This window comes from Acinetobacter sp. S-1, assembly GCF_059579785.1.
This window is the reverse complement of the sequence record NZ_CM184207.1, coordinates 1,958,669-2,074,011: the sequence shown is the minus strand read 5'-3', so window position 1 is coordinate 2,074,011 and position 115,343 is coordinate 1,958,669. Positions and strand designations below refer to the sequence as shown.

Below are 115,343 nucleotides of genomic sequence, written 5' to 3'. Positions count from 1 at the left end.
AGAAGCTTTTTTTTCTGAATTATTAATTCAAGATGCAAATAATGCTGGTGGCATCGATCATTTAAAGGAAAGCTGGGCTCAGCCAATGCCACCTTTCCCAATAGAAGATGGAGCCGTATCGGGGCGCTTACTAGATGAGTCTGGAAAATTTAATCTAAACAATTTAACGACCAATGAAGGCAAGGTAAACGAAGCTGCTAAAAATTGGTTTGAGCGATTGCTTGTGCGTGTAGGATTGCCAGCAGAGTTAAGTCAAGCAGTTATTGATTGGCAAGATCCAGATGATGAACCAAGCGGCCCTATGGGGGCAGAAAGTAACTATTATGAAGGACTTGACCCTGGCTATTTGGCTTCAAATGCTAAATTTCATCGTATAGAAGAGTTGAAATTGGTAAGAGGTTTTGAAGGCAAGAAATATGATTTAATTGCACCATACATTTCTGCATTACCTGAAAATACAAAAGTGAATATTAATACCGCATCACCATTAGTATTAGCGAGTATTGATCAAAAATTAGATTTAGGGACTATAGAAAAAGAACTTCAATTACGCCAACAGAATTTAAAGTTCTTTCAAAATATTGATGAATTATGGCAATTGAGTGCTTTTTCAGCAGTTGATGCGCAAAAGAAAACTGAAGTTAGTAGTCTTTTAGATGTGAAGTCGAACTTTTTTCAAGCACAAATTGAGGTTGTGTTGAATAATAGGAAAAGACAGTTTACAAGTGCCTTGATGCGGAGTGATAAGCAGGTTTATGTATATTCTAGAAATATGGTGCCTTTTAACTAATTGAAAAATTATGATTTATTTACTTTAGATGTTTTTTGAAGTTTGTAATTATAAATTTTTCTCAAGTTAAACGTTAAAGTAAATATAAACTTTCTATATGTTTATATTCAATATTTCTTCATCAGTCTTATCATACTTTTTGCTAATTGTTTCTAATTGAAAAGTGGTGCGAAATTTTCGTCTTTTGCTTTATAATAATGTTCTTAGAAGGAATGATCGATTTGGCACATGTTAATTCGTAAGTTATTTAAGTTTGAAAATGCACATGTTGTACGTAACTGTACATCGGATCGTTGTAAGCGATCAATTCATGGACATAGCTATAAAGTTGAGTTATTGCTTAAAGCTTCGAAATTAGATCATGGGCAAATGGTTTATGATTTTGGACTCCTAAAAGGAGTAATAAAAGACCTATTCGACAGCTTTGATCACGCAATCTGTTTTTGGGAAAAAGATGATTCTCAATATATTGATGCATGCCAGACTTTTAGTGCTCGTTGGATTTCTTTACCTGTTTCACCGTCGGCTGAACAGTTTTCACGTATTTTCTTTTATCTAGCTCAGCAAGTTTTACAATCAACAGTCACTCAAAACGGGGAAGGTGACGTTGAGGTATATTCTGTTATTGTTCATGAGACTGATACTGGATATGCTCAAAGCTTTATTGAAGATATTCAAAACGAACAAATGGGTATTTTAAGTCTTAATGGAATTGTTTTTTCAGAACAAATTCAGATAGAGTGGGCAAATCCACAAATGTATGAGAACTTGAAAAAAGGGATTAAATTTAATAATCCTCAAGTTGATTTGCAAGTCGAAGTATAAATCGAATTACTTATTTTATTTGTAGAATTGAAAATTGATCTAGGATGACATTAATGCAATTAACTGAGCAACAGCAAGATAAACTCAGTAAAGTTCAATTAGAAGAAAGTTGGAAAAGATCTTTAGCACCTTTTCTATTAAGTCCTCAGATGGATAGTTTGCGCGATTTCTTATTTCAACAGAAACAAGCTCAGAAAATAATATATCCACCTAGTAAACAGATCTTTAATGCTTTAAATACCACACCATTGGCTGATGTGAAAGTTGTGATTTTAGGGCAAGATCCATATCACGGACCAAACCAAGCGAATGGTTTAAGTTTCTCTGTTCAAAAAGGTATTGCATTACCACCCTCTTTGCGCAATATTTTTCATGAATTACATACAGATTTGGGTATTCCGGCTCCTCGCCATGGTGATTTAACAAAATGGGCTAAACAAGGCGTGCTTTTACTCAATAGTGTGCTTACAGTTGAGGCTGGACAGCCGACTTCACATCAAAAGCAGGGTTGGGAAGCCTTTACTGATGAAGTTATTGATGTTCTAAATGAACAGAGACAACATATAGTATTTATTTTGTGGGGTGCTTATGCACAGCGCAAAGGACAACGTATAAATAGAGATAAACACTTGGTTTTAACAGCCGCACATCCATCACCTCTTGCTGCAAATAGAGGGGGATTTTTTGGATGCAAAGTGTTTTCAAAAACAAATCAATATTTGAAACAACATGGCATTGAGCCCATAGACTGGCAATTGGACGCATGATGAACTCTCCCAATGTAAATAACTATCACCCGGACTTGGTGGTTGAAGAAGCAAAAAACGGCTGGCGTATAGTACGTTTGAATCGTCCTAAATCGTTACATGCTTTAGACGAATCAATCGTAACGGCATTATTGCGTGTATTTGAAGATTTCCGTGACGATGAACAGGTTAAAGCAATTTGGTTAGACTCAACTACACCAAAAGCTTTTTGTGCAGGTGGTGATGTTAGAAAATTACGCCAACTTGTTATAAATCAAGAAGTCGATACCGCAAATAAGTTCTTCCAGCAGGAATATGCTTTAGATCTACTTTTACATAATTATGCTAAACCGGTTGTGGTTTGGGGAGAAGGTTATGTAATGGGCGGTGGCTTAGGCTTGTTTATGGCTGCACCATTCCGTTTAGTGACGCCATATTCACGTTTAGCAATGCCTGAAATTAATATTGGTTTATATCCTGACGTTGGTGCGAGCCGTTTCTTGGCAGATCGTGGTCCAATAGGTTTGTTTACGGGTTTAACTGGTTCAATCATGACTGCTGCTGGGGCGTATAGCATCGGTTGGGCAACACATATTTGTGAAGCACAGCGTGATAATGTTTTGCAAAAAGTTTTAAATATTAATTGGGCTCATTATCCTGCAGGGGATTTTCGAGCAATTGATGATACTTTAAATAGTTTGCACCGTCCTGTTGCGGCAGGTCCATTGCAAAACTCACTTGATGTAATTCATAGCGTTTGCCGTGGTTTTAATTTTGAACAAGACTATCAAGCTATTGTTAGCTTGCGTGATGCGAGCAGTGATTGGTTACGTCAAGCGAGTGAGAATTTGCAAAAAGGATCTCCTAGTACCGCGGCAATTACTTGGTTACTGTGGCAATGGGGCAAACAAATTCACTCATGGGATGAGGTCTTTGATCTAGAGGCTCAGATTTCTGAGTGGAAAATCCGTCATCCTGACTTTGTGGAAGGTGTTCGCGCACGCTTAGTTGATAAAGATTTATCACCTGAATGGAAACCATGTGACGATCTAAGCTTGAGAGGTATATTGGCTGATTGTCCACCAGTAACTTCAATTGATAGCTGGAATGCCTTACTTAGACAACACGGTGTGATCACCTAAATTAAATGACTGAATATAGTGATGAATACTGGATGCAGCTTGCTTACGAGCAAGCTGAATTAGCCGCCCAGCAGGGTGAGATACCTGTTGGAGCGGTTCTGGTGAGCCAAAATCGAGTAATTGGATCTGGTTATAATGCTCCAATTACTTTATTAGATCCAACTGCACATGCAGAAATTCAAGCTATCCGTGCAGCGTGTTCCTCTTTAGAAAATTATCGATTACCTGAAGATACGACTTTATATGTCACTCTTGAGCCATGTACTATGTGTGTAGGTGCGCTCGTACATGCAAGAATTAAACATGTGGTTTTTGGTACGCCAGAACCTAAAGCAGGCTCTTTGGTGAGTGCGCGTCAGTTATTACAGCAAGGTTATTATAATCATAGGTTTACATTTCAGAATGGTTGTCTACAAGAAAAATGTGCACAACAGCTTAGCCATTTTTTTAAACAAAGACGTGAGCAAAAGAAACAAGAGAAACAACAAAAAACGTCCTTAAATGATTAAAAATTAACATACTCTTATGGCAAACTAACGCAGTTTTAATGTCATGATTCTATTTAATAAGGACGATCCAATGCGTAATGTAATTACCGTAGAAAAAGAATTTAATGCTCCTCTTACTGATGTATTTAATTTGCTCTCTAAGCATTCAACTTACAATACTGCTTTTGCACCTTTACAAGTTGTGCGTGTTAAAGACTCCGCAGATTCTAAAAGACCTGATGGTTTAGGCTCAATTCGACGTATGGGATTTGGTCCAATTAAGCCACTTAAAGAAGAAATTACATTGTTGGAAGAAAATAAAAGTATTGAGTATAAATTAATAGACAATCCTTTGATTAAACACCATTTAGGCAGAATCGAGTTTTCTGAGATCACACCATACATTACTTTAGTTACATACCGCATCGAGTTAACGGCAAAAGCGCCAGTGGTCAGTAAATTAATCCTTGCACAGCTAAAACTAGCCATTACACTAGGCTTTTCGAGATTAGCTAAAGCATTTGCTTCTTAGTGAGAGTTCAATGACAGTTCAAATTATTACTATTGATGGTCCGAGTGGTTCGGGTAAAGGAACATTGGCCGCAAAACTTGCAGCACATTATCAATATCATTTACTCGATTCGGGTGCCTTATATCGTTTATTAGGGTTGTCATTACATAAACACGATTTATTAGAGAAATTAGACAGTCAGCTTGATGAATGTATTCAATATGCACGTCAACTGGACATTAAATTTGAAACGTCTACCTCAGGGATTTTGGTCTTCTTGGATGGCGAAGATGTATCTCAAACAATTCGTACAGAACGAGTTGGTGAGTACGCATCAAAAGTTGCAGTGGTTCCAGAGCTTAGACAGGCACTATTTGAAAGACAAAGAGCTTTTGCGCAAAGTCCTGGTTTAGTTGCAGATGGCCGTGATATGGCAACATCTATCTTTCCAGAAGCCAATGCCAAAATTTATCTGACAGCTTCGGCTGAGTCGCGCGCTGAGCGAAGAGTAAAACAGTTGCAGGGTATGGGGCTAGATGCTAAAATAAACGACATTTTAGCTAATATACAGGCACGAGACAAAAGAGATATGGAGCGAGAAGTTGCTCCGCTCAAGCCAGCCAAAGATGCTTATATCATTGATAGTTCGGAATTAACGATCGATCAGGTGTTTAAGTTAATGGTTGATTATGTCGATAGCCGTACTATTTAGTAAATAGAATTATCAGTTGAAGCATAGCTTGATCAGTCTATAAAGACTATGTTGATACTTAACTAAACCGGCCTTGTCTGATCCAAGACCGCTGAATTTATCAGGTATATCATGACCGAATCTTTTGCAGCCCTCTTTGAAGAAAGTGAATTAAACCTCAACGTTGAAAAGGGTGCAGTCATCCAAGGTGTTGTTGTAAACATCGATAGCGACTGGGTAACTGTTGACACTGGCCTAAAGTCTGAAGGCATTGTTGACCGTGCTGAATTTTTAAATGAACAACGTGAACTTGAAGTTCAGGTTGGTGATACTGTTGACGTAGTTGTTGAAGCTCTTGACAACGGTATGGGTCAAACAGTTTTATCACGTGAAAAAGCTAAGCGTGCTGAAACTTGGACTAAACTTGAAAAAATCTTTGAAGATGGCGAAATCGTTACTGGTGTTATCTCTGGTAAAGTTAAAGGCGGTTTCACTGTTGACATCGGTCCTGTTCGTGCATTCTTGCCAGGTTCATTAGTTGACACTCGTCCTATCCGTGACACTACTCACCTTGAAGGTAAAGAGTTAGAGTTCAAAGTAATCAAACTTGATGCTAAACGTAATAACGTTGTTGTATCTCGTCGTGCTGTTATGGAAGCTGAATCTTCTGCTGACCGTGAAGCATTACTTGCTCAACTTGAAGAAGGTCAAACAGTTACAGGTACAATCAAAAACCTTACTGATTACGGTGCATTCGTTGATCTTGGCGGTATTGATGGTCTTCTACATATCACAGATATGGCTTGGAAGCGTATCAAGCACCCTTCAGAAGTTGTTGAAGTTGGTCAAGAAGTTACTGTTAAAGTACTTAAATTTGACCGTGAACGTAACCGCGTATCTTTAGGCCTTAAACAATTAGGCGAAGATCCATGGTTAGCGATCATGAGCCGTTACCCTAAAGGTTCTATCGTTAAAGCTCGCGTAACTAACTTAACTGACTACGGTTGTTTCGCTGAAATCGCTGAAGGCGTTGAAGGTTTAGTTCACGTTTCTGAAATGGACCACACTAACAAAAACATCCACCCATCTAAAGTTGTTCAGATTGGTGATGAAGTTGATGTTATGGTTCTTGAAGTTGATGAAGAACGTCGTCGTATTAGCCTTGGTATCAAACAAACTCGTGCTAACCCATGGGAAGAGTTTGCTAAAGCTCATGAGAAAGGCGAAAAAGTATCTGGTACTATCAAGTCTATCACTGACTTTGGTATCTTCATTGGCTTGAACGGTGGTATCGACGGTTTAGTACACTTGTCTGATATTTCTTGGAACGAGCAAGGTGAAGAAGCTATTCGTCGTTACAAGAAAGGTGACACTGTTGAAGCTGTTATCTTGTCTGTAGACGCTGAAGGTAACCGTATCAGCCTTGGTATCAAGCAATTGAACAGCGATCCGTTCAATGACTTCTTAGCTGCTAACGAACGTGGTGCTTTAGTTAAAGGTACTGTAACTGCAGTTGATGCTCGTGGCGCAACTGTTAAGTTAGCTGACGAAGTTGAAGCAACTCTTAAAGCTTCTGAAATCAACCGTGACCGCGTAGAAGATGCGACTAAATTCTTAGAAGTTGGTCAAGAAGTTGAAGCGAAGATCATCAACGTTGATCGTAAATCTCGCTCTATCAACTTGTCTATCAAAGCGAAAGACGAAGCTGAAGAGAAAGAAGCAGTTGCTAGCTTGCGTACAGCAACTACAAGTCAAGACAATGGTCCTAAGACTATTGGTGACTTGATCAAAGCACAAATGAAGTAATAAGTTAACAAAGTACAGTTTCATGTAACGGAATTGTACTTTTTATACAAATTACTGTAAACGGTAGCCTAGTATTCAACATACTGCGCTACCGTTTTGTATTTAAACAGGTTATTATCGAACGACATAGAGTAGCAATAAATAACGAGGTCGTAGATGACTACTGAAGCTCTTAATAAGTCTGATTTGATTGAACGCATTGCGCTAAAAAACCCACACTTAGCTGAACCCTTGGTGGAAGAGGCGGTTAAAATTATGATTGATCAGATGATAGAAGCACTATCAACTGATAATCGAATTGAAATCCGTGGTTTTGGTAGCTTTGCTTTACACCACCGTGATCCAAGAGTTGGTCGTAATCCTAAAACAGGAAAATCAGTTGAAGTTGCAGCTAAAGCTGTTCCACATTTTAAACCCGGAAAAGCCCTTCGTGATGCAGTAAACGAATCTGGGAAATAAATAAAATTTATAAGTCGGGGTGCCTATGCGTTATATTTTAATTGCATTGCTTATTGTTGTATTTGGCTATTCTTTAGCACTTGTTTTGCAGAATCCAACAGAACTTTCTGTTGATTTGTTATTTACCCAAGTTCCAGCTATGCGTTTAGGCTTATTATTGCTACTCACATTAGTACTAGGAACTGTGGTTGGTCTTTTATTAGGTGTGCAAGTTTTCAGAGTATTCCAAAAAAGTTGGGAAATTAAACGCCTGCGTAAAGATATTGACCATTTGAGAAAAGAACAAATCCAAAGTGCTCAATTAGCGGCAGCTGAAGCAGCTGCGAATGTAAGACATGAAAAAACTGTTGTAGATATTTATCCGCAGGATAAAAACTCTACTCCGCTATAATCCCCATACTACTCTTTATTAATGAGTAAAGAGTAGTATCTCTCTAGTTTTATCTCTTCTTTTATTCTTCTAAATATAAACGCTTTTGTTCTTATCGCTTTAATTTTGGAAAGCAGCTCTCTACATTCCTTTATTCATTCATGATTTGTCTATTATAATAACGCTGATTTTATAGGATGGAAGAAAGTCTCTTGAGTATCATTGTTGCGTTAGATGCAAAAAGCCAATATGACGCTTTAAAAATTGTTGAACAGCTTGATCCTGCTTTATGTCGTGTAAAAGTGGGTAAAGAGCTTTTTACTCATGAAGGCCCATCTGTTGTAAAAAAACTGCAAGAACAAAATTTTGAAGTTTTTCTTGATCTTAAATTTCATGATATTCCAAACACTACAGCTCAAGCAGTATGTGCAGCGGCTGATTTAGGTGTATGGATGGTAAATGTTCACGCTTCAGGTGGCCGTAAAATGATGGAAACCTGTGTGGAGCGTTTAAAAGCGGGTAACTATCAAACCCAACTTATCGCTGTGACAGTACTCACATCAATGGGTCGTGAAGATTTAAAAGATATTGGTTTAGATGTTGAACCTGTAGAGCATGTAAAGCGCTTGGCTAATTTAACGAAAGAAAGTGGCTTGGATGGGGTGGTTTGTTCAGCTCAAGAAGCTAAGATTCTTCGTGAATTAATTGGGCAAGACTTCTCTTTAGTAACACCTGGTATTCGTCCAGAAGGTTCTAATGCAGACGACCAAAAACGTATTGTAACTCCAAAGCAAGCTATGCTTGATGGCTCTACGCATCTGGTAATTGGTCGACCGATTACTAAAGCAGAAAAGCCAACAGAAATGTTGAAGTCTATTCTTGCTTCGATTGCCTAAAAATTTAGGAATAAGCTAATTAATAACGGGGCGAGTAGGCTTAATAATAAGCCGCTCATCATGGCATGTGGTACATAATGTGTGCCACATGACTGTTTTACCATTGCTAAGGTAACATCCATTGAGGTTGCACCAGCACTTGAGATAGCAGGGCGTGGAAAACGCCAACCCATGGTATACATTAGAAAAATAGCAACAATTTCTCTAAATAAGTCAGTTAATAAAGCAATTCCACCCAACTCTGCCGAATGTAATTGCGTAAATAGGATCCCTGACATTGAATACCAGCCATAGCCTTGTGCTAAAGCTAAAGTTTCATTAAGTGTAAAATGCTTGTTGAGCAAATAGTAATTTAAAAAGCCCGCTATACATGACCCTATAAAAGCAGCTAAGGGTACAATTAAAATTTTCCAGCTTAACCATGTGCGGTTAAAGTGGGTGAAAGCAAGTTCGATACCAATTAAAAAAATAAAAAGTAATAACAAGTACCAGCTATTAAATGCGATATGAGAGGTGAATTGAGTAACGATAGCGCCGAATAAAACACCGACACCTAGTGCAAGAAAAGCCTTCGCAATATTCTTTAAAGCATTTACAAAAAGTTGTAGGGAAATTTTGCCTTTAACACTTTGTTTATCAAAAATTGTATAAGCAAATAAACACGTAAAGAACGAACCAAAAGACGTGGTAAGAGCAATGATAATAGCGGGTGGGAGTATGGCAGAAGGATTCTCAATTTGGTCAAGGGCCAAGGTTAATTCAAAAGCTACACTAGCTAAAAGAATATAAGAAAAATAGGGCAGTATTTTAAATATAAATTGTCGGATATTTAGAGATAGTTTGGGTGCTAGGAAATAACCGAAAGCCAGTGCTAAAAAAATTTGAACGATGAGATAAAAAGATTGCATATAATAGATAGATTGTTATCAATCTACCTATTATGTCTTGAACATTTTAAACTGCATAGCTTTGTGAGCTTTTATTTAAAAGTAAGTAGTCTTTGGGCTTAACTTTACGTGTTTCTAACCAATACTTCCATGTGTAAGTTGGCCATAGTGAAAAGTTTCTACCATCGGCAGATTGATACCAACTACTACAGCCACCAGCTTGCCATACGGTTCCTTGCAGCTGCTTTTGGACACGTTCATTAAAGGCGTCTTGAATTTCAGGCTTGATCTCAATTGCTTTTTGGCTAGACTCTTCTACTAACTGAATAAGCTGTAAAATGTAATTCACTTGAGATTCAATCATAAAAATAATCGAATTATGACCTAGAACTGTATTAGGGCCTACCAGTTGGAATAGATTGGGAAAGTTTTTAGTCATAATGCCGTAATAGCTTTCAGCACCATCTTTCCATGCTTGCTTTAACTCGATTTGATTACGTCCAATACATGTGAAATGTTTTAAATAAATACGTGGGTCAGTAATAAAACCTGTACCGTAAATTAAACAATCAATAGGTCGTTCTTGACCATCTTTAGTAACAATACTGTTTTCTTTAATCTCTTGAATACTATCAGTTACTAGCTCAACATTTTTTCGGTTAAAGGTAGGAAAGTATTTATTTGAGATAAGAATACGTTTACATCCCATAACGAAGTCAGGTGTGAGTTTTTTTGCTAACTCTTTATCTTTGACTTGAAAACGGATGAATGCTTCTGCCAATTTTTGGCCATATTTCATGATTTGAGGTTGAACAATGGGTACAACGCGAGATTCATTACTCCAGTAAAGGCGACTACGATGAAGCTGGCGATAAATATTAGAAGATTTGAATAATGCTTTACTTAAGCTTGAATATTTGCGCTCATCGCGTGGTATTACCCATGCAGCTGTTCTTTGAAATACATAGAGCTGTTTAACATCTTTGGCTATTTCAGGAATATATTGAATTGCGCTACCACCTGTACCAATAGATGCGACTGACTTTCCGTTTAAGTCATAGTCATGTTCCCATTTTGAGGAATGAAATACTTTTCCTTTGAATTTTTCAATCCCCTTGATAGGAGGAATTTGTGGGATGTGTAGGGGACCAGATGCAAAAACTACAAATTGCGCTTCTATAGAAGGTTGGTTCTTAAAGTCTAGAGTCCAGACATGACGTGTTTCATCATATTGGACATGAGTTACGTCATGGTTAAACTTGCAGTAATCTTTAATTTTATATTTCTGTGTAATGTCTTGAATATAATTAAAGATCTCTGGCCCCTCAGCATAGCGTTTTGTCCAATCTGTTTTTGGTGCAAAAGATAATGAATACATATGAGATTGAACATCACATGCTGCACCTGGATAACGATTTTCTCGCCAAGTTCCGCCGACATCGTTTGATTTTTCTAAAATAACAAAGTCTTGCTGTTGATTTTGGAGTAAACGGATTGCCATTGCTAGGCCACCAAAGCCAGCACCAATAATAGCGATTTTAGTTTTTTGAATAGCATCTTGCTTTGCGTTTAGCATTGGAAACCCTGCATAAGCTGAAAAGAGGATTGCACGCAAGACTAACGTTTTTTAATCAGTTTAAACATGATTGTAACGACGTGAAAATTGATAGATTCGGCAATTAATTTTCTTGCTTCTTTATAGTAAAACATTTCAGTCTAGGGAAATTGATAGAAGAATGAAACGGTCGATACTTGGTTTAATCTATTTAATTCAAGGAATGCGCAATGCTGGCATTGATGTCGACTCACGTTTGGCCGATATAGGTATTAAAGTCGATGCTTTAGACCCGAGCTCTACAATTCATGATCGTCTTGAATGGGACATTCAACAAATAATTAGTAAAAATGTAGAGCCTGAAAAGGGTTTATTTATTGGACAGCATTATGCTTTAGCTGGTTACGGCCCATTGCTTATGCTACTTGTCACAAGTAATGATATTCAAACTGCTTTAAATAAGGGTATAAAATATCAAAAGCTTACGCATTTATTTGGTAGCTTGGCTTTATATGAAAATGATGAGCGGACGATTTTAAATTATTTGCCTGTTGATTTAAAAACGGAAATTGGTCAGTTACGGGCACAGTGTGAAATCTCTGGAACTTATAAATTTATTCAAGATATTTATACGATGATGGGATTACAAATACCTACGATGCGTATAGAACTTCCATTTGAAAAACCTACTGATATAGAAACTTTGTCACACTATTTTGCATATTATGGCGAAGATGCGCATTTTAATGGTAAATATGCGGCATTTAGCCTAAGTAAGGATGTACTTGAAATCAAGATTCCTTCTGCTGATATCATTACACATCGTATTTATGAATCAAAATGTATTGCAGAAATAACAAGATTAAATCAACAAGATCATCAAACTCCACATATCATACAATGTGTGCAAGATTATCTTGAACTGCAACAAGGAATTATCCCGAGCATGGCGGAAACAGCTTTTGCATTAAAAATGCCTGAAAGGACATTAAGGCATCAACTGCAACAGCTAAATACGAGTTATAAGCAAATTCGTGAACAAATTATCAAGAATAAGGCATTGAAGCTTATGGAATATAGGGAATACTCAATAGAAGTTGTTGCCGAATTACTCGGCTATTCTGAACCGGCGGCATTTAATCATGCATTTAAACGATGGTTTGGACAGAGTCCTCGACAATATGCAAAAGAGTCATCGTCGTAACTCTTGATGCTAAAAGCTAATGTGGTTGAACAAAATGTTCGCTATACTCTCATCAGTTAAAATTGAAATAAAACGATATGTTAAATTTAAAATCTTCTCATAGTACTGCATTCACACCTTCTTCCCCAGCAGAACGCTATGCTGAGGCTTTAGCTTCAGGTCAATTTATGGCAGATGAAGCGCAAGCACAGGCAGTGCAAGAATTAGATCGCGTATGGAAAGAACTTTTAAACCGTTATAAAGCCTCAAAAAAAGCTTTCCGTCGTTTCCGTCGCCAAACTTCGCCTAAAGGTGTATATATGTGGGGCGGAGTAGGCCGTGGAAAAACTTGGCTTATGGATCAATTTTATGAATCTGTGCCATTTCGCCGTAAAACGCGTATGCATTTTCATCATTTCATGCAACATGTTCATAAAGAGCTAAATAAGCTTTCAGGCCAACGTAATCCACTTGAAATCGTAGCTGACCAAATCTATAAAGATGCTGTCGTTATTTGTTTTGATGAATTCTTTGTCTCAAACGTAACAGATGCAATGATCTTAAGCGATTTATTCCAAAAATTATTTGTGCGTGGTGTGACATTAATTGCAACATCAAACATTGCACCAGATGGCTTATATAAAAACGGTATTCACCGTGATCGTTTCTTGCCAACCATTGAAATGGTTAAAAAGAACTGTGCTGTTTTAAATGTAGATGCAGGTGTGGACTATCGTTTGCGTGTACTAAAACAAGCTCAATTATTTAAATCGCCATTAACGAATGAAGCTCAAAGCTGGATAGCTGAACGTTTTAGTGCATTAACTCATACACAAGCTCATTCTCAAGAGCCGATTGTGATTAATAATCGTGTTGTCGAGACTTTGGGACATACAGAAGATGTGTTGTGGTGTGAGTTTTCTGAACTCTGCTTTAAACCACGTAGCCCAGCCGATTTTATTGAAATTGCAAACATTTATAATACGGTTCTAGTCAGTAATGTTCCTCATTTGACAGATTTCTTATCTGAAGGTACTCGTCGCTTTATTTATCTAGTCGATGAGTTTTACGATCGAGGTGTGAAATTACTTTTAACGTCTCAAGATAGTATTATTGATATTTATCAAGGTGAAAAGTTAGCATTTGAGATTGAACGTACGCGTTCACGTTTGCTAGAAATGCAGTCTGATGAATATTTACATTCTGAACACCGACATATTGATGCTACAAAAACCTCTTAAGTAAAATAGATATGAAAAGCGCTCTAGATTGAGCGCTTTTTTATAACAAAAAATAGATAAATTTAATTAAATAGTGCTTTTTCACGCAGCAAAGTTTGATATAACTAAATACGCTTTAGAAAAACAAGATAGTGAAACTTTTTGTCTGTTAACAAAAAGTCTAGTTTCAGTATCTTTAAATATTGAATAAATTGATGGGAATCCTAGTTAGAATTTTAATATTTCCTATATAGAAAATTTTATCTTTGTCAATAGTTTTGCCGGGGAAAATGCTTACTATTTAGGAATGTGATATTAGTATTCAGCTTAATTTAAATCGGTATACTAGGATTCTCTTGGTATAAAAAGTAGCAACTTCAGGAAAGACAATGACTGCACGTATTCAAAAAGGCAAGTTAGCGATTGCTAAAGAACTTTACGATTTTATCGAAAATGAAGCTTTACCAGGTTCTGGTTTAGATAGTGAAACTTACTGGAAGAACTTTGAGCAAGTTGTTGTCGATCTTAGCCCAAAAAATAAAGCATTATTGGCTAAGCGTGATGAATTACAAGCAAAAATTGATGAGTGGCACCGTAACAACAAATTTGAATTAGGTGCTTATAAAGCGTTCTTAACTGAAATTGGTTATTTATTACCAGAAGTTGAAGATTTTCAAATCACTACTGAAAATGTAGATGAAGAAATTGCGTTGTTGGCAGGACCACAGTTAGTTGTACCTGTACGTAATGCACGTTATTGCTTAAATGCAGCAAATGCCCGTTGGGGTTCTTTATATGATGCACTTTACGGCTTCGATGTAATTTCTGAAGAAGGCGGAGCTGAAAAGGGTAAAGGATATAATCCTGTTCGTGGTGCAAAAGTTATTGAGTTCGCTAAGAATTTCTTAAATGAAGTTTTCCCGCTTGCTCAAGGTTCACATGCAGATGCAACAAAATATGCAATTGAGCAAAATAAACTCGTTGTAACTTTGAAAGATGGTTCAAAAACAGGTTTAGCTCATGAAGCTCAGTTTGTTGGTTTCAATGGTGAAGAAGCAAATCCTTCAGAAGTTGTACTTTTAAGTAATGGTCTTCATGTCATTATCGAAATTGATGCAAATAGCCCAATTGGACAAACTGATCCAGCGGGTGTTAAAGATTTAACATTTGAAGCGGCAGTAACCACAATTCAAGATTTGGAAGACTCTGTTGCGGCTGTGGATGCAGAAGAAAAAGTTGAAGGTTACCGTAACTGGTTAGGTTTAATGAAGGGTACACTTCAAGAATCTATCGAAAAGAACGGTAAAACGATTGTTCGTGATCTAAATAAAGATCGCGAAATTAAAAACTTAATTGGTGGTACAACAAAACTTCATGGTCGTTCACTTATGTTACTTCGTAACGTAGGTCACTTAATGACTAACCCAGCTATTTTGGTAGACGGCGAAGAAATTTTTGAAGGTATTATGGATGCATTGGTCACTCCATTGTTATCAATTGCTGATATCCGTAGTACAAACGAAAATAAAAACTCTCGTAAAGGTTCTATGTATATTGTTAAGCCAAAAATGCATGGTCCTGAAGAAGTTGCGTTTGCTGTAGAGTTATTTGAACGTGCTGAACAGGCGATTGGATTACCACCTAAATCGTTAAAAATCGGTATTATGGATGAAGAGCGCCGTACATCTGTAAACTTGAAAAACTGTATTGCTGCTGCTAAAGACCGTACGATCTTTATTAATACTGGCTTTATGGACCGTACGGGTGATGAAATCCATACTTCTATGGAAGCTGCACCTGTTGTTCGTAAAGAAGCGGTTAAAACACAAAAATGGATTGCTGCTTACGAAAACCGTAACGTTGCGATTGGCTTGAAATGTGGTTTACAAGGTAAAGCACAGATTGGTAAAGGCATGTGGCCAAAACCAGATAGCATGAAAGATATGTTAGCAACTAAAGCTGCACATCCAAATGCTGGTGCTTCATGTGCTTGGGTTCCATCTCCAACTGGTGCTGTACTTCACGCGATGCATTATCATCAAGTGAATGTAAAAGCACGTCAAGATCAGTTAAAAGCTGAAGAAATGTTGTCATTAGATGACTTGTTAACCCCTCCATTTGCACCTGATACAAACTGGTCAGCGGAAGAGATTAACAATGAACTTGAAAATAACTGCCAAGGTATCTTAGGTTATGTTGTTCGTTGGGTTGACTTAGGTGTAGGTTGTTCGAAAGTTCCTGATATTAACAACGTGGGCTTAATGGAAGACCGTGCAACATTACGTATTTCTTCTCAACACGTTGCGAACTGGTTACGTCACGGTATTGTGACTCGTGAACAAGTTGAAGAAGTGCTTAAACGTATGGCAAAAATTGTTGATGAGCAAAATGCAAATGACCCATTGTATAAACCAATGGCAGCTAACTTTGAAACAAATATTGCTTTCCAAGCAGCTTCTGATCTTATCTTCAAAGGTTGTGAACAGCCTTCTGGTTACACTGAGCCGTTACTTCATGCTGCTCGTTTGAAGTTAAAAGGTTATACAGGTGATTAATTTCATCCTGTTTTGAAAAAAGCCTCTTCGGAGGCTTTTTTATTTTCGGTATATTTTGTGCTTATAGAAAGGGAATTTATAGCTAAAAGGTTTTGAATTTGATTAGTCTAAAAGATCTCGATCGTGAGAATTGGATTCGATGTGCAAGATTATCATTAGATGAATCTCAAAAAGATTATGTTGCACCAAATGTATATTCTATTGCTGAGTCTAAAGTGGAAGAACATTATTGTCCAAGAGTGATTTTTTCGGATGATAAAGTCATTGGATTCTTAATGTACTGTGTCGAAGTTGACCTACCTGATGAGACATTATTTTGGTTGTTTCGTTTTATGATTGGCAAAGATCATCAAGCCAAAGGTTATGGTACCAAGGCATTGCAAATGGCAATTGATGAAATAGCTGCAAAAGGAGCTAAACGAATTAGAACGATGTATAAATCGTCCAACTATGTGGCTGGAAAACTTTATAAAAAAATGGGTTTCCGAGAAACTGGAGAATATGATGAGTGTGGAGATATTATTTTAGAGTTGAATATTTCACTTCAAAAAAAACGCTAACTGAAGATTCAAGTTAGCGCAGGAGTTAATAGAATTAAAAAGATTGAAGAGCAATATTAGTTACTGCTCACAATTCCAATTTTAGTGACACCTAAACGTTGTGCAGTAGCCATGACCATCGCTACATTCTTATATTCAGCCATCTGGTCTGGTTTGAGTTTGATCTGGTCTTGATCTTTTTTAGCAACCACACCTTGAAATAAAGTCTCTAGCGTCTTTCTGTCAGAAACCTCTTGGTTATTCCAAAATACTTTGCCTACCGCATCAATTCTTACATCAATCACTTCAGGTGGCTTTTCATTTGTTGGTGGCGGTGTGCCATTTGGCAAATTAATATTAATCGCATTGTTTGGTGCAGGTATGGTAATAATAAACATAATAATGAGTACCAACATGACATCAATAAGAGGTGTCATGTTGACTTCTAACATCACATCGTCATCATTATTTGAACCGACATTCATACCCATAAAATTCTCCTTAAGTTAATTACGGGGAGGCTGGAGGGGTAGTAACAAAAGCAATTTTGCCAATACCAGCTTCTTTGGTCGTACTAATGACCTGATCTATCGCTTCAAAATGGGTAAGTTGATCACCCCGAATATGAACTTCTGGCTGAGGTCTTTTTTGTGCAACTGCTTGAAGTTTTGCCAGCAATATCTCTTTACTAGGCACATAACTTTCGTTCCAGAAAATATCGCCTTTCTTATTTACTGAGAGTTGAATATTTTCAGGCGTGGTTGCATATAGAGTATTTTTTTCTTCTGGTAGTTTCACTGGAACTGTATGTGTGACTACCGGAATAGTAATAAGAAAAATAATAAGTAAAACCAACATGACATCAACCAAAGGTGTCGTGTTAATTGTGCCAATCATTTCATCATCATCTTCAGAACCAACACTCATACCCATAATGTTTGCTCCCGATTATTTAATACTGCGATTAACTGAATTATTGGTATTAATTTCTCCACTTAATAAAACCGCATGTAAATCTGAACCAAATGAACGTACATTTTCCATAACTGCTTTATTTCGGCGAGTAAGCCAGTTGTAACCAAGTACAGCAGGTACTGCGACTGCAAGACCAATCGCTGTCATAATGAGAGCTTCACCAACGGGCCCTGCAACTTTATCGATAGATGCTTGACCTGAGATACCGATGGCTGTTAATGCATGATAAATTCCCCATACAGTACCAAAAAGACCAACAAATGGTGCGGTAGAACCTACTGTTGCTAAAAAGGCTAAACCACCACCTAAATGATTTTGTATTTTCTCAATTGCGCGTTGAATTGAAATGCTCACCCATGTATTAAAATCGATTCGTTCAAGTAAAGAACCGCCATGTGATTTAGTTGAATTAATGCCTTTTTCTGCAATAAAGCGATAAGCGCTACTTTGTTCTAAACCTTCTGCAACATTATCAAGGGAAGTCGCTTCCCAGAAATGTTTTTCAGCTTCTTTGCCTTGGCGTTTAACTTTACCTTGCTGCAATAGTTTAGAGATGATGATGTACCAAGTTCCAATCGACATGAGTACTAATATAAATAAGGTAGACTTAGCAACTAAATCACCTTCACGCCAAAGGGCTTCTAGGCCATAAGGGTTTTTAACAGTTTCACTTGTTGCGGGTTTCGGTGGTGGAGTTGGAGTATTTGTACTTGACGTAGCTTCAGTAGTTGCTGTGGCCACAGGAATATTGCTTGTTTCTTCTGCGAAAACTGAGCTTAATGGAAGTAACGAGCAAGCTGCGATTAGGCTTGCAGAAGCGAAACGAACTAACGGTTGAGTTGATTTTTTCATCATATATCTCCAATATTTTTTAATTTCTTGCTAATTCAATTGTTTATTCAATTACAAATGGATATTCAATTTCATACCAATCTTGCTGAGGTACACCATCTTTCATTGCTGGTTTAAAAGTACATAAGCTGTAAGCTTTAGTGGCCGCCTTATCAAGAATCCTACTACCACTCGATTTCTTTACCTTTGCTTCTATAACCTTGCCATTGGTATCAACTAAAACTCGAATGCGGACAGTGCCTTGTTCTCCACTCATTTCTGCTTCGCGTGGATATTCTGGTTTTTCACAGCCAGCTGAACCTTCTGAAACACCGCGACTTACACCAACAGGTTTTGGTGTCGGCGCAGCAGCCACTGGAGCAGGTGCAGCAACAGGGCTTGGTGACGGGGTACTAGGTGCAGCAGGAGCTGGGGTAGCCACTTTAGTTGGTTGAGTTACCGGAGTTGTTTTTTGTACAGGTATCACTTTTTCGACCTGTTTCACTGGCTCAGGAACCTTGGCAACTTTTTCTACCATTTTTGGTGGCTCAGGTGGTTTTTCCTTAGGTTTTGGATCCTCCGGCTTTGGTGGAGGAGGTGGCTTAATATCCTGAATAATTTGTAATTCCACAGGTTTTTCTGCTGGTTTTTGAATATTGTTTGCTAAACCTGACATTAGAATATAGGCAACAAGAAGATGCAGAAAAATGACTGCAGCAATACCAATTAAGCGTTTGGCAGATTTATTTTCTATGTCTGTAAAAGTCATGCCGATAGTTACTCCTGAAACTGTAGACAAACAATTTTTAAAATGACTGTTTGGCTAAGAATGAGTATTTGTTCTGCAAACACAATGTTTAAAGGCATGTTTGCAGAACAACCATTTAGAACTTATATGTACCTCGTACAAAGTAAGTACGTCCTAAAGGATCTGCATAACGTGGGTCATACCCCATTTGAAAGTTGTCACCAACATTTGAAGCAGGAGGATCTTCATCAAAAATATTTTTAATTCCTGCGGTGACTTCTAGATTTTTAAAGCCTTTGTAAGTACTTGAAATATTATAAATTGTATAGTCGCTCACTTTGTGGTCTTGATAACCTGCCTTGACAGTGGAGCTTGAGTTTTGGTCATCATAACCACGAGTGAATTGTTGTTGGAAATTTACGCCCCAGTTTTGATAATTCCAGTATAAATTAGCAGTATGTTTCCAACGAATAATTGGGGCATCTCCAACATATGTGCCTAAACTACTAATCCATTCTCCATCTTTTTCATTTTGATATTTATATTTAATGACATAAGTCCCATCGATTCCAAAGCCAAATCGACCTGTTGTTGTCATTGGGGTTATATAATTTAGACTTACATCGACACCAGAAGTTTTTAAATCACCCATATTGTCTTGAGTAGTAATGATATGGTTAAGTGTTCCATCTGGGTTGCGTACGAACTTGTCGGCATATTTTGTTGGATTGTTAAAAATATCAATCTCAGGTAATGCAGCAATTTGATTTTCAACTTCAATATTAAAGTAGTCTAAAGTTAGAACTAAATTTTTAATTGGTTCTAGAACTAGGCCAGCAGTAAATGATTTTGATTCTTCAGGGTCGAGATCTTTATTTCCTCCATTTTTGCGATCAAATTGGGTTTCACAATCACGACTGGCAACACCACCAGGTGGAAGAGTATCTCCTGGTTTTTTAGGAGGGCCATTCGGACAAAGTACAGGGTCATTATGATAGGCTGAAGTATTTGTTATAGAATTAGGAGCATTTACTTCCCATAAAGTTGGTGCTCGGAATCCTGTACTATAAGAAGTACGGAACATTAATTGTTTAATTGGTTCCCAACGAAGTGCGAATTTAGGATTAAACGTATCGCCGAAATCACTATAATCATCGTAACGAGCAGCAAGTTGAGCTTCTAAAGTTTTATGTAAGGGAATATGCAGTTCAGTAAAGACTGCTTTAATATCTCTTTTTCCTTTATTCGTAGGTTCATTCGGATCAACTCCTGTACTTGGTGCTTGACTAGCCACTTCAGATACTACGTTTGAGGTCCATTCATCGTGGCGATAGCTAGTTCCAATTGCAAAACCAACGTCACCGGCAGGTAATTTAAATATAGGTCGACTGGCGGTGAAATCAACAGTAGTTGAGTCAACGTCTGCTTTTAAATAAGCACCAGTTACACCTAATGTATCCCATAAACCTGCATCTTCTGATGCTTGTGGACCGAATGGGTTTAAAATACCATTATTTAAAGCCTCTTGAGTTTTGTTGTAGTTAAGATACCCACTGTTTAATCGATCTTCCGCTTCGCTATGAGCATAAGTAACTCCAGTATTAATATCCCAACCGAATGCTTCACCCTCTAGACCACCGAATACACGATGTGACTCGTTAATACTAGAACTAACACGATTGCCAGCTTGAGAACGAATATAAAGTTCAAGTGGACCGCTCACATTATTCATTCCAGGAGTAATACCATTACCTGGATAATATTTGCTATCAGGATTTAATGTTAAATCAAAGAAAACATCTGGAGCCACAGAGGTAGTAATTTCATTACGCGCATAGACGTATTCCGCTACAGCATTTAAATTATCATTGAGTTTAAAAGTAGCACGCCCTAGTGCTGAGATGTCTTCAGTTTTTGGAACAATTCCAATCACTGCCTGACTGTTGTAACGGCAGGATCCATTCTGTACGTAAACGAGCGGGTTACCTCCACAGCCCGTGGCTGCATATGGGTTTCCTTCGGCACCAGTTTCCTTGTCATAAAAATTAGCGGGAAAGCTACCGCTACTCCCTTTTGTAATACCTAGTTCTGGTATTAATCCTCCACGTTTACTAACTTTACGATCTTTAGCCATAACGTCGTTACCATGTCGGTAATCGATGACACCAAAAATATTAAATCCATTTTCATCAAGATCACCATAACCACCAAATACGCTTATATCTTGTGTATCACCTCCATTTTGCTCTGGTTGCGTCAAACCACCACTGATGTTTAAACCAGTAAATTGTTTTTTAGTAATGAAGTTGATTACACCACCAATTGCATCTGTACCATAAATTGCTGATGCGCCATCTCGTAAGACCTCAATACGGTCTAACATAGCTAGCGGAATAATATTTAAGTTGGTAACGCCACTATCATAAGCATTTGCAGCTAAACGACGACCATTAAGTAAGATTAAGGTTTTATTGGCACCAATTCCTCGGAGGTCAGCTGCTGAGCCTACCGTTCCACTAGCACCTACATTTTGAGCAGTAACAAAACTTGATTGGTTTGCACTGATCTTTGCTAATGCCTCCTCTGTTGTTGTTACCCCTTGTTTTAAGATTTCATCAACTTTTACGATGGTAATGGGGGAAGCACTTTGTGCTGCAACTCCTTTGATTGAAGAACCTGTAACGGCAACTTTTACGACTTTTGTTGGTTTTTCATCAGTACTTGATTGTTCAGTTTCTGCTGCCTGTGCCAGGGTAAGACACATCATACTTAAACTAAGGGTGCTTAATTTAAGAATTGTTTTGCTGATCTTGGGGGTTGCCTGAGATCGAACATTGTATTTTTTTTTCATCGTGGATTTGATCCCTTTTTGTTGTCGTTAGCGATATTGCTGGAAAGTTTTTAAGCAAAGCAAGTGCCAACTATATATTTTTCTTTTTTTAGTTTATGCAAAATATTGATATATATTGATTTTATTATGGTTCAGCACGAAGGTTCATCTTTTATTAAACAAAAATAAATTTTCCGTTTGGAAAATTTTTTAACGCTGGCCAAAAGTTTCAAATTTTTTTGTATAAAAAATATACATTACTGGACTCTTCACATGCTTAATAAATAAAAATGTATCGTTTTAGAACCTTTTTATATGTAATGTTATACTATTTATAATTCCGGTTTTTGTTATATTTTTTATTTTAAATCAATTGCTTATTTTATAATTATTTGTTAATTTGGCTTGTCTCAATATGAATCATAATTTGTCATTAATGTATTTTATTTGTGCATTTAAGGTATTAGATGATTAACATATGCAAATATAATATTTGGCAAAAAGTTACTTTTATTTATATAGTTCAAACCATTTTAAGTACCTAATAAAAATATGAATTTCTAATATTATTAATTATTTTGTGATGAATATTAATAAATGGCATGAAATTCGCTTTATTTTCAGTAGTTACAAAAGATTGGGTTTTTGACTTTGTTTTTCCATTTGTTCAAATAAAAATGCTCATAGAAAAGTAAAGAATTAAACCCAAATAGGCTTATCTGTTGAAAAAGAACTTTTCTTATGCAGATTTAGATGTTACTCAAAAGGATAATATCTTTTAAAAAACTAATTACGTGGGTATGAACTTGAAATTAAAATTTTTTAAGCTCGCCATTTTAAGTCTGGCTATTACATCAATTCCTTGTGCTTACGCAATTACGCCAGCGCAACCAAACAAAATTTTGCATGTTGCCTATGAAGCCCCAGATGATGGCTTCGATATGGTCAAAACCACCAATTTCTATAGCGCTAATATTGCTGAGGCAATTTTTGAGCCTTTACTTAAATATGACTATCTGGCACGCCCATTACAGTTAGCTCCCTATACAGTAGAGAGCCTGCCCAAAGTGGAACAAGACGGTAAAGTTTATACTTTTAAAATTAAGCCAGGTATCTATTTTACCAATGATCCCGCTTTTAAAGGTAAACGCCGTGAGCTAGTAGCCGAAGACTACGTCTATACAATTAAACGGATTCTAGATCCTAAAAATAGAGCACCGTCTGTTTCATTCATTGATGGTAAGTTACTAGGTGCCGATACGGTTGTAGCTCAAGCAAAGAAAACTGGAAAATTTGATTATGCTGCTCCAATTGCAGGAGTTAAAGCGCTTGATCGATATACTCTACAATTTACCTTAACTCGCCAAGACTATAATTTTCCTTATATTCTTGCCTATATTACTTTTGGCGGAGTTGCTAAAGAGGTTGTTGATTATTACGGTGACCGTATTGGTATGCATCCCGTAGGTACAGGCCCTTACATGTTAAGTAAGTATGTACCAAGAAGTAAGGTCGAGTTGATTGCTAATCCTGATTATCGTGGTTTTGTCTGGAACTTTAAGTCGACAGGAACACCTTGGGATAACCAGCTTGTTAAGGAAATGTCTGGAAAGAAAATGCCACAAATTGGAAAGGTGGTGGTCAGTATTATTGAAGAAGAGCAGTCACGATGGTTAGCTTTTCAGTCGGGTCAATTAGATTTTGACAAACTTACAGCAGATGCTGTTCCTCAAGCTTTAGATGGAAATCAGCTTAAAGCTTCTTTTAAGAAGAGAGGAATTAAACACTTCCCATATAAGGAACCTGAAATTACCTATACCATGATGAACATGCGTGATCCTGTCATTGGTGGTTTTAGCCCAGAAAAGATCGCTCTTCGTAGAGCAATTACTTTGTCTTATAACCAAAAAGAAAGTATAAAACAGGCTTATAAAGGACAAGCTGTTCGGGCTGAAATGTTTATACCTGAAGGTGTGAATGGCTATAATCCGAAATATAAAAGTAGCGTAGGATACAACCCGCTGCTAGCAAATAAATTACTTGATTATTATGGTTATAAAAAGGGGGCTGATGGCTATCGAAATTTGCCAAATGGGAAACCTTTGATTTTAAAAATTAATACAGAAAATAGCTCGGCCTCAGTTATCCACTCCGAACTCTGGAAAAAGAATTTAGATGCGATTGGCATTCGAGCTGACTTTAAAGTGAGTAATTTTGCAGATAACTTAAAAGCCGCAACTCAATGTAAATATATGATTTGGAGTGGGGCATGGATTGCTGACTATCCTGAAGGAGATAATTTTGCACAGTTGCTTTATGGACCAAATGCTGGGCAGGGAAACCATGCTTGTTATCAGTCTAAAACATATGATGCCCTTTATACTCAGGCCATTCATTTACCACCGCAACAACGTCTACCATATTATGAAAAGCTCAATCGCCAGATTGAAGCTGATAACCCATGGATTGTTCATGTAACTCGAATTCGTAACTGGTTAGTAGGGCCACAAGTTCAGGGTTTTAAACCTCATCCTATGATGAATACAAACTGGCAATATCTTGATATTACTCCTATTAAAAAATAATTTTAGATAAAGATCATGATGACTGAAAATTTAAAACAAAAGCTCAAGCACTGTAGTATCAGCTTGCTATTCGCTAGTATGGCCTTAACGGGATCTACAAGTATTTTTGCGAAAAGCCCAGCCGATCCGAATAAAGTTTTACGTTACGTATTTCCAACTGCTGAGACAGGTTTCGACCCGGCTTATATCCATGATTTATATTCGGCGCATGTAACCACTTCGATATTTGAAACTCTATATACCTATGATTATTTAGCAAGGCCGGCAAAACTTATTCCGCAAATAGCAACTGCTATGCCAGAAGTCAGTTCCGATGGTCTGACCTATACCATTCGCATTAAAAAGGGAATTTATTTTACGGCAGACCCTGTTTTTAAAGGCAAACCTAGAGAATTAACAGCCAATGATTATGCGTACTCTTTTAAGCGTTTATTAGACCCGAATCTGCGCTCTCCAAATAGCTGGTTATTAGAAAACAAAATTGAAGGTATGGATGCTTTAGTCAAAGCAGCCAATAAATCTGGAAAATTTAACTATGACCAAAAGGTAAGTGGTTTACAAACACCTGATAAATACACTTTGGTGATTCGTTTAGTTAAACCAGACTATAACTTTCCTTTATTACTGGCCCATGACCCGACAGGTGCAGTGGCACGTGAAGTCATCGAAAAGTATAAAGACAAAGCTGGTTATGTAATGGGCCACCCTGTAGGTACAGGTCCTTATGTGCTGAGCAAGTGGGTACCAGCATCGCGTATTGTTTTAAAAGCGAATCCTGATTATCGGGGCTTTACTTGGAACTTTACTGCCAGCAGCCCTGAAGATCAGGCAATTGTGAAGCGACTTAAAGGTAAAAAAATGCCTCAAATCGGCACAATTGATATTCAGGTAATGGAAGAAAACCAATCGCGGTGGCTAGCATTTCAGCGTGGTGAGGTTGATATATTTCAGCTTGAAGGCCAACTGGTCGCAAAAGCGGTTAAAGACGGTAAATTAAGACCTGAACTTGCTAAAGAAGGTGTGCAGTTATCTCGCATTGTTGACCCCGAAATTAGTTATATTTATTGGAATCTTAAAAATCCAGTTGTTGGGGGAATGAGTAAAGAGAAAATTGCTTTACGCCGTGCGATTGCGATGTCTCGTTCAATAGATCAAGAAATTAAACTAGTAAGAAATGATGATGCACAGCGTCTACATTTTCCAATTCCACCAGGTGTAGTGGGTAATGACCCTCAATACAGAACCAGTACGCCATATTCTGTGAAAGCAGCAAATTTACTATTAGATCGATATCACTATAAAAAAGATGCCTCAGGTTGGCGTACGCAACCAGACGGAAAACCACTTGTCATTGAATATATGGCGCGTAGTGACAGTATTGGCCAGCAAAGCGCTGAGCTGTGGAAAAAAAATTTTGATAGTTTGAATATCCGTATGGTCTTTAAACCCATGCTCTTTGCAGATCTTATTCGTGCGCAAAAACAATGCGACGGTATGTTCGGGTCTTCTGCATGGATAGCCGATTATCCAGATGGGGATAATTTTATGCAAAATTTTTATGGACCTAATACACATATGACGAACTGGTCTTGTGGTTCTATTCCAGAGTTTGATCAGTTGTATCGACAAACGCAACAAATGCAAGCAGGTGCTGAGAGAGATGCACTTTATCGAAAAATGACACGGTTGTTAGAAGTGTATATGCCTGTCCAAATCTCTTATGCACGCTACCGGAATATGCTGGCTCAGCCAAAAATCATTGGATATAAGAAGCATCCAATTTTACATGCGGAGTGGATGTATTTCGATATTGATACAAATACTAAATCTAATCATTAAATGAAAAAAATTGGAGATACGATGAAAAATAATGCACTGAAAATGACAACCTTATGTGTGTTGACCATGGGTATAAGTCAATTTGTAACGGCAGAGACAATACGTCCTACTTTGCCATTACTTAAAACACAACAACTTCCAGCATGGTGTGATGCGAATTTAAAAAAGATTCAGAAAGAGATTTCAAATTTTGAAAAAACGCCTGTTAAAGATAATGCAGCAGCGGCGCCTATATTGGCAAAATGGGATAAAATTTTTGCGCATTTTGAAGATTTCTCAGGTCCTATAAGTCTATATAGTAACGTAGACCCAGATGCAAAGTTACGTAAGGCAGCAGAAGACTGTGAAATCAAAATTAATCAGTTTCATACTGATATATTCCAAAATTCAAAATTATATAACGTCATTAAGAATACCAAAGCTAATGATCCGATAGATCAAAAATACCGTCAAGATATCTTAGATCAGTTTGAAGACACAGGTGTTCAACTTGAGCCAGTAAAGCGTGCACGAATGAAAGCTATTCTGGATGAGTTGACCAAACTCGAACAAGAATATGCGCGTAATGTCCGCGATAATCCGGAGAAACTTGAGTTTACTCCTGAAGAGATGAAAGGCTTACCTCAAAGTTATATTTCAGCATTAAAGAAAAATGCTAAAGGCAACTATTTATTAGGTTTTGAATATCCGGAATATCGTCCTTTTATGGAGTTGGCAGATAATGATGATGCCCGGAAAAGATATCAAATTGCCTTTACTCGACGTGGTACTGAGCAAAATTTAAAACTACTCAAACAAGCAATTGATTTGCGTTATGAGCTTGCCCAGTTATTTGGAAAAGCAAGTTATGCAGATTGGGTTTTAAAAGACCGTATGGCTAAAACGCCTGAGGCTGTAAATGAATTTTTAGTAGAAGTCCAAAAAACAGTAGCACCACTTGAACGTAAAGAAGTAGAAGAACTCCGTGAATTTAAAGCACAAACTTTAAAAACGCCATTAGAAAAAACCGAGATCACACGTTGGAGTGAAGCTTACTGGAGTGAAAAACTTCGTAAGAATAAATATCAGATTGATCAGGAAAAACTTCGTGATTATTTCCCAACTTTAGCTTCTCAAAAATGGTTATTTGCCATTTCATCTGACCTTTATGGAATTGATTTTAAACCCGTCAAAGTTAAAGCATGGCAGGATGAAGTTGAATATTACGATGTAGTTGACAAAAAAACAGGAAAACTCCTTGGTGGCTTATATATGGATAAATTCCCTCGTGAAGGGAAGTATGGCCATGCCGCCGTTTGGGGAGTATACGGTGGCAGCACTTTAACCAATCGATTACCAGTTTCAGCATTAGTCACCAATTTTAACCGTAAAGGTTTAAACAGTGACGAGCTTGAAACTTTTGTTCATGAGTTTGGCCATGCTTTACATGGCATTTTATCAAATACACGTTATGCCAGTCAGTCAGGAACATCCGTAGAGCGTGATTTTGTAGAAGCACCGTCTCAAATGTATGAAGAGTGGGCACGCCGTAAAGAGACTTTATCTAAAGTGGCCGATTATTGCGATCCAGCATGTCCACGTGTTGATGACGAACTAATTGCCCGTTTAAAAGCTGTACATAACTATGGTCGTGGCTTGCGCTATGCGCGTCAGACTCTTTATGCACAGTACGATATGTCATTGCATACTGCTGATGCCTTAAAAGTAAAACCTTTAGAAAGTTGGCAAAAAATGGAGGCTGCTACAGCTTTAGGTTATGTACCAACAACAGAATTTCCTGGGCAGTTTGGGCATTTGATGGGCGGTTATCAAGCAGGTTATTATGGCTATATGTGGTCTGAGGTTTTAGCTTTAGACATGCTTTCTGCATATGGGGATAACCTTAATAACCCACAAGTAGGGCAACGTTACCGTCAAACGATCTTATCGCAAGGTAGCCAAAAACCAGCAGCTGAATTAGTTAAAGATTTCCTTGGCCGTGATCCTGACAATAAAGCATTCTTTAACGAAATTACCGGACAACGGGTTAAATAAGGAATTATCACTATGCTGGCATATGTTATTCGGCGTTTATGGCAGATGATTCCAACTATGTTGGGGGTAGTCTTACTTATTTTTATTCTTTTTAACTGGGTAGGTGGAGATCCTGCTTATATTTTAGCGGGCAAGATGTCTAATCCTGAGCAGATTGAAAACATTCGTAAGCAGTTAGGTGTCGATCAGCCTTATTACGTTCAGCTCTGGATTTTTATTAAGCAGATTCTCACTTTTGACTATGGGGCGAGTTGGAGTACTGGCGAACCTGTTTCTCAAATTATTTTAACCCGATTAGGACCATCGCTCACGCTTTTAATTCCACTGACTATTTTACAGACGGTTATTTCAATTATTTTAGCATTGGCTGTTGCAGCTGTACGTGGTTCTCTAACCGACCGTATGGTCATGATGTTATGTACCATCGGCATGTCGATCAGCATCTTAGTTTACATTATCGTTTTTCAATATGTTCTGGCTTATCAGTTAAGTTGGTTCCCTGTACAAGGCTGGAGCGATAGCTTTACTGATAACTTATTTAAGTTTGCCTTACTACCGATTCTAATCATGCTGGTGGTGAGTATTGCACCGACTTTACGTTTATATCGTAGCTTTGTGCTTGATGAAATTAATCAGGACTATGTTCGAACAGCACGTGCTAAAGGTGTAGGTGAAAGCCGAATCTTAGGTGTACATGTACTGCGGAACGCTTCAATTCCTATTATTACCGATGTGATGTCAACTTTACCTGCATTGCTCATAGGCGCATTTTTAATTGAACGTTTTTTTGGTATTCCTGGGATTGGTCGAGAGGTGATTATTGCAGTTGAGCGGAGTGATTTTCCTGTTATTAAGGCAATTACAGTTTACATCGCCGCTGCAACTATGATTTTTAACCTGATTGCCGATTTGGTCTACAAAGTGGTTGATCCACGTGTACAGTTGAAGTAGGTGGGCTATGCTGAGCGTTTTATTAAAAAGAAAACAACAAACAAAAGCCGAAGCTCATTCATCTGGCCTGTGGAAACTTGCCATGCGTCGTCTTCGGGCCGACAAAATTGCAATGTCATCGCTAGTGATTGTATTGCTTTATTTTATTGTCTTGGTTCTATCAATGACGGGTGTGATTGCATCCGACTGGAATAAAGAGGTTGCAGTAAGTTATGCACCACCTACATTTATAGGCGCAGATAAGACAATAGGTGCAGGGCAAAATGCAGCAGCGATTGAAGAAGAGTTACCAGAAAATCCAGTTGATCCTTTAAAAGATGTAATTAACAAGCTTAAGGCTGAAATTAAACAAGAAAAGAGTGCGGGAAGTGCAATTGATTATTATGGTGTAGTTGACCCTTTAGCCGATGATATGAAAGCGATCGATCAACAACTTGGTGGACATTTACTTGATCAGCAAAGTGAACTTAAAAGCACACTTATATTTGGAGCTGACAAATGGGGACAAGACGTCCTTAAAAAGACTATTAAAGGTGCTGAAACATCAATTATTGTTGGGGTGATATCCGCTTTACTTGCGGTAGGCATCGGTACACTTTTAGGCGCAATTTCTGGATATTTTGGTGGTTGGGTTGATGACATTCTCAACTGGTTTTATAACATTTTTACCTCAATTCCATATTTATTATTAGTTCTCGCGATTGCTGCCGTACTTCAACAAAAAGGCATTTTATCCATTGTTCTGATTTTAGGTTTAACGGGCTGGACGGGTGTTTATCGTTTAATTCGTGCCGAATATATGAAACACACTGCACGTGAGTACGTACTGGCTGCTAAAGCAATTGGTGTTGGACATTTCCGTCGTATGTTCATTCATATTTTTCCGAATGTAAGCCATATTGCTTTGGTTCAGATGTCAATTTTGGTGGTGTCTTTTATTAAATCTGAAGTCATTTTGAGTTTCTTAGGCTTCGGTGTACCAGTAGGCGTAGTGTCTTGGGGGAGCATGCTAAATGAGGCACAAAGTGAACTTCTTTTAGGCAAATGGTGGCAGCTTGTAGCAGCCTCTGTCGCAATGGCTGTTTTAGTTACTGCATTCTCAATGTTTACTGATGCTCTTCGTGATGCATTAGATCCAAAACTAAAATAAGAGGAAACCCTAATGTCTGAACAAGAAAATAAGAGTATGCCATTACTTCACATTGAAAATTTACGTGTAAGCTTTAAAGGCGAAGAAAAAAAGTATATCGAAACTGTAAAAGGAATCTCCTTTGATATTCCAGCAAATACCACAGTTGCTTTAGTTGGCGAGTCGGGTAGCGGCAAATCGGTTACTTCTTTGGCAACTATGGGATTACTTCCTGTCGGTCAGAGCAAAATTGATGAGCAAAGTAAAATTATATTTGAAGGAAAAGATTTACTGAGCTTATCCCGTAAAGAGATGCGACAAATCTGTGGTAAAGACATAGCCATGATTTTTCAGGAGCCGATGTCATCATTAAATCCTGTTTTTACGGTTGGCAATCAAATTGCAGAAGTGTTGTGTTTGCATATGGGGTTGAGCCGTAAACAGGCTCGACAACGCGTTTTAGAGTTGCTTAAAGAAGTAGGTATTCCTTCACCTGAAACTAAAATTGACGCCTATCCAAATCAACTTTCGGGTGGTCAACAGCAACGTGTCATGATTGCTATGGCGATTGCGTGTGAGCCTAAACTGCTCATTGCCGATGAACCGACTACGGCCCTTGATGTCACGATTCAAAAGCAAATTATTGATTTACTCGAGTCATTGCGTAAGCGCCGTCAAATGTCGATGCTTTTTATTACCCACGATTTAGCATTGGTTGGTGAAATTGCAGATAAAGTCATTGTAATGCGTCATGGCGAGATTAGAGAGCAAGGTGCTGCTGATCAGGTCCTTGAACAGCCTAAAGATGTATATACGAGAGCTTTGTTATATTGCCGCCCGCAAATGTCACAACGACCTTATCGATTGCCCGTGACGAGCGATTTTATGCGTCAAGAAGACGATGTATTGGTCGAACAAAGTTTTGATGTTTCAGCAATTCCCGAGCGCAAGCGTGGTTTAATTGGTGATGAGAAAATCATCTTAGAAGTAAAAGACCTGAAAAAAAGTTTTTATAGCCGTAAAGGCCTATTTGGCAAAGAAGAGTTTCAGGCCGTAAAAGGAGTTTCTTTTAAGCTGGCTAAGGGAAAAACTTTGGGTTTAGTCGGAGAGTCTGGATCAGGTAAAACGACTGTTGGGCTATTACTCATGCGCTTACATCAGGCATCTGGTGGGCAGGCTTTTATCGAAGGTAAAGATATTCTTTCATTAACTGAAAAAGAGTTTGCTAAATATCAACGGAAAATCCAGATCATCTTTCAAAATCCTTATGCGTCCCTTAATCCACGCTTTACCATTGGGCAGATTTTATTAGAACCTATGCAAATTCATGGGATTGGTAAAGATGAAACTGAGCGCAAACAAATTGCGCTTAGTTTGCTTGAGCGAGTCAATCTGCCTGAACAAGCTTACTACCGATATCCCCATGAGTTCTCGGGTGGTCAACGTCAACGTATTGCCATTGCACGCTGTTTAACGCTGAAGCCTGAAATTTTAATTTGTGATGAATCTGTTTCGGCGCTCGATGTTTCAGTTCAGGCACAAGTACTTAATTTATTGCAAGATTTACAAGAGGAGTTTGGGCTTAGTTATATCTTTATTTCACATGACTTATCGGTTGTGAAATATATCTCTGATCAGGTTATGGTCATGAATCATGGCGAGGTTGTAGAAATAGCCAATTCAGATGAACTCTATGCACATCCTCAACATGATTATACTAAACGACTATTACAAGCGATTCCTCAAGGGATTCAACACGTTTCATGAGCGTAAAGTTATGTCGTTAAGGGCACTTTCGAGTGCCTTTTTATTTGGTTTATGTAGTAAATGCTTATAAAATAAGAGAAGTAAATGTAGAGTATTTTATTCTTGCTATGTGTGCCAATTTTAAACCTTTAACTCTTGCACAACTACAGCAACTTCAGTTACCTGTGGTCGGCTTTAACTATGCCGAAGAGGTTTATCCTGCAGGAACAATGCCACTATTATTCAAATCACCTCAAGGGTTTGAATGGCGCGAAGTGATGTTTGGATTGGTTCCTAAATGGGCTGAAGATACAAATATAGCAAAACATACCTACAATGCCCGCCATGAGACTATTTTCCAAAAACCTAGCTTTCAAGAAGCCGCACTTAAATGTAAATTCGGTGTGATTCCTGTGATCGAATTTTATGAAAGTAAGTATATAAATGATAAGCCTGAGCGGTGGGGTGTACGCCGTAAAGATGGGCAGGCTTTTTTTATTGCAGCGATCTACGAAATTTGCAAAATGAATGAAACGATTATTCGTTCTGCAAGCATGTTGACTATGGATGCTATAGACCATCCAATGATGAAAGACTTTCATGAGCCGGGCGATGTTAAACGATCAGTTATTGTGATTCCACATGACCGACTAGATGAATGGTTAAGTTTAGAATCACCAGATATTTCCAGCTTTATCGAAGGTTTTCCAGTTGAAGAGTTTGAATGCTCTCATGTACCAAAAGAAAAAATTATAAAACCTACACCACAGTTAAGTATGTTTGACTAATCTATCTAAAATTAAGATGAGGTTATTGATCTCAAATTTGAATCAATAACCTATATCACTTATTCAATATTTTTACTTAATGTTTGTACCTCGGAATCTTCAGCTAAATAGCTCAATTCAATCGGTGAAATCACAAAAGTTGTATTATCTGAGGTCTGTTTAAATACAAAACCATATTCAAAAGATTGGCTATTTTTACTTGGTAACCAGAATAGATAAGGACAGCCTGTATAGCTACCATCCCAACCCATTTCTCTAGCGAGAGCCAACGCTGTATCAGATTTCGCTATGATTTCTTTGAGTGATTCTTTATCTCGTGTTGAAACATCACCATCATCATCTGCAAATGTTTGTAGAAACTCATTTAAGGGCTTAAGGTCTTCCCAGTTATGTTCTATTGTTGAGAAATGATATCCATATAGCATCATGTGCACTTTCTTCCATCTTGTTATTGTGTCCTTGAACATACCAAGAAATATATGAAAAGGAAATGGATAAATCTGATTTAAGTTGTTTATTTTTCATAACTTATAGATTGTTTTTTGTACGGAATAAAGACTTTTATAAATATTAAAATTATTTATATTACTTAAATAGCATAAGCGGAAAGCAACGGCCTAATGATTAAGATAAATTACTATTTTAGTAAATCAAACTGTTGGCGAATATAGAATTGTTCATAATTCACCTATAATAGAAGTGAAACTATGTAGAGCATATTTATGTTTATAACAACTACACGCCCACAAGATAATTTAATTAATCAACTTCTGCCTATTCTGGAACAGGCGAGTCAGATTTTACTAGAAGAATATCAAAACTATTCAGCGGGTTATGAGTTTACTATTCATGAAAAGCAAGATGATTCACCTGTAACCCAAGCAGATCTAAAGGTAAATAGATTTTTATTAAAGCATCTTGCAGAGATTACTCCAGAGTTGCCTGTATTGTCTGAAGAAAGTGATTATAGTGCCCGTCATGACTGGTCTACTTGTTGGATGTTAGATCCGCTCGATGGTACGAAAGAGTTTATACATGAACGTGATGAATTTACGATCAATCTAAGCTTGATCAACGGCAAAGAAACAGTTTTCTCAGTTATTGCCGTGCCATGTGAACAAGTTGTGTACTTAGGATATCTACATGATTTACCTTTTAAATATAGCTTTAGCCAACAACAATGGTATCAATATCAGGTTAGTTCAACTCCGCTAGATGCACCTATACAAATAGGACTGAGTCACGGTAGTAAAAATCCAAAATACCAAAAATTTATTCAACCTATTGAAAAAGAACATCGCATTATTCGGCGAGAAGCAGGAAGTGCCTATAAGTTTTGTATGATGTTAGAAGGTGAAATAGATATTTACCCACGCTTTCATCCTACTTCTGAATGGGATACCAGTTCTGGTCAAGGTCTTTTAGAAAGTATAGGCGGTGGTTTACTTACTCTGGATGGAAAACCTTTTGAATATAACCAAAGAAGCACGGTTTTAAATAAGGGCTTTATCGCTTTTCGTGATCAGGAAAGCAAAAAAATAGCATTTGAAGCATTAGCCCAATCAGGTGTTATCGATTGAGAGTTATGCCAGACATGTTATAGTGGCAAAGTATTGAAAAAAGATGACAAGATAAAGATGGCACTCGATTTATTGCCTAAAAGTATGTTTGAAGCAATTGATTTATTGCCCGATGCTTCAACTCCTGTAACCTTATTTACGCGCCATTCTTTAAGAGAACTTGTAGATGGGCAGGGCTTGGCTGGTTATGATCTCCAACTTACTCCTCAAGGACGTGAGCTTGCGCAGGCATGGGGTAATTACTTAATCAAAAATACAGATCGTGTTATTCAGCATTGTATTTCAAGTCCAATACAACGCTGTGTCGATACGGCGGCACTCATGATTGAAGGGGCTGATGACGTAAGCCCTCAATCAAATACTCATACGATTGAAATTATTGAGCAAGGGCTACTTGTTGAACCGGGTAGCTTTGTGTTGGATATACAACAAGCTGCTCCTTATTTTAAAAAGCAGGGTGCTTTAGGTTTTATTAATAGTTTTGTAAATAATGCATTACCTGGTATGAAACATCCCATTGCGGGTGTTTTAGATGTACTAGAGCTTATTTACCGGACTCATCCAAAAACTAAAGGCGGTCTTAGTTTAGCCGTGAGTCATGACACGATTATTGCAGCAATTGTTGCTGTAATTTCTGGTGAGAATAAAATTAAGAAAGAAGACTGGCCGGAAATGATGGAAGGATTATTTGTCTGGTTTGAAGGTGAAGAGTTTCCAAATTGTAAATTAAAGTGGATTTGGAGAGGAAAGGCCTATGAGCTGAATGTAGCTAAATTTCATAAAGTGCTATAAGCTCAAAACAATAGATAATAAAAAAAGCCCTATTGGGCTTTTTTTACATGTTCAAATTAGTTAGCTAACGCTTTAACTTGAGCATTTAAACGGCTCTTATGACGAGCAGCTTTATTTTTGTGGATGATGCCTTTATCAGCCATGCGGTCGATTACAGGAACAGCTTTTTTGTAAGCTTCTGTAGCAACAGCATAATCACCACCAGCGATTGCACTTAAAGTACGTTTGATGTAGGTACGAACCATAGAACGCAAGCTTGCGTTGTGTTTACGCGCTGTAACGTTTTGACGCGCACGTTTTTTAGCTTGAGCAGAGTTTGCCACTCTTGCACTCCTTGAAAATAAGTTGGTCTGGGCGGGCTGTGGTCAATTCAGTAAACTGGTGTAACCATCACCAGCCCGTAAACAAGTGCCATATTGTGATGAATCAACACCGTGAAGTCAAGCCTTGCGAGCATTTTAAGCGGTTTTAGGGGCTGCTAAAACGGTAAGAAAAGGTTAAATTTGATACAAACTTAAAGAGGGTTGGATAAAAAATGACTATAAGTACTAAAAAAGCAATTGTGATAGGTGCTACGGGACTTGTGGGTTTAGCGCTTGTCGAACAGCTTGAGCAAACACCAGAATTTGAAGCGATTACTGTTGTGGTAAGAAAAGAATCACAACTACTTAATACATATAAAAAAGTTACTCAACTCGTTATAGAGGATTTTTTATTACTCAATGATGAAGATGTGAATGGCCATACCCATGCATTTAGCTGTCTTGGAACAACATTAAAATTGGCAGGCTCAAAACAGGCTTTTTACGCTGTGGATTATGAAATCAATGCTCATTTAGCAGATTTAGTACAAGATAAACATATTCATCTATTGCTAGTGAGTGCCCTTGGAGCAAATGCAAATTCTCCAATTTTCTATAATAAAGTGAAAGGACAGTTAGAAGATTATATTGAGAGTTTAGAACTCGAAAAACTATCAATTTTTAAACCGTCTTTACTGATTGGTAAACGCAGCGATGTACGGTTTATTGAAGACTTAGGACAAAGTCTATTTAAACTTATCGAGAATAAATTTCAAAAGCCATTCAAATATAAGCCAGTAACTGCGGAGCAATTGGCTCATACGATGGTCGTAGCGGCGCTAACGCAAATTGAAGCCTTTAAACGATATGATAATCTGAGCATACAACAAACTCGATAAGGGAGTATTAAAGTGTCGACAGTACCATTTGTAACATGTGATTTATTAGATGATAACCCTGAAAAAGACTTACAGGTTGTAATCCCATCAATGGATGGCAAGTTCTTTCAAAGTTATGGAGCACGTAAAACTTTTGGGGGGCAGGTTGTAACAGTAAAGTGCTTTGAAGATAACTCACGTGTAAAAGAGTTATTGGCAACAGATGGTACAGGTAAAGTATTAGTTGTTGATGGTGGTGCATCTATGCGCTGTGCACTTATGGGTGATTTGATTGCTGAGTCAGCAGTTAAAAACAACTGGAATGGTGTAGTGATTTACGGTTGTGTACGAGATGTTGATGCAATTGCGACCTTAGATTTGGGAGTACATGCATTGGCTGCAATTCCACAAAAAAGTAATCGTAAGGGCATTGGTGAGGTAGATATTAATTTGTATTTTGGTGGAGTCACAATTCAAGCTGGTGATTTTATCTATGCTGATAATAATGGGATTGTGGTAGCAAAAGAAAAATTAGTCTAATTCTCTAATATAAAGGAAGGCACGATGGTGATTCATCAAATTAAAGTACTTCAAGCAGTTGTATCTGCAATTGCTGAAGGTGGTAGAGGTGTTTCAGGAACAGCATTTCCACAACAACCTGTAAAAGCTTTGAAATTATATGAATTTGAAGGTTCACCATTTTGTCGTCGCGTTCGTGAAGTGATTACACTTTTGAATCTGGACGTTGAAATTTATCCATGTCCTAAAGGCGGAACAAAGTATCGTTCAGTTGTAAAAGAAAAAGGCGGAAAATTACAGTTTCCATTTTTAATTGATGAAAATACTGGCGATCAGTTATACGAATCACAAGATATTATTCATCATTTATTTAAACATTATGGTAAGACAGGGAAAACACCTCAGAAATTTTCGAGTTACCCAAACATGCCTTATGTTGCATTTGCAGGAACTATCTTAAATGGTGCCCGTGGAGTTTGGATAAATAAAAAAATTATTGATAGAGCTGCTCCAGAGCAAAAACTTGAGTTATGGAGTTTTGAAGCAAGTCCGTATTCACGAATTGTAAGAAGTCTACTCTCTGAACTTGAGCTTCCATATATTTTGCATAATGTGGCAAAAGAGAGATGGCAAGATATGGGACCTGCTATTTTTCGCTTAAAACCAGGTAAATACATACCTTTAGAAGGTGGAAAAAGAGAAAAGCTATTGCCGATTATGCAGGATAAAATGCAAGTACCATACTTAGTAGACCCAAATACGGGAGTGAAGATGTTTGAGTCGGCTCAAATCGTAAAGTATTTAAAAAAGCAATATGGACGTTGATTAAGGTTAATTTGATAAGAGTTTAGGCGTTTTCTTAAACTCTTATCAACATCAGATTTCTTAACAGGTTGTATGAAAAAAATATGAGTATGCTAAATTAATAAGCTTAAATACCTAAAAAGGCATATTTTATGGAATGTATGAGAATTCAACCTGTAACGAGTGCTCCTGGTGAAAATGCATTATTTATTGTATTGGGACTAGCTCAAGGTGATTCTGTAATAGAAAAAGTAAAAGATTTTGCTGCTAATTTTTCAGCACTAACCAGAAGTCTAACTAATCGTTATCCAGATAGTAAATTTAATGCTACTTTAGGTTTTAGCTCCAATGCATGGGATATATTATTTCCAGAGCAATCCAAGCCTCAAGAGTTACTACCATTTCAAGAAATTAGAGGTCCGAAATACACGGCTGTCTCAACTCCAGGTGATTTATTTTTTCATATTCGTGCTGATCGTCAGACTTTATGTTACGAGCTGGGCAATATAATTAATCAACAGCTTGGTAAGGTAACTTATCCAATTGATGAAGTTCATGGTTTCCGTTATTTTGACGGGCGTGCAATTATTGGCTTTGTGGATGGGACTGAGAACCCTGAACCAGTTATTGCTGCGCAGTGGGCATTAGTAGGCGATGAAGACCCAGATTTTATCGGGGGAAGTTATGCTTTTATCCAGAAATATACACACGATATGGACAAATGGCGTTCATTAACTGACGAAGAGCAAGAAAAAGTGATTGGCCGTAAAAAGTTCAATGATGTTGAGCTCGGCGATGATGAAAAACCTTTAACTGCTCATAATGTGGTTAGTAAAGCTCATGATGCGGAAGGTAATGAACTTAAAATTATGCGAGCTAATATGCCTTTTTCAAATCCTTCTAGAAATGAATATGGCACATTCTTTATTGGCTACTCGCGTAAATTTAGTACAACCCGACAAATGCTTGAGAACATGTTTTTAGGCAACGAGCATGGTAACCTAGATCGGTTACTTGACTTTAGTACTGCTCAAACAGGTACTTTATTTTTTGTACCGACTGTAGATTTTCTTGATGATTTAGGCGATGAATAGTCGTTAGTTTAGAAGACTCAAATGATGGGAGTGACTAGATTACTTCCATTATTTAAATTGAAATAAATATGATGTGATGAAATGTTTAAAAAGATAACGCAGCTTTTTCAAGGCTCAAAAGAAACGCCAGAACAACTTTACTTGCAAGAGAATCAATTAAAATTTGATTCTGAACGTGGGCCTATCATTAATGATGTAGTGATTAATCAAAAGTGGTCAGAGCATCTTGAATATTTCTCAAACCGTAAATTACAGAATTTTGATAATCTTCAAAAGTTATTTCAAATTACGCCACAAATTAATGAAAAGATTGATTTAGAAATCGCAACACAGCGTTATGTTGCAAGATTGGAAAATAATCAAGAAAGGCTACTCCAACTTAAAGCGATTATACAAATATTAAATCAATATTACGTTTTGTTTTTGCGTGATAAATAATCATAGTTGATTGATTAAAAAATATAAAAAGTAGGGCTAACTAGTAGTTTGATTTTCAAAAAAATAACTCATTTCACTAAAAACATCATGCTACTATTGAGCTCATATCTTCTTAGCTGATAAAAGCCATATACATGTTTCAACAAGAAATCTCTCAATTGAATTTACAACAGCTCAAAGCCGGTGAAAAGCGTTGGGTAGGGTCGTTATTAGGTTCGTCTGCTGCATTATTATTCAAAGAAATTGCCGTTCAGCATTCATCTTTGCTCGTTGTAGTAGCTCGAAATAACCAACATGTTGCTCAGTTAGAAAGTGAACTTGAATTTTATGGCATAAAACCGACAATTTTCCCTGATTGGGAGATTTTGCCGTATGACCGCTTGTCACCTCATCAAGATATTGTTTCAGAGCGACTCGCGATTTTATCCAATATGCCGCAAAAAGGTGTATTGCTCATTTCAGCAAGCACTTTAGCTCAAAGAGTTGCACCATATTCTTGGGTTTTAGGGGAGCATTTTGATATACGTGTGGGGCAAAAATTTGATTTAGAACAACAGAAGCTACGTTTAGTACAAGCTGGGTATCATTTAGTAGATACGGTTTATGACCATGGTGAGTTTGCTGTACGTGGTAGCATTATGGATATTTTTGCATCTGGTCAGGATGCACCTATCCGTATTGACCTTTTTGATGATGAAATTGATACTTTAAAATTCTTTGATCCAGAAACGCAAAGAACCACAACTACTTTAAAAAGTTTTACCGTCTTACCAGCAAAAGAGTTCCCATTAAAAGAAGCTCGTTCAATTTTTAGAGACCGTTATTCTGAACTTTTTCCGACTGCAAATCCTAAGAAAAACCCAATTTACCAAGATGTTCTTGATGGAATTGCATCTCCAGGAATTGAGTTTTATTTACCGTTATTTTTTGATAAAACTTACATGCAATCTCAAAGTACACTCACAACGTACTTTCCAAAGAATTGCATTGTAATTACAAATAATGATATTGATACTGATTTAACCAGTTTTTGGAAAGAAGTTTTCCGTCGCTATGAAGATAGACGTCATAACGCAGACCAGCCAATTCTCCCACCTGATGAGTTATTTATTGCACCAAATAACTTACTAAGTGCTTTAAATCAGTTCCCACGTATGCTTGTGAGTGCTGAAGCAGTTGAAGAAAAAGTTGGGGCTCTAAATCTTGAGGTTGAGCAACCACCTAAGTTGCCAGTTGATCCGAAAAAAGACAAACCATTTGCCGTAGTTAAAAAATATATTGATGAAGCAAATCATCCTGTTTTATTGGTTGCAGAAAGTGCTGGTCGACGAGAAAGTTTAAGAGATGGTTTACGTGCCAGTCTGGGAGATATTCCTAGTGTAGATAGTTTTGAGCAATTCCAGAAAAGTCAGTTTGCGATTGCGATTACGAATGCGCCATTAGACCGTGGTTTGCTTTTAACTGATGAATTGTCTGTTATTTCAGAAAATCAGTTATATGAGCATCGGGTAGTCCAACGTCGTCGTAAACGTCAGCAAGAAGTTTCAGAAGAATTCCTAATTCGTAGTTTGACCGAATTAAGCATAGGTGCTCCTGTTGTTCATATTGACCATGGTGTAGGGCGTTACGCTGGATTAATTACTTTGGCAATTGAAGGGCAAGACTATGAGTTCTTGCAACTAGACTATGCTGAAGAGGCAAAAGTTTACGTGCCTGTGACTAACTTGCATCTCATTAGCCGCTATAGTGGCGGAGATCCAGATTTAGCACCATTACACAAAATTGGAACTGACGCGTGGAGTAAGGCTAAACGTAAAGCTTTAGAACAAATTCATGATGTTGCAGCAGAGTTGCTACATATACAGGCACGTCGTCAGTCAAAACCTGGTTTTGGCTTTGAAGTCGATCAGTCGCTTTATATGCAATTTGCAAGCGGATTTGCGTATGAAGAAACACTTGATCAAGCCAATGCTATTGAAGCGACGCTTTATGATATGCAACAAGCTAAACCGATGGATCGACTTGTTTGTGGGGACGTTGGTTTTGGTAAAACAGAAGTTGCAATGCGAGCAGCATTTGTTGCGGTGCAAAATGGTAAGCAGGTCGCTGTATTAGTACCGACGACATTACTTGCTCAACAGCATTATGAATCTTTTAAAGACCGCTTTGCCGACTGGCCTGTTCGTATTGAAGTATTATCACGCTTTGGTTCAAATAAAACGCATACGAAAAATATTGAAGATCTTGCTGAGGGCAAAGTCGATATTGTGGTGGGTACCCATAAACTTTTACAAGAAAATGTACAGTTTAAAGATCTAGGGTTAATGGTAGTCGACGAAGAACATCGTTTTGGTGTGCGTGATAAAGAGCGTATTAAAGCATTACGCGCAGATGTTGATATGTTAACACTTACAGCTACACCAATTCCACGAACTTTAAATATGGCTTTTTCGGGAATGCGTGATTTATCTATCATTGCTACACCGCCAGCCCGTCGTTTAGCTGTTAAAACCTTTGTACAAGAACATACCGAAGCGTCTATTAAAGAAGCGATCTTGCGTGAGTTACTACGTGGTGGCCAAGTATATTTCTTGCACAATGAAGTTGATACGATTGAGAGAGCAGCTGAAAATATTCGCGTGCTTGTTCCTGAAGCTCGTGTAGCAGTGGCTCACGGACAAATGAGGGAAAGAGAACTTGAGCAAGTCATGCAACAATTCTATCACAAAGAATACAATGTATTGGTATGCTCAACCATTATTGAAACCGGAATTGATGTTCCAAATGCCAACACCATTTTGATCGAAAGGGCCGACAAACTTGGTCTAGCTCAATTACATCAACTGCGTGGCCGTGTAGGACGTTCACACCACCAAGCTTATGCCTACTTATTGGTTCCTTCCATAAAGCATTTAAAAGGTGATGCTGAAAAACGCCTTGATGCAATCCAACGTGCTTCAACTCTTGGTGCTGGTTTCATGCTGGCTACAGAAGATTTAGAAATTCGAGGTGCTGGTGAGCTTTTAGGTGAGCAGCAAAGTGGTTCAATGCAGGCAATTGGATATAGCCTATATATGGAAATGCTGGAAAAAGCTACTAAAGCGATTCAGCAAGGCAAAACGCCGAATTTTGATGCACCTTTATCATTAACAGCAGAAATTAATTTACACATACCTGCTCTTATTCCAGATGAGTACCTAGGTGACGTGCATCAGCGTTTATTATTCTATAAGCGTATTAGTAATACAGATACCCAAGAAAAGCTCGACAACATCCGTATGGAGCTTATTGACCGTTTTGGGGTTCCACCGCAATCAGTTAAACACTTATTTAGTGTTCATCAAATTCGATTGAAAGCTGAACAGTTAGGGATTACTAAAATCGATATTAATACTCAAGGTGGCAATATTGAATTCTCGCCTGATACACCTGTTCAGGCCATCAGTATTATTCAACTCATGCAAAAGCATCCAACCTATTATCGTATGGAAGGTGGTCAACGTTTAAAGGTTATGGTTCAGCTTGAAGAGCAGGAAAAACGGATCCAATTTATTAATGATTTATTAGCGAAATTATTGAATGAATTACATGCTTGAATAGTGTTTTAAAGTGATTTTCATTCTATACAAATCCTTTATATGTTGATAACAGAATTTTATGCACGATTTCTCGGTCTATTGGGGGAATAAGTGCATAAAATCATTGTTATTTGTAATCAAACCAGACACTAGTAATACTCACATCAAAACTGATGTGATAGTATTAGCCATTATTGTTTATTGTCATTTATAAAAGATATGTTTAGTTTGCATCCACAACTTGCTCAAGATACTTTTTTTGTAGGCGATTTCCCGCTTTCAACATGTCGTTTAATGAATGATATGCAATTCCCTTGGCTGATTTTAATCCCTCGTGTGCCGGGAATAACAGAATTATATGAGTTGAGCCAAGCTGACCAAGAACAGTTTTTACGTGAATCAAGTTGGTTATCTAGCCAGCTATCTCGTGTATTCCGTGCTGATAAAATGAATGTTGCAGCTTTGGGGAATATGGTGCCTCAATTGCATTTCCATCATGTGGTACGTTATCAGAATGATGTTGCATGGCCTAAACCAGTATGGGGTACACCTGCAGTTCCTTATACAAATGATGTGCTGGCTCATATGCGTCAAACTCTTATGCTTGCGTTACGTGGTCAAGGTGATATGCCATTTGATTGGCGCATGGACTAAATCAATGCAATGCCACATTTATGTGAATGTGGCTACATTGAGGTGTGGAGGATAGGGTGCAATTAGAGAGGTTTATCGATAGAGAGCCTAAGCAGTTTGCATATTTTCATCGCTTGATGGGATATTCAATTCTGTCATTAATTTTAGTGATTTATGCTTTTACCTCACCTAATACAAATTATCAGATCTATGTTCCACCTTTTTTCCTGTTCTTACTTTTTATTAGTTCGAAGTTAGAACACTGGCTTCAGTACCAATTCGATAAAAAAACTCAAAAAAGTGTTTTCTTTGCAATTGATGCAATTGTTGTAGCCGTTACCTTAGCAGGTCTGCATCTTAATTTAGTGCCTACATTTATTGCACTTTTTGCTTTATTTTATTCAGCAATTAATAGTCGTATTTCTTTCGCAGTCATTTGTTTGACCAGTTTGTTAGGCGCGATTATTTTTTATTTAAGTACTTTCTTTTTATTTGGTTTTTATACATATTTTGAGCCTACTAGCCAAGAGTTGACTGTAATTACACTTCTTGGCTTGGTTATGTTTATTACCATCGGAAACTACTATCAGCATCGTTGGGTTAAAAAAATCAGTCAGCAGCGTCAACATTACTATGATCAAATGACCCGCTATATTGCTTTTGCTAATCAGTTAAGCCGTTATGCGCCATTACAGTTATGGCAGTCTATTATGCGCGGTGAAGCTGAAGCAAAGATTGAATATAAGCGTAAAAAAATGACGGTGTTTTTTTCAGATATTCAGGGTTTTACAGAGTTATCAGAAACTTTAATTCCAGATGATTTAGCATTCTTGCTTAATGATTATTTAAGTCATATGACTGAAATTGCTAAACAGTATGAAGCCACAGTCGATAAATTTATGGGAGATGCCATCCTCATATTTTTTGGTGATCCAAATTCACAAGGTGTGGAACAAGATGCCAAAGCATGTGTAGAAATGGCAATCGCTATGCGACAGCAAATGAAATTGTTGCGCGAGCGCTGGAAAAAAATGGGTTACTCAGCATTGCATATCCGGATGGGTATTAGTACTGGTTATTGCCACGTAGGAAATTATGGGGCAACACATCGTATGGCTTATACGATTGTAGGTCGTGATGTTAATTTAGCGGCTCGTTTGCAATATGCTGCTGAAATAGATGAAATCTTAATTTCAGACGATACTTATCAATTAATTAAAAGTGATTTCTTGTGCGCTCCTAAAACACCGATTTATCTAAAAGGTATTCAAGGTGCGGTAAAGACATGGCAAGTGATGGAGAAATATACAGGCAATAAATCGGATCATCAGCAATGGTTCGATTATGAGTATAAAGGCTTTCACTTGGTACTTAATTTAGAAGAAGTACAAAACTATGAATATCCTGAATTAGTAGAAGTGCTTGAGAAAATGATTCAACGAATTAAAGTTCAACAAACTTTAGTAAATACTCAAGGTATTGCACAGTTAAGACTTGAAGATGAAGTTAAACCTTTAGAGATAGATCCACAAGACCAAGTTTAGAGTTTATAAAACATAAAAAAAGCTGCTTTTAAAGCAGCCTTTTTTATTAACACGATTAATGATTTTCTGAAGCGTGGTTGATTGTATATTTAGGAATCTCGATTTCTAAATCTTCATCAACAATTTTTACTTGGCATGAGAGGCGAGAATCTGGTTCAAGACCCCAAGCGCGATCTAAAAGATCTGCTTCAACATCATCCATTTCTTCTAGGCTATCAAAACCTTTACGAACTACTACGTGACAGGTAGTGCAAGCACATGACATGTCACATGCGTGTTCGATTTTAATTCCTCGATCAAGCAAACTTTGGCAAAGATTTGCATTCTGTTCAACTTCAAATTCTGCACCTTCAGGACAAAATTGAGCGTGAGGAAGTACTTTAATGCGGGGCATATTGATCACCTATACCTTTAGTTTGAATTTGACCAATCTTCAAGTTTTGTACCTTTTAAGGCGTGGTCAATATGTCGATTCATACGTAGTGCAGCAAAAGCATCACTATGTACTTTAAGTTGTTCTACAGCTTTTTCAATCGCTTGAATATCATTGCCTTCAAGTTGTACTTTAAGCATATTTTCAGCGGTTTTAAGTGATTCGAGTTGCTCATCATTGAGTAAATCAGCATCAACTTTCAGTGCTTGTTCTAATGCTTCAAGCTCACGTTGAGCTTCAACTTTGGTTTCTTTTAAATGACGCAGATTTTTGTCTTCTTCTGCATGTTGGAAACCTTCAATTAATAAGCGTTCAGTGTCAGACTCTGATAAACCATAAGATGGTTTAATATCAATTTGAGCTTGTACGCCTGAAGTTGTTTCACGAGCTGAAACAGTAAGTAAGCCGTCTGCATCTACCTGAAAGGTAACTTCAATACGTGCTTGACCAGCAGTCATTGGGGGAATGCCATGAAGAACGAATCTTCCTAACGATCGACAGTGTTCGACTAAATCTCTTTCACCTTGAACTACATGAATCAGCATGGCAGTTTGGCCATCTTGATAAGTAGTAAACTCTTGGCGGCGAGCAACCGGAATAGCTGTATTACGAGAAATAAGACGCTCTACTAATCCACCCATGGTTTCTAAGCCAAGAGAAAGAGGAGTAACATCTAAAAGTAGTGAGCCGTCTTGGCTGTTTCCAATTAATTGATTGGCTGTGATAGAAGCTCCAATCGCTACTACTTCATCAGGATTAATTGTGCAAAGTGGTTCTTGGTTAAATACATTGCGAACTGCTTGCTGAACAGCATACGAACGGGTAGAACCACCTACTAAAACAACATTTTGAATATCTGATAACTCAAGTTTTGCATCACGTAAAACACGTTTGCAAACACTGATTGTTTTGTCTAAAGCAACTTGAATAATGCTCTCAAAGGTTGAACGATCAAGTGTTAGTACATTTTCAAGTAGTTTTAACTGAACGGATTCTTGTGTAGAGAGCTGTTCTTTTGCTTGGCGAGCAGCAACAATAAATACTGCATAGTTTTCATCACTTAGCGTATCAATATTTAATTGTTTTTTAGCCCACTTAACAATGAGACGATCTAAATCATCACCACCTAAAGCAGTATGACCACCTGTAGCTAATACCTCAAAGACACCTTGTGAAAAACGTAGGATTGATACGTCGAAAGTACCACCACCTAGGTCATAAATCACATAGTTATGATCTGTAGCTAAATTCGTTTCTTGATCTAAACCATAAGCCACAGCAGCAGCAGTTGGCTCATTTAGTAGACGTAATACATTCAAACCAGCCAGCTGTGCAGCATCGCGTGTTGCTTGGCGTTGTGCTTCATCAAAATAAGCTGGAACAGTAATTACGGCTCCATTTACTGGGTTTTGTAAGCTAGATTCAGCACGCTCTTTTAGTTGTTTTAAAATTTCAGCTGAAATTTCAACAGGCGTTTTACGACCAGCATGTGTCTCGAAAGCTGGCATCTCATTTTCAGAACCCACTAATTCATATGGGTGTTGAAATTTGATATCTGCTTTTGAACGTCCCATAAAACGTTTTACAGAAACAATTGTATTTTTTGGATCAGCAATAATGAAAGGTTTTGCTTCTTCACCATAATGAGTGACATCATTTCCATAATGCACAATAGAAGGGAGAAGTCGTCTTTCTTTTTCGTCGTTAAGGACTTTTGGTTTGCCTGATAACACTGTCGCAACTAAAGAATGTGTTGTTCCTAGGTCGATACCAATCGCAATGCGGTGTTCATGTGGGGCACTGGATTGACCCGGTTCAGCAATTTGCAAAAGTGCCATGAGTTAAATCCTTTGAATATAAATTGGAAAAAGCAAATTAAAAATCATCGTCTAAATCAAAGTTGTCTTCATCATCCAACAGTTGATCTTCTGCTTTTTCAATATCGTTAAGAACGCGCTGAAAGAAACGTAATTTACGTACAGTATCTCGAGCTTCGCCCCAATCTTCATCTGAGTAGTCAATTTTAAATTCGCGAACTAAGCCATCAATCCACTGAAAAACTTCTTGCTTAAGAGTACTTAAATGCTCTTGTGAAGTTGCTTCATCAAGTTGCTCACGAAGCTCTAGAGCTGATTGTAGGAACTCAAAATCACTAATGGATTGATCAAGGTGATGATCTTGCTTTTTTAACGCTAATAGATAAGCAGCGCGGCTATCTACTTGCGAAAGTACTTTAAAAGCTTGATTGATTTCACTTGATTTGATCAATGCCTGATCTTTATCTTCTGCTTTATCTGGGTGATATTGCTGTTGCAAACTTAAGAAACTAGATTTTAAGCTCGCTAAATCGATATCGAGTTCTACGGGTAAATTGAACAACTCAAAATGATTCATTAGAAAGGAGGTCCACGTTAATTAAATACATTAAAACAGTGCTATAAAAAGTCACTGTTTTAATGAAAAGGATGGAAGGAGAAGAGGGAGTTATACAGTGAAAGACTCACCGCAACCACATTCACCTTTTTTATTGGGATTGTTAAATTCGAACCCTTCGTTAAGGCCATTCTTTACGTAATCCATTTCTAAGCCTTCTAAATAGACAAGACTTTTCGGATCTACAAAAACCTTAACGCCAAATTGTTCGAAAACTTGGTCATGTTCATCGACAGAATCAACAAATTCGAGAACATAAGCCAACCCAGAACAACCAGAAGTTTTCACACCCACGCGAATGCCTTCACCCTTACCTCGATTTTTAAGGTAATTGCTAATATGAGTCGCAGCATTTTCAGTTAAATGAATCATGAAAACTCCAACGTTTACAATGGTAACAAATTAAGCTTTAGATTTTTTACTGCGGTAATCATCAATCGCAGCTTTAATTGCATCTTCAGCTAGTACAGAGCAGTGAACTTTTACTGGAGGAAGAGCAAGCTCAGTTGCGATATCAATATTTTTGATCGCTTGAGCTTCATCAAGAGTCTTACCTTTTAACCATTCAGTTACAAGTGAGCTTGATGCAATTGCAGAACCACAACCATAAGTTTTGAAGCGTGCTTCTTCAATCACACCACTATCATTTACCTGAATTTGTAAACGCATCACGTCGCCACATGCAGGTGCACCCACCATGCCTGTACCAACATTTTCAGAGTTTTTATCTAAAACACCAACATTACGTGGGTTTTCGTAATGATCAATTACCTTTTCGCTATAAGCCATTTCGCTTCTCCAAACCTCGGGGTCAGCCTAATATTAATATGAGGGTTAAAACACTAATTTCAATAATTAGTGTTCTGCCCATTCAACTGTAGAAAGATCGATACCTTCTTTGTACATATCCCAAAGCGGAGAAAGTTCACGTAATTTCTCAACAGCGGCTTTGGTAATTGTAAGCACGTGGTCAATGTCTTCTTCAGTTGTGTATTTACCAAAACTAAAGCGGATTGAGCTGTGTGCTAGCTCATCAGATAAACCTAATGCGCGAAGAACATATGAAGGCTCTAAAGTTGCAGAAGTACAAGCAGAACCACTTGATACAGCAGCATCTTTAAGAGACATCATTAAAGATTCACCTTCAACAAAGTTGAAGCTAACATTTAAATAGTTTGCAACGTTTTGAGTTGGGTGACCATTTAAGAACACTTGTTCAAGGTCTTGTAAACCGTTCCAAAGTTTGTCACGAAGTTTACGGAGACGCTCTTGTTCTGCATGCATTGTTTTGCCTGCAATTTCAAAAGCTTCACCCATACCAACGATTTGGTGAGTAGCCAAAGTACCAGAACGCATACCACGCTCATGGCCACCACCATGAATCTGTGCTTTTAGACGAACACGCGGGCTACGACGTACATATAATGCGCCGATACCTTTTGGACCATAAATTTTATGAGCAGAGAAACTCATAAGGTCAATTTTCATCGTAGATAAGTCGATATCAACTTTACCAGCTGCTTGCGCTGCATCTACGTGGAAAAATGTTTTGTTGGCACGTGTTAATTCACCAATCGCCGCTACATCTGTAACTGTACCGATTTCATTGTTTACCATCATAAGAGAAACAAGAATAGTATCTGGGCGAAGGGCAGCCTTAACCATTTCAGGAGTGATTAAGCCTGTTTGTGGTTCTGGCTCTAAATAAGTAATTTCAAAACCTTGTTCTTCTAATTCACGACAAGGATCTAGAACAGCTTTGTGTTCAATTTTACTTGTAATGATATGTTTGCCTTTAGATGCATAGAATTGAGCTACACCTTTAAGGGCAAGGTTATCTGATTCAGTTGCACCAGAAGTCCAAACAATTTCACGTGGATCAGCTTTAATTAAATTTGCTACTTGCTCACGTGCATATTCAACTTTTTCTTCTGCCTGCCAGCCATAAGCGTGCGAACGAGACGCAGCATTACCAAAGGTACCGTCGAAAGTTAAACACTCCATCATACGTTCTGCAACTTGCGGATCTACTGGAGTGGTTGCTGCGTAATCAAGATAAATTGGACGTTTCATATCAAATACCTGTACCCGATAAAAGAGCTGAATCTGTGCCAGTCACATTTTGGCGTAATGCAACAGTTTGAACGTTGTCTCGGCTAATGAGGTCGGCAAGAGAGATTTTTGCTAAATAGTCGGCAATATGATGAGAGAGTTCTTGCCATAAATCATGAGTGAGACACATTGCACCATTTTGGCAGTTACCTTTATGGTCACAACGTGTTGCATCAACCGTTTCATTTACAGCTTCAATAATTTCTAACACAGTAATTTCATCAGCATTTCGAGCCAAATGGTAACCACCATTTGCACCACGAACACTAGAAACTAACCCATGACGCTTAAGTTTTGCGAATAACTGTTCTAAATAAGCAACTGAAATGGATTGACGTGCGGCAATTTCGGCGAGCGTGATCGTTTGTTCAGTTGGCTGCAAAGCTAAATCAAGTAGAGCAGTCACTGCGTAGCGACCGCGAGTTGTAAGGCGCATGATTCGATACACATGTTAAGACTAGATAATAGGATTTTATGAATCCCGACTAAAATAGTCAAGTTTTTTTATTTTTAATTCAAGTGTAAGAACAAAATAGAAAAATAAATTAGGCAACCCACAAATTATATATGAAATAAACAATAAATATTAGGCTAATTATACCAAAGGAGAAGTTAATATTTCGTTGACGTTGTTGTAAGCGAGTAATTCGATTTTGATACTGTTTAATTTCCACGTGAAGGGAGTTGATCTCTGATCGTTGTTGATCAATTTTCTCAAGTAATGGAGCGATCCGTTTACGTGAAGCAAGGGTTTCAGCTTCATCATCTGAAGTGTTAAACCACTGTTTCCAGTCAACTAACAATTTTGGAAGAGTTAAATGAGAAATTAAATCTAGAAGTTCCTTTTTCGTTTCCTCATCACCATCAATACGCATATTTTTAAGACTGCGTTGGTTAGAAAAGCCAAAAATTTTAATTAAATCGATAAGTGTACTATTGATCTCAAGATCAATACGTCTATCAAAAGAATGAATATCGAATAACAAACCTTTTTCTGTAAATTGAACATAGAAGTCAAAGAAAGGTAGATAGCTATTAATACGAATCGTTGTTTTGTTCAAAATAAACTTTTTCGCTTGCAAGCGAAGAGCACCATCGTGGGTGAGAATAAATGAAAAAAAAGTTTCTAAAATAATTAGAACAATATTCAGCAACAGACGCGGATGTTTTTGTCTTTGTTGCGTTTCACTCATAAAAGTTTATCCTTAGAAATAGCAATTAACCGAAGAATGGGACATCCTATCCCAAACTTAACACAATGTCGTGTTAAATATATTTACATGACTTATTTGCTTTGTAGAACAGTTTTGTAAATGGATCAAGTCTTTACTTTGATATTATAGAAATATTTTGTGGTCAAATCAGTCATCATTTCTCTCATCTGATTAGGAGTTTAGATTAATGGATAATGCAAATACAGATACCCAGATAGAAGAGTCGGAAGAAAAAAATAAATTAAAATCAAAAAGTTCAAGAAAATCAGCTTTAGATTTTAGGAAGTATACTAAGCAAATTTGGCTAGCAGGACTTGGTGCTTTTTCACGTGCGGAAGAAGAGGGAAATAAGCTCTTTGATTCTTTGGTTAAAGTGGGTGAGGAGCTAGAATCAAAAACTGGAGACTTGGCAGACAATACTGTTGGCAAGGTCACAGAAAAAGCAAAAGAGTCTGTTTCTGAAACAAAAGACAGAGTAGAAAAGATTCTTGATACGAGTGTTAATCACTCTTTAAACCGTATTGGGTTGGTGACGCCGAAAGATTTGCAACACATCGAACAGCTGCTTGTACAACTGCATATTAAGGTGGATGCTTTAATAGAAGAAAATCAACATTTGAAAGAAAAATTGAATAAAAAGTAAAAAAATGTTGGGATTTAGCAAATATATAACAGTTTTTTAGCATTTATTTTTGCTAAAAGCCCTGCTCTAGTATTGCGTTTTCCCCTAAAGCATTGCTATAAAGGCGTCATGGCCTTTTAAACTATAGCCTTGGACCTTAAACAAACGATATTAAGAGGATGTTTTATTCATGAATAAATCAGAATTAATCGATGCAATTGCTGAAAAAGGGGGAGTATCTAAGACTGATGCAGGCAAGGCACTCGATGCGACAATTGCGTCAATTACTGAAGCACTTAAAAAAGGTGACACAGTAACTTTAGTTGGTTTTGGTACTTTCAGTGTTAAAGAACGTGCTGCACGCACTGGTCGTAACCCTAAAACTGGTGAAGAGCTTCAAATTAAAGCAACTAAAGTACCTAGCTTTAAAGCTGGTAAAGGTCTTAAAGATTCAGTAGCTTAATCTTTTAAGATGAATAAACGCGCCAATATAGGCGCGTTTTTTATTAAATATCTGAATTGACCAATATTGCTCATTCATTGATTGTGGTTTTTCAGTTAAAATTCTCCTCGAAATAAAATATTGGAATACTTATGGAATCGTTTCGTACAGTCATTAAGGGTTGGCTCGGCAAAGTCCTTCTAATTTTGTTTTTGACCCCTTTAGCACTTGTAGGTATTGAAGGATATTTTAATAGGGGAAACAAGGCTGATGTTGCAAAAACAGTAAACGGCCAAGAAATATCTAAAAAAGACCTTGAAACTTTAACTCAGTCTTACAAAGAACAATATTTAGCTGCTGTTAAAGGGGATGAAAGTTTACTTAATTTGCCTGTCATTCAGGCTAAGGCACTCGATATTTTGGTGTCACGTAATCTATTAATACAGCAAGCAGAAAAATTAGGTATCTCTTTGAGTGATGCTCAAATTGAGCAAATGTTAGCTCAGCAGCCTAGTTTGCAAGAGAATGGTCAATTCTCACAAAAACTCTATGAAAATTACTTACGTTCTATTGGCATGACGAGTCAGGGTTTAATAGCAAGCCTACGTCAAGATCATGCTTTGAAAATGTTAACGTCAACGTTTGCTGATTACTCTTTAGTAAGCAAAGTTGATCTAATGCAAATTGCGAATTTGCAAACTGAACAACGTACGTTACATTTAGCTAGTATTAAATTAGATGCTTACAAAACAGGTTTAACGGCATCTAATCAAGAAGCTACAGATTACTATAACAAGCATCAAAATGAATTTAAGCAACAGGCTTCAGTTGATGTTGATTATGTTGTCTTATCTCCATCAATGATGACTAAACCAGCTCCTGCAACCGAAGCTGAACTTCAGCAAGCTTATGCAAAGTTTGTTGAAACTCAGAAAAAAGATGCTAAACGAACTGTAAAGCACATTTTAATTACTACTGATGCTCGTGATGATGCCGCTGCTCAAAAACTTGCAAAAGAAGTTTATGCGAAAATTCAGGGTGGTCTTTCGTTTGCACAAGCTGCATCGCAGTTCTCTGAAGATCCTAGTTCAAAAGCAAAAGGTGGTTTAGTTGAAGCATATGCTCCAGGTGTTTTCTCGGATGCATTTGATAAAACTGTTTTAAGTTTGAAAAATGGACAAGTTTCGCAGCCAGTAAAAACACAATATGGTTATCATATTATTGAAGCAGAAACTCAAGCTAACCAAATCCCTTCATTTGAAGCTGAGAAAGCGCGTTTAACGGCTGAGGTTGAAAAGAATAAAGTTGCTACGGTTTATTCAGATGCCGTAAACAGTTTGAATGAAACAATTGTTGGTAATGATTCTTTAGAAGCTGTTGTACAAGAAGTAAAAGGTGCAAAAGTTGAATCATTGAATGGTGTAACTTTAGCAACTCAAAACCCATATTTAAGTGATCCAAGTGTCAAAATTAAGTTATTTAATGATGATGTGAAAAATGGTGACCGTAATGCATCATCTAATATTCAATTAGCAAATGGTGATACGGTATGGGTTAAAGTGCGTGATTACCACGCAGCTGGTGTAAAACCATTAGCGCAAGCGATGAATGAAGCAAAAGCCAAAGTTATCGATGCAAAAGCGCGTAAAGCAGCCCAAGCAAAAATTGCTACCATGTTGACTGAGTTTAAAACTCAACCAGCAGAACAAGTAGTTGCTAAAAATAAAGTCGCATTTGAATCAGCTGGCGTATTTAGTCGTTCACAGGGTTTAAAGCGTGAAATTGAACGTGCAGCATTTAGTTTAGCTACCCCTAAACCGGGTATGTGGTCTGTTACAACAGCAAACTTACCAAATGAGCTGGTAGTCGTTGCAGTTTCAAATGTAAATTCATCAGCCGCTAATGCTATTCCTGCTGATCAATTACAACAGCTAAAACAACTTTATCGTCAATCTCGTGGTCAACAAATATTGGAAGATTACAGCCAATATTTAAAATCACATGCAAAAATTAAATAATAATTTGATCAAATAAAAAAAGCGCTTCGGCGCTTTTTTTATTTTCTATTAATCGAGATGATGTTCGATATATTGCTGTCGATATTGTTTAGGTGATAAATCAAAAATTCTTTTAAAGGCCTGACTAAAAGCAGTCTCGGATGAATAGCCGACTTTGTTTGATATTTGCTGAATTGAAAAATTACTTGTGCGTAAGTACTGACTTGCTAAACGAAAACGGTAATGTTGCAAATAAGTTAGAGGTGGTTCCCCAATAATACTATTAAATAGATTTGCGAATTTGGACCGTGACATACAGCATCGTTCTGCTAAAGATTCAACTGTCCAAGCGACTTCTGGTTGGCTATGAATAGCGGATAGGGCATTACTCAATTCAGGATGGGTTAACGCACTTAGCCAGTTTTGTTGATCAGTCATTTGTTGAACATGATCACGAATGCACTCAATGAGAAGAATACTGACTAAATGATCAATAATTTTGTCATGTCCCGGCCTGATTTTTTGAGTTTCAATTGCTAAAAAATAAAGCCCAATTTGTAGCCATTCTGGTGGGTTGGTTTGATTTTCGTGCTGAATATGCATGATAGAAGGCAATGCATTAATCAAAGGACCTGCCATATGAGTATCGATCTGACAGCGTAAACATAGTAATAATGTTTTATCTGGAGAAGAAGTACCAAACTCGATCGCGTCTTGTCTATGGCCATTAAAAAGTGAAGTAATATCTAGAGAATCTACTAATTTAGTTGCTGTTGATTTTGAGTCGGTGGCATTATGTGCTTTTCCAGAAGGAATTAAAATAATATCACCAGCTGTCGCAATTATTTTTTCTGACGCATTAAGTTGAATATATACTGAACCAGTTAAAACAATATAGGCAAGTAAAGCAGATTGATCTTGTGTTTTAAAAGCCCATTCTCCTTGTGCTTTTAAATAGATGTATTCAGACTTATTAAGGTGAATATCATCAAAAAATTTACTTAGTGCATCCATCTTTAAATGATCAATCATTATTTTAATAAAATTATAGTGAGCTATGAGAATAGATCAACATGTGTTTTTAGGACAAAAAAGTGGAAGAAAATGCCAAAGACTTTGAAATAGGTTTTTTGGACGGTTACTACTGTTAAGTAAGTACTATTTCTTTAACTATATAGATATATAGAAAAAGGAAATATGACTATGAATGCACCAGTAAATGTTCAGCAAGAACTTATGCCAGTGCCAGCGTCTATGCGTGAGATAGATCGTAAGCGCTATTTATGGATGATTAGTCCAGCTCTACCTGTAATTGGTTTAGGTATTTTAGCTGGTTACCATTTTGGCCCACGCCCATTAAAAAAAGTTTTCGCTTTAGGTGGTCCACTATTATTACATGTTGTGATTCCTGCAATTGATACGATTATTGGTAAAGATGCACGTAATCCAACCGATGAAGAAATTAAGCTTCTTGAAAAAGATCCGTATTACTCACGTTTAGTGAAGAGCTTTATCCCATTACAATATGCAGCAAACGTTTACGCATGTTATTTAACAAGCCGTAAAACTACTTCATTTATTGATAAAATTTTGCTTGGTATTTCAATGGGTGCAATTAATGGTATTGCAATTAATACAGCCCATGAATTAAGTCATAAGCATGATCGTATTGATCATATTTTATCTCATCTTGCTTTGGTTCCTACAGGTTATAACCATTTCCGTATCGAACATCCTTATGGACACCATAAACGTGCAGCAACTCCTGAAGATCCGGCTTCTTCACGGATGGGTGAAACATTTTATGAGTTCTGGCCACGTACAGTTGTAGGTTCTTTTAAATCTGCAATTGAAATCGAGAAAAATCGTTTAAAACGTAAAGGAAAAGAGTTCTGGTCAGCAGATAATGAATTATTACAGGGCTGGGGAATGAGCGCTGCTTTCCATGCTTCTATGGTGGGAATTTTTGGTAAAAGCACAATTCCATATTTAGCGACACAAGCATTTTACGGCATTAGTCTTTTTGAAATTATTAACTATATTGAACATTATGGTTTACTACGTCAGAAAAAAGAAAATGGTCAATATGAGCGCACAATGCCAGAGCATAGCTGGAACAACAATAATGTAGTAACAAACTTATTTCTGTACCAGTTGCAGCGTCACTCAGATCATCATGCTTATCCGACTCGTCCTTTCCAAGCATTACGTCATTTTGATGAGGCGCCAGAATTACCAAGTGGTTATGCAAGTATGTTATTACCTGCGTTAATTCCTTCGTTGTGGTTCAAAATAATGGATAAGCGAGTTTTTGATCACTATAAAGGTGATTTGAACAAAGCGAATATTTCACCAAAACGACGTGCAAAAATCTTCAAAAAATTTGGTGCAGTAGATAAATCCTTAGAAGCATAAAAATTGAATAAATAATATATTCCTGAAATACGAAACCCTCTAATCATTTGATTAGAGGGTTTTATTTTTTAGATAAATCTTAGCGTTATGAACCAAGAGAGTTTAGATTCTCTTGCATCTTTTTTATTTTAATTCACTAGAAGATTTACCAAGCTCACGACGTGCAATAATTAATTGTTGAATTTGCTGAGTACCTTCAAAAATATCAAGAATTTTTGAATCACGTGCCCATTTCTCAAGTAGTTCATCTTCGTTATAGCCAACACTTGCTGCTAACTCGACACATTTTAAAGTGATCTCGTTACCAACACGACCTGCTTTTGCTTTTGCAATAGATGCTTCTTTAGAATTTGGCTTTTTATTATCAGCCATCCATGTTGCTTTTAACATGAGCAGACGAGCAGCTTCCCATTCAGCCTCCATATGGTAGATTTGAGCTGCAAGGTTAGAAGCATGTAGGTAGGGAGTCGAGTAGTTAGGATCAAGCTGATCTTTAAAAATCTCTTTAATACGCTCTAGTGAAGCTTTTGCACAACCGATTGCCATTGCTGCAACTAAAGGCCGAGTATTGTCAAAAGTTTCCATTACTCCAGCAAAACCTTTAGCGACATCCACTTCGGCATTACCCAAAAGGTTCTCAGCAGGTACACGGCAGTCAATAAAACTGATGACTGCTGTATCTGAAGCTTTAATTCCTAATTTATGTTCGAGACGTTCGACCTTCATGCCAGGCGTACCTTTGGGCACTACAAATGATTTAATCGCTGCACGGCCAAGTTTACGATCAAGTGTAGCCCAAACAACGACAGAGTCTGCTCGTTCACCTGAGGTCACAAAAATCTTTTCACCATTTAGAATGTAGTCATTGCCATCTTTGGTTGCTGTGGTACGGATAGCGGCAGAGTCGGAGCCACAACCAGGTTCTGTGATGGCCATTGCTGCCCATGTTCCTTTGAAACGCTCCAATTGTTCATCATTTGCCACAGCAGCAATTGCTGAGTTTCCAAGACCCTGACGAGGCATACTCAGTAATAAGCCTGTATCGCCATAACACATCTCAATAATTCCAAGAGCGGTCGACATGTTGGTTCCATTGCGAATACCTTCATTGTCGGTATCACCGCGCTTTCCAGCACCCGCAGCACCAGCATTAATTCCTTCACCACCTTCATTCATGCCATCAATGAGGGAGGCAAGCATATCAAGTTCTTTTGGATATGCATGTTCAGCTTTATCATATTTGCGAGAAATAGGGCGTAAAACATTGATCGCAACATCATGTGCCTGATCAATCATCATTTTGAATTTTTTTGGATTTTGTAAATTCATTAAAGTATCCTCTGATTGATCATTTAAGCATGTAAGCCAGATTGTAAAATTGCAGTAGCCCGTAAATCGCGGTACCAACGTTCAACTGGATGTTCTTTTGTGAAACCATGTCCACCAAGAATTTGCACACCGTCTGTACCAATTTTCATGGATTTTTCAGCACAAAGTAGATGAGCTAAGTAAGCTTCGCGGTGAAATGGCTTGCCTGACTCTGCAAGGCTTGCTGCATTTAAAATCAACATACGCATTGCATCAATTTCAATTGCCATATCTGCAATCATGAAAGCGACACTTTGACGATGTGAAATAGGTTCACCGAATGCAGTTCGTTCATTGGCATATTTAATACAGTAAGCTTTTACAGCTTCACATGTACCTACAGCCATTGCACACCACATTAAGTTGCCTAAATCTACAAAGGCTGTGTAATCAAAATCTGTTGCACCTAAACGTAGAGCAGGAGTGTGATTAAAGCGAAGAGTTGCTGTTTCTGTGGCTTTAAGACCCATGGCCGGAGTGTTTTTTATTGAAATTGTTTCATTACACTGCACGACGAATACGTCTGGCTTGCCGTTAAAGTCTGCACTTACTAAAAATACATCAGCTAAATCGCCTAAAATCACTAATGTTTTTTCACCATCAATAAAAAACTGATCATTTTCAAGTGATGCTTTTGTTTTTAAAACATAAGGGTTAAATGCTGGAGTTGTTTCTTGAACAGCAAAAGTTGCTGTAATGTCTGAGTCTTCTGCAAAACATGGTAGGTACATCGACTGAACTTCAGCAGAACCCCAACGTGTGATTGCATTAATAACGCTAAATGTACTGAGTAATCCTGCTGTAAGAGTGAAATCACCTTCAGCTAGTTTTTCAGCAATTAATAAGTTACTAAAGATATTTTGTTCGGCCGCTACTCCACCGAGTGCTTCTGGAAGTGCATAGTAGTTAAGTCCTAAATCTTCAACATATTGCCAAAGAGTTTCAGGAAACTGAGCTTCCTGATCGGCATTATGAGCTAACCCCAATAAAACCTCTTGAGCAAATTGAGACATTGCTTCAGAAGTCATTTGTTGTTCTTCGGTTAAACTTAAATCAAATAAATTTTTTTGTTGGCGAGGTAAACGTTGTTGAGAGATTTGCTTGGGCTTAAATGCTTTTTGAGTCTGCGTTAATGCTCTAAAGCCAGCTTTTGAACCTTGATAAAGAGATTTTTCAACAAATTTACGCAACTTGAGTTGATCAAGTACATCGCTTCCAGCCAATCTTGTGATCAGCGATAAACCCAAACCCTGAGCTTTATTGATCATACTTGTCATGATTATGGTGTCCTAACACATTGTTATTGTTTTATGCTGACACGCCTTATATTAAAAAACTATGTCGTTACTGACATTCGAAAAATGAGTAGATAAATGGTAAATAGAAAATAAGAAAATTATAAGTTTTTGATTTTATTTATTTAAAATAATTGTAATGTTGGGGAGCCGAGAAGGATTGACTAGAATGACATGGAATCATTCTAGTCTTTCATTAAATCAAGCAAAGTTACGAATCATACGTCGTACATTGGTTTTTGCATCAATAACCGTCATAAATGTGTAGGCTCCAATGAATTTACGGCTAATAAACATAAACTCTTTTGGCGGAACCGAAAAATAACGTGAAGCCATTGATTTACTAGCTTGTTGCATAACACGGCTATGGAGCTGGCTTTTCTTCCAGTCATAACGTTCGTGTTCATCCATAAGACCAGCGGGCATATCTGGGTTATTTGCAGGAGTACTGAATGCTTCTGTTGCAAGTAAAAAGACATCAGCCATACTTGGTTTAATACTTTCAGGCATCGCATCAAAGAACTCGTAACCAGTCATGGCTTTGACCATTGCATCTTTATTATGTTGATAACCTGCCTGAATGAGTTGACGGGCAACTGATAGCAAGTGTTCATCAAACTGGCGAATAGCACCAAAATCTAATAATACAATTTTGTCTTGAATGTCTTGGCCATTACCTAAACGAACAAGGTAATTACCAAAGTTAGGGTCAGTTTGCATTTCACCCCATTCAAAAATTTCACGAACCGCAATCTCTAATGACGCTTCACCGAGTTGATTACGACGTTCTTGAGGTAATGACAACATCACAGGGCTATTAATTGGCACACCACGTTCAAAAGTCATGCAGAGCACTTGATTTGTGCAATATTCATCTACAATTGTAGGAACAATATAGCGCTCATCATCTTTTAAGCGTTCACCAAAGCGACGAGTAGTGGCAGCTTCAACATCATAGTCAACTTCACGATGCATCATTTCACGTACTTCATCAAACCACTGATCAAATTCACGGGTTTGTGGAACCATACGCGTCAGTTTAAGCATGTTTTTAAACAAGCTCATATCGGAGTCAATAGCATTTGCAACGCCCGGATATTGAATCTTTAAAACTAACTCTAAACCATCTGATTTACGCGTTGCACGGTGTACTTGTGCGAGAGAGGCCGTACCAATTGGCTCATGATCAATTGTTAAATCATTTAATTTAGCGCCCAATTGCTCTTGAAGATGCGGCTTAATTGCAGGCCAATCTAAAGCAACTGTCTGGTTATTTAGGGTGTTTAATGCTTGTGTAATTTCTTCAGGTAAAAAATGTTCACCATAAAGGGCCATCATTTGGCCAATCTTAACAATAGAACCCTTAAGTTTACCTATTTCAGAAACCAGATAATTAGCTTGCTCGCTCATCGCTTTTTTGCGTTTCTTTTCTTTTTCTTCCTCATTAGAAAATAAAGAAGAGGCACTTGCAGTTGCCCAACGTGTTCCTGCAAGTAAAGAAGCTTTCGCGATTGATAAGCGTCGATCCATGGAAGAAGTTTTTAAACTCTTAAGCTTATCTTTCTGATTTGACATGAAAATAGAATCCTATGCGCATCATGCAGCCAAACGCTGGTGATCTAAAATTGTAACGAATATTACATGTTTTGAGCGTATTAAAATAGTTCTCTCAGACTGAATGATCAGTCGAAATGGCTATCTTTATTTCATTAACTTTAAAATAGCCTAAGCAATTTTAAAATTTAAGAAACTTACAGCGTTCAGGTGAGTAAAACTAGGGCAAAAACAGATCTTTCACAAAAACTTAAATTACATTTTAAATTGGATCTTTAATTCAGACTTCTGCATTAAGTGAAGGCGATTGGACTGAATATGCTGTAATAACATTTGTTTGACTGAATCATGCATAAAACCAAGTGCATGAGCTTTTACAATAATAATGCTGGGTAAGGTATAGAAAAAATACTTAACATCCTCGAGTGTTGCATTATTAAAGATGCCTTGTTCAATTAACGTCTGCTGTAAAAACTGCTTTTCATTTAAGACATAATCTGAAGATTCATCCCAAAAACGGTGACGCATAGCCATCAGATTGTTGTGTTTATAACTCATAAAATTGTCAGCTCAGACTTAAATCTAAATAAAATATATGGAGTCGAGCCCTGAATATCAAGTTGAGATTATTTTTTCTTCAGTTGCTGTTTGAATTTTTATGTAACTCTTGTAAATAGCCTAAGCAATTTTAAAAATTTTTCTAAAAAAACTATAATCCAAATAATTTCATCTATAACACTACTTATTATGACTCCTGCATGTAGACTGTTAAAAAGCAATAAAATTGAATTTTCTATTCATGAATATGAACATGATTCAAATACTAAAAGTTTTGGATTAGAAGCAGCAAAAAAACTAAATTTAGATGTAAGGGAAGTATTCAAAACTTTAATGGTGAGTGATGATAAGAATTTTTTTGTTGCAGTATTGCCAGTTAATCACCAATTAAATTTAAAAAAAGTCGCTACGGCGTTTGGCTGTAAAAAATTGCAAATGGCGAACCCTAAAGACGCTGAACGTTTAACGGGATATTTAGTCGGAGGGATTAGCCCGTTAGGTCAAAAGAAGCGCTTAAAAACCGTTATTGATGCATCTGCACAAGAGTTCAGCAAAATCTATGTGAGTGGAGGAAAACGGGGACTAGATATTGGCTTAAACCCGAAAGATCTAGCACAACTCTTAAATGCTCAATTTGTTGATGTACTTGATGAGTAAAATAAATCTTTTTCTTATCTCATTAAATTAACTAATTTTAAGATAGGTAGTATTAAATCAAGTTTTTTAATAAAAACAATTCTCATTATTATTTATATTTAGTATTATTCCGAGCCTTATAACTATCTAATAACTTTTGGGTTTGGAGAAAGGGAAAATGCATCAATACAAAAAGGTTGGGGCTAACTCAAATCATCTGATGTGTGCTGAATCACGGTATTTTAAATTAAAACCTTGTTGTATTGCTCTAGCAGCAATATTTGCGCAGCAGGTTTATGCAAATACAAATATTGAAAAGGCAGCCCTTAATAATCAACCGACACAAAAGCCTGTAGCTCAATTGCAAAAAATTATAGTGACGGCGACAAGGACGCCCAAAAATATTGCTGAAATTGCAGGCACAGTTCAAACGATTGAAAAGCAGCAAATTGAACAACAGGCAACTGCTGGACGAAAAACTGCCGATATACTGGCTCAATTGGTTCCATCACTTGGGGTAAGTAGTGGAACGACTACCAACTATGGGCAAACAATGCGTGGTCGTGATGTCATGATTATGATTGACGGCGTATCGCAAAATGGATCACGCGATGTTGCTCGGCAGCTAAATAGTATTAGTCCAGGCATGATTGAACGTATTGAAGTTCTTTCAGGAGCTACAAGTATTTATGGATCAGGTTCTACCGGCGGGATTATTAATATTATTACGAAACGTGCTGATTCGACTAAACCAGTAAGTTTTGAAACTAAACTTGGTATTACGTCTTCCGATACATTTCGAAGTGATAGTCTAGCTTATGAAATTGGCCAATCTATTTCATTTAATAAAGATAATATAAATGGTTTCTTAGGGGCTAATTTCACTAGTCGCGGATCTCAGTTCGATAGCCATGGTGATCGTATTGCTATAGCACCTATGCAAGGTAGCCGTCCTGATACTGATACAATTGATATTAATAGTCGTATAAATATAGATTTAACTGATAACCAATCACTAAGTTTGGGTGCACAGTATTATAAGGATGAACAAGATACGAATTATGGTCCTGATTATGGGAAAAATTATATTTATGGAGGAGCGCCTAACTCATATATTGGGAAAAAGGGTTTAGAAATATCTAATCAGCCTTTTACAGAGCGCTATGCATTCAACACTCAATACCAAAATAAAGATATTTTAGGTCAGGTCTTAAATTTAGAAGGATATTACCGTAAAGAAGATGCTCGTTTCTTTCCAGTCTTTTTAGGAGGGGAAGGTACAGAAGCAAAGCAATCTCAATCTGAAATCGAAGTAGCTGGTCTGCGTTCAACAGTACAAAGTGATTTAAATATTATGAATCGTGATCTTAATCTAACTTATGGTTTAGATTATGAACATGAAAAAGATCATCAACATTATGAGCATTTCACAGCGTTTAATACAGGTTTGACCTATAAACCTACAGGTAAAACTTCCGATGCCGGTCCAAATACAACAATTCAAAGTGCTGGCATTTTTATACAAGGTGATTACGCTTTAACAGACCGTATGAATGTCCAGGCTGGTACTCGTTACCAATATATCAAAGCTGAAACAGAACAGTACTCGACTAAAAATGGCATACAGCCAAGCGGATCTGTAAATGACGATGCTGTTTTATTCAATTTGGGAGCGATATATAAATTAACAGATGAGCAGCAAATATTTGCTAATTTCTCTCAAGGTTTTAGCTTTCCAGATGTACAACGGATGATGCGTGATGCATTTAATATCTCAACAGCGAATATCCAACCTATTAGTGTAAACAGCTATGAACTAGGCTGGCGTTTACAAGGGGAGCAAAGCCTAAATCTAGGTATAACGGGTTTCTATAATACCTCAGATAAAGTTGTTCAATTCTACAAGAACAGTAATAAAGAAACTGTTGCTGAGGTTATGGACAAAGACCAACGTGTATATGGTGCTGAACTAACGGCGACCTACCCATTTATGGAAGAGTTTAAAGTTGGGGGAACACTGGGTTATACGCGAGGTCAATATAAAGATACGGATGGTAAATGGAAAGAGTTGAATGCTTTTCAAGTTTCACCAATCAAAGGTACTGTTTTTACCGAGTGGAACAGTGATGAAGGATATGGTGTTCGTATGCAAATTCTTGCTATAAAAGGTACAAATGAAGCAGTAAAAGATGGTTCACTTTCAGCTGTAAAAATTAAAGGCTATAGCACGATGGATGTTTTGGCTCATTTTCCAGCTTGGAAAGGACGTATAGATTTTGGTGTATATAATGTTTGGAATAGAGACTATCGAACTATTTATAGTCAACAAGCAGAAAAAGTATATGGTCTTGTAGAAAGTATACCAGCTGAAGGACGTACTTACGGCCTCAGTTATACATTTAATTATTAATATGAAGTGAGATAGGGAATATCTATAAATCATAGGTATTCCTTAATAAATTAAAAAAATAATAAAATAAACTTGCATTATTAAATGCAAATGATTATCATTACACATATTGAAAGTTGAGAAACGTTCTAGTAATTAAGATTAACGTCTACTACTGTAATGCTGGGTTTTAGGCGATTTAAAGTTATACCAGAGACTCCAATAACAATGATGTTGAAAAAGATGAGTTGATTTCTGGTATGTGAGCGCCTGCAGGATATTATAAAAATAGGCAGGTTCAACTAGCGGTAAATGGAACAAAGAAAAATAAACATTATCAGCGCAACAAAAAGAACTAATCAAAAGCAGTAGGCGAGGATGGCCTGCTGCTTTTGTAGTTAAAGTTAATTTCATAGTTATTTATACATTTCAACTATTTTGGATATTTAACTCTACCCAGTAACAGATCGATTATATTTTTGATCAAAAAACAACCACTAATGTTTCATTTATTAACATCCTGCCTTTTTAGCCGTTTTTTTGTATACCCTGAATAAAACATGATCAAAAAAAGAGGTAAAAACGTGCTTATTTTTCATGGAAAACCTGTTCACGGAGCTATATTTGATATGGATGGGACAATGTTTGACACTGAGCGATTGCGGTTTCAAACATTGCAACAGGCATCTCAAGAACTCATTGGACAGGAATTTTCACACGAATATTTAATGCAATGTTTAGGTTTAAGTGCAACTACTGCTGAGCAATTGGCTCAACGGTTATATGGGGTAAATGTTCCCTATAAAGAAATTCGAAAAAAAGCTGATGAGATGGAACTCGAATATATTCGAAAACACGGCGTACCTATCAAAAAGGGTTTAGTTCAGGTTTTAGAGCGTTTACGAAAATCTGGTTTAAGAATGGCCGTTGCGACTTCAAGCCGTAGGGCAATTGCCGAAGAATATTTAATTAATGCGAATGTTTATAAATTTTTTGATGTGATTACCTGTGGTGATGAAGTAGAGCAAGGAAAGCCGCATCCAGAAATCTTTTTAAAAGCTGCTAGTCAACTTCACTTAGACGCTAACCAGTGTCTTATGTTTGAAGATTCTGAAAATGGTTTAACTTCAGCTCACACTTCAAAAGGTTTAACGATTTTATTAAAAGATATTAAAGAACCAAATGACGAAATGCTGGAAAAAGCACATTTTTATTATGATCAGATGTATGACTTTTTAACCGATCTCGACCAATTTATCCCTGTTATGGATATGCCAGAGATACAAGAACCTTTTCCACAAAGCCTAAATCAACTGACAGTGGGGATACATGGTTTCGGTGCTATTGGCGGCGGTTATATAGCGCAGATCTTGTCACATTGGGATGGATATACAAAGCCAAAACGTATTATTGCTTCTACAAGAAATAGTCTTTTTCGCGAAGCTGTGAATGCATTTGGAACATATAGCATTCGCTATGGGCAATTTTCTTATGATGAACGTATTGAGAATATGACCATTGTTGATTCTGAAAATGAACAACAAATGTTGGAGATGTATACCCATTCAAGTTTGATCGCACTGTGTTTACCCGAACAGGCCATCGAAGTTGAGGCAAAAATAATCGCAAAAGGGCTATATGCACGTTTTAACTCATCACTTGAAACATGTATTGAGCCGTTAACTTTTCTAATTATTTTAAATAAAGTCGGCGCGAAATATTTAGTTATGAAACATCTTAGAGAAGCTCTATTAGAATTGACCAACGATGAAGATGTGACTGAGCATATTTTAAAAGAACATTACTTTTGCGACACCGTTGTAAATCGCATGGTTTCAAAATTATCTAATCAAAATTTATATCGCCAACTTCGTATTAAGCATAATTTCCTTGAACAGCATTTAGAAGATGTGGAACACGAAGAACAAATCGAAATTGAAGACTGTAATAAACTGACTCAAGACCAGCAAAACCAGGCATCTTTATATGTCGATAACATGCGCCGTAATTTTCAGCCAGGCCATATATTACAAAGCATGGATCTAATTCTGTTTCATAGCGAAACGGATATGCCAATTTATGTAGAAAAAGGCAGCCCTTTACTTGAAAAGTTGCGTCAAGTTGTCTTGGTGAATCAGATTACAGACATTCAATTAATCAAAAACCGTCTATGGAACGGCGTGCATGCCATGCTTGCTTGGTACGCATCTTTACTAGGTTATGAATCTATTGGTGTTGCCATGGGTGATCATTCAGTTAAAGCATTTGCAGAAAACTTAATAAGAGAAGTAAAGCAAGGGCTTGCAATTGTATTACCTAACTATGCAAAAGATCTGGATCGCATGGCACAAAGCTTCCTAGACTCATGTGAATATGCTTTTAAAGACCCTTGTCAAAGAGTTGCTAGAGATCCACTTCGCAAATTAACTCATAATGAAAGAGTAATTGCGTCAATTGAGGTGAATATAGATCATAATTTGCCTTATAAAAATCTATTAAAAGGTGCTGCACTAGGGTATGCCTATGCGATTCAATTTTTAGAAATTGAAGAGACTAATGCAATTAAACATTTACACGAGCAAGTTAAAAAACTGGATATGAGTGCTGCTCAAAAAGCACAACTTGAAGTTGAGTTAACGCAATTAGTTCAATATTTATTTTCTGAACAAGGCAAACAGCCTTTAAACATGAATATTGTCAACTCAGAAAAAGCGCGTACTCAATATGCCTAAATCCTTTTAATTATGCTCTACAACTGAAAGGCAAACATGCTTTAATACAAGAATTGAATGATTTTGAATTAAAGCTGTGTTGCTAAAACCCTCGACGTTCATGGTGCCAACATCTATACGAGATTATCCTGAGTGGCATCTTGGACGGCAAAATTATGCGTTGTGGTATTTAGAAATTAATAATCAAAAAACAGTTGATTATTTAGATGCCTTGCGCGCGCATTTTTCAGAATTCTTATTAGAACCTAATAGTCGTCAATATCATATCACGCTGTTTATATGTGGATTTTTAGACCACGAAACCAGAGTTTATAGTGATGACTTTAGTTTGAGTGAATTTGAGCAGCAAAGAGAAATCTTAAAAAAAGAAGATTTTGCTCCGTTTCATTTAAAAATTGGTTCAATCGATAGCTTTAGTAGTGCTCTATTTGTAGAAATAGCAGATACCGAAAATATCTTATTTCAGATACGCCAAAAGTTAGGTTTAGTTTCTAATGAAATTGCGGCTTTAGATTATTGCCCACACATCACTTTAGGGTTGTATAAAACAGACTATAGTAGTGATTTGATTTTACAAAAAATTTCTGAATTACCTGTACAATATAAACAGGCTGAATTTGACCTTAAAGTTGAGCATTTAACATTTGGTTATTATCAAGCTCAAATTTTACAAGGTAAGTTATATCCGTATCAGCATTTGTTTTTAGGTGATGCATGTTGCAACTGATTTTGGGTGGAGCTCGTTCCGGCAAAAGCCGACTGGCTGAACAAACGGCAATAGACAGGCAATTAGCTGTCACTTATGTTGCAACGGCGCAAGCGCAAGATTTTGAAATGCAAAGCCGAATAACACATCATCAAAATCAGCGTCCTTCTCATTGGTCTTTGGTTGAAGAACCTTTATATTTAGCAAAGATTCTGCAAAAAATTGATCGACCTAATCAAATTATTCTTGTGGATTGTTTAACACTTTGGCTAACCAATTTATTACTTTTAGAAGATCAAAATGTTCAACAACTTGAGTGTGAGCAACTATTAAAAGTTTTACCCACGCTTCAGTCAGAAATTATTTTAGTAAGTAATGAAACGGGTTTAGGCGTTGTGCCACTCGGTGAGATTAGTCGTCGATTTGTCGATGAAGCAGGCAGACTGCATCAGAGTTTAGGGCAAATTGCAGATAAGGTTGTGTTTTGTGTGGCTGGTTTTCCAATGATTTTAAAAGGTGAGAAATAAAATGAACTGGTGGTTACAATCTGTACAGCAACCTGATGTGGACGCAAAACAACAAGCTGAGCAACACCAGCTTCAACTGACCAAACCTACAGGTGCTTTAGGTGATCTAGAACTGATAGCAGTAAAACTTGCTAGTTTGCAATCAAATGCGCATCCACACATTACCCATCCATGGATTACAGTTTTTGCTGGCGATCATGGCGTGGTTGAAGAAAATATCTCTGCATATCCTCAAGCCGTTACCCGTCAAATGTTACAAAACTTCACGACTGGTGGTGCAGCAATTAGTGTTATTGCCAAATATCATCAAGCTCATTTACAAGTGATTGATTGCGGTACAGTTGGTGAAGCATATGAATATGCAGGGGTTGAACGTCATTGTATTCGTGCCGGCACGGCAAATTTTGCCAAACAAGCTGCAATGAATGCAGATGAATCTCGTGCTGCTTTAGAGTTAGGTAAAAACAGTGTAGACACGGCCAAATCTAAAGGTGCAGATATTTATATTGCGGGTGAAATGGGTATTGGAAATACCTGTTCTGCTTCTGCCTTAGCTTGTCTTTTATTAAATGATACTGCCGAGCAATTAACTGGAGTTGGTACAGGAATTGGTGCCGATCAGTTAAGACATAAAATTGAAGTGATTGAAAAGGCAATTGAACTTCATCATAAACATGTTACTGGTGATGCATTCAAAACACTATGTGCAGTTGGTGGATTGGAAATTGCGGCAATTACAGGTGCTTATATCCGCTGTGCGCAGGTGGGTTTACCTATCATTGTGGATGGTTTTATTAGTTCGGTCGCTGCTTTATGCGCAGTGCGGATGAACTCTAAAGTACGTGATTGGATGCTTTTTGGACATCAATCGGCAGAATATGGCCACCAACGTATTTTACAAGAACTCAATGCTGAGCCAATTTTAAAAATGAATTTACGTTTAGGTGAAGGTAGTGGTGCTGGCGCTGCTTTGGCATTAGTTAAAATGGCATGTGTATTACACAACCAAATGGCTACCTTTGCTCAAGCTGCCGTAAGCGGGGATAAAATTGGGTAAATTTAGAATTGATTTACTTAGACATGGCGAAAGTCAATATAGCCATACTTTACGTGGCCATTTAGATGATGAGTTAACTGCTAAAGGTTGGCAGCAAATGCAGTCAACCATTGAGCAAGTCACAAACCAGACATGGGATGTCATTATAAGTTCATCATTAAAGCGTTGTGCTTGTTTTGCTGAGCAACTTGCTAAGACAACTCAGCTGCCTTTACTTTTAAACCATGACTTAAAAGAAATGTATTTTGGTGATTGGGAAGGCGTCTCAACTCAGCAAATTTATGAAACTTCACCCGAATTACTTGCAAATTTTTGGCAAAAACCGAGTCAATATTGTCCACCTCGCGCAGAAACATTAAACCAGTTTCAAATAAGGGTTCTTAAAGGTTTTCAAGATTTGCTGAAGCATATGCAAAAGCAGAACTTACAGCATGCTTTAGTTGTTACTCATGGCGGTGTAATTAAGCTATTGGCTTGTTTAGCCAGACAACAACCTCTAGATGACTTACTTAAAATGCCAGCAGAGCTTGGAAAATTATATTCACTCGAATTTTATGAAACAGATGGTCAAATAACTTTTAAGTTAAGATAGTAGTTTTATTTTTATACACTAGTAAGTTATTATTTTTACAATATTATTTTAGCCTGTGTAATAGAACTGTCATTGCTAATATCTAAGCTATTGGCATTTCTTATTAATCACACATCTGGCTTATGAATATTTTATTTAAAACAACTGTGCTTGCAGCATCATTATTGCTCGCGGCTTGTAATAACAATGATGATCAAGAAGCTCAAACTGCACCATCTACAAACTCATCAAAATATTATCAAACAAAAACACCTTACCAACCTCAACAAGAAATAAAAAACTATGAAAAAGCACCGAATGGATTTCAGCCAGTTTTTACAGAGCTAGTGGCACGTCATGGTTCAAGAGGTTTATCAAGCCTCAAATATGATTTAGCACTTTATAATTTATGGAAACAGGCAAAAGCAGAAAATGCCTTAACACCATTAGGTGAGCAATTAGGTGCTGATTTAGAAGCCATGATGAAGGCAAATATCTTATTAGGTTATGGCGTGGAAGGGATCCGCCAGTATGGTTATGGGAATGAAACCATGACTGGTATTTTAGAACACCGTGGCATTGCCGATCGCTTATTACAGCGCTTATCAACTCTTTTAAACTCGCAAGCATCTATATTGGTACAAAGTTCTGGAGTGGATCGTGCGGTAGATAGTGCAAAATTCTTCACTGCTGAACTCATCAAACAACGACCGCCACTGAAAGATAAAATTGTTCCATTGTCTTATACCAATTTATCGAGTGAAAGCGTGCCAAGTGTTGAAGATGGTGGCGTTGATCGTTTCAAACTCTATTTTCATAGTTTGAATGCAGACGAAGACTTAGTTCAACCCTTGAGTGCTAGCCAACAAAAAATTTATGATGCTAGCCAGGCCTATCAAGATTTTGAAGAAAATAATAAAGATTTAGCACAAAAGTTAGATGAGTTATCGAAAAATACCGAGGCTGAAAAAACAGCTCAAACAGTGCTCAGCCCGATTTTTAAAGCAGACTTTATTAAAAAACTTGGTACAACAGGTTATAGTTTTAGCAATACCGGATCCTTTACAGTCACTTCACCTAAAGGTGAGCAAATTACAGAAAAAGGTAAGGGCAAAAATACGATTGCTAGTGCAGTAGATGCAGCAGCTTATATTTATGAGCTCTATTCAATTTCGGGCGGCATGAAAGATGAGTTAAAAGGTATTGATTTTGATAAATATATGCCTTTGGACGCTGCAAAATTTTATGCTGAATTTAATGATGCGAATGATTTTTATGAAAAAGGTCCAAGTTTCACAGAGTCAAATCAAGTAACAAGTGAAATTGCTCAAGGACTCAAACAGGACTTGTTCCAACAAGTTGATGCGGTTGTAAATAAAACCCAACCATACAAAGCAGTTTTACGTTTTGCCCATGCTGAAATTATTATTCCTCTAGCAACCAGTCTAGATTTACATAATATGATGCAACCTTTACCACTACATCAGACTTATAATTATTCAACCAGCGCATGGCGTGGTGAAGTGGTTTCACCTATGGCGGCAAATGTTCAATGGGATATTTACCAAAATAGCCAAGGCTCTACTTTGGTTAAAATGCTTTATAACGAAAAAGAAACTTTGTTCAAATCTGCATGTAACTATGCACGTTATACGCCAACTAGCTTTTACTACGACTACATCAAATTGAAACAGTGCTATCAAATGCAATAGATTTTCAGTTTTTGAAGTCTTTAATGGGAATAGGGATTGCTATTCCCATTTTTATTTCTTCATAATTCAATTTATTTTCAAATGTAGATCAGTTAGAGACTTGGATATGACACCTTTTTGGATTGCATTGCAATTTTTAACTGTTCTACCTATTGAGCTAAAGACAATGCCAACGGCGCGACAAAATGGTCGAGCTATTTTGTTTTATCCTCTGGTCGGGTTGATTATTGGTGGCATTCTTTTTCTTATCTCGTGTCTTTTAGTTAAGTTACCCGTTCTTTTGCTTGCTACCATCATAATGACTTTATGGATTTGGCTAACAGGTGGGCTGCATTTAGACGGGCTAGCAGATACGGCAGATGCATGGGTAGGTGGTTTTGGAGACAAACTCCGTACTTTACAAATCATGAAGGATCCAAGTTGTGGCCCAATTGGAGTCCTTAGCTTAGTTATCATATGTTTGCTCAAATTTGCATTGGTTTATGTATTGATTGAACAGCATCAAATGTTATTTTTAGTCTTTGTTCCTATCCTTGGGCGCGTGGTGCCATCTATTTTATTCTTAACTACACCATATGTTCGTGAAAGAGGTTTAGGGCGTTCTTTGACAGATCACTTACCTAAAACAACTTCATGGATAATCACTGGGTTCGTTCTACTATTACCTTTGTATTGGGAGTTGCAAGGGTTTATTGCCATCATTAGTTTTTTAATAATTCTCGTTTATTTAAGACATCTGTTTATTAAAAGAATTGGTGGTATTACGGGGGATACTGTCGGTGCAGCGATTGAGCTAAGTGAAACCGTGCTGCTCTTTGCTTTTATTGTGAGTTATTTTTATTTAGTTTGATTTTGAGTTTCATCCAAAAATAAAAAAGCCCTCAAGAATGAGAGCTTAATTTTCAATCTTAAAAAGATGAATTAGCGATTTGGTAAAACTTCTTTTAAAGCTTCATGCATTTCAAGCAATGTCTTCTCGGTAGTTTCCCAGTCAATACAGCCATCAGTTACTGATTTACCATATTCTAAATCACAAAGATTTTCAGGAATATCTTGGCGACCACCTTTTAAGTGACTTTCAACCATAATACCTACGATTGACTTATTGCCGTCTAAAATTTGTTCAGTAATATTTTTAAGAACAAGTGGTTGTAAATACGGGTCTTTATTTGAGTTAGCATGGCTCGCATCAATCATGATTTTGTTGCTCACTTTAGCTTTTGCTAAAGCATTTTCTGCTTCTGCAACAGAGCCTGCGTCATAGTTTGGTTTACCATTACCACCACGTAATACAACGTGTGCATAAGGGTTACCATTTGTATTAATAATTGAAACCTGACCGTCTTCATTTAGACCTAAGAAACTATGGCCATATTTAACAGATTGCATCGCATTGGTTGCAACAGTTAAGCCACCGTCTGTACCATTTTTAAAACCAACTGGTGAAGATAAGCCAGAAGACATTTCACGGTGAGTTTGGCTCTCTGTTGTACGTGCGCCAATTGCAGACCATGAAATTAAGTCTTGGTAGTACTGTGGAGAGTTCGGGTCGAGTGCTTCAGTTGCACATGGCAAACCTTTTTCATTTAACTCAAGCAAGAGTTTACGGCCAATACGTAAACCTTTTTCGATATTAAATGAGTCATTCATATCAGGGTCATTGATTAGGCCTTTCCAACCAATTGTTGTACGTGGTTTTTCAAAATAAACACGCATAACTAGATATAGAGTATCTTTAACCTTTTCGCTTAGCGCTTTTAAACGATCAGCATATTCGTGAGCAGCTTTTGGGTCGTGAATAGAGCAAGGACCAATAACAACAAACAAACGTTTATCTGAACCATCTAAAATATTACGAATAGTTTCGCGGCCTTTTAGAACAGTTTGCGAAGCAACATCAGATAAAGGAAGTTCTGACTTAAGCTCATTTGGTGTTACAAGAGTTTGAATGCTTTTAATATTAACGTCGTCGATATCTGGCTTTGAAACGGAATTTGAATGTGTAGTCATTGCTGTCACTGGTTCGATCATACTAAAGGTTGTTTTGTGTACTGAATATACCATGAAATAATTATGAAAATACTACATCTCATGGTATTTCAGATTGGAAAAATCCTATTGATTTTACTATCTTTCAGTCGAGTTGCCTGTTTTTTCGGCAACTACTGCTTGTTGTTGTACCACAGGTGCTTTCGGTTTTGCTTTGACTGGATGAACCATAAAGTTAACACCGAGAGCAAATAGGGTAATCCCTAGAATTTTTCGGATTAAACGTTCAGGCATACGAGAACTAATTAATGTTCCAATAATAATTGCTGGAATCGAACCCACCAATAACCACATCAGAAGAGTAAAGTCGACGTTACCAGCACTCATGTGTCCAAGGCCAGCCACTAAGGTAAGTAATACCGCATGTACAACATCCGACCCGATAATTCGGATCATTGGCAAGTTCGGGAACATAATCACAAGTGCCATAATCCCAAATGCACCCGCACCAACTGATGAAAGTGTTACGAATACACCTAAAATGATGCCCATAATCACGATAAAGCTACGTTTTTTATGGATTGCTAACTGCTCATTTTCAGTTTGGGTAACTTCTTTGGATCTGAATTTATTAAAGAATTTCTCAATGCGCGTACGGAAAATGATGGAAACACCAGTTAAGGTCAGCATAAAACCTAACACCATTGTGAGTACAGCTTTATAGTGTGTTGACTGACTTAAATAATGTTCAAGTACCCACGCAGTACCGAAAGATGCAGGAATACTACCTACTGCCAACCATAAAACAATTGGCCAGACAATATTGAGTTTTCTAGCGTGAACCATTGATCCACAAAATTTTGAGATTGCAGCATAAAGTAAATCGGTACCAATCGCGATATGAGGTTCAATTCTAAAAAGACCAATTAAAATTGGTGTCATTAATGATCCACCACCAACTCCCGTAATCCCTACACAGAAACCAACTAACATACCCGCTAAGATAAATTCAAAAGCACCAGACATCTTTATCGCCACTTATCACGAAACGCAGATATCTTATTCCTTTTAGAGATAAACAGTTGTCATGAATAATGATTTACTTATGCAAAAAAAAGCTAAGCAACGAAAATTTTGCTTAGCTTGTACTATTTTTCATCATTTTTTAAAGAAAATGATTATTTTGATGACTTTAGAGGATTAACTAAAAGTATAAGAATAAAAGTTAATGGCGTTGCAAAGATCCACAAACTGACAAAACCAATTGAAAATTTATAGTGTTGAATAAGAATAAATACACATAAACCAAATAATATGAATGCGGCTATTTTGAAATATCGGTAATACTTTTGAGCTAACGATTTGAAATGACCTGTTGATTTCGGCGATCGATATTTTTCGCTCGCCATAAACAACAAATACATTCCTAATAAGATTAAGAGGAAAGCTATAAGAATCATGAGCTCACCTCAGTATTTAATTTATTCAGCTTTTTTTGAATTTTTGCGACAGCTTTATGCTGGATAGGTTGAATTTTGCAAAATATAAAAATGGCTAAAGCTGCAAATAGCCACAAAAATACATCTATGCGTGCAAAGGTCCAATAATCTCTGAGGCTTTGAACATACTCATGTTTAAGTAAATAAATTAGATTTAAGATTGGAAGTGCAAGACACAGCATAATAAAAATACTCAGTTGAGTTCGCCACAAATGCTGCTTTTTAGTGATGAAAGCAATGATTAAGCTGATTAGCCAAACCAAGAAAAAGCTATAAATTTCATAATTGATTGTGGTTGAAGTGACTGTAAATAATCGATTTGAGCTTAAATAGGCGACAGTTGCACAAGGCAATCCTACAAATGCAGCAACATTTAAACGGTCAACTAAGTAGTGCCCGAAATGAAACTGACTACTTTTATTTTGAATTTGGCGTTTAAGACTCCAAAGTAATAAACCAGAGGCAATCATTACACAGCCTAAAATGCCTGAGAAAAAGAATCCTAAGCGAAGTAAAGGTTGAGCAAATGTTGCCATGTGCAGGCCATAAACACCCGCATTCAATGTTGCAATAGGGCTATTATTACGTGTATCTGCCAAGACTTTGCCAGTTGAAGCATTTAATGTAATTTGAGGTTGATTACGAGTAATAGTGCGATCTTCTTTTTGAATAAATGTAATTTGAGCTTGATTGGTATTTGGATTTTTTACACTCATTGTTGATAAGGGTTGATTTCCCCAACGTTGTTGCACTTGGTTTAATAACTTTTCGATAGATAAGTTCTGAGCTGGCTGTATCGATTGGTTTTCAAGCACAGTCTTTGTACGTATTTCGGTGAAATATTGATATGGATTTTCAGGATAGAGCTTTTGCATGCCCCAAGGCAGATATAAATAAAAGAAAATAGCTAAGCCTGTAAATGTAATGGTTAAAAAGAAAGGTAGGGCAATCACCGAAGAAATATTATGAAAGTCTAACCATGAACGCTGAGACTTAAATGTACGCAAAGTAAAAAAGTCGGTGAATATTTTTTTATGGGTAATGATGCCTGAAACCAAGGCAATCAACATAATAAATGCGGCAAGACATACTATTAATCGCCCGATGAATATTGGAATACCAAAAAGTTGGTAGTGGAATCGGTAAAAAAAGTCGCCGCCTAGAGTTGCCGAAAGTTTAAGTTCTTGACCAGTGTTTGCATCTAGAGTTGCATTTCCATAACCGCCGTCTGGTTTTTCCCAATACATGGTGTTTACTGGACTCTCAGGTGTTGCAACATTTAAATACCAAGATTTGGCGTCAGGAACATGTTCTTGTAAATATTGATATGCTGTTTTAATAGCAATATCTTGCTTTACTTCATATTGTGCAAGTGGAGGCTGCATCCATAAATTAATTTCGTGGCGGTAATAAGACAAACTTCCCATTAAGAAAATGGCAAATACGAGCCAGCCAAAAATTAAGCCAGTCCATGAGTGTAGCCATGCCATAGATTGGCGTATACCTTTATGCATAACCTACCGTCCGTGTCACAATAAAGAAAAGGGCAAATAGAGCGATTGATAAAATGGTTAGTCGCAATAATGATTGAATGCAGAAACCAACAATTACAAAAACGACGTAAAATAAAATCGCTATAAATGCTGAAAGATAGATAGCCTCAGCTTTGTCCAGATTCAAAAGGAAAATTCCAGTGAGTCCAAGACTTAAATACGCCATACAGGCAAAGCCCATACCGAAAACTAGCAAGAATCGATAGAAAACTTTTATACGATATGACACAGGGAGATTTACAGTTTTGGACATCTTTACTGACACATACACAAAGAATAATAAGTAAAGCCAATCCCTAAATTGGGATTGGCTACGATATTAATATTTAAACTTTACAGCAACTGTATAGTTGGCAGAAGGACCATAAAAAGCTTGGCCATCTGGAAAGCTATTTAAATATTTTTTGTCAAAAATATTATTACCATTTGCCTGAAGCGTAATATGATCATTGACTTCATAGCTTGCCATTAAATTGACTAAAGCATATGCATCTTGTTTGATCATACTGTTTACATTTGAATCATATAACTTTATCCCATCTTGCCATTGTAAGCCTGCACCAACTTTCAGCTTAGGTAAAACTGGCGGAGTATAGGTGGTTAGCAAGTTAAGTGTTTGGTTTGGATTGTAGGTTCTTGCCTCGCCACCATTTTTAGTATCTTTAATACTAAATTGAGCATAGCCGAAAGAAAGATTTACGTTATCAGTAATTTGACCTGATAGACCGACCTCTACACCTTGTGACTCTAAATCACTCGTTGGTATTTTTCGATTAAGTGGATTTCCATCAGAGCTGCGTAGAGGGTAATTATTTTGTTCAGTTTTAAATACTGAAAGTGTTCCTGTTAAACGGTCATCTAGCCATGAACTTTTTACGCCCATTTCATAGCTTTTACCATCAATAGGTTTTAAAGCTTGATTGGTATCTTTATCAATACCAGTTTGAGGACGGAAAATTGAGGTGTAACTCATATAACCTGTATATTCAGGTGTAAAGTTATAAGTTAGTCCAACATATGGTGAGACTTTACTTTCACTATATGACATTGGTGAACCATAACTTTCACCTTTACTTTCAGCTTGGACATAGTTTGCACCAAGTAAAAGTTTTAAATCTTCATTAAGATGTAAGCGTGTCGCAGCATAGATGGAATTAATATTTTGTTTATAGTTTGCGGCTTCCGTAAAATCCGACCAAGTTATAGATTGCGGTGTCCAGCTTGCCCAATCGGTAGTAGTTGACTTTATAACATTACTATCATTAATCGTTCCTGTAGATTGTTTATCTTGCTGATGACTACGTACATAGCTGTAGCCTAAAGATGCCTCATGTTCTCGATTGAAAAGTTTATATGTTCCTTCGAGATTAAAATCGACAGCATGTTTTTCTTGGTGCTCTTGACCGCCCCAAGGGGTTAGAGAAACGCCTGATCCATCAGCTTTTGGATAACCATAATAATAAAGAAGACGACTATTATGCTTGGTATCAAGATAGTTATAAGTCAGTTTAGCCGTCCATAGATCATTAATTTTTTGTTTTAATTCAACAAAAGCATTTTGTGTCTCATTATCCCAGTGCGCCCAGTCAGGGTTTGGATTATATGAGCGATCATATGAAATTTGTTTACCATTGGCATCTAATAAAGGCAGAGAACCCCAGTTATTTGCATTAGGTTTATTCTGTTCTTGGCTATAACCTGCAGTAAGTAAAGTACTATCTGTCAAATCAGCTTCAATAATACCTGCGAAACCATTTTTCTCAGAAGAATACCGATCAAGGTAAGAATCACCAGTTTGTTCATAGCCCATAATACGGCCACGTACTTTTCCACTCGGTATAATTGCGCCAGAAACATCAGCTTCATAACGCTGCGTATTCCAAGAGCCATAACTTACGCCACCACTTGCTTGGAATTCTTGAGTCGGGCGTTTTCGAATATTATTAATTGTAGCGCTTGGATCACCAAATGCATTAGTTAAAGAGTCAGCTCCTTTAACCACTTCTACACGATCATAGAAATAAGTATCAGGATTCGTATTGTTATAGTTATAACCTGAGAGGGGAAAACCCACGCCGTCAGTTAATATATTTGAAATCTCAAAGCCACGAGCCATATAGGTAGTTCGCTCAGTTTCTTGATTAGATACTGTTACACCAGGGGTGTTTTTTAAAACATCGCGAGTACTAGTAAGACCAAAATCTTCTATTTGCTGACGAGTAACGACGTTAATGGTTTGAGGAGTTTCTTTAGCCTCAATATTAAGCTTGGTTGCACTACTCGAATTTTTAACATTATATGCTTTAGTTTGTTCAGAAGACTGTTCAGCATTTGATGCTTTAATTTGAATCGTCTGTAAAGCTTGTACCTGTGCATCTTGGGCATAGGTGAGGTTTGCATAACAAATCGCGCAGGCGATTACGGTAAGCTTAAATGGTCGAGGTGGGATATTCATAAGATTAAAGATAATGTAAATAATTCTCATTTATTTTATTGTTTGTAAATGTAAGCTACAATTCAAATTGCATTGTTAATTTAGATTAAAAGATGGTGAATGAGTGTAATTTTAGATAGCTTGTGCTGTGGCCGCTCTTGGTAAGTACATATAGATCAAGTTCAAGATTGATAAACCTCTATGCTAGAATGCATTATTTCAAATTCTTGGGTAAATCACCTTGGCAAACCGAAAACTTAAAATAGGTATTGTAGTTGGGGAAGTTTCTGGAGATACGCTTGGTGTGAAACTTATGCGTAGTTTTCGAGAACAGGGAATCGATGCTGAATTTGAGGGAATCGGTGGTCCCCAAATGATTGCTGAAGGTTTTAACAGTTATTACCCAATGGAAACTCTATCTGTGATGGGGATTGTTGAGGTCTTAAAAGATTTAAAAAAATTATTCGCCGTGCGTGATGGTCTAATCAATCAATGGACTCAACATCCGGTTGATATTTTTATTGGTATTGATGCACCAGACTTTAACCTTAGACTTTCGAAAAGTATTAAAGAAAAGAATCTTCCAATAAAAACAGTTCAATATGTAAGCCCATCAGTTTGGGCGTGGCGTCAAGGACGTGTTCATGGCATCAAACAAAGTATAGACTTAGTACTTTGCTTATTTCCTTTTGAAAAAGTTTTTTATGAACAATATGAAGTTCCAGCAGCATTTGTAGGACATCCGCTAGCTAAACAATTGCCACTTGAGAATCCAATTCAAATTGCCAAACAGCAATTGGGTATTGATGAAAATCAGAAACATATTGCCTTGTTACCTGGTAGCCGCAAAGGTGAAGTAGAGCGTCTTCTTCCTATGTTACTGGGGGCTGCCAATATTTTGCATACCAAACATCCAGACATTCAATTTTTAATTCCGGCAATTAATGATGCTCGTAAACAACAGATTGAGCAGGGTGTTGAACAATTAGCGCCTCAATTTAAAGCAAAAATTCATATTTTAGAAAATACGGATAGTGAATCGAAAATTGGTCGTATGGTCATGAATGCGAGTGACGTTATTGCTTTAGCTTCTGGAACAGCGACATTAGAAGCCATGCTCATGCATCGCCCAATGGTCACATTCTATAAATTGCATTGGTTAACTTATTTAATTGCTAAATTCTTGGTGAAAATTCCTTATTACTCTTTGCCTAATATTATTGCGGGTAAAAAAGTAATTGAAGAGCTAATTCAAGCTGATGCCACACCTGAAAATTTAGCAACTGAAATAGAAAAACTAATGAATGTTGAGACAGCTCAAATTCAAGTGATGCAACATTTAACCATGCATAAACAACTTATTTCTGGAAATACAGAAGATCCAGTTCAAGCAATCCTAAAAGTACTTGAAAAGTAAAAAAAAGCCCCATTTTTAGGGGCTTTTTAAATCTACTCAGGCACGTACAATCAGCTCGTAACCAGTATATTTACGAATATTGATAACACCAATATCAAAAATTAAATATTGCCCTTTAATACCTTGTAATACACCGCGAATTTTTGGTGTTTTATCTAGATTTAGAGACTTAATTTTTTCAGGATATTGTTCAACCGGATAAACAAACTCACGTGGCAATTCATTTTCTAGTAGTTCAACAGTTTCATTAAATTCAAGGTTTTGACTAAATTCTTCACGAATAGTTTGAATTTTAGGGGCGAACTCTTCGATTAATTGATCACGTTGTTCAACCATATTTAAAGGTTCAGCTTCACCCTTGAGGAGTTTTCGCCAATCTGTTTTATCAGCAATTAAAGAACCAAACATGGTTTCAAGCTGACCAGATAAACGGCGTGATCCAACTTTTAAAATAGGTAAGGCTTGGGTTGCACCTTGATCTAACCAACGACCTGGCATATGGCTAACACGAGTAATCCCCACTTTTAAAGCACTAGAGTTTGCCAAATATACAATATGAGGTTGGAAACACACATTATGGGCAAAGTCATCTTCACGACATGTACCTAAATGATAGTGACATGTTTCAGGTTTCATAATACAAAGGTCACATTCTGCTTTGGTCTTAAAACATTTAAAGCAGTGGCCTTGAGAATAAGACTTTGGTGTTTTAGTGCCACAAGAAGTGCAATAAATATTACCTGTCCATTCGATTTCTAGTTCTTGTCCTAAATTAAAAGGAAGATCAATTTCTGAACGGTCTAATACAAATTTGTATTCAACATTTGCCTTGGTTGTCTGTTGATCAGTTACACTAGCATCTTTTAGGCCTGCATGCATTTTATGGCAAATGCCTTGTAGTTCCATAAAGTTTAAACTCACATCTTTCAATTAAGGGTTGCAGTTATGGCTGAACAAAATGTCATCACTTCTATGCTAGACGATTTATCAAACGAACAGCCCATTCATACTGCACTTTGTATTGGCCAGAAAATTGACCAGAATAACGCAATTCAATGGCACTATTTTACCGTAACTGAGCTTTTAAGTCTGCCTTTTACTCAGCGTTATGACTTGGGTTTTGTATTGTTTGATACTGATGAAATGCAAAACATCAGCGATGTACAAAAATCACAATTATTAGTAAAGCTAAGAGATTTATTAGCGAAACGAATTGTAGTGGTAAGTAAACGCAGTGATGAGCAGTTATTACGTTCTTTAGGTTTTACTCAACTTATTGATAAAACTTCACATGAGAGTGATTTTGCTTTATGGCAATTTAATATATTGACTTATAAACATGTTCCAGACTGGTTTAATTCAAAGTTCTGGGCGAATCCGGAAAACTGGAATAAATTCCGCTGGTAAAAGGGCCTTAAATCTCTTTCAAAATTTAACAATTTGGTTTTTGCTGTCTTAACAAGAATCCGCGTATGCTCATGTATAAACCATACATAAGAGTTACACATGACTAATTTAAGCAACATTGTAGAAGTTTTGGCTAAACAGGCTTTAGGTGGGAATCAGCAAGCGTCAGGTCAAGGTGGTTTAGGTGGAATTTTAGGTTCAGTGCTCGGGCAAATGGGGGGCAATCCTTCTTCGGGCGCTCAAGGTGGCCTTGGAGGAGTATTAGGTTCTGTATTAGGGCAAGTGACTGGCAATAACAGTACACCTCAAACAGGTGGCGGCGTACAAAGTTTATTAATTGCAGTTGTGCCTTTAATTTTAGGTTGGGTACAGCAACAAGGTGGTTTACAAGCTGCATTAGAAAAGTTGAAAGGTGCGGGTTTAGGAAGTCAGGTTCAAAGTTGGGTTGATCCAAATCAAAGTAATAGCGAAGTTCCGACCCAACAGTTACAGAGCCTATTTAATCCGTCTGACATTGAACAAGTTGCCGAGCAAGCTCAAGCGCCAAAAGAACAAGTTTATGGTGCAATCGCTTCTGTCTTACCTCAGGTCATTGACTCTTTAACACCTCAAGGTGACAGTACTAATCATCAAGAAGCAAACCAAGATATTCAAAATGTCATGAATCTTGTAAGTGGTTTTTTAAAATAAGATATAAATCTTAAAAAAGCCGATAAGTTTTATATCGGCTTTTTTTACTCAGGACAAAAAATAAAAGGGCATAAGCCCTTTTATTTTAGATCTGAATCAAACATAACCGATTAGAAGTTATATTCGATACCAGTACCTACAACAGTTTGTTTGTCGTCTTCTTTAATCCAGTCGCGTTTTTGTTGAGCAACGATACCGTAGAAGCGAGCTTGTTTATTGATTTGGTAATCAAGACCTAAACCGTACAAGTCGATTTTACGATCTGATTGACCACTTACTTGTGTTTCAGCTGAAGCATATTCTGCTTTCACTTTAAGTTTAGTGTTAGGAATTTTATAAGCAGCTGTTACTGCATATGCTTCTTCTTCTAAACCACGGTAAGCTTTACCAGCTTTATCGATTGAACCATCTGATTTATATGATTGACCATATGCAGTCAAGTCATCAGTAGGTTCAGCGTGTTGCCATAAAGCACCTACTACAAAACCAGATTTAGCAATGTCATAAGAACCAGTTACACGGTAAGCATCTGTATAGACATCTTTTAGACCGTAAGCTGCATATTTACCTTTAATACCAAAGTCACCAGCAGCAGCAATTGCTAAACCGATATCTTTGTTTTCGTAACCAAGCGAAGTCGATACAGAGTCAAAGCTATCATTTTTGCTGTCTTTACCAGTTTCACCTTGTTTGCTATCAGAGGTGCTTTCACCAGTTTGAGCCATGATATTGAATGTTAAACCAGCTAATAATTTAGGGTCTAATTCAAAACCGATCACGTTGTCTAAACGGTTTTCACCATACATGATATTAGTAATATCTAAACGTGTATCGTCATTAAAGATGTCTTGGTTACCACCAGCAGCTGTTTTAAAATAAGAATCATACTTACCTACTTTTAATGTACCAACACCTTCAGTTTTTAAACCGATAAAACGGTTACGAGCACTAAGGTCAGTATCAGAACCTGAACCATCAGTAGAAATTGCCCATTCAGCTAAATAAACAGCAGATAACTTGTCAGTTAATTTCTCTTCGCCTTTTACCCCAATACGAGAAGAGTTTGAGTTAACTTCGGTAACGTCACTTTTACCATCGAAATTTTTATTATCAACTTGGTTAATAGAAACATTTAGTTTGCCATACAAAGTTGGCGCTGCTTGCACCGCGTTTACGCTCAAAGTTGCAACTGCGGCAGCGAGTAGCAATTTCTTCATTGAGATTTCTCCAAAAGGTATTTAAAAATGGCGTATGCCTAGCTAACTATTTATTTTGTAGTTGACTTATGTACAAAAAGTTACAAAAGCTCACCAACTTGCTAAGCAGTATCGGCAAATTTTGTGACAGAGAAGTGAAGAATAAATGACAGTTTTATGACGTTTAAAATTTAGAAATAAATTAGTTTTTTTCATTTTTTATAGTTTTTAGACGAAAAAAAGCGGAGCCTAAACTCCGCTTTAACCATCTAAAAATCAAAGAGCTGCTTTAATTTTTTCAGCTAATTCTTTAATTTTTTCTTGATCCCCTAACTCAACAGCATGGCGTCCAAGATGATGCACATTTGTTGGAATTAGGTGAAAATGAACATGTGGAACAGTTTGTCCTGCTGCTGCTCCAGAAAGTTGCATCAATACAATACCTTCCAAATTGAGTGCTTTTTCCATTGCCTTAGCAATCTTTTGAACAATTTGTATAGTATAGGCTGCTGCTTCAGCAGGTAAGTCCAGCAGTGTTACAGCAGGTGTTTTTGGAATAACTAATGTATGACCATCGGCTTGAGGCATAATATCCATAAAAGCTAGAACTTGATCATCTTCATAGACTTTTATCGCTGGAAGTTCTCCACGTAAAATTTTTGCGAAGATATTTTGATCATCATATGCCATGTATTATTCCTTTAAAATTATTTACATTTCAATTCTTTTTGACGTTCTTTAATAGCGTCAAGACGTTGTTGCTCTTTGTCAGAAAACTTTGGTTTTGTCGTATGACAGTTTTCATTACCATATTTTTCTTTAGCATCAGGATCTTTAAAACAAAAGCCTTTTGACGCATAAATCAAATTGTAATCATCTTGCAATTTTTGACATTCTTGCTCAGGTGTTGCAGCTTGTACGCCTAAACTAGCAATGCTCACCATGCCAGTAAAGACTGCAACCATAAATTTATTCATGAGCTTTTCCTCAGTTAAAGGTATGAACCTGTACTCAATATAAGGTTTCTTACCAATATTTCAATGACTATTAATTACTCAAGTGTCATTTTGGTTTGAATTTTGGGCAAAAAATGAATAAAATCTTTATATATCAGGGTTTTAAAAATAAACAATAAAAACAAAAACTTAACTAAATTTTTATATATCTTTCCATAATTTAACTACTATCTAATACCTTGTAATTGCTCATAATGAAGGAAATAGGGAGCTTGCTTCTATTAAATAAAAAATCAAAAAGTTCCTAGAAAAGCCATATTCATGACTCATCTTTTGCTGAAAAGACAGTTTTAGTTTGAATTTTGGTCAATGGAAAAGAAAGATATTAATGCCATGATCAAAGAACAAAGCGTGATAATTATCACATTTTGTATTTTAGGATTAGGTGGAATTCACTAGGCCCATTTATTTTAGACGGAAATGGGCTTCTCTTATTGAAACAGAGATAAAATTATTTTCGACTTTTATTTAAGATTAAAATTCACCTGAAAGATGTATTGATTTTACATATTTAAAGTCTTATTATATGGCCCATAATTGCTGCGTTTGATAGTTTTTTGTTTTTATAGCCTATTTCTCCAAATGAAATAGGCTTTTTTTATTAAAGTTATTTCAAATCATGAAAAATAGACGGTTTATAATGATAATGATCATACACGATATTGTATTTCTGTGATCAAATAGATGTATCACTTTCACAATTGCTCTGGTAGTTACTTTATAGCATCAGACCCTTACATATAGTAATAGTATATTCATCATACTTCCTTAAAGGATCTAGTCATTCGTTAAGACTAAATATTAAAGGAACAGGTGATGCCACAATTTTTACTAATTGCTGAAAGAGTTTATAAAAAATTTGAAGAGCAAAAGCTTTTCTCAGAGGATATGATCGAGCATTTGAATAGCTTAGTTAGTATTATTCGACTAGAGATAAAAGACACTTCATATAAACTAAAATATAACTTTATTGATTTTGAAGAATGTTTAAATAAGCCTGCAAAGGAATGTACAGTTAAACTCGATATCAGCTTAATGCCAATTTATAAGAATAAAAGTGAGTACATTATGTAGTTAGCGAGTTTTATCGAAAAAATTACTCTAGGTGGAAGAGAAAAGTTTCCACCGCTTACAAATAGTTTACTTCCGAGCTGTATAGTGACTAATCCTTATGTAACAAAACTGGAGCAGGCCAAGGCCTCTTCTGAAAAAAGTGCACAGATGATTGTAAATTACTTTAAATCATCCGATTATAAAAAAGTTAATAAAGTGCCTTCATAGTGAAAATAATAATTTTCTATTAAAACAATAATATTATTGGTAAATGCACTGTTATACGAGGGTTTATTCCACCCAAGCGAATAAAAGCAATAGATTGAATCATGACCTTATTCTTAAATTTGCGTTGATCGTTCGGTGAGCCATTTTGCTAGTTGTGGCCAGAACTCCAATGCACTTGCCTGACTCGACATGAGGCCCAAATGTCCGCCAGGGATGAGAGTAAACGTAACATCTTGGCTACTGGTTAACTGGCTTAATGGTTGAGCTGCATCAGCGGTAACCAGTTGATCACTACGACCCGCGCCCACTAAGAGAGAGCAGTCGATATTTTTTAATTCAATTTTTTTATCTTTTAACTCAATAAAGCCGCGCTTCAATGGATTTTGCAACCAAACATTGAACAACATGTCCTGATTAATTCCACCCGGGTAATCAATCATATTATTTAAAAAGCTACTTAGAGTGGCATGTTCTTCTACGAACTGAAGATCATTAAGATTTTTTAGTAGTTGAATATGACCATCGAACCAGCCTTTAGGGTCGAGAATTTTGAAACCTAAAGAATTTAAAATTCCTGGGCTATGAATCAGACGTTTTGGTAATCCGGAATAAATACGTTCTTGAATTTTTTTATTGCGACTAATCGCGTTGTTTATGGTTCGATAGAGTTTCCCAATATAGCCAGAAGCATAGCTGTCTATTGGACTACCAAGTACTATAAGGTTTTTAACATAATTTGGATGATTATGCGCTGTATATAAAGTGACGAATATACCTGCCATACTCCATCCGTGAAGCGAGATTTGTTCACTTCCAGAGTGTGTTCTGACAAGTTGTATGGCTTTAGGAATGAAATCTTCAATAAATGATAAAAAGTTAAGATGTCTGTCCTTAAACTTTAAACGGCCCCAATCTACCAAATAGACATCAAAACCAGCATTTTGGAAGTATTTAATAAGAGAACGATAAGGGTATAAATCATATATCGCCATATTAATAGCGAGTGGAGCAACAAATACCAAAGGTTCTTTAAATTGTTTTTGGTTAGCGGCGTAATAACGAATACGGGTTTGATTGAATTCACCAATCACTTCGAACGGAGTGCTTTGTGACAATACTAATGTCTGTGGGTGAAATAGTCGGGTAGAGAGGTGCTTGATTTGACTTTGTTCAGAGACAAGGGACTTTAAGCGTTTCATCTTGCTTTTACCAACTATTTACTAAAGTTGAATAAAGTCTAAGCGATAATTTTAAGGTTTACCTTGACCTTAAATACCCTAGACACTCAAAATGATGATAGTTTTTTAGTACATGACCAGTAAAGGCGAACATTTAATGAACCAGTCTGATGATTTAGAATACCAACTTGATACTTTAGCCATTCGTACCGGACATACTCGTAGTTTTGAAGGCGAACATGGCGAACCGATTTTTTTGACTTCATCATTTGTATATGAAAATGCGGCTGAAGCTGCAGCAAAATTTTCTGGTCAGGTTCAAGGAAATATCTATTCTCGTTTTACTAATCCGACTGTATCGATGTTCGAAAAACGTTTAGCAGCTTTAGATGGTGCTGAACGAGCTGTAGCGACGAGCTCTGGAATGGGCGCAATTTTGTCAGTTGCTATGGCATATCTAAAAGCGGGTGATCATGTTATTTGCTCAAGAGCAGTTTTTGGTTCAGTTGTTGCCTTATTTGAAAAATATATTGCCAAGTTCGGTGTAGACATTACATTTGTTGATTTATGTGATTTAGACGAATGGAAAAATGCTGTACGTCCTGAAACCAAACTTTTCTTTGTTGAGTCACCGTCTAACCCTCTAGCTGAGATTGCAGATATACAAGCGCTAGCAGATATCGCCCATGCGAATGGTGCATTACTTGCGGTTGATAACAGTTTCTGTACACCTGTTTTGCAGCAACCACTCAAATTTGGTGCGGATCTTGTGATTTACTCTGCGACTAAATACTTAGATGGCCAAGGCCGAGCATTAGGCGGTGCTGTTGTTGGTAATCATCAGTTGTTAGAAGAAGTTTTCGGTGTTGTTCGTACGCTTGGACCATCAATGAGCCCATTTAATGCATGGGTTTTCTTAAAAGGTCTAGAAACTTTACGTTTACGTATGAAAGCACACTGTGAGAGTGCTCAAATTCTTGCAGAATGGTTATCTAGTCATGAAAAGGTAGAGAAGGTTTACTACGCTGGTTTACCAGCTCATGAAGGTCATGAACTTGCTGCTAAACAGCAAAATGGCTTTGGCGGTATTGTATCCTTCGTTGTTAAAGGCGAGCGTGAAGGTGCTTGGAAGGTTATTGATAATACTAAGTTTATCTCGATTACAGGTAATCTAGGTGATGTGAAATCGACGATTACCCACCCAGCAACCACAACTCATGGCAAACTTTCTGTTGAAGCAAAAGAAGCTGCTGGTATTCAAGAAGGTCTAATTCGTGTTTCTGTGGGTCTAGAAGATATTAATGACATTATTGGTGATATCTCACGTGGGTTAGATTTAATCTAATTAAGTTATGTTTGTTATGGAAAAGCCACATACATTTTAATGTGGCTTTTTTGTGTTACTAATAAGCAACAATAGCAATAAAAAGTCTACGTTTTGTTATAAAACAGTCTAAAATTTCAACGTATAAAAGCTCTAAATTTAATAAAAATAACAAAGAGAGTATTTAGTCATGCTTAAACCAATAATTATTTTAGTTGCGATAGGGGCAATTGGTCTAGTTGGATATAGAGTATTTGCTCAAAAAGATGAACCAACACAGATGAGTGAAACTGTATTATTAATTAATGATGCAAACAAATCCGTTCAAAACGCTGATCTTTCAATAGAAAAAGCCAATACTTCTTTCAAGAATGTTCCTTTAAGTGAATATAAACCAAACAATAAAAGTCTACAGGCTGCCCAGTAACTTTTCTAAATTTTACTTTTTTCTACTCATCAAAAGTTTTCTATATAAACGCTTTTAGTCGATTGACCATAGAAAATAGTTTCATAGATACCAATAGAAAACATTGATTTATTGTGTCAGAATTACGGATTAATTTTGATTTAAACGTACTAGTCTCAATGATCTTGATGATCTATATGGGGAGTAGAAAGAGTTTAAGTTTTGCAGTGTTATGTGACTATCAATAATACTTGAAATATTTGATAGAGATACGGAGTTAGGTTTATGAATATCAATATGCTTATGCAGCAAGCGCAGCGCATGCAAAAAGATATGGAATCAAATATAAAAAAGGCTAAAGAAGAGCTTGCTCAAACTGAAGTACACGCTGAAGCGGGCGGTGGTTTGGTTAAAGTCACAATGACTGGCCGTTATATCGTAAAACGTATCGAAATTAATCCAGAATTACTTCAAGATGAACCAGACATGATTGAAGACTTAATTGCTGCTGCAGTAAATGATGCTGTACGTCAAGCAGAAGTGATTTCTGAAGAAAAAATGCAAAAAGCAAATTCTGGTATGGGTTTACCACCTGGCTTAGCCGGCATGTTCTAAGGAAATTCAGTGTTCAGCGATAGATTTGAACAACTCGTTCAAGCTTTACGTATATTGCCAAGCGTTGGTCCGAAGTCGGCTCAACGTATGGCTTTACATCTTTTGATGAAAAATCGAGAAGGGGCATTTGCATTAGCTCATGCTTTACATGAGGCTTCAAGTTATATACATGAATGTAATGTCTGCCATTCTCTAACTGAAAATGAAGTTTGTGATATTTGCGCCTCAACTGACCGAGATGATCAGTTATTGTGTGTGGTTGAATCACCAGCTGATGTGATGGCGATTGAGCAAAGCGGTAGCTTCCGTGGAAAATACCATGTTTTAGGTGGTCATCTTTCTCCATTAGATGGTATTGGTCCAGAAGAAATTGGTATTCCTTACCTAATTCAGCGTTTAAGCCAAGGTACTATTGAAGAAGTCATTCTGGCAACTAATGCGACTGTAGAAGGACAAGCGACAGCCCATTATTTGGTAGAGGCGACTAAACATTTACCAATACAAATGACGCGTATTGCTCAAGGTGTCCCTCAGGGTGGTGAACTCGAATACGTAGATAGCCATACTTTAAGTCAGGCAGTGCATAACCGCATGAGAATGAAATAAGCATTTCGATGCTTATTCCATTACTGAATGCGCTATTAATTTGATTAAATTTATTAATTGAATTCAGTTATTAAACATAAATATTATTTTGTCTTTTATTATTAAAGATAGTTTAAACAAGATATGAATATAAGCATGAAAAAGATCTTATAAATTTTAAATAAAGAACATTTGGAGATAAATTTAAAAAGTACAAATAAAAGATCAAAAAATTATCTATTTTCGAAAAATTGTTCAAAAATAGAGTATTCATAAAGGTTTAAGTGGCATTTTTCTGCTTCTATGTTATATATACCAGAGTTTAAAGCACTCTTTGCAATACTTGAGAAAGCATGTTTCAGTTTATCCAACAGCAAACCGAATTGGTTGATGTTCTTCAAAAAATGGATCAATGTTCAATATATGGACTTGATACAGAATTTATTAAGGTTGACACACTCTGGCCTAAACTTGGAGTATGCCAAGTCAATGTAAATGGTGATGTCTATCTGTTGGATGGTGTTTCATTAGATCTAAGCCAGTTTTGGAAAAAGATCTTCCTCGCACAGCAAAACATTTTTCATGCATGTGGAGAAGATATTGATTTAATCTATCATTATGCTGATCAAGAAGATTTGCTTAATGTGTTTGATACTCAAGTGGGTCTTTCTTTTTTAGGTCATGGCCTGCAAGTGAGTTACCAAAGTGCTTTAAAACTTTGTCTTGATATTGATATTGAAAAAGATCAAACCAGATCTGATTGGTTAGCTAGACCTTTATCGCCTCAACAACTTTGTTATGCTGCTAATGATGTTTTGTATCTAATGAAGTTAGCTCATCATATTCAAGAGCAGCTTAAGCAGAAAGGGCTTTATAATTATGTTCTTGAGGACTGTAGTAGTCTAACTAAAGAAATCATTAGTGAAACCCCTAATGAATTACTATATACAGATGTGGGAAATTATCGTCATTCACGTCGTCAGTTAATGCAATTACAAAATTTAAGTGAGTGGCGTGAATACATTGTAAAAGCAACGAATCAGCCGCGTAGTTTTATTCTTAGAAACTCAACTATGATTGATATGGTTGAAAAGAACCCACGCAATAGCTTTCAACTGTCGCAAGTGAAAGATATTCGTCCAAACGTAGTTCGCGAGTACGGCAAAACGATTTTAGAACTTCTTAAAGATTTACCAGTCGAAAGCAAATGGCCATCAAAGATTGCAAAACCATTTAAGGTTACGTCTAAAGAGACTTTAAATAAAATGGATATGGTGCTTGCTCATGCAATAAATGAGACTTCTATTTCTAAAGAAGTGTTGCTGAGAAAAAAATGGTTAAATGCCATTCATCAACATGTTCTATCTCAAGGGGATGAACAGGATTTACCTGACTATCTGTTAGGATGGCGTTATGAGTTATTAACTCAACCATTAATCCAGTTGTTTCAAGAAGAAAAACAAAGTTTATCTATTTAAAATGAATAGATAATTAGAAATTTAGAGGCTCATCATGTGATGAGCCTTTTAAATAAAGAATAATCGTTGTGTTAAGTTTTTAATTAGTTTTTATTTAAAAAAGGAGTTAATTTTAATATTTAAGTATATAAAAATAATATTTTTTGTAGATTATCTAAATAATTATTTAGTCTGATAAAATTCATAGAATAATGTAATAAAGTAAATATAATTTGAAAATTCAATAATGAATTAAATTAACTTATATCGTGAGAAAAATTCAATTGATTAAACATACAGGTCTGTATATTCTTGGATTTAAGAAAAACAATTTCAACTTATATAATATATAACTATAAGTTTGTTTCGGTGCAGAAATGAAAAGCCTACCCAATAGGGTAGGCTTTTTTATTTTTACTGATTTAACTTATTTTAAATTTAAGTATTTATTGCTCTAGATTTTACGCAAATGAATGAGCAAGTTCGGACACAACTTCTTCAGCTTTTTGAAAAGCATTTTCTAATGATTTTATATGCCTTTGATCTCCAAACTCTTGATATTCAGAAGTAATCTCGTAAATTTTTTCTACGCCTAAATATTTACTCAAAGTACGAATATGTGGCACAAGATGGCTCATATCATGTCGAATTCCATCTTTCTCAAACCCAAATTCACCGCTGGAAGTGATAATAATTAAAATTTTTCTAGATAAAATAGGCTGTAAGGGAAAGTCTCCCCGAGCAAGGTCAAAATCAAAGGTTTTATTGATCCGAATAATTTGATCAAACCATGCTTTCAGTTGAGCAGGCATACCGTAATTGTACATAGGCGAAGAAATTACAAGAATATCTGAGTTCGAGACTTCAGCTATTAATTGATCTGATATAGATAAAACATTGCGCTGAGCTTCAGTTCTTTTATTATCAGGTGTGAACACAGCATCAATCCAGTCTTGATTAATAAAGGGTGGTGGATTCATTCCTACATCACGATAAATATATTCATCTATAGGCAGTTGTTGTTTCCATGAGTTGATCAACCGATTAGCAATATTTTTTGAAATCGAATTATGATTTGGGTTAGCGTTAACCGCAGCTCTGACGCTAGCATCTATATGTAATATTTTACTCATCATTAATTCCAGAAAGGTTAGGATTTAATTTATTTTGAGTTTTAAAACATAAGTAGACAAACGAGAAAATTACAATTATAGATGATTTTAGTTCATCTATAATTGTAAATGGGGAGGAGACATGCAAGTTTCTTTGCAAGCACTTAAAGCATTTGAATCAGCCGCTCGATTGGGTAGTTTTAAATTGGCTGCTGAAGAACTCTCGCTTACACCGACTGCAATTTCACATCATGTTGCGAATCTAGAAAGCAGATTAAATGTTGATTTGTTTCATCGACAGGTAAGGAAAATAACCCTTACAACGACAGGGCAAAGACTTGCTGGAGCAATTTCTGAAGGATTTCGTAAAATTGAAGATGCACTAGATGAAATAACAGTAAATGGAAACATAGTAAGAGTCGCTAGTACTTCTTCACTAGCTGCAATGCTGCTAATTCCTTCAATAAATGAATTTTATCAATTGTACCCCGATATCTCTGTTGAGTTTTCTACAGGTGAAACTTTAGATAATCACTTATATACATTACCTATTCGTTATGGTGACGTATCTTTTGTCCCGTCTCAAGATATTGTTAAATATGAGTCTTTTAATGTATTTGGTTCATCCAAACTTGATCTGCTTAAATGTTCTAGTGAACCAATAACTTTATTTACGACAGAATGGAAAAATAAGGCATTACCAAGCCCACCACTAGAGGCTTGGCTTGAGGAAAATGAATGGAACCCAAAGAAGGTGATAATTAAGAAATTTGATCAGGAAATTTTTGGGATACATGAGGCTTTATCTGCCAATGGATTAGTATTTTGTTCTACTACACTTTCCCAAAGGTTAGTTAAGGCGAATCTTTTACGGGAGTTTAAAACTAAAGCTGTTCAATCAAAGCTGTGTTACTACATTCCAAATAAGGAGGATCTTAAAAATAGAAATGCCAGAAAATTTATCGAATGGGTAGAAAGTTTATTCAATCAATAAACCTATATCTCTGATTGGTTTTAACTACACAACACTAAAACTTATATAGCGTTTTTATGATATAAAATTAGATAAATTAATAATTAGAGAGATAAATATGCTTAACAACTTTAATGCTGAACAAGCTCGTCAAAATGCTAAAAACTTTAAAATAAATCAAGACGTCATATTGGAAAAAATTTTAACTGGTACTGAGTCTGAATCTAAGGAGGGGAAACGAAAAACAACTTTCTGGTTTCCTGTTGATGTTATAAGTCCTGATCATCTTACATTGGTTGAAGAGGAACTTAGAAGTAGAGGTTTTAATGTCTCAACTGATATTGAGCACTCTGGTACCACGATTACAATTGAAATAAGCTTCTAATGAATGATTGTTTTAACTAAACCACTCTTAAAAAAGAGTGGTTTTTTACTGTATGTTTTTCCATGATTTAAATGAAGTTAAATATAAATTTATTTACAATTAAATTTATATTAATCAGGATTTTATTTGACAGGTTCTATCTTGTTCTGTAGCTTTACTTTTTGAGTGGAATATGGATATGAACTTCCAAACAATACTTTTATCTTTCAAAAATCAATCTACTGGTACAGATGCATTTAAAGACTTAAAAAATGCATGTGAGCAGTCACTTAAAGAATCTCAAGATACAAAAGAAAAAGCAGCAGTTTACCTAATCTACGGTTTCGCACGTAGTTATGTAATCTTATATGAAGATGAAGCTGTAACGACAGAATTTGCCCATACCTCTAAAACTCAACTCATCGCTTATATGGAAAGTCTTAATGAGGCTTTATTAAGTCAAGATGATAGCGCTATTTTGACTGCCTTAAATCAAGTAAGCGATGACTATATAAAAAGCTCTCGCGTCTTCTAGAAAAAAATTAACACGTCCTTAAATAAAAAATACTTCTTTAGTTTGGGCTAAAGAAGTATTTATTTTTATATATTAATGGGACTTTTTCTTACCGCCACCATCTTGCTTATTGACGGTAGACCATGCAATTCGTTCGGCTTCTTCTTGAGAATGGCCTCTATCTACTTCACTCTCAACAATATGTTTGGCCTGACGTTTTTGCTTGGCTGTATAAGCAGTTTTATCACCACGAGGCATAATTTCATCCTCCATATCTATGAACAAGATACTTAATATTTAAACATGTTGAAAATTTAAACCAGTTAAGTAATGTCTCCCAATGTATATTGAGTGCTTAGAAATTTTACTCAAATGTGAATTTAAAAAGGTAATACCTGATTGTAATATGATAAATTTCATAGAATTAAATCGTGAAATTATTAAAGATAGATCACAAAAAGTACTCAGTAACGAACATTTTTTCTTTTTTCCTAAAAATTGTTTTATTTTATTAAAGTTGAAAATTATATTTAATTATTTAAAATCAAATGTTTATTAATTTTATATGGAACCTTGTTTTTAACAGGAACAAAGTTATTATCGACCTTAATCATTGTTGTAGGTTAATATTTCTCAAGAATTAAAAAAACGACTGATGCGTAAACAAACCTGCGTGTGTGAGTCGTTTTTTTTCATGTATGCTGTCCTTAGTTCAAGAGTTGATTTGAAATGCACTGTGATATTTATAGATCGAGCAAAAAAGATGAAATGTACATGTATATTGCTCGTCCAAACTATCCTGACAATACGGAACAAGCTGATCCGTTTGAAAATGTTCCTGAAGCTGTTTTACAAGCGTTTGGTCGTGCAACGTTTGTCATGCATTTAGAGTTGGCTCCAACACGTAAATTGGCGCGTGTTAATGTTTTACATGTTTTAGACTCATTACAAACAAAAGGTTTCTTTATTCAGATGCCGCCAGAAGGGTTAATTAACCCGAATGCAGTTGAACCAGAGGGCTTACGTGGTGCGTGAAGATCAAACTGGAATAATGAATCAATTATTCTCTTTTTTGGATGTTATTCCTGAAGGTGTTATTGCTTTAACAGCTTATGGAATAGGCGCTATTATTGCTTTGTGGTGTTGGTGGCGATTAATGCGCCGTCTTCCTACCACCTTTGGTGCAATTAGCTGGCTGATTGTATTTGCTATTTTAGTTACACCAACAGTGTCTGAAGGACCGAATGCATCTGTAGCACCTGCTATTTTTGGACTCCTTTTTGGTGTTTTAACTAAAGATAGTCCGTTGATTTGGTCAAATTTATCTTTAATTCTGTTTGTAGTTGGTCTAGGTTTGGTAATTGGATATTGTTGGTCAAAATATTCAACAAACAAAAGCATGCGTTCCATCTAACCATTGAAATAGAAAAATAAGGTCTTTACATGTCTGCTGATACCCAACATTTTACCGGTACAGATCAATATATCGCGACTGATAGTCTTAAGCTTGCTATAAAAGCAGCTCGTGCTTTGCAAAAGCCTTTACTGATTAAGGGTGAACCGGGCACGGGTAAAACTTTACTTGCTGAACAAGTAGCACAAAGTTTAGGTTTAAAACTGATTACTTGGCATATCAAATCTACAACTAAAGCACAGCAAGGGTTGTATGAATATGATGCAGTTTCTCGTTTAAGAGATAGCCAGTTAGGTGATGACCGAGTTTACGATATTAAGAACTATATTAAACCCGGTAAATTGTGGGAAGCTTTCACCAGTGAAGAGCGTTGCGTATTATTAATTGATGAAATTGATAAGGCCGATATCGAGTTTCCAAATGACTTGTTGCATGAACTCGATAAAATGTCTTTTTATGTTTATGAAACGAATGAAACAATTACGGCAACGCAACGCCCAATTGTAATTATTACTTCAAATAATGAAAAAGAATTACCAGATGCATTCTTGCGTCGTTGCTTCTTCCACTATATTGAGTTTCCAGATGAAGCCACAATGCGAGAAATCATTGCGGTTCATTTCCCAAATATCTCTGCAACACTAGTAAACGAAGCTTTACAGGTTTTCTTTAAACTACGTGAAATTCCTAATTTGAAGAAACCACCATCAACCTCTGAGTTAATTGATTGGTTAAGCTTGCTCATGGCAGATGATATGCCTGAAGATGTATTACGTAATCGAGATACCTCTAAAGCTATTCCACCTTTATATGGTGCTCTCATCAAAAACGAGCAAGATGTACAACTTCTCGAACGCTTGGCTTTCATGTCTCGACGTTAAGGGAGGAAGTAACCCATGTTTGTGCGGTTATTTTACACCTTACGTAAATATGGTGTTCCAGTTACCACTCGTGAACTCATTGATCTAAACCGTGCGGTGAGTGAAGGTTTGGTTTTTGCTGACCAAGAAGAGTTCTATCAGCTTGCTAAAACTATTTTAGTTAAAGATGAGCGATTTTTTGATAAGTTTGATCGTGCCATGAAAGATTACTTTGATGGTATTGAAACTTTTGATATCGATGAGTTGCTTAAGCAAGTTCATAAATTACCAAAAGACTGGTTCGATTTAGAACTTCTCGAAAAGCATTTAACCCCAGAGCAAAGAGCTGAACTTCAAAAAGCAGGTTCTTTAGAAGAACTGATGAAGATGCTAGAAGAGCGTTTACGCGAACAGCATAAGAAACACCAAGGTGGTAACCGTATGGTTGGCACAGGTGGAACTTCACCTTTTGGAGCTTTTGGTGACCATCCAGAAGGAGTCAGAATTGGTGGGCCGGGGCGTAAACGTTCGGCGGTTAAAGTCTGGGAACAACGGAAATACCAAAATCTAGATGACGACCAAGTTCTTGGAACTCGTCAGATGCAAATTGCGTTACGACGTTTACGCAAATTTGCTCGCCAAGGCGCAGCTGAAGAGTTAGACGTTGATGGAACTATTCGAGAAACAGCCAAACAAGGTATCTTGGATGTTCAGATGGTGCCAGAGCGTCGCAATCGAATCAAAGTACTCATGTTGTTTGATGTGGGTGGTTCGATGGATGCACACATTGCCCAATGTGAAAAGCTTTTCAGCGCAGCTAAAACCGAATTCAAAACGCTTGAATACTTTTATTTTCATAACTGTCTATATGACTATGTTTGGAAAGATAACTACCGAAGAACAGCAACCCGCATGAATACATGGGATCTGTTCCATACTTACGGACGCGACTATCGTGTAATTGTCGTAGGTGATGCCAGTATGGCACCGTATGAGCTGAAATCGGTAGGTGGCTCGGTTGAATATATGAATGATGAAACAGGTGAAGTTTGGTTACGTCGCCTACGTCAACATTTTGATAAAACAGCATGGTTAAACCCCGAAACTGAAGGGTATTGGCATTACACTCAAACCATTGGTTGGATTAAAGAGATTTTTGAGAACCATATGTATCCAATGACTCTAAAAGGCGTTGAGGATTTGACGCGTTACCTTTCTCGATAAACTTGATAACTTTAATAATTTAAAAAGAGGGATGATATGCAACATCAAATTAATGGTATTGCTTTGCCAAATGAACAGGGATTTTTTGGTGAATATGGAGGCCAATTTATTCCTCCACATTTAAAAGAAGCAATGGATGAAATTAATGTTGCTTATGAAGAAATTCGCCATACACCAGAATTTCAAAATGAATTATCAGACCTCTTTTCAAATTATGTAGGTCGTCCAAGTCCTTTATTTTACGCAAAACGTCTTTCTGAGCAGTTAGGCGGTGCACAAATTTATTTAAAACGTGAAGACTTAAATCATACGGGTGCCCATAAAATTAATCACTGTTTAGGTGAGGCTCTACTTGCCAAATATATGGGCAAAAAGAAAGTTATTGCCGAGACTGGTGCGGGACAGCATGGCGTTGCTTTAGCAACGGCTTGTGCTTTAGTTGGTATTCCATGTGAAATTCACATGGGACAAGTCGATATTGAAAAAGAACACCCTAATGTGGTCAAAATGAAAATTTTGGGTGCTCATTTAGTTTCAGTAACACGTGGTACAGCAACCTTAAAAGATGCTGTAGATAGCGCGTTTGAAGAATATTTAAAAGACCCTAAAAACTTTATTTATGCAATTGGTTCTGTGGTTGGACCACATCCATTTCCAAAAATGGTTCGAGATTTTCAATCGATTATTGGCAATGAAATTAAAGAGCAGACCCATCATCGTTTTGGGAAAAATCCGGATTATGTTGTCGCATGTGTTGGTGGCGGTTCAAATGCAATCGGTGCGTTTACAGCATTTTTAAATGATTCGGATGTGAAGTTGGTTGGGGTTGAACCAGCAGGACATGGTTTAGAAACTCACATGCATTCGGCAACCTTAACTTTAGGTAAGCCAAGCCAAATTCATGGTATGGCGTGTTACGTGCTTGAAAATGAAGCTGGTGAACCATTGCCAGTACATTCTATTGCTTCAGGATTGGACTATCCGGGTGTTGGGCCACAGCATAGTTTCTTAAAAGATTTAGGTCGTGTGGAATATAACACTGCAACTGACCAAGAATGTTTGGATGCTTTTATGACCTTATCTCGTGTAGAAGGAATTGTTCCTGCGCTTGAAAGCTCACACGCTGTCGCATGGGCAATACGAGAAGCGCCAAAGCTGTCGAAAGAAACCATGATTGTGGTTAATCTTTCTGGTCGTGGAGATAAAGATTCGGATTATGTGGCAGAAAAACTTAAAATTTAAACCCACTAAACATACAAAGCGGTCAAACTTCAAAGACCGCTTTTTTATTTCATAGGCGAAATCTATACCTGGTTAAAAGTTCATTATTTCTTAATTAAAACAAAGTATTCTGATTTTAAGCTGTGATTGTTAGAGATAGGTGTGTAAAACACTGCTTCACAAGGCAAAGCGTTGCGTTGCTTTGTCTCACTCAGTAGAATAGTCACTTTGCAAAATTTGCCTTTGGAGACGCCTAAGTGGAGCGACCGACGATTAGCCCTGAACATTTACAGGAAGCTGCTGAAAATTTATCTACAATTCGAGATTTTATTCGCTTTGGGGTATCAGCATTACGTCAACATGATGCACATTTAGGACAAGGTACTGAAGATTATTTTGCAGAAAGTTCTGCATTAGTTTTACAAACCTTATCTCTTGAATGGTCAGCAGACTCAGAGATTTTAGATGCTAAGCTTTTGCCAAGTGAAAAAGCAGAATTCTTAAGTTTGTTAGAACGTCGTATTAATGACCGTATTCCGACTTCTTATTTATTAAATTTAGCTTACTTCTTTAATAAGCCATTTTATGTGGATGAGCGCGTACTTATTCCGCGTTCACCAATTGCTGAATTAATTGAACAGCGCTTTGCACCATATTGCTTAGATGAAAATGGTCAAATGCGTGAAGCACTTAACAACCTGCCAGAAAATGCAAAACCTAAAATTCCACAGCGTATTTTAGATATGTGCACAGGTTCTGGTTGTATTGCTGTTGCTTTGGCTTATGCATACCCAGATGCGGAAGTGGATGCAACGGACATCTCTAAAGAAGCTTTAGAAGTAGCATCGATTAATGTTGAACACCACAATAAGCAATATCAAGTTGCGTTACTTGAATCTGATTTATTTGCCAAGATTCCAGCTGAAAACCAGTATGATTTAATTGTAAGTAACCCTCCATATGTTGATGCTGAAGACATGGCTGACTTACCGGAAGAGTTTTTACACGAACCTGAGCTTGCATTGGCAGCAGGCCAAGACGGTTTAGACCTAGTGCGTAAAATGCTTGCTCAAGCGGCAGATTATTTAACTGAAGATGGTTTAATTGTCATTGAAGTGGGTAACTCTGAATGGGCTATGCGCCAAAACTTCAATACGATTGATTTCAACTGGCTTACTTTCCAAAAAGGTGGTTCTGGCATTTTTGCTTTAACCGCAGAACAATGTCGTCGTTATAGAAAATTATTTGAACAGCAACAAGCATAAGGAGTTGTACATATGGCAGGGAACAGTATTGGACAACTCTTTCGTGTAACGACATGTGGCGAGTCTCATGGCGTTGGCTTAATGGCAATTGTTGATGGTGTGCCACCTGGTCTTGAGTTAACCGAAGAAGATCTACAAAAAGATCTGGACCGACGCAAGCCGGGTACATCAAAATTTGCGACCCAGCGCAAAGAGCCTGATCAAGTTGAAATTATTTCTGGTGTGTTTGAGGGTAAAACTACTGGTACGCCAATTGGTTTACTCATTCGTAATACTGACCAAAAATCGAAAGATTACGGCAATATTGCTCAGACTTTTAGACCGGGTCATGCGGACTACACCTATACACAAAAGTATGGTTTCCGTGATTACCGTGGTGGCGGTCGTTCGAGTGCACGTGAAACTGCTATGCGTGTTGCAGCGGGTGCTATTGCTAAAAAATATTTAGCAGAAAAATTTGGTGTATTGATTCGCGGTCATGTCACACAAATTGGTAATGAAGTTGCTGAAAATCTAGATTGGAATGAAGTTTCAAATAATCCGTTTTTCTGTGGCGATGTAGATGCTGTTGCTCGTTTTGAAGCATTGGTTACGTCTTTGCGTGAACAAGGTACAAGCTGCGGGGCTAAGTTAGAAATTTTAGCTGAAAAAGTTCCTGTAGGCTGGGGTGAACCTGTTTTTGACCGCCTAGATGCTGACATTGCTCATGCCATGATGAGCATTAATGCGGTTAAAGGTGTTGAAATCGGGGATGGTTTCGCAGTTGCTGGGCAGTTTGGTCATGAAACACGTGATGAGTTGACGAGTAATGGCTTCTTAGCGAACCATGCAGGTGGTATTTTAGGCGGTATTTCGAGTGGTCAGACGATTCGAGTTGCCATTGCATTAAAACCTACTGCAAGTATTACAACACCAGGTAAAACGATTAATTTAAGCCGTGAAGATACTGATGTGTTAACTAAAGGTCGTCATGACCCATGTGTAGGTGTACGAGCAACTCCAATTGCAGAAGCAATGTTGGCTATTGTCCTAATGGATCACTTCCTACGCCATCGTGCACAAAATGCAGATGTTGTTCCACCGTTTGCACCAATTGAACCATAGTCATAATTTTGACTATAGTAAATTAAGCCCCCATATTTAACTTAAACTTGGGGGCTTTAATTTTTTTATCATATTCGGCTCTATTAAATTTTAAATTATTTCCTTGTCTTATAATCTCTATATAAATATAATACCCGCGATTTATTTCTGAATATATTTATCTGCTTAAGTAAGAAATTAAAGTCTTATTAATTTTATACTTACTCAAGATATTTATATCTTAAAACTAATTTTATTCAAATTAGTTTTATATAAGTTTATTACATATTTAAATTTTATTACTTTAAACAAATAATTTTCAAAGTCATCATTGAAATTGGGGAAATATCAATGAATCAATGTACATATAGAATTGGCTGTATGTCAAAGGATAAACTATTGCCTAAAAACTTAGAGGCAATGATAAAAGTTATTCATGACTTATCTTTATCCTCTCAGCTATCTGAAAACTGGATATATAGTGATGATAATCCAGATATATATATTATTGATTTAGACAGTGGCTATACAAATATTCTTATTCCTAAAAAAATTAAAATTGTATTAAGTAATAACCCTGAGCTTTTAAAAGGTTATCAATATGGATTAAAAAGGCCCTTAAGGTATCAGGAGCTTTTAAAAATTTTATTAGAAATTGAAAATAATGAATATTTTAAAAAATCTTATCGAGAACGAATAGAAAATATAACTGCTACAGATCCGTTTGAGACAAAAATTCTATACAAACTTGTTTGTTATCCAAACTTTAAAAATATTCATGCAGAGCAGATTGTTAATGTCACTAGAGTTTGTGCTTTATTATCTATTGAATCAAAGACAGTCCAAGAAATTAAAAAATTCTTGAACTTATCTGTAGATGAAATACAAAAAATTATAGAGATTATTAAAAAAGAGGCTTATCCGAACTATGAAACGATACATGAGAATATTGTCTCGATATTGCCGTTTTCAAATGAAGTTGTTCAGACAACACCTCCAAGGATGGAGCAAAACTTATTGCTCTATTTTATAAATAAACTTTGGAAGAAGTTAAAAGGAGAATTCTGATGAACTGGAATTTTTTAGATTAGAGTAGGTATGTTTTAATCTTAACTAAACCATTCTTAATTTAATATTAAGAACTAAACAACAATATCTAGTACATATTAAATCTAGATTACATTTTAGCTTTACCACGGATGGAAAAGCTAAATAGAGAATTCTTTCATTATTTTAATTCAAAAAAATAATATTAAAAGCAAATAATGTAATCAATAGCCAAAAGTTATCCTCAATAGTTATTTTCCATTTTAAGTCAAATCTACAATTTGTTCTTCATTTACAGCAATCTTATATTGATTACGTCCATTGGTTTTTGCTTTATATAATGCATGATCTGCTCGTGCAACAAAAGCAGAAATAGAATCGTTTAGACGTGGAATTGTGGTCGCAACGCCTACACTAATAGTGACATGTGGTGAAACATCACTACATGGGTGTTTAATCGCAATTTTATTAATCGCATTCATTAAACGTTCGACTTGTATCAAAGCTTGCTGAGAATTTGTCATTGGAAATAGTAGTAAAAACTCTTCACCACCATAACGAGCAACTAAATCTCCACTACGAGCAGCAATAGAAGAAATAGCAATAGCGATTTCTTTTAAACATTCATCACCTTTGAGATGTCCTAGCGTATCATTGTAGGCTTTAAAATAATCGATATCGACCATCATAATAGTGAGTGGGGTTTCATGTCGTAATGCACGGCGCCATTCATTATCCAAGGTTTCATCTAGATAACGTCGATTGGCTAAACCAGTAAGTGCATCTTGCTGAGAAAGTAAGGATAACTGCTGCGCTTGTTGCATGAGCTCAATGCGGTTCAGCTCAATCATACAGTTTTGTAAATAGTTTTCTCGATGTTGACGGTCCGTTGCATAGGCGAGGGTCATTCCCAAAAAACTACTAAAAGTGTAAGTTCGGTTTAAGAACGTCCAGTCGATCACACCATTTAAGTAGTTGCTTACTAAAATTCCAACCAGCCCCCCCATCCATCCAGCAAATATGGCGGTATAAAAGCGCATACCAACAGCACCATAAATAATAACGATTGCATACATCATCGCAGCATGAAAAAGAACATTATCTTGTCCATTCTCAATAACGTTAATTAAAATAAAAGTAATTGCTACCGCTAAAGCCGAGCCAACTCCTACATAATAATCAAAATACTGATTTAATTTTTTAATAAATGATAAAATCCAAGCGATAAGAACAATTACACCAACCCAAGAATAATAGCTAAACCAGGATAAAACTTGTTCACTTGGTAAAACTTGATATATACCAAAGCTTAAAAATATATATAATATTAAAATAATAGGCGCTCTGTAGCGGAACTCATAGGCAGCACCATTTTGGTATTGAAAACGATAAATCGTTTCAAGCTGCTTTGGAAACCATACAAAGTTTAATCCTCGTGTGGTTAATAAATCTATTTGTTCCTGTCCCAATATATTGGAACCCTGCAACTTCATAATTAATGCTCTCTATATTGGAAGTTGTCATAAAATGAGACTTATTTTAAGTAAAGTTCCATCTAAAAATATTGATTATATAATGTGTGGTTTATTCAAAATAATAATACAGATTTTTTAAAAAAGTAATGATTTTTATCTATGTTAAATGTGATAAAAATCACGACATTTCAATGATTAGCCTAATAATTATCTAAAGTTCCCCAATCCATCGAAAAAAGTTACAAATGGTCGATTAACGATTGTATCTTTATCATTTTCGGATAGACTTATAGCGTGAAATACAGATGATTGCTGTCATATAAATAGGAAAATTAGCAATGACTGCTCTAAATCAATATGGAATGAATTTAGAAATTACGCCGCATAATGGATGGTCACAACGGTTCTGGGACGACCTGTTACCAGCTAAAGAACGGGTGAGTAAACATCCGTTTTTTACGGAAATGGCCAATGGGGGATTGAGCCTAGATAGTTTCCGTTATGCTTTACTTAATTTCTATCCATTAGTCGCCCATTTCCCGTCATATATGGCTGGAGCATTGGGGAAAGCGACTGGATTTTCTGAACCGGGAGTTACTGAAGCGCGAGATTGGTTAATTCAAAATATTAAGGTAGAAGAGCGACACTTAAAATGGTATCGCGATTGGGCTGGAGGTTTTGGCTTAACAGTTGAAGAACTTGATCATGTACGACCACCAGCTGCTATGAATGCTGTAAATCATTTTCTATGGAATATGAGTCATCGAGGCAATTTGGCAGAATGTCTGGCTGCAACAAATTTGGCGATTGAATGGGCAACTGGAGATTGGTCTATTCAGGTGTATAAAGGTATTCATACCTATACTAATCATCCTGAAGTCACGATTGATAAACGTTCTTTAGCTTGGTTGCGCGCTCATGCACATTACGATGATCTTCATCCATATGAAGCTATGGAGTTGATTAAGCGCTTATGTAATGACCGTCCTGACTGGCAGCAAAAAGCATTTCATGCTGCTGAAGAAGGGCTGCGATATTATGAATTAGCTTTGGACGACTGCTATAGGGTACAACTTCAAGCCTCTGCTTGATCTAGCCTTAAAAAGGGAGAATATCGTGTGGATATTCTCCCTTTTATTTTATTCGAGCAACTTTAAGAGTTTAGTTCGATAAGGTGTTTCTTCGGGTAATAATTCAAGTAAACGTTCAACAGCATCTACACGGTCTGGTACACGACTGACTACTCGCAATAATTGATCAATATCTTCAATTTGATAAATCACATGACTCAAACGAGCGTCAAAACAATCTCTCCATGCGCATAAAAAAGGACTTTCTGATTTAGCTAAGAAACTTCCTCTATAGAGTGTAAGCGTAGTTGATGTAAAACCTAGGTTTAAGGCTTGTTCGGCCATTAAAAAATCACATTGAATTTCGCAGTTGAGTCTATATGGTCGTGACTCGATAACGTCGGGTATTAAGTTTCTGAGTTGAGAAAGTTCTGCTTTTAAAGTGGTGGTACTTACAGGCCGATCACCATATAAAGCATAGTGAAGTTCTTCAAGATTAATCCCTTCGGGACAAAGGGTTAGAATGCACAGAATCTCAATTTGACGTTGAGTCAATGTAAGGCTGTGTTGGTTATATTGAACTTTAGGAGTACCGAAGGCTTTAATATATAAGATATTTTTCTGATGAAGCTGAATTGCTTGTTTAACAATGTCAGCACAACGCTCTACTGCTAAAACTCCAAGTGAATTATGTTTTTGATATTTAGTCGATAAATTCATAATTCCATAAAACTGACCTGTATTTGCATCAGTTATTGGGGCAGCATAACAGACCCAGTCTCTGACACTATTCATTTGGTTTTCATGTGAGTAAACACAGCTTGCAGAATGTGTATTTAATGCTAAACCAATGGCATTTTGGCCTACAGCCTGAGTAGACCACTGGCCACCTTCAACAAAGTGTACTTGCTCAGCCGATGAGCGCATAGGGTGACTACTCCATGTCCAAAGTAGAGTACCATGAGGATCAGTCACACCAATGGCCATATCGGCATCTTCGGCAATATGCATTAAGTTGCGATGGCACTCGTGAATCGAACGACCAAATAATGAGTGTTCCCATTCCTCACCCAGATCAAACAAAGGTGCTGCTTCAAGGTCAAGTGATGGTTTTTTTCCTAATTGTTTAGAATGAGATGAGGATTCCGACCGAAATAAGGACGGACTAGTGTCTATTAAAGGCGATGATAATTGTTCTGACATATCCATATCGAAATTCCTTTATCATTGAAATGGCGTATCCGTAGCCGCTCAACAGTTATAACTTTCTTATTGTGACTATTTCCTAGTTATTTCCTTACCTTAAATAATTTTATAAGTCTTGACCATTATCCTATTGGATAAGTTTTGTTAATTGCCTAATCATTAAGATAAGACATCTTGTCGGCTGAAAGGCTTTGGCACTTCTTCTCCGAAATATTGTCGATCAGCAAAATAGCTAGAACGAACCATAGGTGCACTCCAAATATTTTTAAAACCTAATCGCTTACCGTGTCGGGTATATCGTTCAAATTCTTGTAAATTTACAAACCGATGAATAGGCGCATGTGATTTTGAAGGCTGAAGATATTGACCAATCGTGACAAGATCGACTTGATAGTCTTTTAAATCGTTGAGTAGGGCAAGCACTTCAGCCTCTATTTCTCCTAATCCAACCATCAGGCCAGACTTGGTTTTGATATCGGGACAATATGCTTTAAAGCGTTTAAGTAACTCAAGCGAATGTTGATAATCTGAACCGGGGCGCATCGCTTTATATAAACGAGGAACTGTCTCAATATTATGGTTAAACACATCTGGAGGAGATAAGCTTAGAGTTGAAAGCGCTGTCTCTAAACGACCGCGAAAATCTGGTACTAAAATCTCAATCAATGTTTCTGGACAATGTTTTCTAATTTCTTCAATACACTTTACAAAATGTGCAGCACCGCCATCATGTAGATCGTCGCGGTCTACAGAGGTAATCACGACATACTTTAAGTTTAGATTTGCGACTGTTTCTGCCAAATGCTTAGGTTCATCTTCATCTAGCGGTTTTGGGCGACCATGAGCGACATCACAAAATGGGCAGCGACGAGTACAAATATCGCCCATAATCATAAATGTTGCCGTACCTCCACCAAAACATTCCGGTAAATTTGGACACGCCGCTTCTTCGCAAACACTGTGTAACTTCTGTTGGCGTAACAAATTTTTTATGCGGTTAATTTCTTCAAAATCGGTTATTTTGGCTCTAATCCAGTCAGGTTTAGTCGGTAACTCTTCTGTAGGTAAAATTTTAATCGGAATGCGAGCAACTTTATCCGCTCCTCTTAATTTAATACCAGTTTCTATTTGCCTTTTTAAGTCCATATATAAAATTCCATTTTATATTAAATAATATTTAACTAGACTCTATATAATAAAAATCCTTATAATTTAAATAAAGGACATAGAGTTTATTAATGAGCGTAGTACACAGCTAATATTATAAATTAATAAAGGTTGGTTAAAGGTTTGTTTCACAAGCCAATGAAATGTATTAAAATTTTTTAATTTTATTTTTGCTGTACAAGTTTTTGAAAAATAAAAAATAATATCCATAAAAACCATTTAAAACTTTTTAGTCTAATAGCATATTAAATTAAATTGAGCTTTATTATTTATAGCGAAATATATAACTCTCGCTGAAACTTGGTTGATTTTTAATAATCAAGATAATAAAGGAAAAGGATATGCAATTAACGGAAGAGCAATTACTCGCAGCATATAAACGCATGCGCGATATTCGTGAATTTGAGGATCGACTTCACGAAGAAAATACCAATGGTGATATTCCTGGCTTTATTCACTTATACAGTGGTGAAGAAGCTGTAGCAGTCGGGATTTGTGAAAATTTAACCGACAAAGACTATATCACTTCAACACACCGTGGACATGGACACTGTATTGCAAAAGGTTGTGACATTCACGCCATGATGCTGGAAATTTTCGGTAAAGATGACGGGCTATGCCGTGGAAAAGGCGGTTCTATGCATATTGCCGATTTAGATAAAGGTATGCTCGGTGCCAATGGGATTGTGGGTGGTGGACCTCCTTTAGCAATTGGTGCGGCGTTGACAGCGAAAACCTTAAAGACTGGTGGGGTCGGACTGTCTTTTACAGGTGACGGTGGCTCAAACCAAGGCCTTACTTTTGAAGCGATGAATATGGCTGTTGTACTTAAACTTCCAGTAATTTTCGTTTTCGAAAATAACGGCTTTGGTGAAGGAACAGGGCATGATTACGCAGTAGGAAGCAAAGACATTGCTGGTCGTGCCGCAGGTTTTGGTTTACCTGCAGTTAAAGTTGATGGTACCGATTTCTTTGCCGTCTATGAAGCCGCTCAAACTGCCATTGAACGTGCACGTCGTGGTGAAGGTCCGAGTGTTATTGAAACCATTACAAACCGTTTTTATGGCCACTTCGAAGGTGACCCTGGCTTGATTCGTTCTAAAGAAGAAGTCGAGTTCATCAAAGAAAATAAAGATCCTTTGAAAATTTTCCGCGAAAAAGTCAAAGGCAAAATTGATGAAGCCAAACTAGACGAGATTGATGCAGCTTCTAAGGCAAATGTTGATGATGCCGTTGCTAAAGCTCGTGCTGCGGCTTATCCAAAACCAGAACAACTCCTTACTGACGTCTATGTCTCTTACTAAAGGAATAGTAAAGATGCCAAATAAAAGTTTTCGTAATGCAATTAAAGAAGCCATTGAATCAGAAATGCGCCGTGATCCAACCGTATTTGTTGTTGGTGAAGATGTTCGTGGTGGGCACGGCGGTAAAAACACTGAAGAAAACCAGTTAGAAGGTTTCGGTGGTGTATTGGGCGTAACCAAAGGTTTATGGACAGAGTTTGGTTCGGAACGTGTTATTGATACCCCAATTACTGAGTCTGCAATTATCGGTATGGCCGCTGGTGCTGCTGCAACAGGTTTACGTCCTGTTGCAGATCTAATGTTTATGGACTTCTATGGCGTGTGTCATGACATGCTCTATAACCAAGCCGCTAAATTCCGTTATATGTTTGGCGGAAAAGCAAAAGCGCCAATGGTTGTACGTGGCATGATTGGCGCAGGTTTTTCTGCGGCAGCCCAGCATTCTCAGTCACCATATAACGTATTTGCCGCGGTTCCGGGCTTAAAAGTTGTGGTTCCATCTAGCCCATATGATGTGAAAGGGCTACTAATTCAGGCTATTCGTGATGACGACCCAGTAGTGTTCTGTGAGCATAAAATGCTCTATGACATTAAAGGCGAAGTTCCAGATGATGCCTATACTATTCCTTTTGGTGTAGCAAATTACACCCGTGAAGGGACAGACGTGACCATTATTGCTTTAGGCTTGATGGTACATCGTGCTAATGAAGTGGCAGACAAATTGGCAAAAGATGGTATTTCGGTTGAAGTGGTAGACCCTCGTACAATTTCACCTCTGGATGAAGAAGGAATTTTAGAGTCTGTTGCGTCGACTGGGCGTGTGGTTATTGTCGATGAATCAGCTGCACGTTGTGGTTTTGGACATGATGTTGCTGCACTAATCGCCCAAAAAGGTTTCCACTATTTGAAAGCACCTGTTGAACTTGTAATGCCACCACATACGCCTGTTCCATTCTCTCCAGTTTTAGAAAAAGAATGGATTCCAAGTGTAGAGCGTATTGAGCAAGCTGTGCGAAAAACATTGGAGGCTTAGGATGAGCGAAATTAAAACGCTGGAGATCCCAAAATGGGGATTATCCATGGAAGAAGGCACGATCGCCCAATGGTTGATTAAAGAGGGTGATAGCTTTAATAAAGGCGATGAAATTTGTGAAATTGAAACCACAAAAATTGTTAATGTGTTAGAAGCGCCTTTTGCTGGAACGCTCCGTAAAATTTTAGCGAAAGATGGTGATACTTTACCTGTTGGTGGTCTTATTGCCGTATGTGCTGATAGTGAAGTTTCTGATGCAGAAATTGAAAGGTTTATCGCATCACTAGGTGGTTCAGCAGCTCAAGCACTTGAAGCACCTTCGGAGCAAAGTAAAGCGGAAACATCTGCACCTGTTGCTGAAAAAGCAGAACAACCACAGACTTCAACAGCTAGCGCTCCAGTTCCTGTAAAGGTAGCGAAAGATGACTACGCTGTACCAGAGTCATTACAAGGCTATCAAACATCTGATGAGTTGTTTGCAACGCCGCATGCCTTGAAGCTTGCAGAAAAACACAATGTAAACTTGGCAAAAGTCACAGGTTCTGGTCGTGAAGGACGTATTAGTGTTCAAGACATCCAGAAGGCTGTACAGGTTGCTGGTGGTCAATGGCCTGATGTTAAGCAGCAAACTCAAGCTAAAGTGGTTAAATCTACGGCCGATGATAGCCAAGTTTTAGCAACGCCTGTAGCACGTCGTTTAGCAAAGCAGTGGGGCATTAACCTAAATGATTGCCGTGTTTCAGGTACTCGTGGCCGTGTCTGTAAAGAAGATGTTGAGGCAGTTTACTATCGTAATAACCCAACGCCATTAAATGAACAACCTCTGCAATGTGCAGCTCAACCACAATCAACCGTTACGACGGTGGCGATGAATGGGATGCGTAAAGCGATTGCTTCACGGTTACAGGCTGCAAAACGTAACGCACCGCATTTCCGCTTAGTGGTCGATCTCAACGTAGAAGCTTTGCAAAAACTACGTAAGCAGATTAATGAGACTGTTCCACAAGTGAAACTTTCTATTAATGACATGCTAATTAAGGCAGCGGCGGCGGCACTGATTAAAGTACCTGAAGTGAATGTTCAATTTGATGAGGTGACTCAATCAATTTTACAGTTCTCTCAAGCGGATATTTCGGTGGCCGTAGCGATTCCAAACGGTTTAATTACACCCATTGTAAAAGCAGCAAATCAGAAGTCTTTAGCACAAATTTCCGATGACATGCGTGATTTGGCAACGCGTGCTAAGACTGGCAAGTTACAACCTGATGAGTTTCAGGGGGGCAGCTTTAGCATTTCAAATTTAGGAATGTTAGGCATTAAACAGTTCGATGCCATTATTAACCCACCGCAAGGTGCAATTATGGCATTAGGTGCTTCGGAATCTCGCGCTGTTGTCGAAAATGGCAATGTAGTGGTTCGTGAGATTGTCACAGCGACGTTGTCATGCGATCACCGAGTCATTGATGGTGCAGTTGGGGCGAAATTCTTGGCCAGCTTTAAGCAGTTTGTTGAAAACCCTGCTTTAATTTTGGTGTAGGAGAACCCGCATGTCAGAAGCTCAATTTGATTTAATTGTGATTGGCGCGGGACCGGGTGGGTATGTGGCTGCAATTCGTGCAGCCCAGCTCGGGTTAAAAACCGCAATTGTAGAAGAGCGACATTTAGGCGGAATTTGTCTAAATTGGGGCTGTATTCCAACCAAAGCTTTGCTTGCAGGGGCAGAGCTCGCAACCCAGTTTAAACATGCTGGACAGTTTGGTTTTCAGGTATCCCAACTCGATTTTGATATTCAAAAGCTTGTGCAACATAGCCGACAAGTGTCAGCTCAATTAGTACAAGGCATCGATTACTTGTTGAAAAAGAATCAGGTGACGGTTTTTAATGGTCGCGCTCAACTTACAGCGAAAGAAAAAATTGAAGTGACCGATGCTCAAGGTAATAGTCAGAATTTGAGTGCACCACATATCATTTTGGCAACTGGAGCTAAAGCCCGACATGTTCCTCAACTTCCTGTCGATGGAACATATGTCTGGAGCTATAAAGAAGCGCTTGTTCCAGAGCAGTTACCGAAAAGTTTACTGGTTGTAGGTTCAGGTGCAATTGGTAGTGAGTTTGCTAGCCTTTATCAAGATTTGGGATGTCAGGTGACCCTTATTGATTTGGCTAAACAAATTTTACCTACTGAAGATGTGGAAGTTGCCCAATTTGTCAGAAAACAATTTGAACAAAAAGGTATGAGAGTCTTAACCGATGCTGTCGTTCAAAGTATTCAGATTGAAAATGAGCAAGTCCACTGTGTGGTTGAAACGGCAAATGATGTTCAAACGCTTGTTTTTGACCGCGTGCTTTCGGCAATTGGTGTACAGCCGAATACCACAGGGCTAGGACTAGAACGTTTAGGTGTAGAACTCAATCCACAAGGTTTTGTGGCAATTGATGACTATTGTAAAACCAACGTAGCAGGGCTTTATGCCATTGGTGATGTTGCTGGAGCGCCGTGTCTCGCTCATAAAGCAAGCCATGAAGCCATGATATGTGTCGAGAAAATCGCTGGTGTGGCAAACGTCCATTCACTCGACCGTAGCCAGATACCTGGTTGTATTTTTACACATCCACAAGTGGCGAGTATTGGTTTAACGGAAAATGCAGCAAAAGCTAAGAATCTACCTATACGTATTGGCAAGTTTTCTTTAACTGCAAATGGTAAAGCTTTAGCAATTGGAGATGCGTCAGGTTTCGTTAAAACGGTGGTACATGCAGAAACGGGTGAATTACTTGGTGCACATATGGTAGGCCATGAAGTGACTGAACATATCCAAGGCTTTGCCATTGCCAAATATCTGGAAGCAACTGATGAAAGTTTAGCTCAAGTGATTTTCCCACATCCAACCTTATCAGAAGCCATGCATGAGTCCATTTTGGCCTCAATGCAACGAGCGATTCATATGTAGAAATTCTACATTTACAGGAGTTGAACATGGTTAAGGGATTAAAAAATAAAGTCGTTTTAGTGACTGGGGCAGCTCAAGGCATTGGCCGTGGGATTGCCCTGCGCTTGGCGCAAGAAGGGGCACATATTGCATTAGTTGATATGAAACAAGATCGACTGAACGATGTGCAGCAGGAAATTCAGGCTTTAGGTGTAAATGCGAGTACATTTATTGCTAATGTAAGTGACCGCGAGCAAGTGTATGCCGCTATAAATCATGCTGAGCAGACACTTGGTGGGTTTGATGTCATGATTAATAACGCTGGAATTGCACAAGTACAAGCGATTGCGGATATCACACCTGATGAATTCCAAAAAATTGTTGATATTAATATTGGCGGCGTGCTGTGGGGAATACAGGCTGCTGCTGCAAAATTTAAGCAACGTCAACATAAAGGAAAAATCATTAATGCTTGTTCAATTGCAGGCCACGATGGGTTTGCTTTACTCGGTATTTACTCGGCAACCAAATTTGCGGTACGAGCACTTACCCAAGCTGCGGCAAAAGAATATGCCAGTCACGGTATTACGGTAAATGGATATTGCCCCGGAATTGTCGGAACTGATATGTGGGTTGAAATCGATAAACGTTTTGCTGAAATTACCAGTGCCGCAATTGGTGAAACTTATAAAAAGTATGTGGAAGGTATTGCTTTAGGTAGAGCCCAAACACCAGACGATGTAGCAGCATTAGTTGCTTTTCTGGCAAGTGAAGATTCGGACTATATTACGGGTCAATCCATTTTAACAGACGGCGGAATTGTCTATCGCTAAAACAACATCCTGATTTGAGGGAGATAATAATGAAAGCAGCACGTTTTTATGACAGAGGCGATATTCGTATTGAAGATATCCCTGAACCAGAAGTCACTCCCGGCACTGTAGGTATCAAGGTGGCTTGGTGTGGAATCTGTGGTACAGATTTGCACGAATTTATGGAAGGGCCAATTTTTATTCCACCGTGTGGGCATCCGCATCCTATTTCAGGCGAATCTGCGCCGATTACTATGGGACATGAGTTTTCAGGTGTGGTTTATGCAGTAGGTGAAGGTGTTGATGATATTGAAATTGGTCAGCATGTAGTCGTAGAGCCTTATATTGTGGCTGATGATGTGCCGACTGGACCGGGCGATAATTATCATCTTTCCAAAAATATGAACTTTATTGGTTTAGGCGGTCGTGGCGGTGGCTTATCGGAGAAAATTGCGGTTAAACGCCGTTGGGTGCATCCAATTTCCAATAAAATTCCACTGGATCAGGCGGCCTTAATTGAACCGTTATCGGTAGGTCATCATGCCTATGTGCGCAGTGGTGCAAAGGCTGGTGACATTGCACTGGTTGGCGGAGCCGGCCCAATTGGTTTATTGCTTTCGGCAATTTTAAAAGCGAAAGGGCTTAAGGTCATCATTACCGAGCTAAGTGCAAAACGTAAAGAAAAAGCCAAAGAGTCGGGTGTTGCAGATTATATTTTAGACCCGTCAGAAGTTGATGTTGTTTCTGAGGTCATGAAAATTACTAATGGCGATGGTGTCGATGTCGCGTTTGAATGTAGTAGCGTTAACAAGGTGCTAGATACCTTGGTTGCGGCAGTGAAACCAACAGGCGTCATAGTTATCGTTTCGATTTGGAGCCATCCAGCATCGATTAATGTGCATAGTGTGGTGATGAAAGAGCTTGATGTACGAGGCACAATTGCCTATGTAAATGACCATCAAGAAACCATTAAACTGGTCGAAGAAGGTAAAATAAATCTTGAACCTTTTATTACGCAGCGCATTCAACTTGATGATTTGATTTCACAAGGTTTTGAAACCTTAATTCATAACAATGAGTCAGCCGTTAAGATTATCGTACATCCATAAATAGATACTTAATCCTATAAAAAAGAGCGATGATTCGCTCTTTTTTATTAAAGTAAATT

Annotated in this window: 111 protein-coding genes and 2 pseudogenes (2 of these 113 running past the window's edge); 73 read left to right on the top strand and 40 right to left on the bottom strand. The window is 37.2% G+C overall.

All coding sequences use genetic code 11. From position 1 onward, the window contains the following. The 11 genes from gspK to pyrF form a co-directional block, all read left to right on the top strand. On the top strand, positions 1 to 790 hold the 3' portion of the coding sequence (gene gspK / locus AC52J8_RS09905) for a type II secretion system minor pseudopilin GspK (RefSeq protein ID WP_086398948.1). The gene continues 170 nt to the left of window position 1, outside the view; only the last 790 of its 960 coding nucleotides appear in the window; its start codon lies beyond the left edge, outside the window; it ends in the stop codon at positions 788 to 790. Positions 791 to 1,018: 228 nt separating this feature from the next. Then, complete coding sequence (locus AC52J8_RS09900; protein WP_017399502.1) at positions 1,019 to 1,615, top strand: 6-pyruvoyl trahydropterin synthase family protein; 597 nt, start codon at positions 1,019 to 1,021, stop codon at positions 1,613 to 1,615. Between the two features lie 53 nt (positions 1,616 to 1,668). Next, positions 1,669 to 2,382: a uracil-DNA glycosylase gene (gene ung / locus AC52J8_RS09895; protein WP_017399503.1), complete on the top strand. Its 714-nt coding sequence runs from the start codon at positions 1,669 to 1,671 to the stop codon at positions 2,380 to 2,382. After that, positions 2,379 to 3,503: an enoyl-CoA hydratase/isomerase family protein gene (locus tag AC52J8_RS09890; RefSeq protein ID WP_014206599.1), complete on the top strand. Its 1,125-nt coding sequence runs from the start codon at positions 2,379 to 2,381 to the stop codon at positions 3,501 to 3,503. The genes ung and AC52J8_RS09890 overlap by 4 nt, the downstream gene beginning before the upstream one ends. Positions 3,504 to 3,508: 5 nt before the next feature. Then, on the top strand, positions 3,509 to 4,012 hold the full coding sequence (gene tadA / locus AC52J8_RS09885; RefSeq protein WP_002121378.1) for a tRNA adenosine(34) deaminase TadA: 504 nt from the start codon (positions 3,509 to 3,511) through the stop codon (positions 4,010 to 4,012). A gap of 70 nt (positions 4,013 to 4,082) precedes the next feature. Further along, positions 4,083 to 4,523, top strand: a complete 441-nt coding sequence (locus AC52J8_RS09880) for an SRPBCC family protein (protein ID WP_014206600.1) — start codon at positions 4,083 to 4,085, stop codon at positions 4,521 to 4,523. A gap of 10 nt (positions 4,524 to 4,533) precedes the next feature. Next, a complete protein-coding gene (gene cmk, locus AC52J8_RS09875) occupies positions 4,534 to 5,214 on the top strand; it encodes a (d)CMP kinase (protein ID WP_005069521.1) in 681 nt (226 codons plus the stop codon). Positions 5,215 to 5,325: 111 nt separating this feature from the next. Then, positions 5,326 to 6,999: a 30S ribosomal protein S1 gene (gene rpsA / locus AC52J8_RS09870; protein WP_002121348.1), complete on the top strand. Its 1,674-nt coding sequence runs from the start codon at positions 5,326 to 5,328 to the stop codon at positions 6,997 to 6,999. A 156-nt stretch (positions 7,000 to 7,155) separates the two neighbouring features. Then, positions 7,156 to 7,458 (top strand): integration host factor subunit beta, encoded by a 303-nt coding sequence (locus AC52J8_RS09865; protein WP_002121337.1) that lies wholly within the window; start codon positions 7,156 to 7,158, stop codon positions 7,456 to 7,458. Positions 7,459 to 7,483: 25 nt separating this feature from the next. Beyond that, positions 7,484 to 7,849 (top strand): lipopolysaccharide assembly protein LapA domain-containing protein, encoded by a 366-nt coding sequence (locus AC52J8_RS09860; RefSeq protein ID WP_033849878.1) that lies wholly within the window; start codon positions 7,484 to 7,486, stop codon positions 7,847 to 7,849. A gap of 176 nt (positions 7,850 to 8,025) precedes the next feature. Further along, the gene (pyrF, locus tag AC52J8_RS09855; RefSeq protein WP_025466022.1) at positions 8,026 to 8,724 is read left to right on the top strand and encodes an orotidine-5'-phosphate decarboxylase; all 699 of its coding nucleotides are present in this window, start codon (positions 8,026 to 8,028) and stop codon (positions 8,722 to 8,724) included. On the opposite strand, the gene AC52J8_RS09850 is transcribed toward pyrF, so the two are convergent. Both AC52J8_RS09850 and AC52J8_RS09845 read right to left on the bottom strand, forming a co-directional pair. Beyond that, complete coding sequence (locus AC52J8_RS09850; RefSeq protein ID WP_086398949.1) at positions 8,721 to 9,632, bottom strand: LysO family transporter; 912 nt, start codon at positions 9,630 to 9,632, stop codon at positions 8,721 to 8,723. The genes pyrF and AC52J8_RS09850 overlap by 4 nt on opposite strands. 46 nt (positions 9,633 to 9,678) lie before the next feature. Further along, the gene (locus AC52J8_RS09845) at positions 9,679 to 11,226 is read right to left on the bottom strand and encodes a flavin-containing monooxygenase (RefSeq protein WP_086398950.1); all 1,548 of its coding nucleotides are present in this window, start codon (positions 11,224 to 11,226) and stop codon (positions 9,679 to 9,681) included. A 121-nt stretch (positions 11,227 to 11,347) separates the two neighbouring features. Here AC52J8_RS09845 and AC52J8_RS09840 point away from each other — a divergent pair, with 121 nt between their 5' ends. The 4 genes from AC52J8_RS09840 to AC52J8_RS09825 all read left to right on the top strand — a co-directional run bounded on the left by AC52J8_RS09840 (position 11,348) and on the right by AC52J8_RS09825 (position 16,684). Next, the gene (locus AC52J8_RS09840; RefSeq protein ID WP_198912067.1) at positions 11,348 to 12,370 is read left to right on the top strand and encodes an AraC family transcriptional regulator; all 1,023 of its coding nucleotides are present in this window, start codon (positions 11,348 to 11,350) and stop codon (positions 12,368 to 12,370) included. A 77-nt stretch (positions 12,371 to 12,447) separates the two neighbouring features. Beyond that, the gene (gene zapE, locus AC52J8_RS09835) at positions 12,448 to 13,590 is read left to right on the top strand and encodes a cell division protein ZapE (protein ID WP_086398951.1); all 1,143 of its coding nucleotides are present in this window, start codon (positions 12,448 to 12,450) and stop codon (positions 13,588 to 13,590) included. A gap of 368 nt (positions 13,591 to 13,958) precedes the next feature. Then, the gene (locus AC52J8_RS09830) at positions 13,959 to 16,124 is read left to right on the top strand and encodes a malate synthase G (RefSeq protein ID WP_002117981.1); all 2,166 of its coding nucleotides are present in this window, start codon (positions 13,959 to 13,961) and stop codon (positions 16,122 to 16,124) included. Positions 16,125 to 16,222: 98 nt separating this feature from the next. After that, the gene (locus AC52J8_RS09825) at positions 16,223 to 16,684 is read left to right on the top strand and encodes a GNAT family N-acetyltransferase (protein WP_086398952.1); all 462 of its coding nucleotides are present in this window, start codon (positions 16,223 to 16,225) and stop codon (positions 16,682 to 16,684) included. Between the two features lie 56 nt (positions 16,685 to 16,740). Here the strand turns inward: AC52J8_RS09825 and AC52J8_RS09820 are convergent, their stop codons facing one another. The 6 genes and pseudogenes from AC52J8_RS09820 to AC52J8_RS09795 all read right to left on the bottom strand — a co-directional run bounded on the left by AC52J8_RS09820 (position 16,741) and on the right by AC52J8_RS09795 (position 22,710). Further along, a complete protein-coding gene (locus tag AC52J8_RS09820; protein ID WP_086398953.1) occupies positions 16,741 to 17,154 on the bottom strand; it encodes an ExbD/TolR family protein in 414 nt (137 codons plus the stop codon). A gap of 19 nt (positions 17,155 to 17,173) precedes the next feature. After that, on the bottom strand, positions 17,174 to 17,596 hold the full coding sequence (locus AC52J8_RS09815; protein ID WP_086398954.1) for an ExbD/TolR family protein: 423 nt from the start codon (positions 17,594 to 17,596) through the stop codon (positions 17,174 to 17,176). 15 nt (positions 17,597 to 17,611) lie between these two features. After that, complete coding sequence (locus AC52J8_RS09810) at positions 17,612 to 18,493, bottom strand: MotA/TolQ/ExbB proton channel family protein (RefSeq protein ID WP_086398955.1); 882 nt, start codon at positions 18,491 to 18,493, stop codon at positions 17,612 to 17,614. Between the two features lie 40 nt (positions 18,494 to 18,533). Then, positions 18,534 to 19,244: an energy transducer TonB gene (locus AC52J8_RS09805; protein ID WP_086399046.1), complete on the bottom strand. Its 711-nt coding sequence runs from the start codon at positions 19,242 to 19,244 to the stop codon at positions 18,534 to 18,536. A gap of 109 nt (positions 19,245 to 19,353) precedes the next feature. After that, positions 19,354 to 22,068, bottom strand: coding sequence for a TonB-dependent receptor (locus AC52J8_RS09800; RefSeq protein WP_213034646.1), 2,715 nt, complete (start codon positions 22,066 to 22,068; stop codon positions 19,354 to 19,356). A gap of 520 nt (positions 22,069 to 22,588) precedes the next feature. After that, a pseudogene (locus AC52J8_RS09795) lies at positions 22,589 to 22,710 on the bottom strand (hypothetical protein). Positions 22,711 to 22,841: 131 nt separating this feature from the next. Here AC52J8_RS09795 and AC52J8_RS09790 point away from each other — a divergent pair. The 7 genes from AC52J8_RS09790 (at position 22,842) to AC52J8_RS09760 (ending at position 33,119) form a co-directional block, all read left to right on the top strand. Continuing rightward, positions 22,842 to 24,632, top strand: coding sequence for an ABC transporter substrate-binding protein (locus tag AC52J8_RS09790; RefSeq protein WP_086398956.1), 1,791 nt, complete (start codon positions 22,842 to 22,844; stop codon positions 24,630 to 24,632). Positions 24,633 to 24,647: 15 nt separating this feature from the next. Next, positions 24,648 to 26,471, top strand: a complete 1,824-nt coding sequence (locus tag AC52J8_RS09785) for an ABC transporter substrate-binding protein (protein WP_086398957.1) — start codon at positions 24,648 to 24,650, stop codon at positions 26,469 to 26,471. Next, entirely contained in the window at positions 26,472 to 28,505 is a 2,034-nt protein-coding gene (locus AC52J8_RS09780) for a M3 family metallopeptidase (RefSeq protein WP_086398958.1), read from the top strand. A 12-nt stretch (positions 28,506 to 28,517) separates the two neighbouring features. Then, the gene (locus AC52J8_RS09775; RefSeq protein ID WP_005304778.1) at positions 28,518 to 29,456 is read left to right on the top strand and encodes an ABC transporter permease; all 939 of its coding nucleotides are present in this window, start codon (positions 28,518 to 28,520) and stop codon (positions 29,454 to 29,456) included. Positions 29,457 to 29,463: 7 nt separating this feature from the next. Beyond that, entirely contained in the window at positions 29,464 to 30,606 is a 1,143-nt protein-coding gene (locus AC52J8_RS09770; RefSeq protein WP_086398959.1) for an ABC transporter permease, read from the top strand. 12 nt (positions 30,607 to 30,618) lie between these two features. Further along, a complete protein-coding gene (locus AC52J8_RS09765) occupies positions 30,619 to 32,352 on the top strand; it encodes an ABC transporter ATP-binding protein (protein ID WP_086398960.1) in 1,734 nt (577 codons plus the stop codon). Positions 32,353 to 32,459: 107 nt separating this feature from the next. Beyond that, entirely contained in the window at positions 32,460 to 33,119 is a 660-nt protein-coding gene (locus AC52J8_RS09760) for an SOS response-associated peptidase family protein (RefSeq protein WP_197739004.1), read from the top strand. Positions 33,120 to 33,178: 59 nt separating this feature from the next. Here AC52J8_RS09760 and AC52J8_RS09755 read toward each other — a convergent pair whose 3' ends face one another. After that, positions 33,179 to 33,547, bottom strand: a complete 369-nt coding sequence (locus AC52J8_RS09755; RefSeq protein WP_005069482.1) for a hypothetical protein — start codon at positions 33,545 to 33,547, stop codon at positions 33,179 to 33,181. Between the two features lie 294 nt (positions 33,548 to 33,841). Here AC52J8_RS09755 and AC52J8_RS09750 point away from each other — a divergent pair, with 294 nt between their 5' ends. Both AC52J8_RS09750 and AC52J8_RS09745 read left to right on the top strand, forming a co-directional pair. Beyond that, positions 33,842 to 34,699: a 3'(2'),5'-bisphosphate nucleotidase CysQ family protein gene (locus AC52J8_RS09750; RefSeq protein WP_086398962.1), complete on the top strand. Its 858-nt coding sequence runs from the start codon at positions 33,842 to 33,844 to the stop codon at positions 34,697 to 34,699. Between the two features lie 57 nt (positions 34,700 to 34,756). After that, the gene (locus tag AC52J8_RS09745) at positions 34,757 to 35,491 is read left to right on the top strand and encodes a histidine phosphatase family protein (RefSeq protein WP_086398963.1); all 735 of its coding nucleotides are present in this window, start codon (positions 34,757 to 34,759) and stop codon (positions 35,489 to 35,491) included. 56 nt (positions 35,492 to 35,547) lie between these two features. Here AC52J8_RS09745 and rpsT read toward each other — a convergent pair whose 3' ends face one another. Next, positions 35,548 to 35,814: a 30S ribosomal protein S20 gene (gene rpsT, locus AC52J8_RS09740; RefSeq protein WP_002117906.1), complete on the bottom strand. Its 267-nt coding sequence runs from the start codon at positions 35,812 to 35,814 to the stop codon at positions 35,548 to 35,550. 212 nt (positions 35,815 to 36,026) lie between these two features. Between rpsT and AC52J8_RS09735 the strand changes: the two genes are divergently transcribed. The 8 genes from AC52J8_RS09735 (at position 36,027) to AC52J8_RS09700 (ending at position 45,281) form a co-directional block, all read left to right on the top strand. Further along, positions 36,027 to 36,692, top strand: coding sequence for an NAD(P)H-binding protein (locus AC52J8_RS09735; protein WP_086398964.1), 666 nt, complete (start codon positions 36,027 to 36,029; stop codon positions 36,690 to 36,692). Positions 36,693 to 36,704: 12 nt separating this feature from the next. Beyond that, positions 36,705 to 37,211, top strand: coding sequence for a ribonuclease E activity regulator RraA (gene rraA / locus AC52J8_RS09730; RefSeq protein ID WP_086398965.1), 507 nt, complete (start codon positions 36,705 to 36,707; stop codon positions 37,209 to 37,211). Positions 37,212 to 37,235: 24 nt separating this feature from the next. Further along, a complete protein-coding gene (locus tag AC52J8_RS09725; RefSeq protein WP_086398966.1) occupies positions 37,236 to 38,015 on the top strand; it encodes a glutathione S-transferase N-terminal domain-containing protein in 780 nt (259 codons plus the stop codon). A gap of 140 nt (positions 38,016 to 38,155) precedes the next feature. Further along, positions 38,156 to 39,088 carry a Dyp-type peroxidase gene (locus AC52J8_RS09720; RefSeq protein WP_086399048.1) on the top strand — a complete coding sequence of 311 codons (933 nt, stop codon included), beginning with the start codon at positions 38,156 to 38,158 and terminating at the stop codon, positions 39,086 to 39,088. An 81-nt stretch (positions 39,089 to 39,169) separates the two neighbouring features. Next, complete coding sequence (locus AC52J8_RS09715; RefSeq protein ID WP_086398967.1) at positions 39,170 to 39,526, top strand: hypothetical protein; 357 nt, start codon at positions 39,170 to 39,172, stop codon at positions 39,524 to 39,526. 134 nt (positions 39,527 to 39,660) lie between these two features. Beyond that, positions 39,661 to 43,122: a transcription-repair coupling factor gene (mfd, locus tag AC52J8_RS09710; RefSeq protein WP_086398968.1), complete on the top strand. Its 3,462-nt coding sequence runs from the start codon at positions 39,661 to 39,663 to the stop codon at positions 43,120 to 43,122. Between the two features lie 201 nt (positions 43,123 to 43,323). After that, positions 43,324 to 43,758, top strand: a complete 435-nt coding sequence (locus tag AC52J8_RS09705) for an HIT domain-containing protein (protein ID WP_002117900.1) — start codon at positions 43,324 to 43,326, stop codon at positions 43,756 to 43,758. 56 nt (positions 43,759 to 43,814) lie between these two features. Beyond that, positions 43,815 to 45,281, top strand: a complete 1,467-nt coding sequence (locus AC52J8_RS09700) for an adenylate/guanylate cyclase domain-containing protein (protein WP_032003548.1) — start codon at positions 43,815 to 43,817, stop codon at positions 45,279 to 45,281. 55 nt (positions 45,282 to 45,336) lie between these two features. On the opposite strand, the gene fdx is transcribed toward AC52J8_RS09700, so the two are convergent. The 8 genes from fdx to AC52J8_RS09660 form a co-directional block, all read right to left on the bottom strand. Next, the gene (gene fdx / locus AC52J8_RS09695; RefSeq protein ID WP_009387062.1) at positions 45,337 to 45,675 is read right to left on the bottom strand and encodes an ISC system 2Fe-2S type ferredoxin; all 339 of its coding nucleotides are present in this window, start codon (positions 45,673 to 45,675) and stop codon (positions 45,337 to 45,339) included. A gap of 17 nt (positions 45,676 to 45,692) precedes the next feature. Further along, positions 45,693 to 47,552, bottom strand: a complete 1,860-nt coding sequence (gene hscA / locus AC52J8_RS09690) for a Fe-S protein assembly chaperone HscA (RefSeq protein ID WP_086398969.1) — start codon at positions 47,550 to 47,552, stop codon at positions 45,693 to 45,695. A 37-nt stretch (positions 47,553 to 47,589) separates the two neighbouring features. Continuing rightward, positions 47,590 to 48,108, bottom strand: coding sequence for a Fe-S protein assembly co-chaperone HscB (gene hscB, locus AC52J8_RS09685; protein ID WP_002117921.1), 519 nt, complete (start codon positions 48,106 to 48,108; stop codon positions 47,590 to 47,592). Between the two features lie 90 nt (positions 48,109 to 48,198). Further along, on the bottom strand, positions 48,199 to 48,519 hold the full coding sequence (iscA, locus tag AC52J8_RS09680) for an iron-sulfur cluster assembly protein IscA (protein ID WP_002117986.1): 321 nt from the start codon (positions 48,517 to 48,519) through the stop codon (positions 48,199 to 48,201). 30 nt (positions 48,520 to 48,549) lie between these two features. Next, positions 48,550 to 48,936 (bottom strand): Fe-S cluster assembly scaffold IscU, encoded by a 387-nt coding sequence (iscU, locus tag AC52J8_RS09675; RefSeq protein WP_002117907.1) that lies wholly within the window; start codon positions 48,934 to 48,936, stop codon positions 48,550 to 48,552. A 66-nt stretch (positions 48,937 to 49,002) separates the two neighbouring features. Beyond that, positions 49,003 to 50,220 carry an IscS subfamily cysteine desulfurase gene (locus AC52J8_RS09670; protein WP_002117998.1) on the bottom strand — a complete coding sequence of 406 codons (1,218 nt, stop codon included), beginning with the start codon at positions 50,218 to 50,220 and terminating at the stop codon, positions 49,003 to 49,005. 1 nt (position 50,221) lies between these two features. After that, entirely contained in the window at positions 50,222 to 50,695 is a 474-nt protein-coding gene (locus tag AC52J8_RS09665) for an Rrf2 family transcriptional regulator (protein ID WP_002117915.1), read from the bottom strand. Between the two features lie 109 nt (positions 50,696 to 50,804). After that, positions 50,805 to 51,452, bottom strand: coding sequence for a hypothetical protein (locus AC52J8_RS09660; protein WP_068526985.1), 648 nt, complete (start codon positions 51,450 to 51,452; stop codon positions 50,805 to 50,807). 208 nt (positions 51,453 to 51,660) lie between these two features. Between AC52J8_RS09660 and AC52J8_RS09655 the strand changes: the two genes are divergently transcribed. From AC52J8_RS09655 to AC52J8_RS09645, 3 genes are all read left to right on the top strand, one after another. Beyond that, complete coding sequence (locus tag AC52J8_RS09655) at positions 51,661 to 52,116, top strand: phasin family protein (RefSeq protein WP_002117904.1); 456 nt, start codon at positions 51,661 to 51,663, stop codon at positions 52,114 to 52,116. A 169-nt stretch (positions 52,117 to 52,285) separates the two neighbouring features. Continuing rightward, entirely contained in the window at positions 52,286 to 52,558 is a 273-nt protein-coding gene (locus AC52J8_RS09650) for an HU family DNA-binding protein (protein WP_001043034.1), read from the top strand. 131 nt (positions 52,559 to 52,689) lie between these two features. Next, positions 52,690 to 54,555 carry a SurA N-terminal domain-containing protein gene (locus tag AC52J8_RS09645; RefSeq protein WP_064784102.1) on the top strand — a complete coding sequence of 622 codons (1,866 nt, stop codon included), beginning with the start codon at positions 52,690 to 52,692 and terminating at the stop codon, positions 54,553 to 54,555. A gap of 48 nt (positions 54,556 to 54,603) precedes the next feature. Here the strand turns inward: AC52J8_RS09645 and AC52J8_RS09640 are convergent, their stop codons facing one another. Beyond that, positions 54,604 to 55,548 (bottom strand): AraC family transcriptional regulator, encoded by a 945-nt coding sequence (locus AC52J8_RS09640; RefSeq protein WP_016803370.1) that lies wholly within the window; start codon positions 55,546 to 55,548, stop codon positions 54,604 to 54,606. Positions 55,549 to 55,737: 189 nt separating this feature from the next. Between AC52J8_RS09640 and AC52J8_RS09635 the strand changes: the two genes are divergently transcribed. Beyond that, on the top strand, positions 55,738 to 56,949 hold the full coding sequence (locus AC52J8_RS09635; RefSeq protein WP_057070758.1) for an alkane 1-monooxygenase: 1,212 nt from the start codon (positions 55,738 to 55,740) through the stop codon (positions 56,947 to 56,949). Positions 56,950 to 57,072: 123 nt separating this feature from the next. On the opposite strand, the gene AC52J8_RS09630 is transcribed toward AC52J8_RS09635, so the two are convergent. The 4 genes from AC52J8_RS09630 to AC52J8_RS09615 form a co-directional block, all read right to left on the bottom strand. Further along, positions 57,073 to 58,278 carry an acyl-CoA dehydrogenase family protein gene (locus tag AC52J8_RS09630; protein ID WP_064784103.1) on the bottom strand — a complete coding sequence of 402 codons (1,206 nt, stop codon included), beginning with the start codon at positions 58,276 to 58,278 and terminating at the stop codon, positions 57,073 to 57,075. A 23-nt stretch (positions 58,279 to 58,301) separates the two neighbouring features. Continuing rightward, positions 58,302 to 59,585, bottom strand: coding sequence for an acyl-CoA dehydrogenase family protein (locus AC52J8_RS09625; protein ID WP_496538915.1), 1,284 nt, complete (start codon positions 59,583 to 59,585; stop codon positions 58,302 to 58,304). A gap of 228 nt (positions 59,586 to 59,813) precedes the next feature. Next, positions 59,814 to 61,187 (bottom strand): ABC1 kinase family protein, encoded by a 1,374-nt coding sequence (locus AC52J8_RS09620; RefSeq protein ID WP_086398970.1) that lies wholly within the window; start codon positions 61,185 to 61,187, stop codon positions 59,814 to 59,816. 234 nt (positions 61,188 to 61,421) lie between these two features. Continuing rightward, entirely contained in the window at positions 61,422 to 61,724 is a 303-nt protein-coding gene (locus tag AC52J8_RS09615) for a hypothetical protein (RefSeq protein ID WP_005076193.1), read from the bottom strand. Positions 61,725 to 61,913: 189 nt separating this feature from the next. On the opposite strand from AC52J8_RS09615, the gene ybaK reads away from it, so the two are divergent. From ybaK to AC52J8_RS09570, 9 genes are all read left to right on the top strand, one after another. Continuing rightward, positions 61,914 to 62,381, top strand: a complete 468-nt coding sequence (ybaK, locus tag AC52J8_RS09610; protein ID WP_086398971.1) for a Cys-tRNA(Pro) deacylase — start codon at positions 61,914 to 61,916, stop codon at positions 62,379 to 62,381. 157 nt (positions 62,382 to 62,538) lie between these two features. Next, a complete protein-coding gene (locus AC52J8_RS09605; RefSeq protein ID WP_086398972.1) occupies positions 62,539 to 64,770 on the top strand; it encodes a TonB-dependent receptor in 2,232 nt (743 codons plus the stop codon). 563 nt (positions 64,771 to 65,333) lie between these two features. Beyond that, entirely contained in the window at positions 65,334 to 67,481 is a 2,148-nt protein-coding gene (mtlD, locus tag AC52J8_RS09600; protein WP_197738919.1) for a bifunctional mannitol-1-phosphate dehydrogenase/phosphatase, read from the top strand. A gap of 100 nt (positions 67,482 to 67,581) precedes the next feature. Beyond that, positions 67,582 to 68,208 (top strand): 2'-5' RNA ligase family protein, encoded by a 627-nt coding sequence (locus AC52J8_RS09595; RefSeq protein ID WP_086398973.1) that lies wholly within the window; start codon positions 67,582 to 67,584, stop codon positions 68,206 to 68,208. Beyond that, on the top strand, positions 68,196 to 68,714 hold the full coding sequence (gene cobU / locus AC52J8_RS09590; protein WP_075382912.1) for a bifunctional adenosylcobinamide kinase/adenosylcobinamide-phosphate guanylyltransferase: 519 nt from the start codon (positions 68,196 to 68,198) through the stop codon (positions 68,712 to 68,714). The genes AC52J8_RS09595 and cobU overlap by 13 nt, the downstream gene beginning before the upstream one ends. Position 68,715: 1 nt before the next feature. Then, on the top strand, positions 68,716 to 69,771 hold the full coding sequence (cobT, locus tag AC52J8_RS09585; RefSeq protein ID WP_086398974.1) for a nicotinate-nucleotide--dimethylbenzimidazole phosphoribosyltransferase: 1,056 nt from the start codon (positions 68,716 to 68,718) through the stop codon (positions 69,769 to 69,771). Then, positions 69,764 to 70,363, top strand: a complete 600-nt coding sequence (locus AC52J8_RS09580; protein WP_086398975.1) for a histidine phosphatase family protein — start codon at positions 69,764 to 69,766, stop codon at positions 70,361 to 70,363. Before cobT ends, AC52J8_RS09580 begins: the two co-directional genes overlap by 8 nt. Before the next feature lie 122 nt (positions 70,364 to 70,485). Beyond that, entirely contained in the window at positions 70,486 to 72,054 is a 1,569-nt protein-coding gene (locus AC52J8_RS09575) for a histidine-type phosphatase (RefSeq protein WP_086398976.1), read from the top strand. A gap of 106 nt (positions 72,055 to 72,160) precedes the next feature. Further along, complete coding sequence (locus AC52J8_RS09570; protein WP_086398977.1) at positions 72,161 to 72,904, top strand: adenosylcobinamide-GDP ribazoletransferase; 744 nt, start codon at positions 72,161 to 72,163, stop codon at positions 72,902 to 72,904. 71 nt (positions 72,905 to 72,975) lie between these two features. On the opposite strand, the gene AC52J8_RS09565 is transcribed toward AC52J8_RS09570, so the two are convergent. Next, positions 72,976 to 74,085, bottom strand: a complete 1,110-nt coding sequence (locus AC52J8_RS09565; protein ID WP_014206644.1) for a 3-deoxy-7-phosphoheptulonate synthase — start codon at positions 74,083 to 74,085, stop codon at positions 72,976 to 72,978. Positions 74,086 to 74,181: 96 nt separating this feature from the next. Continuing rightward, positions 74,182 to 75,069, bottom strand: a complete 888-nt coding sequence (locus AC52J8_RS09560; protein ID WP_086398978.1) for a sulfite exporter TauE/SafE family protein — start codon at positions 75,067 to 75,069, stop codon at positions 74,182 to 74,184. A 61-nt stretch (positions 75,070 to 75,130) separates the two neighbouring features. On the opposite strand from AC52J8_RS09560, the gene AC52J8_RS09555 reads away from it, so the two are divergent. After that, complete coding sequence (locus AC52J8_RS09555) at positions 75,131 to 75,247, top strand: hypothetical protein (protein WP_081038762.1); 117 nt, start codon at positions 75,131 to 75,133, stop codon at positions 75,245 to 75,247. On the opposite strand, the gene AC52J8_RS09550 is transcribed toward AC52J8_RS09555, so the two are convergent. From AC52J8_RS09550 to AC52J8_RS09535, 4 genes are all read right to left on the bottom strand, one after another. Then, positions 75,222 to 75,503 (bottom strand): DUF1634 domain-containing protein, encoded by a 282-nt coding sequence (locus AC52J8_RS09550; protein ID WP_086398979.1) that lies wholly within the window; start codon positions 75,501 to 75,503, stop codon positions 75,222 to 75,224. The genes AC52J8_RS09555 and AC52J8_RS09550 overlap by 26 nt on opposite strands. Further along, positions 75,500 to 77,056: a PepSY-associated TM helix domain-containing protein gene (locus AC52J8_RS09545; protein ID WP_198912066.1), complete on the bottom strand. Its 1,557-nt coding sequence runs from the start codon at positions 77,054 to 77,056 to the stop codon at positions 75,500 to 75,502. Before AC52J8_RS09545 ends, AC52J8_RS09550 begins: the two co-directional genes overlap by 4 nt. Then, positions 77,049 to 77,348, bottom strand: a complete 300-nt coding sequence (locus tag AC52J8_RS09540; protein WP_057070769.1) for a hypothetical protein — start codon at positions 77,346 to 77,348, stop codon at positions 77,049 to 77,051. Before AC52J8_RS09540 ends, AC52J8_RS09545 begins: the two co-directional genes overlap by 8 nt. 66 nt (positions 77,349 to 77,414) lie before the next feature. After that, positions 77,415 to 79,550 carry a TonB-dependent siderophore receptor gene (locus tag AC52J8_RS09535; protein WP_086398980.1) on the bottom strand — a complete coding sequence of 712 codons (2,136 nt, stop codon included), beginning with the start codon at positions 79,548 to 79,550 and terminating at the stop codon, positions 77,415 to 77,417. A 220-nt stretch (positions 79,551 to 79,770) separates the two neighbouring features. On the opposite strand from AC52J8_RS09535, the gene lpxB reads away from it, so the two are divergent. Beyond that, positions 79,771 to 80,946 (top strand): lipid-A-disaccharide synthase, encoded by a 1,176-nt coding sequence (gene lpxB, locus AC52J8_RS09530; protein WP_086398981.1) that lies wholly within the window; start codon positions 79,771 to 79,773, stop codon positions 80,944 to 80,946. 36 nt (positions 80,947 to 80,982) lie between these two features. On the opposite strand, the gene AC52J8_RS09525 is transcribed toward lpxB, so the two are convergent. After that, positions 80,983 to 81,852 carry a DUF2797 domain-containing protein gene (locus AC52J8_RS09525; protein WP_057070772.1) on the bottom strand — a complete coding sequence of 290 codons (870 nt, stop codon included), beginning with the start codon at positions 81,850 to 81,852 and terminating at the stop codon, positions 80,983 to 80,985. A gap of 39 nt (positions 81,853 to 81,891) precedes the next feature. Between AC52J8_RS09525 and AC52J8_RS09520 the strand changes: the two genes are divergently transcribed. Both AC52J8_RS09520 and AC52J8_RS09515 read left to right on the top strand, forming a co-directional pair. Next, positions 81,892 to 82,353, top strand: a complete 462-nt coding sequence (locus tag AC52J8_RS09520; RefSeq protein ID WP_086398982.1) for a DUF6231 family protein — start codon at positions 81,892 to 81,894, stop codon at positions 82,351 to 82,353. A gap of 99 nt (positions 82,354 to 82,452) precedes the next feature. After that, positions 82,453 to 83,043: a YidB family protein gene (locus AC52J8_RS09515; protein ID WP_086398983.1), complete on the top strand. Its 591-nt coding sequence runs from the start codon at positions 82,453 to 82,455 to the stop codon at positions 83,041 to 83,043. Between the two features lie 110 nt (positions 83,044 to 83,153). Here AC52J8_RS09515 and AC52J8_RS09510 read toward each other — a convergent pair whose 3' ends face one another. The 3 genes from AC52J8_RS09510 to AC52J8_RS09500 form a co-directional block, all read right to left on the bottom strand. After that, positions 83,154 to 84,260: a porin gene (locus tag AC52J8_RS09510; RefSeq protein WP_068611319.1), complete on the bottom strand. Its 1,107-nt coding sequence runs from the start codon at positions 84,258 to 84,260 to the stop codon at positions 83,154 to 83,156. A gap of 255 nt (positions 84,261 to 84,515) precedes the next feature. Further along, positions 84,516 to 84,929: an HIT family protein gene (locus AC52J8_RS09505; protein WP_005069390.1), complete on the bottom strand. Its 414-nt coding sequence runs from the start codon at positions 84,927 to 84,929 to the stop codon at positions 84,516 to 84,518. Between the two features lie 17 nt (positions 84,930 to 84,946). Then, the gene (locus tag AC52J8_RS09500; RefSeq protein ID WP_002122146.1) at positions 84,947 to 85,216 is read right to left on the bottom strand and encodes a YARHG domain-containing protein; all 270 of its coding nucleotides are present in this window, start codon (positions 85,214 to 85,216) and stop codon (positions 84,947 to 84,949) included. A gap of 855 nt (positions 85,217 to 86,071) precedes the next feature. Here AC52J8_RS09500 and AC52J8_RS09495 point away from each other — a divergent pair. Next, positions 86,072 to 86,536, top strand: a pseudogene (locus AC52J8_RS09495) (hypothetical protein). Positions 86,537 to 86,649: 113 nt separating this feature from the next. On the opposite strand, the gene AC52J8_RS09490 reads toward AC52J8_RS09495, so the two are convergent. Next, on the bottom strand, positions 86,650 to 87,735 hold the full coding sequence (locus tag AC52J8_RS09490) for an alpha/beta fold hydrolase (RefSeq protein ID WP_086398984.1): 1,086 nt from the start codon (positions 87,733 to 87,735) through the stop codon (positions 86,650 to 86,652). A 136-nt stretch (positions 87,736 to 87,871) separates the two neighbouring features. On the opposite strand from AC52J8_RS09490, the gene AC52J8_RS09485 reads away from it, so the two are divergent. The 5 genes from AC52J8_RS09485 to AC52J8_RS09465 all read left to right on the top strand — a co-directional run bounded on the left by AC52J8_RS09485 (position 87,872) and on the right by AC52J8_RS09465 (position 92,122). After that, the gene (locus tag AC52J8_RS09485; RefSeq protein WP_197738918.1) at positions 87,872 to 89,059 is read left to right on the top strand and encodes an O-succinylhomoserine sulfhydrylase; all 1,188 of its coding nucleotides are present in this window, start codon (positions 87,872 to 87,874) and stop codon (positions 89,057 to 89,059) included. Positions 89,060 to 89,228: 169 nt separating this feature from the next. Further along, the gene (locus AC52J8_RS09480) at positions 89,229 to 89,465 is read left to right on the top strand and encodes a hypothetical protein (protein WP_086398986.1); all 237 of its coding nucleotides are present in this window, start codon (positions 89,229 to 89,231) and stop codon (positions 89,463 to 89,465) included. Positions 89,466 to 89,729: 264 nt separating this feature from the next. Continuing rightward, a complete protein-coding gene (locus tag AC52J8_RS09475) occupies positions 89,730 to 90,059 on the top strand; it encodes a YbaB/EbfC family nucleoid-associated protein (RefSeq protein ID WP_002113538.1) in 330 nt (109 codons plus the stop codon). Positions 90,060 to 90,068: 9 nt separating this feature from the next. Then, positions 90,069 to 90,665 carry a recombination mediator RecR gene (gene recR, locus AC52J8_RS09470; RefSeq protein ID WP_086398987.1) on the top strand — a complete coding sequence of 199 codons (597 nt, stop codon included), beginning with the start codon at positions 90,069 to 90,071 and terminating at the stop codon, positions 90,663 to 90,665. 332 nt (positions 90,666 to 90,997) lie between these two features. Beyond that, complete coding sequence (locus tag AC52J8_RS09465; RefSeq protein ID WP_086398988.1) at positions 90,998 to 92,122, top strand: ribonuclease D; 1,125 nt, start codon at positions 90,998 to 91,000, stop codon at positions 92,120 to 92,122. 440 nt (positions 92,123 to 92,562) lie between these two features. Here the strand turns inward: AC52J8_RS09465 and AC52J8_RS09460 are convergent, their stop codons facing one another. Next, positions 92,563 to 93,237 (bottom strand): FMN-dependent NADH-azoreductase, encoded by a 675-nt coding sequence (locus tag AC52J8_RS09460; protein WP_086398989.1) that lies wholly within the window; start codon positions 93,235 to 93,237, stop codon positions 92,563 to 92,565. Between the two features lie 118 nt (positions 93,238 to 93,355). On the opposite strand from AC52J8_RS09460, the gene AC52J8_RS09455 reads away from it, so the two are divergent. From AC52J8_RS09455 to AC52J8_RS09445, 3 genes are all read left to right on the top strand, one after another. After that, positions 93,356 to 94,207, top strand: coding sequence for a LysR family transcriptional regulator (locus tag AC52J8_RS09455; RefSeq protein ID WP_057086217.1), 852 nt, complete (start codon positions 93,356 to 93,358; stop codon positions 94,205 to 94,207). A 97-nt stretch (positions 94,208 to 94,304) separates the two neighbouring features. Continuing rightward, the gene (locus AC52J8_RS09450; RefSeq protein WP_086398991.1) at positions 94,305 to 94,571 is read left to right on the top strand and encodes a hypothetical protein; all 267 of its coding nucleotides are present in this window, start codon (positions 94,305 to 94,307) and stop codon (positions 94,569 to 94,571) included. A 178-nt stretch (positions 94,572 to 94,749) separates the two neighbouring features. Continuing rightward, positions 94,750 to 95,085 carry a hypothetical protein gene (locus tag AC52J8_RS09445; protein ID WP_032062316.1) on the top strand — a complete coding sequence of 112 codons (336 nt, stop codon included), beginning with the start codon at positions 94,750 to 94,752 and terminating at the stop codon, positions 95,083 to 95,085. A gap of 72 nt (positions 95,086 to 95,157) precedes the next feature. Here the strand turns inward: AC52J8_RS09445 and AC52J8_RS09440 are convergent, their stop codons facing one another. Next, complete coding sequence (locus tag AC52J8_RS09440; protein ID WP_002113596.1) at positions 95,158 to 95,322, bottom strand: hypothetical protein; 165 nt, start codon at positions 95,320 to 95,322, stop codon at positions 95,158 to 95,160. Between the two features lie 516 nt (positions 95,323 to 95,838). Between AC52J8_RS09440 and AC52J8_RS09435 the strand changes: the two genes are divergently transcribed. From AC52J8_RS09435 to AC52J8_RS09400, 8 genes are all read left to right on the top strand, one after another. After that, a complete protein-coding gene (locus AC52J8_RS09435; protein ID WP_002113722.1) occupies positions 95,839 to 96,099 on the top strand; it encodes a YcgL domain-containing protein in 261 nt (86 codons plus the stop codon). Then, entirely contained in the window at positions 96,092 to 96,478 is a 387-nt protein-coding gene (locus AC52J8_RS09430) for a hypothetical protein (protein WP_002113949.1), read from the top strand. The genes AC52J8_RS09435 and AC52J8_RS09430 overlap by 8 nt, the downstream gene beginning before the upstream one ends. A gap of 29 nt (positions 96,479 to 96,507) precedes the next feature. After that, entirely contained in the window at positions 96,508 to 97,359 is an 852-nt protein-coding gene (locus AC52J8_RS09425) for an AAA family ATPase (protein ID WP_086398992.1), read from the top strand. A gap of 15 nt (positions 97,360 to 97,374) precedes the next feature. Continuing rightward, complete coding sequence (locus AC52J8_RS09420; protein WP_086398993.1) at positions 97,375 to 98,562, top strand: vWA domain-containing protein; 1,188 nt, start codon at positions 97,375 to 97,377, stop codon at positions 98,560 to 98,562. A 36-nt stretch (positions 98,563 to 98,598) separates the two neighbouring features. Continuing rightward, positions 98,599 to 99,804 carry a tryptophan synthase subunit beta gene (gene trpB, locus AC52J8_RS09415; RefSeq protein WP_086398994.1) on the top strand — a complete coding sequence of 402 codons (1,206 nt, stop codon included), beginning with the start codon at positions 98,599 to 98,601 and terminating at the stop codon, positions 99,802 to 99,804. A 236-nt stretch (positions 99,805 to 100,040) separates the two neighbouring features. Further along, entirely contained in the window at positions 100,041 to 101,048 is a 1,008-nt protein-coding gene (gene prmB / locus AC52J8_RS09410) for a 50S ribosomal protein L3 N(5)-glutamine methyltransferase (RefSeq protein ID WP_064784124.1), read from the top strand. A gap of 12 nt (positions 101,049 to 101,060) precedes the next feature. Further along, a complete protein-coding gene (gene aroC, locus AC52J8_RS09405) occupies positions 101,061 to 102,152 on the top strand; it encodes a chorismate synthase (protein ID WP_086398995.1) in 1,092 nt (363 codons plus the stop codon). Positions 102,153 to 102,482: 330 nt separating this feature from the next. After that, positions 102,483 to 103,199, top strand: coding sequence for a hypothetical protein (locus AC52J8_RS09400; protein ID WP_017401713.1), 717 nt, complete (start codon positions 102,483 to 102,485; stop codon positions 103,197 to 103,199). 242 nt (positions 103,200 to 103,441) lie between these two features. Here the strand turns inward: AC52J8_RS09400 and AC52J8_RS09395 are convergent, their stop codons facing one another. After that, on the bottom strand, positions 103,442 to 104,671 hold the full coding sequence (locus tag AC52J8_RS09395; protein WP_017386898.1) for a GGDEF domain-containing protein: 1,230 nt from the start codon (positions 104,669 to 104,671) through the stop codon (positions 103,442 to 103,444). Between the two features lie 320 nt (positions 104,672 to 104,991). On the opposite strand from AC52J8_RS09395, the gene AC52J8_RS09390 reads away from it, so the two are divergent. Continuing rightward, complete coding sequence (locus tag AC52J8_RS09390) at positions 104,992 to 105,744, top strand: iron-containing redox enzyme family protein (protein ID WP_002113940.1); 753 nt, start codon at positions 104,992 to 104,994, stop codon at positions 105,742 to 105,744. A 48-nt stretch (positions 105,745 to 105,792) separates the two neighbouring features. Here the strand turns inward: AC52J8_RS09390 and AC52J8_RS09385 are convergent, their stop codons facing one another. Further along, on the bottom strand, positions 105,793 to 106,932 hold the full coding sequence (locus AC52J8_RS09385; protein WP_069119330.1) for a transcriptional regulator: 1,140 nt from the start codon (positions 106,930 to 106,932) through the stop codon (positions 105,793 to 105,795). A gap of 156 nt (positions 106,933 to 107,088) precedes the next feature. Next, positions 107,089 to 108,075 (bottom strand): lipoyl synthase, encoded by a 987-nt coding sequence (lipA, locus tag AC52J8_RS09380; protein ID WP_032003587.1) that lies wholly within the window; start codon positions 108,073 to 108,075, stop codon positions 107,089 to 107,091. Between the two features lie 362 nt (positions 108,076 to 108,437). Here lipA and AC52J8_RS09375 point away from each other — a divergent pair, with 362 nt between their 5' ends. The 6 genes from AC52J8_RS09375 to AC52J8_RS09350 are packed head-to-tail and all read left to right on the top strand — an operon-like array spanning position 108,438 to position 115,284. After that, the gene (locus tag AC52J8_RS09375) at positions 108,438 to 109,400 is read left to right on the top strand and encodes a thiamine pyrophosphate-dependent dehydrogenase E1 component subunit alpha (RefSeq protein WP_001177517.1); all 963 of its coding nucleotides are present in this window, start codon (positions 108,438 to 108,440) and stop codon (positions 109,398 to 109,400) included. Positions 109,401 to 109,413: 13 nt separating this feature from the next. After that, complete coding sequence (locus tag AC52J8_RS09370; RefSeq protein WP_086398996.1) at positions 109,414 to 110,433, top strand: alpha-ketoacid dehydrogenase subunit beta; 1,020 nt, start codon at positions 109,414 to 109,416, stop codon at positions 110,431 to 110,433. Position 110,434: 1 nt separating this feature from the next. Beyond that, positions 110,435 to 111,970, top strand: a complete 1,536-nt coding sequence (locus AC52J8_RS09365; protein ID WP_086398997.1) for a dihydrolipoamide acetyltransferase family protein — start codon at positions 110,435 to 110,437, stop codon at positions 111,968 to 111,970. 10 nt (positions 111,971 to 111,980) lie between these two features. After that, positions 111,981 to 113,384: a dihydrolipoyl dehydrogenase gene (gene lpdA / locus AC52J8_RS09360; protein WP_086398998.1), complete on the top strand. Its 1,404-nt coding sequence runs from the start codon at positions 111,981 to 111,983 to the stop codon at positions 113,382 to 113,384. 26 nt (positions 113,385 to 113,410) lie between these two features. Further along, positions 113,411 to 114,196, top strand: a complete 786-nt coding sequence (locus AC52J8_RS09355; RefSeq protein WP_032057475.1) for an acetoin reductase — start codon at positions 113,411 to 113,413, stop codon at positions 114,194 to 114,196. Between the two features lie 29 nt (positions 114,197 to 114,225). After that, a complete protein-coding gene (locus AC52J8_RS09350; protein WP_000642319.1) occupies positions 114,226 to 115,284 on the top strand; it encodes a 2,3-butanediol dehydrogenase in 1,059 nt (352 codons plus the stop codon). A gap of 47 nt (positions 115,285 to 115,331) precedes the next feature. On the opposite strand, the gene AC52J8_RS09345 is transcribed toward AC52J8_RS09350, so the two are convergent. Continuing rightward, positions 115,332 to 115,343 carry the final stretch of a bestrophin family protein gene (locus tag AC52J8_RS09345; RefSeq protein ID WP_000637010.1) on the bottom strand. The gene runs 900 nt beyond the window's last position, so 12 of the gene's 912 nt are visible here — the last part of the coding sequence; its start codon lies beyond the right edge, outside the window; its stop codon occupies positions 115,332 to 115,334.

Excerpts from the sequence above, each read along its gene's own strand:
- AC52J8_RS09900 (WP_017399502.1), top strand. The coding sequence starts at position 1,019 with ATGTTAATTCGTAAGTTATTTAAGTTTGAAAATGCACATGTTGTACGT.
- ung (WP_017399503.1), top strand. The coding sequence starts at position 1,669 with ATGCAATTAACTGAGCAACAGCAAGATAAACTCAGTAAAGTTCAATTA.
- AC52J8_RS09890 (WP_014206599.1), top strand. The coding sequence starts at position 2,379 with ATGATGAACTCTCCCAATGTAAATAACTATCACCCGGACTTGGTGGTT.
- tadA (WP_002121378.1), top strand. The coding sequence starts at position 3,509 with ATGACTGAATATAGTGATGAATACTGGATGCAGCTTGCTTACGAGCAA.
- AC52J8_RS09880 (WP_014206600.1), top strand. The coding sequence starts at position 4,083 with ATGCGTAATGTAATTACCGTAGAAAAAGAATTTAATGCTCCTCTTACT.
- cmk (WP_005069521.1), top strand. The coding sequence starts at position 4,534 with ATGACAGTTCAAATTATTACTATTGATGGTCCGAGTGGTTCGGGTAAA.
- rpsA (WP_002121348.1), top strand. The coding sequence starts at position 5,326 with ATGACCGAATCTTTTGCAGCCCTCTTTGAAGAAAGTGAATTAAACCTC.
- AC52J8_RS09865 (WP_002121337.1), top strand. The coding sequence starts at position 7,156 with ATGACTACTGAAGCTCTTAATAAGTCTGATTTGATTGAACGCATTGCG.
- AC52J8_RS09860 (WP_033849878.1), top strand. The coding sequence starts at position 7,484 with ATGCGTTATATTTTAATTGCATTGCTTATTGTTGTATTTGGCTATTCT.
- pyrF (WP_025466022.1), top strand. The coding sequence starts at position 8,026 with ATGGAAGAAAGTCTCTTGAGTATCATTGTTGCGTTAGATGCAAAAAGC.
- AC52J8_RS09850 (WP_086398949.1), bottom strand. The coding sequence starts at position 9,632 with ATGCAATCTTTTTATCTCATCGTTCAAATTTTTTTAGCACTGGCTTTC.
- AC52J8_RS09840 (WP_198912067.1), top strand. The coding sequence starts at position 11,348 with ATGAAACGGTCGATACTTGGTTTAATCTATTTAATTCAAGGAATGCGC.
- zapE (WP_086398951.1), top strand. The coding sequence starts at position 12,448 with ATGTTAAATTTAAAATCTTCTCATAGTACTGCATTCACACCTTCTTCC.
- AC52J8_RS09830 (WP_002117981.1), top strand. The coding sequence starts at position 13,959 with ATGACTGCACGTATTCAAAAAGGCAAGTTAGCGATTGCTAAAGAACTT.
- AC52J8_RS09820 (WP_086398953.1), bottom strand. The coding sequence starts at position 17,154 with ATGGGTATGAATGTCGGTTCAAATAATGATGACGATGTGATGTTAGAA.
- AC52J8_RS09815 (WP_086398954.1), bottom strand. The coding sequence starts at position 17,596 with ATGGGTATGAGTGTTGGTTCTGAAGATGATGATGAAATGATTGGCACA.
- AC52J8_RS09810 (WP_086398955.1), bottom strand. The coding sequence starts at position 18,493 with ATGATGAAAAAATCAACTCAACCGTTAGTTCGTTTCGCTTCTGCAAGC.
- AC52J8_RS09800 (WP_213034646.1), bottom strand. The coding sequence starts at position 22,068 with ATGAAAAAAAAATACAATGTTCGATCTCAGGCAACCCCCAAGATCAGC.
- AC52J8_RS09785 (WP_086398957.1), top strand. The coding sequence starts at position 24,648 with ATGATGACTGAAAATTTAAAACAAAAGCTCAAGCACTGTAGTATCAGC.
- AC52J8_RS09780 (WP_086398958.1), top strand. The coding sequence starts at position 26,472 with ATGAAAAAAATTGGAGATACGATGAAAAATAATGCACTGAAAATGACA.
- AC52J8_RS09775 (WP_005304778.1), top strand. The coding sequence starts at position 28,518 with ATGCTGGCATATGTTATTCGGCGTTTATGGCAGATGATTCCAACTATG.
- AC52J8_RS09770 (WP_086398959.1), top strand. The coding sequence starts at position 29,464 with ATGCTGAGCGTTTTATTAAAAAGAAAACAACAAACAAAAGCCGAAGCT.
- AC52J8_RS09765 (WP_086398960.1), top strand. The coding sequence starts at position 30,619 with ATGTCTGAACAAGAAAATAAGAGTATGCCATTACTTCACATTGAAAAT.
- AC52J8_RS09760 (WP_197739004.1), top strand. The coding sequence starts at position 32,460 with ATGTGTGCCAATTTTAAACCTTTAACTCTTGCACAACTACAGCAACTT.
- AC52J8_RS09755 (WP_005069482.1), bottom strand. The coding sequence starts at position 33,547 with ATGATGCTATATGGATATCATTTCTCAACAATAGAACATAACTGGGAA.
- AC52J8_RS09750 (WP_086398962.1), top strand. The coding sequence starts at position 33,842 with ATGTTTATAACAACTACACGCCCACAAGATAATTTAATTAATCAACTT.
- AC52J8_RS09745 (WP_086398963.1), top strand. The coding sequence starts at position 34,757 with ATGGCACTCGATTTATTGCCTAAAAGTATGTTTGAAGCAATTGATTTA.
- AC52J8_RS09735 (WP_086398964.1), top strand. The coding sequence starts at position 36,027 with ATGACTATAAGTACTAAAAAAGCAATTGTGATAGGTGCTACGGGACTT.
- AC52J8_RS09725 (WP_086398966.1), top strand. The coding sequence starts at position 37,236 with ATGGTGATTCATCAAATTAAAGTACTTCAAGCAGTTGTATCTGCAATT.
- AC52J8_RS09720 (WP_086399048.1), top strand. The coding sequence starts at position 38,156 with ATGAGAATTCAACCTGTAACGAGTGCTCCTGGTGAAAATGCATTATTT.
- AC52J8_RS09715 (WP_086398967.1), top strand. The coding sequence starts at position 39,170 with ATGTTTAAAAAGATAACGCAGCTTTTTCAAGGCTCAAAAGAAACGCCA.
- mfd (WP_086398968.1), top strand. The coding sequence starts at position 39,661 with ATGTTTCAACAAGAAATCTCTCAATTGAATTTACAACAGCTCAAAGCC.
- AC52J8_RS09705 (WP_002117900.1), top strand. The coding sequence starts at position 43,324 with ATGTTTAGTTTGCATCCACAACTTGCTCAAGATACTTTTTTTGTAGGC.
- fdx (WP_009387062.1), bottom strand. The coding sequence starts at position 45,675 with ATGCCCCGCATTAAAGTACTTCCTCACGCTCAATTTTGTCCTGAAGGT.
- hscA (WP_086398969.1), bottom strand. The coding sequence starts at position 47,552 with ATGGCACTTTTGCAAATTGCTGAACCGGGTCAATCCAGTGCCCCACAT.
- hscB (WP_002117921.1), bottom strand. The coding sequence starts at position 48,108 with ATGAATCATTTTGAGTTGTTCAATTTACCCGTAGAACTCGATATCGAT.
- iscA (WP_002117986.1), bottom strand. The coding sequence starts at position 48,519 with ATGATTCATTTAACTGAAAATGCTGCGACTCATATTAGCAATTACCTT.
- iscU (WP_002117907.1), bottom strand. The coding sequence starts at position 48,936 with ATGGCTTATAGCGAAAAGGTAATTGATCATTACGAAAACCCACGTAAT.
- AC52J8_RS09670 (WP_002117998.1), bottom strand. The coding sequence starts at position 50,220 with ATGAAACGTCCAATTTATCTTGATTACGCAGCAACCACTCCAGTAGAT.
- AC52J8_RS09665 (WP_002117915.1), bottom strand. The coding sequence starts at position 50,695 with ATGCGCCTTACAACTCGCGGTCGCTACGCAGTGACTGCTCTACTTGAT.
- AC52J8_RS09660 (WP_068526985.1), bottom strand. The coding sequence starts at position 51,452 with ATGAGTGAAACGCAACAAAGACAAAAACATCCGCGTCTGTTGCTGAAT.
- AC52J8_RS09655 (WP_002117904.1), top strand. The coding sequence starts at position 51,661 with ATGGATAATGCAAATACAGATACCCAGATAGAAGAGTCGGAAGAAAAA.
- AC52J8_RS09650 (WP_001043034.1), top strand. The coding sequence starts at position 52,286 with ATGAATAAATCAGAATTAATCGATGCAATTGCTGAAAAAGGGGGAGTA.
- AC52J8_RS09645 (WP_064784102.1), top strand. The coding sequence starts at position 52,690 with ATGGAATCGTTTCGTACAGTCATTAAGGGTTGGCTCGGCAAAGTCCTT.
- AC52J8_RS09640 (WP_016803370.1), bottom strand. The coding sequence starts at position 55,548 with ATGGATGCACTAAGTAAATTTTTTGATGATATTCACCTTAATAAGTCT.
- AC52J8_RS09635 (WP_057070758.1), top strand. The coding sequence starts at position 55,738 with ATGAATGCACCAGTAAATGTTCAGCAAGAACTTATGCCAGTGCCAGCG.
- AC52J8_RS09630 (WP_064784103.1), bottom strand. The coding sequence starts at position 58,278 with ATGAATTTACAAAATCCAAAAAAATTCAAAATGATGATTGATCAGGCA.
- AC52J8_RS09625 (WP_496538915.1), bottom strand. The coding sequence starts at position 59,585 with ATGATCAATAAAGCTCAGGGTTTGGGTTTATCGCTGATCACAAGATTG.
- AC52J8_RS09620 (WP_086398970.1), bottom strand. The coding sequence starts at position 61,187 with ATGTCAAATCAGAAAGATAAGCTTAAGAGTTTAAAAACTTCTTCCATG.
- AC52J8_RS09615 (WP_005076193.1), bottom strand. The coding sequence starts at position 61,724 with ATGAGTTATAAACACAACAATCTGATGGCTATGCGTCACCGTTTTTGG.
- ybaK (WP_086398971.1), top strand. The coding sequence starts at position 61,914 with ATGACTCCTGCATGTAGACTGTTAAAAAGCAATAAAATTGAATTTTCT.
- AC52J8_RS09605 (WP_086398972.1), top strand. The coding sequence starts at position 62,539 with ATGCATCAATACAAAAAGGTTGGGGCTAACTCAAATCATCTGATGTGT.
- AC52J8_RS09595 (WP_086398973.1), top strand. The coding sequence starts at position 67,582 with ATGGTGCCAACATCTATACGAGATTATCCTGAGTGGCATCTTGGACGG.
- cobU (WP_075382912.1), top strand. The coding sequence starts at position 68,196 with ATGTTGCAACTGATTTTGGGTGGAGCTCGTTCCGGCAAAAGCCGACTG.
- cobT (WP_086398974.1), top strand. The coding sequence starts at position 68,716 with ATGAACTGGTGGTTACAATCTGTACAGCAACCTGATGTGGACGCAAAA.
- AC52J8_RS09575 (WP_086398976.1), top strand. The coding sequence starts at position 70,486 with ATGAATATTTTATTTAAAACAACTGTGCTTGCAGCATCATTATTGCTC.
- AC52J8_RS09570 (WP_086398977.1), top strand. The coding sequence starts at position 72,161 with ATGACACCTTTTTGGATTGCATTGCAATTTTTAACTGTTCTACCTATT.
- AC52J8_RS09565 (WP_014206644.1), bottom strand. The coding sequence starts at position 74,085 with ATGATCGAACCAGTGACAGCAATGACTACACATTCAAATTCCGTTTCA.
- AC52J8_RS09560 (WP_086398978.1), bottom strand. The coding sequence starts at position 75,069 with ATGTCTGGTGCTTTTGAATTTATCTTAGCGGGTATGTTAGTTGGTTTC.
- AC52J8_RS09555 (WP_081038762.1), top strand. The coding sequence starts at position 75,131 with ATGAATAATGATTTACTTATGCAAAAAAAAGCTAAGCAACGAAAATTT.
- AC52J8_RS09550 (WP_086398979.1), bottom strand. The coding sequence starts at position 75,503 with ATGATTCTTATAGCTTTCCTCTTAATCTTATTAGGAATGTATTTGTTG.
- AC52J8_RS09545 (WP_198912066.1), bottom strand. The coding sequence starts at position 77,056 with ATGCATAAAGGTATACGCCAATCTATGGCATGGCTACACTCATGGACT.
- AC52J8_RS09540 (WP_057070769.1), bottom strand. The coding sequence starts at position 77,348 with ATGTCCAAAACTGTAAATCTCCCTGTGTCATATCGTATAAAAGTTTTC.
- AC52J8_RS09535 (WP_086398980.1), bottom strand. The coding sequence starts at position 79,550 with ATGAATATCCCACCTCGACCATTTAAGCTTACCGTAATCGCCTGCGCG.
- AC52J8_RS09525 (WP_057070772.1), bottom strand. The coding sequence starts at position 81,852 with ATGGAACTACAAGGCATTTGCCATAAAATGCATGCAGGCCTAAAAGAT.
- AC52J8_RS09520 (WP_086398982.1), top strand. The coding sequence starts at position 81,892 with ATGGCTGAACAAAATGTCATCACTTCTATGCTAGACGATTTATCAAAC.
- AC52J8_RS09515 (WP_086398983.1), top strand. The coding sequence starts at position 82,453 with ATGACTAATTTAAGCAACATTGTAGAAGTTTTGGCTAAACAGGCTTTA.
- AC52J8_RS09510 (WP_068611319.1), bottom strand. The coding sequence starts at position 84,260 with ATGAAGAAATTGCTACTCGCTGCCGCAGTTGCAACTTTGAGCGTAAAC.
- AC52J8_RS09505 (WP_005069390.1), bottom strand. The coding sequence starts at position 84,929 with ATGGCATATGATGATCAAAATATCTTCGCAAAAATTTTACGTGGAGAA.
- AC52J8_RS09500 (WP_002122146.1), bottom strand. The coding sequence starts at position 85,216 with ATGAATAAATTTATGGTTGCAGTCTTTACTGGCATGGTGAGCATTGCT.
- AC52J8_RS09490 (WP_086398984.1), bottom strand. The coding sequence starts at position 87,735 with ATGAAACGCTTAAAGTCCCTTGTCTCTGAACAAAGTCAAATCAAGCAC.
- AC52J8_RS09485 (WP_197738918.1), top strand. The coding sequence starts at position 87,872 with ATGAACCAGTCTGATGATTTAGAATACCAACTTGATACTTTAGCCATT.
- AC52J8_RS09480 (WP_086398986.1), top strand. The coding sequence starts at position 89,229 with ATGCTTAAACCAATAATTATTTTAGTTGCGATAGGGGCAATTGGTCTA.
- AC52J8_RS09475 (WP_002113538.1), top strand. The coding sequence starts at position 89,730 with ATGAATATCAATATGCTTATGCAGCAAGCGCAGCGCATGCAAAAAGAT.
- AC52J8_RS09465 (WP_086398988.1), top strand. The coding sequence starts at position 90,998 with ATGTTTCAGTTTATCCAACAGCAAACCGAATTGGTTGATGTTCTTCAA.
- AC52J8_RS09460 (WP_086398989.1), bottom strand. The coding sequence starts at position 93,237 with ATGATGAGTAAAATATTACATATAGATGCTAGCGTCAGAGCTGCGGTT.
- AC52J8_RS09455 (WP_057086217.1), top strand. The coding sequence starts at position 93,356 with ATGCAAGTTTCTTTGCAAGCACTTAAAGCATTTGAATCAGCCGCTCGA.
- AC52J8_RS09450 (WP_086398991.1), top strand. The coding sequence starts at position 94,305 with ATGCTTAACAACTTTAATGCTGAACAAGCTCGTCAAAATGCTAAAAAC.
- AC52J8_RS09445 (WP_032062316.1), top strand. The coding sequence starts at position 94,750 with ATGAACTTCCAAACAATACTTTTATCTTTCAAAAATCAATCTACTGGT.
- AC52J8_RS09440 (WP_002113596.1), bottom strand. The coding sequence starts at position 95,322 with ATGCCTCGTGGTGATAAAACTGCTTATACAGCCAAGCAAAAACGTCAG.
- AC52J8_RS09435 (WP_002113722.1), top strand. The coding sequence starts at position 95,839 with ATGTATATTGCTCGTCCAAACTATCCTGACAATACGGAACAAGCTGAT.
- AC52J8_RS09425 (WP_086398992.1), top strand. The coding sequence starts at position 96,508 with ATGTCTGCTGATACCCAACATTTTACCGGTACAGATCAATATATCGCG.
- AC52J8_RS09420 (WP_086398993.1), top strand. The coding sequence starts at position 97,375 with ATGTTTGTGCGGTTATTTTACACCTTACGTAAATATGGTGTTCCAGTT.
- trpB (WP_086398994.1), top strand. The coding sequence starts at position 98,599 with ATGCAACATCAAATTAATGGTATTGCTTTGCCAAATGAACAGGGATTT.
- aroC (WP_086398995.1), top strand. The coding sequence starts at position 101,061 with ATGGCAGGGAACAGTATTGGACAACTCTTTCGTGTAACGACATGTGGC.
- AC52J8_RS09400 (WP_017401713.1), top strand. The coding sequence starts at position 102,483 with ATGAATCAATGTACATATAGAATTGGCTGTATGTCAAAGGATAAACTA.
- AC52J8_RS09395 (WP_017386898.1), bottom strand. The coding sequence starts at position 104,671 with ATGAAGTTGCAGGGTTCCAATATATTGGGACAGGAACAAATAGATTTA.
- AC52J8_RS09390 (WP_002113940.1), top strand. The coding sequence starts at position 104,992 with ATGACTGCTCTAAATCAATATGGAATGAATTTAGAAATTACGCCGCAT.
- AC52J8_RS09385 (WP_069119330.1), bottom strand. The coding sequence starts at position 106,932 with ATGGATATGTCAGAACAATTATCATCGCCTTTAATAGACACTAGTCCG.
- lipA (WP_032003587.1), bottom strand. The coding sequence starts at position 108,075 with ATGGACTTAAAAAGGCAAATAGAAACTGGTATTAAATTAAGAGGAGCG.
- AC52J8_RS09375 (WP_001177517.1), top strand. The coding sequence starts at position 108,438 with ATGCAATTAACGGAAGAGCAATTACTCGCAGCATATAAACGCATGCGC.
- AC52J8_RS09370 (WP_086398996.1), top strand. The coding sequence starts at position 109,414 with ATGCCAAATAAAAGTTTTCGTAATGCAATTAAAGAAGCCATTGAATCA.
- AC52J8_RS09365 (WP_086398997.1), top strand. The coding sequence starts at position 110,435 with ATGAGCGAAATTAAAACGCTGGAGATCCCAAAATGGGGATTATCCATG.
- lpdA (WP_086398998.1), top strand. The coding sequence starts at position 111,981 with ATGTCAGAAGCTCAATTTGATTTAATTGTGATTGGCGCGGGACCGGGT.
- AC52J8_RS09355 (WP_032057475.1), top strand. The coding sequence starts at position 113,411 with ATGGTTAAGGGATTAAAAAATAAAGTCGTTTTAGTGACTGGGGCAGCT.
- AC52J8_RS09350 (WP_000642319.1), top strand. The coding sequence starts at position 114,226 with ATGAAAGCAGCACGTTTTTATGACAGAGGCGATATTCGTATTGAAGAT.